100 protein-coding genes, 3 tRNA genes, 1 pseudogene and 2 riboswitches (2 of these 106 cut by a window edge) are annotated in these 112771 nt (G+C 62.4%); of the genes and pseudogenes, 38 read left to right on the top strand and 66 right to left on the bottom strand.

What is annotated here, in order from left to right; all coding sequences use genetic code 11:
* Positions 1-2030: the 3' portion of a transporter substrate-binding domain-containing protein gene (locus AB5Y89_RS04540; RefSeq protein WP_368222967.1), read on the top strand. 1192 nt of this gene lie to the left of the window's left edge; only the last 2030 of its 3222 coding nucleotides appear in the window; the start codon falls outside the window, past its left edge; the stop codon is at positions 2028-2030.
* A 255-nt stretch (positions 2031-2285) separates the two neighbouring features.
* On the opposite strand, the gene AB5Y89_RS04545 is transcribed toward AB5Y89_RS04540, so the two are convergent.
* Positions 2286-2486 (bottom strand): YbfA family protein, encoded by a 201-nt coding sequence (locus tag AB5Y89_RS04545; RefSeq protein WP_010673543.1) that lies wholly within the window; start codon positions 2484-2486, stop codon positions 2286-2288.
* A gap of 214 nt (positions 2487-2700) precedes the next feature.
* Here AB5Y89_RS04545 and AB5Y89_RS04550 point away from each other — a divergent pair, with 214 nt between their 5' ends.
* On the top strand, positions 2701-2988 hold the full coding sequence (locus tag AB5Y89_RS04550) for a hypothetical protein (RefSeq protein ID WP_368222968.1): 288 nt from the start codon (positions 2701-2703) through the stop codon (positions 2986-2988).
* A 63-nt stretch (positions 2989-3051) separates the two neighbouring features.
* On the opposite strand, the gene AB5Y89_RS04555 is transcribed toward AB5Y89_RS04550, so the two are convergent.
* Both AB5Y89_RS04555 and AB5Y89_RS04560 read right to left on the bottom strand, forming a co-directional pair.
* Positions 3052-3125 (bottom strand) — tRNA-Cys (locus tag AB5Y89_RS04555).
* Between the two features lie 55 nt (positions 3126-3180).
* A tRNA-Gly gene (locus AB5Y89_RS04560) sits at positions 3181-3256 on the bottom strand.
* 249 nt (positions 3257-3505) lie between these two features.
* Here AB5Y89_RS04560 and AB5Y89_RS04565 point away from each other — a divergent pair.
* Complete coding sequence (locus AB5Y89_RS04565; RefSeq protein WP_319885571.1) at positions 3506-6943, top strand: ATP-binding protein; 3438 nt, start codon at positions 3506-3508, stop codon at positions 6941-6943.
* Positions 6944-7323: 380 nt separating this feature from the next.
* Here the strand turns inward: AB5Y89_RS04565 and AB5Y89_RS04570 are convergent.
* Positions 7324-7413, bottom strand: a tRNA-Ser gene (locus AB5Y89_RS04570).
* 340 nt (positions 7414-7753) lie between these two features.
* On the opposite strand from AB5Y89_RS04570, the gene AB5Y89_RS04575 reads away from it, so the two are divergent.
* Positions 7754-8671: a L,D-transpeptidase family protein gene (locus AB5Y89_RS04575; protein WP_049636696.1), complete on the top strand. Its 918-nt coding sequence runs from the start codon at positions 7754-7756 to the stop codon at positions 8669-8671.
* A gap of 22 nt (positions 8672-8693) precedes the next feature.
* Positions 8694-9677, top strand: coding sequence for a DUF481 domain-containing protein (locus AB5Y89_RS04580; RefSeq protein ID WP_182958787.1), 984 nt, complete (start codon positions 8694-8696; stop codon positions 9675-9677).
* Positions 9678-9740: 63 nt separating this feature from the next.
* Here AB5Y89_RS04580 and AB5Y89_RS04585 read toward each other — a convergent pair whose 3' ends face one another.
* From AB5Y89_RS04585 to AB5Y89_RS04595, 3 genes are all read right to left on the bottom strand, one after another.
* On the bottom strand, positions 9741-10466 hold the full coding sequence (locus tag AB5Y89_RS04585; protein WP_010673529.1) for a MaoC family dehydratase: 726 nt from the start codon (positions 10464-10466) through the stop codon (positions 9741-9743).
* A gap of 236 nt (positions 10467-10702) precedes the next feature.
* The gene (gene rlmF, locus AB5Y89_RS04590; RefSeq protein ID WP_182957602.1) at positions 10703-11650 is read right to left on the bottom strand and encodes a 23S rRNA (adenine(1618)-N(6))-methyltransferase RlmF; all 948 of its coding nucleotides are present in this window, start codon (positions 11648-11650) and stop codon (positions 10703-10705) included.
* Positions 11651-11801: 151 nt separating this feature from the next.
* Positions 11802-12290 (bottom strand): C40 family peptidase, encoded by a 489-nt coding sequence (locus AB5Y89_RS04595; protein WP_039039319.1) that lies wholly within the window; start codon positions 12288-12290, stop codon positions 11802-11804.
* Between the two features lie 276 nt (positions 12291-12566).
* Between AB5Y89_RS04595 and AB5Y89_RS04600 the strand changes: the two genes are divergently transcribed.
* Together AB5Y89_RS04600 and AB5Y89_RS04605 are read left to right on the top strand one after the other, a co-directional pair.
* Complete coding sequence (locus tag AB5Y89_RS04600; RefSeq protein WP_049636694.1) at positions 12567-13289, top strand: 4'-phosphopantetheinyl transferase superfamily protein; 723 nt, start codon at positions 12567-12569, stop codon at positions 13287-13289.
* A complete protein-coding gene (locus tag AB5Y89_RS04605; protein WP_049636693.1) occupies positions 13286-14134 on the top strand; it encodes a tetratricopeptide repeat protein in 849 nt (282 codons plus the stop codon). The genes AB5Y89_RS04600 and AB5Y89_RS04605 overlap by 4 nt, the downstream gene beginning before the upstream one ends.
* Before the next feature lie 140 nt (positions 14135-14274).
* On the opposite strand, the gene AB5Y89_RS04610 is transcribed toward AB5Y89_RS04605, so the two are convergent.
* Together AB5Y89_RS04610 and ribB are read right to left on the bottom strand one after the other, a co-directional pair.
* Positions 14275-14517: an Lpp/OprI family alanine-zipper lipoprotein gene (locus AB5Y89_RS04610; protein WP_010634682.1), complete on the bottom strand. Its 243-nt coding sequence runs from the start codon at positions 14515-14517 to the stop codon at positions 14275-14277.
* A 225-nt stretch (positions 14518-14742) separates the two neighbouring features.
* Positions 14743-15396 (bottom strand): 3,4-dihydroxy-2-butanone-4-phosphate synthase, encoded by a 654-nt coding sequence (gene ribB / locus AB5Y89_RS04615; protein ID WP_010673523.1) that lies wholly within the window; start codon positions 15394-15396, stop codon positions 14743-14745.
* A gap of 104 nt (positions 15397-15500) precedes the next feature.
* Positions 15501-15658: riboswitch (FMN riboswitch) on the bottom strand.
* Between the two features lie 209 nt (positions 15659-15867).
* Between ribB and purU the strand changes: the two genes are divergently transcribed.
* Positions 15868-16704: a formyltetrahydrofolate deformylase gene (gene purU, locus AB5Y89_RS04620; protein ID WP_336583070.1), complete on the top strand. Its 837-nt coding sequence runs from the start codon at positions 15868-15870 to the stop codon at positions 16702-16704.
* 57 nt (positions 16705-16761) lie between these two features.
* Here the strand turns inward: purU and AB5Y89_RS04625 are convergent, their stop codons facing one another.
* Positions 16762-18030, bottom strand: a complete 1269-nt coding sequence (locus tag AB5Y89_RS04625; protein WP_368222971.1) for a DUF945 family protein — start codon at positions 18028-18030, stop codon at positions 16762-16764.
* Positions 18031-18139: 109 nt separating this feature from the next.
* Positions 18140-19621: a cardiolipin synthase gene (gene cls, locus AB5Y89_RS04630; RefSeq protein WP_010673520.1), complete on the bottom strand. Its 1482-nt coding sequence runs from the start codon at positions 19619-19621 to the stop codon at positions 18140-18142.
* Positions 19622-19717: 96 nt separating this feature from the next.
* On the opposite strand from cls, the gene AB5Y89_RS04635 reads away from it, so the two are divergent.
* The gene (locus AB5Y89_RS04635) at positions 19718-20260 is read left to right on the top strand and encodes a DUF1439 domain-containing protein (protein WP_266141702.1); all 543 of its coding nucleotides are present in this window, start codon (positions 19718-19720) and stop codon (positions 20258-20260) included.
* Between the two features lie 4 nt (positions 20261-20264).
* Here AB5Y89_RS04635 and AB5Y89_RS04640 read toward each other — a convergent pair whose 3' ends face one another.
* Positions 20265-20723: a GNAT family N-acetyltransferase gene (locus AB5Y89_RS04640; protein ID WP_029313989.1), complete on the bottom strand. Its 459-nt coding sequence runs from the start codon at positions 20721-20723 to the stop codon at positions 20265-20267.
* 324 nt (positions 20724-21047) lie between these two features.
* Between AB5Y89_RS04640 and AB5Y89_RS04645 the strand changes: the two genes are divergently transcribed.
* Complete coding sequence (locus AB5Y89_RS04645; protein WP_041213327.1) at positions 21048-21788, top strand: lytic transglycosylase domain-containing protein; 741 nt, start codon at positions 21048-21050, stop codon at positions 21786-21788.
* Between the two features lie 105 nt (positions 21789-21893).
* On the opposite strand, the gene aqpZ is transcribed toward AB5Y89_RS04645, so the two are convergent.
* The 4 genes from aqpZ to AB5Y89_RS04665 all read right to left on the bottom strand — a co-directional run bounded on the left by aqpZ (position 21894) and on the right by AB5Y89_RS04665 (position 25044).
* The gene (aqpZ, locus tag AB5Y89_RS04650) at positions 21894-22580 is read right to left on the bottom strand and encodes an aquaporin Z (protein ID WP_010673516.1); all 687 of its coding nucleotides are present in this window, start codon (positions 22578-22580) and stop codon (positions 21894-21896) included.
* A 300-nt stretch (positions 22581-22880) separates the two neighbouring features.
* Positions 22881-23402, bottom strand: coding sequence for a crossover junction endodeoxyribonuclease RuvC (gene ruvC / locus AB5Y89_RS04655; RefSeq protein ID WP_010673515.1), 522 nt, complete (start codon positions 23400-23402; stop codon positions 22881-22883).
* Between the two features lie 234 nt (positions 23403-23636).
* Complete coding sequence (locus AB5Y89_RS04660) at positions 23637-24545, bottom strand: Gfo/Idh/MocA family protein (RefSeq protein WP_045523869.1); 909 nt, start codon at positions 24543-24545, stop codon at positions 23637-23639.
* Positions 24546-24816: 271 nt separating this feature from the next.
* Entirely contained in the window at positions 24817-25044 is a 228-nt protein-coding gene (locus AB5Y89_RS04665; protein WP_045523867.1) for a hypothetical protein, read from the bottom strand.
* Between the two features lie 634 nt (positions 25045-25678).
* Between AB5Y89_RS04665 and AB5Y89_RS04670 the strand changes: the two genes are divergently transcribed.
* From AB5Y89_RS04670 to AB5Y89_RS04680, 3 genes are read left to right on the top strand one after another with little or no spacing between them, the layout of a single operon-like run.
* Entirely contained in the window at positions 25679-27217 is a 1539-nt protein-coding gene (locus AB5Y89_RS04670; RefSeq protein ID WP_201888634.1) for an OmpA family protein, read from the top strand.
* A gap of 17 nt (positions 27218-27234) precedes the next feature.
* Complete coding sequence (locus AB5Y89_RS04675; protein ID WP_043152417.1) at positions 27235-28830, top strand: SPOR domain-containing protein; 1596 nt, start codon at positions 27235-27237, stop codon at positions 28828-28830.
* 2 nt (positions 28831-28832) lie between these two features.
* Complete coding sequence (locus tag AB5Y89_RS04680) at positions 28833-29666, top strand: hypothetical protein (RefSeq protein ID WP_041213332.1); 834 nt, start codon at positions 28833-28835, stop codon at positions 29664-29666.
* A gap of 652 nt (positions 29667-30318) precedes the next feature.
* Here the strand turns inward: AB5Y89_RS04680 and AB5Y89_RS04685 are convergent.
* Positions 30319-31269: a transposase gene (locus AB5Y89_RS04685; RefSeq protein ID WP_368222974.1), complete on the bottom strand. Its 951-nt coding sequence runs from the start codon at positions 31267-31269 to the stop codon at positions 30319-30321.
* Between the two features lie 65 nt (positions 31270-31334).
* Between AB5Y89_RS04685 and AB5Y89_RS04690 the strand changes: the two genes are divergently transcribed.
* Entirely contained in the window at positions 31335-31457 is a 123-nt protein-coding gene (locus tag AB5Y89_RS04690; protein WP_319911681.1) for a hypothetical protein, read from the top strand.
* Between the two features lie 154 nt (positions 31458-31611).
* Here AB5Y89_RS04690 and AB5Y89_RS04695 read toward each other — a convergent pair whose 3' ends face one another.
* A complete protein-coding gene (locus AB5Y89_RS04695) occupies positions 31612-32085 on the bottom strand; it encodes a DMT family transporter (RefSeq protein ID WP_042014762.1) in 474 nt (157 codons plus the stop codon).
* A gap of 14 nt (positions 32086-32099) precedes the next feature.
* Entirely contained in the window at positions 32100-33584 is a 1485-nt protein-coding gene (locus tag AB5Y89_RS04700) for an amidohydrolase family protein (protein ID WP_368222976.1), read from the bottom strand.
* A 58-nt stretch (positions 33585-33642) separates the two neighbouring features.
* Here AB5Y89_RS04700 and AB5Y89_RS04705 point away from each other — a divergent pair, with 58 nt between their 5' ends.
* Positions 33643-34548, top strand: coding sequence for a LysR family transcriptional regulator (locus AB5Y89_RS04705; RefSeq protein WP_161469721.1), 906 nt, complete (start codon positions 33643-33645; stop codon positions 34546-34548).
* An 87-nt stretch (positions 34549-34635) separates the two neighbouring features.
* On the opposite strand, the gene AB5Y89_RS04710 is transcribed toward AB5Y89_RS04705, so the two are convergent.
* The 3 genes from AB5Y89_RS04710 to AB5Y89_RS04720 form a co-directional block, all read right to left on the bottom strand.
* Positions 34636-37053 (bottom strand): YgiQ family radical SAM protein, encoded by a 2418-nt coding sequence (locus AB5Y89_RS04710; protein ID WP_368222978.1) that lies wholly within the window; start codon positions 37051-37053, stop codon positions 34636-34638.
* A 196-nt stretch (positions 37054-37249) separates the two neighbouring features.
* Complete coding sequence (locus AB5Y89_RS04715; protein WP_042864225.1) at positions 37250-40402, bottom strand: efflux RND transporter permease subunit; 3153 nt, start codon at positions 40400-40402, stop codon at positions 37250-37252.
* The gene (locus AB5Y89_RS04720; RefSeq protein WP_319895856.1) at positions 40402-41454 is read right to left on the bottom strand and encodes an efflux RND transporter periplasmic adaptor subunit; all 1053 of its coding nucleotides are present in this window, start codon (positions 41452-41454) and stop codon (positions 40402-40404) included. The genes AB5Y89_RS04715 and AB5Y89_RS04720 overlap by 1 nt, the downstream gene beginning before the upstream one ends.
* Positions 41455-41664: 210 nt before the next feature.
* Between AB5Y89_RS04720 and AB5Y89_RS04725 the strand changes: the two genes are divergently transcribed.
* Both AB5Y89_RS04725 and rssA read left to right on the top strand, forming a co-directional pair.
* Positions 41665-43221, top strand: a complete 1557-nt coding sequence (locus tag AB5Y89_RS04725) for a diguanylate cyclase (RefSeq protein WP_368222980.1) — start codon at positions 41665-41667, stop codon at positions 43219-43221.
* Between the two features lie 34 nt (positions 43222-43255).
* On the top strand, positions 43256-44125 hold the full coding sequence (gene rssA / locus AB5Y89_RS04730; protein ID WP_029313973.1) for a patatin-like phospholipase RssA: 870 nt from the start codon (positions 43256-43258) through the stop codon (positions 44123-44125).
* A gap of 65 nt (positions 44126-44190) precedes the next feature.
* Here rssA and AB5Y89_RS04735 read toward each other — a convergent pair whose 3' ends face one another.
* Together AB5Y89_RS04735 and AB5Y89_RS04740 are read right to left on the bottom strand one after the other, a co-directional pair.
* Positions 44191-45552 (bottom strand): sodium-dependent transporter, encoded by a 1362-nt coding sequence (locus tag AB5Y89_RS04735; protein WP_042882462.1) that lies wholly within the window; start codon positions 45550-45552, stop codon positions 44191-44193.
* Between the two features lie 195 nt (positions 45553-45747).
* Entirely contained in the window at positions 45748-46014 is a 267-nt protein-coding gene (locus AB5Y89_RS04740) for a DNA-binding transcriptional regulator (protein ID WP_010673503.1), read from the bottom strand.
* A gap of 258 nt (positions 46015-46272) precedes the next feature.
* Between AB5Y89_RS04740 and AB5Y89_RS04745 the strand changes: the two genes are divergently transcribed.
* From AB5Y89_RS04745 to AB5Y89_RS04760, 4 genes are all read left to right on the top strand, one after another.
* The gene (locus tag AB5Y89_RS04745; RefSeq protein ID WP_010673502.1) at positions 46273-46860 is read left to right on the top strand and encodes a hypothetical protein; all 588 of its coding nucleotides are present in this window, start codon (positions 46273-46275) and stop codon (positions 46858-46860) included.
* A gap of 305 nt (positions 46861-47165) precedes the next feature.
* Positions 47166-48185, top strand: coding sequence for a porin OmpA (gene ompA, locus AB5Y89_RS04750; protein ID WP_010673501.1), 1020 nt, complete (start codon positions 47166-47168; stop codon positions 48183-48185).
* Positions 48186-48597: 412 nt separating this feature from the next.
* Positions 48598-49599 (top strand): porin OmpA, encoded by a 1002-nt coding sequence (gene ompA, locus AB5Y89_RS04755; RefSeq protein WP_039039303.1) that lies wholly within the window; start codon positions 48598-48600, stop codon positions 49597-49599.
* Positions 49600-49818: 219 nt separating this feature from the next.
* Positions 49819-50877, top strand: a complete 1059-nt coding sequence (locus AB5Y89_RS04760; RefSeq protein WP_268452579.1) for an OmpA family protein — start codon at positions 49819-49821, stop codon at positions 50875-50877.
* A 74-nt stretch (positions 50878-50951) separates the two neighbouring features.
* Here AB5Y89_RS04760 and AB5Y89_RS04765 read toward each other — a convergent pair whose 3' ends face one another.
* Entirely contained in the window at positions 50952-52646 is a 1695-nt protein-coding gene (locus AB5Y89_RS04765) for an NAD-dependent malic enzyme (RefSeq protein WP_039039301.1), read from the bottom strand.
* Between the two features lie 55 nt (positions 52647-52701).
* Positions 52702-53559: an AraC family transcriptional regulator gene (locus tag AB5Y89_RS04770; protein ID WP_041213342.1), complete on the bottom strand. Its 858-nt coding sequence runs from the start codon at positions 53557-53559 to the stop codon at positions 52702-52704.
* A gap of 120 nt (positions 53560-53679) precedes the next feature.
* On the opposite strand from AB5Y89_RS04770, the gene AB5Y89_RS04775 reads away from it, so the two are divergent.
* Positions 53680-55059: an MATE family efflux transporter gene (locus tag AB5Y89_RS04775; RefSeq protein WP_042015012.1), complete on the top strand. Its 1380-nt coding sequence runs from the start codon at positions 53680-53682 to the stop codon at positions 55057-55059.
* A 151-nt stretch (positions 55060-55210) separates the two neighbouring features.
* A complete protein-coding gene (locus AB5Y89_RS04780) occupies positions 55211-55459 on the top strand; it encodes a YciN family protein (RefSeq protein ID WP_010673495.1) in 249 nt (82 codons plus the stop codon).
* Between the two features lie 30 nt (positions 55460-55489).
* Here the strand turns inward: AB5Y89_RS04780 and AB5Y89_RS04785 are convergent, their stop codons facing one another.
* A complete protein-coding gene (locus tag AB5Y89_RS04785; RefSeq protein WP_010673494.1) occupies positions 55490-56629 on the bottom strand; it encodes a diguanylate cyclase in 1140 nt (379 codons plus the stop codon).
* 243 nt (positions 56630-56872) lie between these two features.
* Between AB5Y89_RS04785 and AB5Y89_RS04790 the strand changes: the two genes are divergently transcribed.
* Positions 56873-58270 (top strand): nucleobase:cation symporter-2 family protein, encoded by a 1398-nt coding sequence (locus AB5Y89_RS04790; RefSeq protein ID WP_128272630.1) that lies wholly within the window; start codon positions 56873-56875, stop codon positions 58268-58270.
* 100 nt (positions 58271-58370) lie between these two features.
* Complete coding sequence (locus AB5Y89_RS04795) at positions 58371-59084, top strand: protein ligase (RefSeq protein ID WP_368222984.1); 714 nt, start codon at positions 58371-58373, stop codon at positions 59082-59084.
* A 201-nt stretch (positions 59085-59285) separates the two neighbouring features.
* Here the strand turns inward: AB5Y89_RS04795 and AB5Y89_RS04800 are convergent, their stop codons facing one another.
* Positions 59286-60662 (bottom strand): sodium:alanine symporter family protein, encoded by a 1377-nt coding sequence (locus AB5Y89_RS04800; RefSeq protein WP_043152385.1) that lies wholly within the window; start codon positions 60660-60662, stop codon positions 59286-59288.
* Between the two features lie 107 nt (positions 60663-60769).
* A riboswitch (glycine riboswitch) is annotated at positions 60770-60880 on the bottom strand.
* Between the two features lie 506 nt (positions 60881-61386).
* Here AB5Y89_RS04800 and AB5Y89_RS04805 point away from each other — a divergent pair.
* Complete coding sequence (locus tag AB5Y89_RS04805; RefSeq protein WP_010673490.1) at positions 61387-62535, top strand: type III PLP-dependent enzyme; 1149 nt, start codon at positions 61387-61389, stop codon at positions 62533-62535.
* 65 nt (positions 62536-62600) lie between these two features.
* On the opposite strand, the gene AB5Y89_RS04810 is transcribed toward AB5Y89_RS04805, so the two are convergent.
* The 3 genes from AB5Y89_RS04810 to yfcD all read right to left on the bottom strand — a co-directional run bounded on the left by AB5Y89_RS04810 (position 62601) and on the right by yfcD (position 64807).
* Complete coding sequence (locus AB5Y89_RS04810; RefSeq protein WP_151028559.1) at positions 62601-63569, bottom strand: calcium/sodium antiporter; 969 nt, start codon at positions 63567-63569, stop codon at positions 62601-62603.
* A gap of 124 nt (positions 63570-63693) precedes the next feature.
* On the bottom strand, positions 63694-64164 hold the full coding sequence (locus AB5Y89_RS04815) for a peroxiredoxin (protein ID WP_323925943.1): 471 nt from the start codon (positions 64162-64164) through the stop codon (positions 63694-63696).
* A gap of 112 nt (positions 64165-64276) precedes the next feature.
* A complete protein-coding gene (gene yfcD, locus AB5Y89_RS04820; RefSeq protein WP_368222986.1) occupies positions 64277-64807 on the bottom strand; it encodes an NUDIX hydrolase YfcD in 531 nt (176 codons plus the stop codon).
* Positions 64808-64984: 177 nt separating this feature from the next.
* Between yfcD and AB5Y89_RS04825 the strand changes: the two genes are divergently transcribed.
* Positions 64985-65200 carry a DUF1107 family protein gene (locus AB5Y89_RS04825; protein WP_010673486.1) on the top strand — a complete coding sequence of 72 codons (216 nt, stop codon included), beginning with the start codon at positions 64985-64987 and terminating at the stop codon, positions 65198-65200.
* Positions 65201-65295: 95 nt separating this feature from the next.
* Here the strand turns inward: AB5Y89_RS04825 and AB5Y89_RS04830 are convergent, their stop codons facing one another.
* From AB5Y89_RS04830 to AB5Y89_RS04920, 19 genes and pseudogenes are all read right to left on the bottom strand, one after another.
* A complete protein-coding gene (locus AB5Y89_RS04830) occupies positions 65296-66039 on the bottom strand; it encodes an amino acid ABC transporter ATP-binding protein (protein WP_010673485.1) in 744 nt (247 codons plus the stop codon).
* A 13-nt stretch (positions 66040-66052) separates the two neighbouring features.
* Positions 66053-67147 carry an amino acid ABC transporter permease gene (locus tag AB5Y89_RS04835; RefSeq protein ID WP_368222989.1) on the bottom strand — a complete coding sequence of 365 codons (1095 nt, stop codon included), beginning with the start codon at positions 67145-67147 and terminating at the stop codon, positions 66053-66055.
* A gap of 9 nt (positions 67148-67156) precedes the next feature.
* On the bottom strand, positions 67157-68344 hold the full coding sequence (locus AB5Y89_RS04840) for an amino acid ABC transporter permease (protein ID WP_368222990.1): 1188 nt from the start codon (positions 68342-68344) through the stop codon (positions 67157-67159).
* A gap of 62 nt (positions 68345-68406) precedes the next feature.
* On the bottom strand, positions 68407-69426 hold the full coding sequence (locus AB5Y89_RS04845; RefSeq protein WP_010673482.1) for an amino acid ABC transporter substrate-binding protein: 1020 nt from the start codon (positions 69424-69426) through the stop codon (positions 68407-68409).
* A gap of 460 nt (positions 69427-69886) precedes the next feature.
* Positions 69887-70198 (bottom strand): DUF2845 domain-containing protein, encoded by a 312-nt coding sequence (locus AB5Y89_RS04850; protein WP_029313965.1) that lies wholly within the window; start codon positions 70196-70198, stop codon positions 69887-69889.
* The gene (locus AB5Y89_RS04855; protein WP_368222992.1) at positions 70183-71196 is read right to left on the bottom strand and encodes an ABC transporter permease; all 1014 of its coding nucleotides are present in this window, start codon (positions 71194-71196) and stop codon (positions 70183-70185) included. The genes AB5Y89_RS04850 and AB5Y89_RS04855 overlap by 16 nt, the downstream gene beginning before the upstream one ends.
* 79 nt (positions 71197-71275) lie before the next feature.
* The gene (locus tag AB5Y89_RS04860) at positions 71276-72157 is read right to left on the bottom strand and encodes an ABC transporter ATP-binding protein (RefSeq protein WP_042015023.1); all 882 of its coding nucleotides are present in this window, start codon (positions 72155-72157) and stop codon (positions 71276-71278) included.
* 137 nt (positions 72158-72294) lie between these two features.
* On the bottom strand, positions 72295-72906 hold the full coding sequence (locus AB5Y89_RS04865; protein WP_010673478.1) for an FKBP-type peptidyl-prolyl cis-trans isomerase: 612 nt from the start codon (positions 72904-72906) through the stop codon (positions 72295-72297).
* A gap of 198 nt (positions 72907-73104) precedes the next feature.
* Positions 73105-73194: pseudogene (locus AB5Y89_RS04870) on the bottom strand (copper homeostasis protein CutC); the annotation flags it as partial.
* 38 nt (positions 73195-73232) lie between these two features.
* Positions 73233-73958 carry a copper homeostasis protein CutC gene (locus tag AB5Y89_RS04875; RefSeq protein WP_368222994.1) on the bottom strand — a complete coding sequence of 242 codons (726 nt, stop codon included), beginning with the start codon at positions 73956-73958 and terminating at the stop codon, positions 73233-73235.
* 41 nt (positions 73959-73999) lie between these two features.
* Positions 74000-74902, bottom strand: a complete 903-nt coding sequence (locus AB5Y89_RS04880) for an ROK family protein (RefSeq protein ID WP_368222996.1) — start codon at positions 74900-74902, stop codon at positions 74000-74002.
* A 109-nt stretch (positions 74903-75011) separates the two neighbouring features.
* A complete protein-coding gene (locus AB5Y89_RS04885) occupies positions 75012-75518 on the bottom strand; it encodes an N-acetyltransferase family protein (protein ID WP_368222997.1) in 507 nt (168 codons plus the stop codon).
* Positions 75506-76321, bottom strand: a complete 816-nt coding sequence (locus tag AB5Y89_RS04890) for a M48 family metallopeptidase (RefSeq protein WP_010673474.1) — start codon at positions 76319-76321, stop codon at positions 75506-75508. Before AB5Y89_RS04890 ends, AB5Y89_RS04885 begins: the two co-directional genes overlap by 13 nt.
* A gap of 152 nt (positions 76322-76473) precedes the next feature.
* Complete coding sequence (locus tag AB5Y89_RS04895) at positions 76474-77448, bottom strand: PstS family phosphate ABC transporter substrate-binding protein (protein ID WP_010673473.1); 975 nt, start codon at positions 77446-77448, stop codon at positions 76474-76476.
* A gap of 273 nt (positions 77449-77721) precedes the next feature.
* Entirely contained in the window at positions 77722-79017 is a 1296-nt protein-coding gene (gene phoR, locus AB5Y89_RS04900; protein ID WP_042014623.1) for a phosphate regulon sensor histidine kinase PhoR, read from the bottom strand.
* Between the two features lie 72 nt (positions 79018-79089).
* Positions 79090-79779: a phosphate regulon transcriptional regulator PhoB gene (gene phoB / locus AB5Y89_RS04905; RefSeq protein WP_010673471.1), complete on the bottom strand. Its 690-nt coding sequence runs from the start codon at positions 79777-79779 to the stop codon at positions 79090-79092.
* Between the two features lie 102 nt (positions 79780-79881).
* Positions 79882-80292, bottom strand: a complete 411-nt coding sequence (locus tag AB5Y89_RS04910) for a VOC family protein (protein ID WP_010673470.1) — start codon at positions 80290-80292, stop codon at positions 79882-79884.
* Positions 80293-80360: 68 nt separating this feature from the next.
* Complete coding sequence (locus tag AB5Y89_RS04915; protein ID WP_368222999.1) at positions 80361-81647, bottom strand: GGDEF domain-containing protein; 1287 nt, start codon at positions 81645-81647, stop codon at positions 80361-80363.
* Between the two features lie 283 nt (positions 81648-81930).
* On the bottom strand, positions 81931-83607 hold the full coding sequence (locus AB5Y89_RS04920; RefSeq protein WP_010673468.1) for a sigma-54-dependent Fis family transcriptional regulator: 1677 nt from the start codon (positions 83605-83607) through the stop codon (positions 81931-81933).
* A gap of 290 nt (positions 83608-83897) precedes the next feature.
* Here AB5Y89_RS04920 and AB5Y89_RS04925 point away from each other — a divergent pair, with 290 nt between their 5' ends.
* Positions 83898-85415 (top strand): aldehyde dehydrogenase family protein, encoded by a 1518-nt coding sequence (locus AB5Y89_RS04925; RefSeq protein ID WP_368223002.1) that lies wholly within the window; start codon positions 83898-83900, stop codon positions 85413-85415.
* Between the two features lie 51 nt (positions 85416-85466).
* Here the strand turns inward: AB5Y89_RS04925 and AB5Y89_RS04930 are convergent, their stop codons facing one another.
* Positions 85467-86261, bottom strand: coding sequence for a helix-turn-helix transcriptional regulator (locus AB5Y89_RS04930; protein ID WP_010673466.1), 795 nt, complete (start codon positions 86259-86261; stop codon positions 85467-85469).
* Positions 86262-86357: 96 nt separating this feature from the next.
* Here AB5Y89_RS04930 and AB5Y89_RS04935 point away from each other — a divergent pair, with 96 nt between their 5' ends.
* Positions 86358-87245: a DMT family transporter gene (locus AB5Y89_RS04935; RefSeq protein WP_010673465.1), complete on the top strand. Its 888-nt coding sequence runs from the start codon at positions 86358-86360 to the stop codon at positions 87243-87245.
* A gap of 95 nt (positions 87246-87340) precedes the next feature.
* On the opposite strand, the gene AB5Y89_RS04940 is transcribed toward AB5Y89_RS04935, so the two are convergent.
* Together AB5Y89_RS04940 and AB5Y89_RS04945 are read right to left on the bottom strand one after the other, a co-directional pair.
* Positions 87341-87745, bottom strand: a complete 405-nt coding sequence (locus tag AB5Y89_RS04940; protein ID WP_039039282.1) for a carboxymuconolactone decarboxylase family protein — start codon at positions 87743-87745, stop codon at positions 87341-87343.
* Entirely contained in the window at positions 87742-88725 is a 984-nt protein-coding gene (locus tag AB5Y89_RS04945) for an aldo/keto reductase (protein ID WP_039039281.1), read from the bottom strand. The genes AB5Y89_RS04940 and AB5Y89_RS04945 overlap by 4 nt, the downstream gene beginning before the upstream one ends.
* 99 nt (positions 88726-88824) lie before the next feature.
* Between AB5Y89_RS04945 and AB5Y89_RS04950 the strand changes: the two genes are divergently transcribed.
* Positions 88825-89733, top strand: a complete 909-nt coding sequence (locus tag AB5Y89_RS04950; protein WP_368223005.1) for a LysR family transcriptional regulator — start codon at positions 88825-88827, stop codon at positions 89731-89733.
* A 114-nt stretch (positions 89734-89847) separates the two neighbouring features.
* On the opposite strand, the gene AB5Y89_RS04955 is transcribed toward AB5Y89_RS04950, so the two are convergent.
* Both AB5Y89_RS04955 and AB5Y89_RS04960 read right to left on the bottom strand, forming a co-directional pair.
* Complete coding sequence (locus tag AB5Y89_RS04955) at positions 89848-90540, bottom strand: response regulator (protein ID WP_039039279.1); 693 nt, start codon at positions 90538-90540, stop codon at positions 89848-89850.
* A gap of 3 nt (positions 90541-90543) precedes the next feature.
* Positions 90544-92109, bottom strand: a complete 1566-nt coding sequence (locus AB5Y89_RS04960; protein ID WP_041213369.1) for a sensor histidine kinase — start codon at positions 92107-92109, stop codon at positions 90544-90546.
* Positions 92110-92367: 258 nt separating this feature from the next.
* Here AB5Y89_RS04960 and slyA point away from each other — a divergent pair, with 258 nt between their 5' ends.
* The 4 genes from slyA to AB5Y89_RS04980 all read left to right on the top strand — a co-directional run bounded on the left by slyA (position 92368) and on the right by AB5Y89_RS04980 (position 95480).
* Positions 92368-92841 (top strand): transcriptional regulator SlyA, encoded by a 474-nt coding sequence (slyA, locus tag AB5Y89_RS04965; RefSeq protein ID WP_041213370.1) that lies wholly within the window; start codon positions 92368-92370, stop codon positions 92839-92841.
* Between the two features lies 1 nt (position 92842).
* Positions 92843-93898, top strand: a complete 1056-nt coding sequence (locus AB5Y89_RS04970) for an HlyD family secretion protein (RefSeq protein ID WP_290434831.1) — start codon at positions 92843-92845, stop codon at positions 93896-93898.
* 10 nt (positions 93899-93908) lie between these two features.
* The gene (locus tag AB5Y89_RS04975; protein WP_010673457.1) at positions 93909-94937 is read left to right on the top strand and encodes a DUF2955 domain-containing protein; all 1029 of its coding nucleotides are present in this window, start codon (positions 93909-93911) and stop codon (positions 94935-94937) included.
* A gap of 183 nt (positions 94938-95120) precedes the next feature.
* Positions 95121-95480, top strand: coding sequence for an MliC family protein (locus tag AB5Y89_RS04980; RefSeq protein ID WP_010673456.1), 360 nt, complete (start codon positions 95121-95123; stop codon positions 95478-95480).
* A 58-nt stretch (positions 95481-95538) separates the two neighbouring features.
* Here AB5Y89_RS04980 and AB5Y89_RS04985 read toward each other — a convergent pair whose 3' ends face one another.
* From AB5Y89_RS04985 to nrdD, 4 genes are all read right to left on the bottom strand, one after another.
* Positions 95539-95931: an energy transducer TonB gene (locus AB5Y89_RS04985; RefSeq protein ID WP_368223007.1), complete on the bottom strand. Its 393-nt coding sequence runs from the start codon at positions 95929-95931 to the stop codon at positions 95539-95541.
* Positions 95932-96064: 133 nt separating this feature from the next.
* Positions 96065-96235 carry a YqaE/Pmp3 family membrane protein gene (locus tag AB5Y89_RS04990; protein ID WP_010673454.1) on the bottom strand — a complete coding sequence of 57 codons (171 nt, stop codon included), beginning with the start codon at positions 96233-96235 and terminating at the stop codon, positions 96065-96067.
* A gap of 57 nt (positions 96236-96292) precedes the next feature.
* On the bottom strand, positions 96293-96802 hold the full coding sequence (gene nrdG, locus AB5Y89_RS04995) for an anaerobic ribonucleoside-triphosphate reductase-activating protein (protein WP_010673453.1): 510 nt from the start codon (positions 96800-96802) through the stop codon (positions 96293-96295).
* A 110-nt stretch (positions 96803-96912) separates the two neighbouring features.
* A complete protein-coding gene (gene nrdD, locus AB5Y89_RS05000; protein ID WP_042864245.1) occupies positions 96913-99030 on the bottom strand; it encodes an anaerobic ribonucleoside-triphosphate reductase in 2118 nt (705 codons plus the stop codon).
* A gap of 439 nt (positions 99031-99469) precedes the next feature.
* On the opposite strand from nrdD, the gene AB5Y89_RS05005 reads away from it, so the two are divergent.
* Complete coding sequence (locus AB5Y89_RS05005) at positions 99470-100438, top strand: ABC transporter substrate-binding protein (protein ID WP_368223010.1); 969 nt, start codon at positions 99470-99472, stop codon at positions 100436-100438.
* A gap of 57 nt (positions 100439-100495) precedes the next feature.
* Here the strand turns inward: AB5Y89_RS05005 and ligA are convergent, their stop codons facing one another.
* The 3 genes from ligA to AB5Y89_RS05020 all read right to left on the bottom strand — a co-directional run bounded on the left by ligA (position 100496) and on the right by AB5Y89_RS05020 (position 107122).
* Positions 100496-102502 carry an NAD-dependent DNA ligase LigA gene (gene ligA / locus AB5Y89_RS05010; RefSeq protein WP_368223011.1) on the bottom strand — a complete coding sequence of 669 codons (2007 nt, stop codon included), beginning with the start codon at positions 102500-102502 and terminating at the stop codon, positions 100496-100498.
* A gap of 99 nt (positions 102503-102601) precedes the next feature.
* The gene (gene zipA, locus AB5Y89_RS05015) at positions 102602-103732 is read right to left on the bottom strand and encodes a cell division protein ZipA (protein WP_042864248.1); all 1131 of its coding nucleotides are present in this window, start codon (positions 103730-103732) and stop codon (positions 102602-102604) included.
* 15 nt (positions 103733-103747) lie between these two features.
* Positions 103748-107122, bottom strand: coding sequence for an AAA family ATPase (locus tag AB5Y89_RS05020; protein ID WP_368223013.1), 3375 nt, complete (start codon positions 107120-107122; stop codon positions 103748-103750).
* 110 nt (positions 107123-107232) lie between these two features.
* On the opposite strand from AB5Y89_RS05020, the gene cysZ reads away from it, so the two are divergent.
* Positions 107233-107997, top strand: coding sequence for a sulfate transporter CysZ (cysZ, locus tag AB5Y89_RS05025; protein ID WP_010673447.1), 765 nt, complete (start codon positions 107233-107235; stop codon positions 107995-107997).
* A 134-nt stretch (positions 107998-108131) separates the two neighbouring features.
* Positions 108132-108746 carry a trimeric intracellular cation channel family protein gene (locus AB5Y89_RS05030; RefSeq protein WP_010673446.1) on the top strand — a complete coding sequence of 205 codons (615 nt, stop codon included), beginning with the start codon at positions 108132-108134 and terminating at the stop codon, positions 108744-108746.
* Between the two features lie 94 nt (positions 108747-108840).
* Here the strand turns inward: AB5Y89_RS05030 and AB5Y89_RS05035 are convergent, their stop codons facing one another.
* The 4 genes from AB5Y89_RS05035 to AB5Y89_RS05050 all read right to left on the bottom strand — a co-directional run bounded on the left by AB5Y89_RS05035 (position 108841) and on the right by AB5Y89_RS05050 (position 112230).
* Positions 108841-109092 carry a hypothetical protein gene (locus AB5Y89_RS05035; RefSeq protein WP_010673445.1) on the bottom strand — a complete coding sequence of 84 codons (252 nt, stop codon included), beginning with the start codon at positions 109090-109092 and terminating at the stop codon, positions 108841-108843.
* Positions 109093-109195: 103 nt separating this feature from the next.
* Positions 109196-109741 carry a DUF882 domain-containing protein gene (locus AB5Y89_RS05040; RefSeq protein WP_039039271.1) on the bottom strand — a complete coding sequence of 182 codons (546 nt, stop codon included), beginning with the start codon at positions 109739-109741 and terminating at the stop codon, positions 109196-109198.
* Positions 109742-109889: 148 nt separating this feature from the next.
* On the bottom strand, positions 109890-111371 hold the full coding sequence (locus AB5Y89_RS05045) for a murein L,D-transpeptidase (protein WP_045523555.1): 1482 nt from the start codon (positions 111369-111371) through the stop codon (positions 109890-109892).
* A 91-nt stretch (positions 111372-111462) separates the two neighbouring features.
* Positions 111463-112230 carry a substrate-binding periplasmic protein gene (locus AB5Y89_RS05050; protein WP_368223016.1) on the bottom strand — a complete coding sequence of 256 codons (768 nt, stop codon included), beginning with the start codon at positions 112228-112230 and terminating at the stop codon, positions 111463-111465.
* 309 nt (positions 112231-112539) lie between these two features.
* Between AB5Y89_RS05050 and AB5Y89_RS05055 the strand changes: the two genes are divergently transcribed.
* A protein-coding gene (locus AB5Y89_RS05055; protein ID WP_010673441.1) for a hypothetical protein crosses the window boundary here: on the top strand, positions 112540-112771 show its start. It continues 314 nt past the right edge of the window; only the first 232 of its 546 coding nucleotides appear in the window; its start codon is at positions 112540-112542; the stop codon falls past the right edge of the window.

The following is a 112771-nucleotide window of genomic DNA, read 5'->3' on the forward strand; positions in this document are numbered from 1 at the left end:
GTCTGGCGGGCAAGACGGTGGCGATGACGCACCATGTGCCCCTCGCACAGAGACTGGAGGGCAGCCGCATCACCCAGGTGGAGAGCGCAGCAGAGGCAATGGAAGTGCTCGCCCAGGGACGGGTGGATGCCGCCATCGTGCCCCTCTATTTTGCCCGCCATGCGCTGGACAATGACCCCCAGAGCCCGCTGCGCATCGCCGGCCCCGCCGATGACGAGCCGATCCGGATGGGGTTTGCCAGCCTGCCCGGACAGGGGATGCTGATGGGGATCCTCGACAAGACCATCCTCGCCATCCCCCCCAACGAGCTCGCCATGATGAGTTACGAGTGGCGCAACCGCAAACTGCCGGTGCCCGGCTTCATGGATCGCCACGCCCACATCGTCTACCTGGTGTTCGTGGGGCTCCTCACCCTGGCGCTGGTGCTGCTCTATCGCAACCGCATGTTCAAGCGGATGGCCAGCGCCGAGCAGGCTTCCCGCCAGCAACTGGAGGCCCATGTCAGGTTCATCCGGGCACTGGGGGAGAGCCTGCCCCACCCCATCGTCGTGCGGGACAAGAGCGGCAAGGTGCTGCTGTGCAACAGCAAATACCTGACCCAGCTCGGCGCCGAGCCAAAGGCCATCCTGGGTCAGCCCTTCGCCCAGGGGCTGTCAGGGGTGATCGATGCAGGCAGCATCGCCGTGCTGGAGCAGGACTTTGCCAGGGTATTGCAGGAGGGGCAGCCCATCTTTGCGGATCGCCTCTTCCATCACAGGGGAACCCAGAGCGACATCTATCACTGGATGGTGCCCTATTTCGACGGGGAGGGGGCCATCAGCGGGGTGATCGACGGCTGGATAGACATCACGGACCGCAAGCGGCTGGAAGAGGCGCTGCGCGAGGCCAAACAGCAGGCCGACAGCGCCAGCCGCGCCAAGAGCGACTTCCTCGCCACCATGAGCCACGAGATCCGCACCCCCATGAACGCCATCCTCGGCATGCTGGAGCTGGCCACCGAGGATCCCGCTCTCAGCCGTCACAGCGGCGAGCTGCTGCGCATCGCCGCCGACTCCGCCAACGGCCTGCTGGATCTGCTGGGGGACAGCCTGGATATCGCCTCCATAGAGGCGGGCCAGATGACCCTGACTCCCACCCCCTGCGATCTCGCTCCCCTGCTCTCGTCCGTCACCCGGGTCTTTGCGGGCATGGCCGAGCAGAAGGGGCTGCTCTATGAGGTCAGGCTGCCCGACACCCCCATGCCAAGGGTGCTGATCGATCCCCTTCGCCTGCGCCAGATCCTCTTCAATCTCATCGGCAACGCCATCAAGTTCACCGAGCAGGGCCGGGTCGCCATTACCGCCACCCTGACCGGGGGCGAGCAGCCTCCTGTGCTGCACCTCACCATCACCGACACCGGAGCCGGCATTCCCGCGGACAAGCTGCCCCGGCTCTTCACCCCCTTCTATCGCGCCCACGGCCAGGGCCAGTTCCCCGGCAGCGGGCTGGGCCTCAACATCGCCCGCATCCTGTGCCAGATGATGGGGGGGGAGATAGCCGTTCACAGCCAGGTCGGCGAAGGCACCCGGCTCGAGATAAGGCTGCCCCTCACGCTCGCCCAGCAACCCCCCGCCCCGATCACGGCAATGCCGGCGCCCCAGCCCCACCAGGCTCAACCCCTCCCCCATCGGCTGCATATCCTGGTGGTCGATGACAATCACGCCAACCAGATCCTGCTGCGCCAGCAGCTCAAGCACCTGGGACACGACGTCAGTGTGCGCAGCAATGGCCTGGAGGCCCTGCGCGCCCTCGCCAGCCACCCCTTCGATCTGGTCATCACCGACTGCCAGATGCCGGTGATGGACGGCTTCGAGCTGACCCGCAGCCTGCGTGCCCTTGGCCATGACCTGCCCGTCTGGGGCTTCACCGCCCATGCCCAGCCTCGCGAGCGGGAGCTTTGCCTCGCCGCCGGCATGAACGACTGCCTGTTCAAGCCCATCGGCCTCGCCCGTCTGCGCGCGGCGCTGGCCACCCTGGGGCCAGCGCCCTGAGTACCGCCAGCCTTTCCTCCCGTCATGTCGCACGGGCGCGGCTGAGAGTGCGGCTGAGAGTGCGCCGGCGTTTGCCGCATAAAGGGTCGCCCACAGGGACAAGAGACAACGTGGACCAGCCATGGATACAAGGCCGGTGGCGGTTCGAGCCCCATAAAAAAACCGACACCAGGGTGTCGGTTTTTTTATATCGGGAGGTGCGCCCTGCCTGTCACGCCAGTCTGGCGCCGGGTGAAGCGGGCGTCACGGGGAGGATCAGTAGAAGATCCGCTCCCCTCGCTCGCTCATCTTGAGCCAGACCGGCTTGGTGCTGGTCTTGCTCCAGATGCGGTGCAGGTAACTGTAGAAACGGGCGCGATCCCGGCGAAACAGCATCACCGGGAAGGCGAGCAGACCCGCCATCAGGACAAAGATGCGGCGAAGGATTATCTGAGTCAGGGAGAAGGGATGAAACATGATGTAACGCCTCACTGGTAAGACCACTGAACAAAGATTACGCCAATCATTGTAGGATTACTACACCGACAGCGCCATTTTTTGATAAAAAATGGGGCTAAAAGCCTAAAAATGAAACCGGGTTACATTCTTTAACTAAAAAACAACAAAGGTGGAAAAACGCGGCCCCTGTTCCAGAGTTAACGAGGACTGGACCAGAACGGGAGAACACAGGATGAAACTTGTGGATGCAGTGCTGCTGGGGGCATTGGGCGTGCTCGCCTGGAGCCAGTGGCAGGAGTGGCGGCTCAATCGTGACGATGCCATCGACATCCCCTATCACGGGGTCCCCACCGCCAGCCTGTGGCAATGCGGTTTGCTGATAAAGGAGATGGCCGCGCTGGCAGAACAGGGGGGCGAAGAGAGGTCCGGATCCAGGGGCGAGGCATTGGCCGAGATGGATCAGCATCTGCACAAGACGTGGCAACGGGAGGGTTGTTCACGGCTGACTGATATGCAATGAAGCATCATCCTAGGCCGCCATGGCGGATGGACAACGTCAGGGATATGGAAAACAGGGAGAAGATGGAGGCACGTTCCGGAGTCGAACCGGACTAAACGGATTTGCAATCCGCTGCATAACCGCTTTGCTAACGCGCCATGCTGACAAGGCATTGCCTTGAGAGTGATGTCCATGGTTGGTGCCATGGAGTATTGGAGCGGGAAACGAGACTCGAACTCGCGACCCCGACCTTGGCAAGGTCGTGCTCTACCAACTGAGCTATTCCCGCATGACTGCTTGCGTGCCAGTTGCCTGACAACGAGGCGCATTATACGTACCCCGAGCCCGGGCACAACCCTTTTTTCTCACTTTGAGCCCTTTCCCGTGCTGTTTGCTCACCCTTTAGACGCCTTGGTCGAAAATCCCCCCGCTCCCTGTGACCCGACGAGCGAATTTAAGATAAAGCCATTGAAATAGTTAGCCTTTAGTCAGAAACTCATCGCGCTTAGTAACTGGATTCTCAATTGAAAATCATGCGATGAAATGGAACTTCAGGCCTCGGGGGCTCAGACCGCAGCTGATGCTGGCTTTTTTCATGTTGGGCCTGGTGCCCTTCCTGGTCGTCACCCTGTTTTTCCTCTATAGCCACGGCAAGGATCTCACCACCCAGACCTCCAACCATCTGGTCTCGGTGCGCAACATCAAGAAAAACCAGCTGCAAGACTACTTCGGCAACCTCAAGGAGCAGATCATCAACTTCTCCCAGCAGGACTTTGCCGGCAACAGTATCGGTCGCTTCTACGGTTTCACCGGTGCCTTCGAGAAGCTCGGCACCACGCCGCAGGAGGCCCGCGCCCGCGCCCAGGCCCGCTATGTGCCGGGCTCCTGGGACAAGCTGCAACAACCTGACAGTCAGGTGGAGATAGAGCCCTCCATCAGCGCCCTCATCCTGGCGGACGAGATGTATGGCCGCGTCCACCAGCGCTTCCATCGCGGCTACGCCGACATGGTGCGCAAGTCCAACTACAGCGACATCTTCCTGGTCGACCTCAACGGTGACGTGGTCTACTCGGTCACCAAGCAGGCCAACTTCGCCACCAACCTGCTCTCGGGCCCCTACCAGTCCAGCGGTCTTGGCAACACCTTCGCCAAGATCAAGCGCCGCCTCGATGGCGGCCAGAAGCCCCAGCAGATCTTCGAGTTCACCGATTTTGGCCGCAACGAGCTGACCGGCCAGGTGGTCGCCTACCTCGCCGCTCCCGTGATGCAGTACGACTATGTGCGCGGCGTGGTCATCTTCGAACTGCTGCCGGACAAGCTCAACCAGATCATGGCGGAGCGGGAGGGGCTCGGCGCAACCGGCGAGACCATTCTCATCGGCCCGGACAAGCGGATGCGCGCCAACGCCTGGCTCGCCCCTGAATTCAGCGTGGAGAACAGCTTCAGCCCCGACTTCCGGCCGCTGCAGACCCCCCTCATCATCAAGGCCCTCTCCGGGGAACAGGGGGTCGGCCCCTTCCTCTCCTACCACGATGACGAGGTGCTGGCCGCCTATACCCAGGTGAAGGTGTTCGATACCGAGTGGGCCTTCATCGCCGAGATCTCCACCAGCGAGGCCTATGCCCCCATCCGCCAGCTCGAGACCCTGGTGATCCTGCTGGGAGCTGGCTCACTGCTGCTGCTGATCCTCTTCTCCCGCTGGCTCTCCCACTCCATCACGGCGCCCCTGCGATCCCTCACCGCCGCCGCCGAACAGGTGGCGGACGGCGCTCTGGATCACCCCATCACCATCCCCCGCACCGACGATGACATCGACCGGCTGGCCCAGGCGTTTCGCCACATGCAGCGTTCGGTGAAGGACAAGATCGAGCTCATCGAACGCCAGACCCAGGAGCTGCAACAGCAGGTCAAGCTGACCCACAAGCAGAACCTCAGCCTGCAACAGGCGGACAAGCTCAAAGACGAGCTCCTGGCCAACACCTCCCACGAGCTGCGCACCCCCATCCACGGCATCAAGGGGATGGCCGAGTCCATGCTCGCCAGCCAGCAGGACCTGACCGAAGGGCAGCAGAAACAACTCGGCCTCATCATCAAGAGCGCCGACGGTCTGGCCCGCCTCGTGGACGACTTGCTCGACTACCACCAGATGCGCTACGGCCAGCTGGAGATCCACCCCCAGCCGGTCTCCTCCAAGGGGGTCATCCGGCTGGTGCTGGATCTCTGCCAGCATCTGGTACAGGCCAAGCCCCTCACCCTGGTGGACAAGAGCCCCGCCGAACTGCCCCCTGTGCTGGCGGACGAGCAGCGCCTCGAACAGGTGCTCTACAACCTGGTGGGCAACGCCATCAAGTACACCCCCCAGGGCAAGGTGGTGCTGAGCGCCCTGGTGGAGGGCAACTTCCTGCGCATCAAGGTGACCGACACCGGCATCGGCATCGCCAGGGACCATCTGGAGCACATCTTCGAGCCCCTGGTGCAGATGAGCCCGGAAGTGAGCAAGCAGGGAGCAGGCCTCGGTCTCTCCATCACCCGCCAGCTGGTGCACCTGATGGGGGGGGAGCTGTTCGTGGAGAGCGAGCCGAGCGTCGGCTCCACCTTCGCCTTCACCCTGCCGCTGGCCAGCGGCAAGGCGGGCAGTCTGACCCTCGACAGCCGCCAGATAGAGCACCAGCTGGTGCGCCAGCAACCCGTCATCCTGCCGGACTGGGAGAGCGAGGATCTGCCGCCCCCGCCGCAAGATGCCCCCGTCATCCTGGTGGTGGATGACGAGCCCATCAATTTGCACATACTGCGCCACCTGCTGCAGCCCTGCGGTTATCGCATCCTGCCCAGCAGTGACGGTCACGACGCCCTGACCAAGCTGGCTCAGGAGCCGGTGGATCTCATCCTGCTTGACGTGATGATGCCCACCCTCTCGGGCTTCGACGTCTGCCGCCGTCTGCGCCAGCAGCACCCCAAGGAGAAGCTGCCGGTACTGCTGCTCACCGCCCTCAACCAGCCCAAGGAGATTGAAGAAGGTTTCAACGCCGGGGCCAACGACTATCTGGTGAAACCCTTCTGCAAGGAGGAGCTGTTCGCCCGGGTGAGGGCCCTGCTGGAGGCCAGCGCCGGGCGCGCCTCCCTGGTGGAGAACCGCCTGCTCAAACAGGAGATAGAGCACCGTCTGCTGCTCCAGGAGCAACTGCACCAGGATCAGGAGCGGCTCCTCGCCCTGCTTGGCGAGGGGGCCGACCCCATGGTCTTCCTCGATGAGCAAGGAGGGGTGCTGTTTGCCTCCCGGGCCCTGGCTCGCCTGTTGGGTCAGGAGCCGGAAGCCATGGAGGGGCAGAGGCTGGACGAGTGGCTGGCCACCCCGCTGGCAAGCCAGTGGCCCGACATGACCGCGCAGCCGGAGCGGGAGCTGGACTTCCTGGTGGCGGGCCAGCGAGACACCCTCAACGCCCGCGCCCTGCCCATCAACCTGGGGGGGCAGCACGCCTATGCGCTGACCCTTGGCACCGAACCGCGCCAGGACGACAATCGCATGGCTGCACTGGAGAACGCCCTCAAGAGCCTCTCTCGCCAGGCCATCATCGAGGATGGCCAGTTGCTGGGGGAACTGAGCCGGCTGGGAGGGGAGTTCAGGTCGCTGGCGGACGATCTCATTCGCCAGCAGGATGACGAACCTCTGCGCCGCGCCCTGGTGGACACCATGCGTCTCACCCTGGAGACCTGGCAGCAGAGCACCGGCAAGGGCAAGATAGTGCTGGCGGAGAAGAGCAAGCTGTGGCGGGTCTACATGGACCGCTCCAGTCCCCAGACCCGCACCCTCGACAAGTACCTGAACCTCGACACCCTGCCCAAGGCACCGCGCTGGAAGACGGTGGTGGCCAGCGCCGAGTACGTGCTCAAGCACTGCGCCCTGAACGAGGTGCAGCACCAGAGTCTGCACCAGAGCACCCAGCGCCTTCGCCAGCTCGCCAGCCGCAAGGCATGAGTCTCCAACCCGCAGCCACGTTGCTCTGATGATGGCTGCGGGATAGAAAACCAAGCACCAGTAGCAAACTCTGGACACATCCACTCGCAGGCTTTCTGCGCCTATCAGGGGGATCGCGATGGCTGAGCTCGCGGGGTCGGCCAGATGACCCTGCAGGTGCGGGCCCATGCCCCATCACCATGTTGGTGATGACCCCGGGAGACCTGTCTGGGCCGGCAAGTGGCTAATCAGGTGAATGGACATTCGAGAGAATGGGGTGAGACTTCGCGACCCCGTGACCACAGGCCCCAAATCGGAAAAGACATTGGGAGATGGCTGAGGCGGGGGATGGACAGTAGAAATGACAAACCCGCGACGGGCGCGGGCTTGAGGGGAATAAATGGCGGAGAGACAGGGATTCGAACCCTGGGTGGCATTGCTGCCACAATTGATTTCGAGTCAATCCCGTTCGGCCACTCCGGCATCTCTCCACGGGCACTCATATTGACCCAACCCTAGCCGGGAAATCAATGTAAATCTCGTTGCAGATCAGACGACTGGCGATAAAACCGCCATCCGGCGATCCCGCCCCTCACAACGCCAGTGACTTTCACCCGGCAGCGCCTCCCCACTCACGGCCTCCACTTTGTGCCCGGTTCCGGGCGGGTGAATATGGCGAGCCTGATGGGCCAGTGACACCCTGTGACGCGCTCGCCACCGCCCTCCCGGCAGTCATGGTGCCGGACTGGTAATCCCCGCGGGATTCGTTGACAATCTCTGCTCATTTTTTGGAAGGGAACCCGTCCCTCGCCCCAGCCGATAGGAACAACCATGCTCAACACTCGTATCGTCTCACTGCTGCTGGCCGCCGCCAGCCTCTGGGCCGCACCTGTCTGGTCCAACACCTATCCCCTGCCGCCAGCGGACAGCCGTCTCATCGGCGCCCTGGAAGATTACATCGTACAGCCTGGCGATCATCTGGAACTGGTCGGCAAGCATACCCGGACAGGCTTTCTGGCACTGCTCGAAGCCAATCCCGGCGTAGACCCCTATCTGCCCACCCCGGGCACCCGGCTCACTCTGCCGACCCAGATGCTGCTGCCCGACGTGCCGCGAGAAGGCATCGTCATCAACCTGCCTGAACTTCGCCTCTACTACTTCCCCAAGGGCAAGCAGGAGGTGATGGTGCTGCCCATCGGGATCGGTGACATCGGCCGCGAGACGCCGGAGATGACCACCACCGTCATCGCGAAAAATCCCAACCCGACCTGGGTGCCCGGCCCCATGGTCCGCAAATCCTGGCTGGAGCAGAAGGGGATCGATCTGCCCGCCGTGGTCCCCCCCGGCCCCGACAATCCCCTCGGCAAGTTCGCCATGCGTCTTGGCTATGGCAACAAGGACTACCTCATCCACGGCACCAACAAGGATTTCGGGGTCGGTCTGCGAGTCAGCGCGGGTTGTATCCGGCTGCGCCCGGATGACATCGAAACCCTGTTTGGTCTTGTTCCCGTCGGCACCCCGGTCCGTGTCATCAACCAGCCGGTCAAGATGGCGGTGGAACCCGACGGTCGTCGCTGGCTGGAGGTACACTCTCCCCTCTCCCGCACCGAAGCGGAGATGGCACAGGGGGCGCCGCTGGTGCTCTCCCCCGAAGCCGAGCAGTTCATCGCTGCCCCCGACATCGACAGTGCCCGGGTGACCGCCCTGCTCGAGCACAAGAGCGGGCTGCCCAAGCCCGTGAGCGGCTGAAGGCCTGACCACCATGAACAGAATCAGTCATGTGGTTTGCCTGTTGCTTCTGCTGCCTGGCTCCGCGGCGATGGCGGACATCCTCTGGATGCGCAACGGCGATCGTCTGAGCGGGACCATAGAGGAGATCACGGACGAGCAGATCCGTATCAAGCCCGCCTACAGCCAGGCCATGACGGTCCCGCGCCACGCCATCAAACGCTGGCGTCTGGACAAGCAGGAGAAACCCAAGCCGCTCACCAAGACGGGGATCCCCCTGCTGGACTCTCCTGACGAGGCCAATGCCTGGCTGCTGACGGGGAACGGGGATCTCAACATCAAGCTCAAGGAGAACACCAAGAAGACCAACAACGTCAATCTCAAGGTCTCCACCGAGTTTGCCAATCTGGACTGGCGTTACAGCCTGGATGGCGAGTACATCTACGAAACGGCAAACAACATCACCGACAGCCACGAGTACAAGCTCAAACCCAAGCTCGACTTCTTCTTCGACGATCACTGGTTCCTGCGATCTTCCGTCGACATCGATTACAACATGATCGAGGCAGGCTATCTGGAGATTGACTATGCCTCCGGTCCCGGATACCGCTTCTGGAATGACAGACAACGCCGGCTGGAGATCATCAGCCAGCTCGGCCTGGAGCGGGCCTATTTCAGGCCGGAGGTGTGGAGCAACTCAGACCTGTTTGACGACAGGATCATCAATTACCCCTTCGTCAGCCTGGGTTGGGACTACCGACAACCCTTGGCACTCTGGGAAGAGAAGTTCGAGCTGTTTGGCAAGGGCAGTTATGAAAGGTTCGTCGACCAACCATCCCCCTATCTGACCAGAAAGCAGTCTGTCAGCGGCAGCCTGGGCCTCAGGTATTACTTCAGCGATCATTTGCGTCTCTCCTGGTCAAGCGAGCTGGATTGGGACGATGCCTGGCTCGACTACCATGGCCTGAACATGGATGTGAGCGAGAAGGAGTGGCGTCACCTCATCACCCTGGGGGCGAGTTTTTAACCCGCCAGAAACGACACAGGCCCACCAAAGTGGGCCTGTGTTCATGGGTGCAAGACGAGCGCGTCAGAAATAGATCCGGGTGACCGACTCGATGACGCAGCCAGGGCGACGGATCCCCTCGATCTCTATCTTGATCTCCTTGAGGAGCTCGATGCCTCCCTTGATGGGCGTGACACGCGACAGCTTGGTACGGGCGCGGATGTTGCTGTCCACCTTGATAGGATAAGGGAAGCGGACCTGTTCCAGGCCGAAATTCACCACCATGCGGGCGGTCGGGAACTCCGGCGTGCTCTCATCCACCGAACCGGTCAACTGGGGCAGCAGGGCCAGAGTCAGGAAGCCATGGGCAATGGTGGTCTTGAAGGGAGACTCGGCTGCCGCACGCTCGGGATCGGTGTGGATCCACTGATGATCGCCGGTCACGGTCGCGAACTGGTTGATCAACGCCTGGGTGACCTGCAACCACTCACCTACATGGGTCTCTTCACCGATGCGGGTCTGCAACTCGGCATAGAGTGCCGCTGCTTCGCCTTCGAGCTCCACCACGGGATCCTGCGCCAGGGCAGGCTGGCCATTCGCGACCTGGGTTACTCTGGCAGCCTCTTGCTGGCGGGCATCCTGGGACTCCCCCTGCAGATCCAGCACTCTTCCCAGCAAGGGGTGAAGGTGTGCCTTTTGCTGAAACTCACGCCAGTAGTCGCGGATCGCCGGAGAGAGCCAATCCTTGAGCTCAAAGGGGTGTTGCGCCAGAATTTCGCGCTTGTGCTTCAGAAAATCGACAACTTTCATTTACCGATCCCTATTCGATTCAAAGCCTGTAAAGAGGTCTAACCAGTCCTATTTTATGAAAGTTTCATCAGCAAGTACAAAAAAATCTCGGCGTACACCTGTACCAGGCGCGAGAGTGGTCACTAACATGCGAGCAAACACGGGCAGGAAAACGATTGAATGAAAGGCTGCAAACGAATCAACATCTGATCTGAAAAAGAGACGGGGCCCGTGTCGCCACTGATCCCCGTCCTCGATCATCTCCCCTGGGCTGTCCACCAGGTCTTGCGCTGCCCATCGTCCAGGAAACTCCAGGCGAGGATCCGGCTCACCTTGTTGCCTTGCGCCATGTCGATCACCCTGACATCCTGCGCCCCCACCCGAGCCAGCGCCTTTCGTGCGGCAGGCAGATTTTCCTTTTTCGACACCAGCGAGCTGAACCAGAGGCATTGGCTGGCAAACTCCTTGCTCTGCTCTATCATGGCCGCCAGAAACGCCGCCTCGCCCCCCTCGCACCAGAGCTCGGCCTTCTGGCCGCCGAAATTGAGCACGGGCGCCCCGGCCACTGCCTGGCCCTTGCCCAGGTTGCGCAGCTTTCGCTCCGTCCCCTTGCTCGCTTCCGCCAGAGAAGCATGAAACGGCGGGTTGCACAGAGTCAGGGCAAAGTGCTCCTTCGGCCCCAGGATCCCGCGAAAGACATGCTTGGGGTTACCCTGATGACGGCATGTGATCTGGTTGCCCAATCCATTGCTGGTGGCCAGCAGGGTCGCCGCCTTCACCGACACAGGATCGATGTCTGAGCCCACGAAGCGCCAGCCATACTCCCGGGCGCCCAGCAAGGGATAGATGCAGTTGGCCCCGACACCGACATCCAGCACTCGAACCTGCTTGCCCGTCGGTACGCATCCCGCGCTCTCGGCCAGCAGATCCGCGGCTCGATGCAGGTAGTCTACCCGGCCCGGAATGGGCGGGCAGAGATAGCCGGGGGGCAGATCCCAATGCGCAATGCCATAGTGCAGTGCCAGCAATGCCCGGTTGAGCGTCTTGACGGCGGCCGGATCGGCAAAGTCCAGGGTTCGGGTGCCGTGCTCGTTGGTGAACACGAAAGGCGTCAACGCCGGGGTACGCTGGCAGAGCGCGTCGAAGTCGTAGGGTGCCTGATGGCGATTGCGCGGGTGCAATCCGGTTTTCTGCTGGGGTGTCATGCTGGACCTGCCGAGGATCAAGGGGGCCACACTATAGAGAGTCGACCAGGGAAAGTCTAAACGAGGGTCATAAAAAAACCGGGCCCTGAGGGCCCGGTTCAAGTGAGGTTGGAAAAACAGTCCGTACTGCGAGCCGTTTGTCCAGCCTGACTCAGATGTCTATCCGGCGTGCCTGCCAGAATTTGCTGCGCCAGTAACTGCTGTCGAGCTTGGAGCGTGTCACCCCGGCGCGGGTGGAGGCATGGATGAATTCGCCATTGCCGACATAGATGCCCACGTGATTGAGGCGGCGGTTGATCTTGAAGAAGACCAGGTCTCCTTCGACCAGATCCTGTTTGGAAACCCGGGTGCCTTCATGGACCTGGGAGCGGGTATCGCGGGGTAATTCGATGCCGACTGCATTGCGGAACACTTCACGGGCGAAGGCGGAGCAATCGATGCCTCGCTGGCTGCTGCCTCCCATCCGGTAAGGAACGCCGCGCCACTCTTTGTATACGGTCAGGATTTCGTTGACGTCAGGGGTTGGCGAAACTTCGGGTTCAATCACGGGTTCCATCATGGAAACCTCGATCTTGCTCGCGACCTCGGGTTGGGGTGCCGATGCACAACCCACCATTCCGAGCGCGACCAGCAGTAGCATCAGGTGGCGCAATCCTTTATCCCCGCAAAAAGAGTGAAACTTGTTAAAATGCAGCCCGAAAGGGCAATTTATAAGGCAACAGCACCCGACTATATCCAAGAATTCTATCGAGGCAAGCGAAAATCCCAATCGACCTCACATTTTTGCAAGGAAATGCTCTGTTTAGCGCAATTTATGTGATCATGCCCAAACAATATACAATCTTGAAAGCATCGGTTTTGAGCGCATCAAACGGACTATTATCGCTATTTCACCCCCATTTTTAAGTGAAATATTATGCTATCTGCGGATCTCTATTTGTTAAATACGGCAAGCGTTGATGCAGACCTGGTGATCAGGCTGGCATCCGAACTCGCCCCGGATGAACGCCGCCACTGGCACGAGATCCACCAGGCGGGTCGCCAGCATGAGTACCTGCTCGGCCGGGTGCTGCTGCGCCGCCTGCTGGCCGAGCGACTCCATTGCCGGGCCGATGCCCTGACTTTTGGCATCGGTGCGCATGGCAAACCGACACTGCTCAGTCATCGCTGGCAGTTCAACCTCAGCCACAGCGGAGAGTGGCTGGTGATCGCCCTCTGTGAGGAGGGCCCCCTTGGGGTGGACATCGAGATGGGATTGCGTCACCGCCCCATACTGCCGCTGGCCAAACGCTTCTATGCGCCAAGCGAATACCAATGGTTGAACACCCAGCCTCGAGAGGAGCAACATTCGGCCTTCTATCGGCTATGGTCTCGCAAGGAAGCTGTGCTCAAGGCGCATGGCGACGGTATTTCCGCCGGACTCGACAAGATCTGCTTCCTTCCGGAGCAGGCATGGCAGCTCAAAAATCATCTCGACAATCGCCACTATGAAATCCGCGACTGGCCCGCGGGCAGCGGATGGCTCAGCCTGGCTGCCCCGACTCGCCGGGTCGATGCCCATCTGCTGGATGCGCGCTTGAATTCCATCCCGCTGGACCCCATGTTGATCCACACCATTTTTCGAGAGTCAGCCTCATGATCGTCGACATCACTCCCCAGAACTTCCACGCAGAATTGCTCGATGCGTCCATGAAAAAGCCGGTCGTCATCTATTTCCACGCCCCCCAAATGCCGGAGTGCCAAGCCATGACCCCGCAAGTGGAAGCGCTGGTCGGCCCGGCCAATGCGGCGGTGACCCTTGCCAAAGTCGACATGAACGACCCCCAGTTGCAGCCTCTGGCCAGCCAGCTTGCCCTGCGCGCACTGCCCGCGCTGGTGCTGTTCCATCAGGGGCGCCCGGATGAACAGGCCATTCTGGAAGGGCCGCAGGATGAAGCCACATTGCGCCAGTATTTCGCCGCCTTTGCCCCCAAAGAGGAGGAGTTGCTGCTCGATCAGGCAAAGCAGGCGCTGGAGAACGGGCAAGCCGATGTGGCGCACACCCATCTTGGCCAGGCCCATCGCCTCGCCCCCGAGCGTCACGACATCACGCTCTGGCTGATACAGGCCTCGCTGGATCTCAATCTCCTTGACGAGGCGCAGAGCCTGCTTTCGACCATCCCCATGGTGGCACAGGATGACCATTACCAGACCCTGAGCTCCCGCCTCTCGCTGGCGCTGCAGGCCAGCGACAGTCCTGAGCTGCGCGCCCTGGAGCTGCGCCACGCTGAACAGCCGGATGACCATGCCCTCGCCCAGGAGCTGGCAGTGCTCTACAGCCAGGTTGGTAGACAAGAGGAGGCATTGGCTCTGTTGTTCACCATCCTCAAACGTGATCTCGCCTTTGGCGATGCCAAGAAGATCTATCTCGATGTGCTGGCAACCATGGGCGCGCACCCGGCGGCGCAGAGTTATCGTCGCAAGCTCTACAGCCTGCTCTATTGAGCGACAGGAAAATCAGAAGAGGGGATGCCGATTCGTCGGCATTGCCTTGTCAGGCGGGTTTCAGCGGGGAAACGCGGTAATTTGATGAATTTCATGCAAAAAAAAATGGCGCATTGAAATGCGCCATTTTTTCGCATGGATTACTTCTTGTAGGAAGTAGCCATGTTGTCGATGCGCTGGTTAGCACGCATAGCTTCTTGCTTGGCTTCTGCAACATCAGCAGCGATCTTGGACTGATCAGCACGAACAGCGCTAACATCTTGAGCCAGTTGGTCAACTTTGTTAGACAGATTCTGAACGGAAGTTTCCAGTTCGCTGGTGTTTGCACAACCGCCCAGCAGAGCGGACAGACCAACAACACCTACCAACAACATTTTTTTCATTTTTAAAAGCTCCCTTTAACTCGCCAGACGTTTAGCAAGCGGCGTGATTATGGCACAAAAAAATCATAGTTTGGATAGGCCTCATCACAGATAAATGCGTTAAAACCCTCATTTTTTTTTAGTTGCACACTTTCCGTACAAACTTTAAGCAAAAATGAGTGTCCCTGGATGAGGTTCGCACAAAGCGTAACCAAAATTTGGGCTTATTACAATTTCGTATGAGGCTCAGGCTGAACGTTCTGACAGCAATTGACGATATTGCACCAGATCTTCGATGGTCAGGACCGGCATCCGGTGCTGGCGACCGAAGGCCACCAGGTCCGGCAACCTGGCCATGGAGCCATCTTCCTTGGTCAACTCGCACAAAACTCCGTAAGGTTTGAGCCCGGCGAGCTGCATCAGATCGACGGTCGCTTCGGTGTGACCACGGCGGGTCAGCACCCCACCCGTGCGGGCGCGCAGCGGGAAGACATGGCCGGGTCGATGCAGATCGGAGGGCCGGGCACCGTCGGCGATGGCCGCGCGGATGGTGGTGATGCGATCGGCAGCGGACACCCCGGTAGTCACCCCCTGCGCCGCTTCGATGGTCACGGTGAAGGCAGTCTGATAGTGGCTGGAGTTGGCCTCCACCATCATCGGTAGCTCGAGCTGGCGAACCCGCTCGTCGGTCAGACAGAGGCAGACGATGCCGGAGCACTCGCGGATCATCATGGCCATCTGCTCGTTGGTCATGGTTTCTGCGGCAAAGATGAGATCGCCTTCGTTCTCGCGATCTTCATCATCGGCCACCAGCACACCCTGACCGGCACGCAGGGCGGCCAGCGCGGCTTCGACGCGAGCAATGGGATCACCGAATTCACTGAGTAGAGACTGATTCATGGTAAGACTCCTAAGAAAGACAAGGACCAGAATCAGGGCATGGAAAGGCAGACAGAAGTAGCCATGCGGCGGCCAACCCGTCAGGGTCTGGCCAGCAATATCTGTCTTATCCTCTTTCATCCGGACTATGACCGTCGGCTCCGGCATCTCACCGGATCTGCTGACCCCGTCCCGGATGAATGCCGGGTCGGGCGCTCGCGGGCTCCCCGAGTCACATCGGGATACCGCCGGTGGGGAATTTCGCCCCGCCCTGAGAATAAGCGCAGACAGCCTAAAGAAAAAAGACGCAGGATGCCAGCCAAAAACCCATCAAAGACAAACCGGGTGCTGGCTGCACGGCAATTTTCGCGCGAGCACCACCCGATACACGGCGCGCTGTCCTTTCTGAATTCGTTTGTGGCATAGTGCCAGCAAAAACGCGCGCGCCCGCGCAGACCGGGTGCCAACATCACAAACGGAATCATGACAGAGATGGAAAAGAAAATACTGCTGACCGATTGCCCCGATGCCAAGGGTCTCATCGCCAAGATCACCAACATCTGCTACAAGCACCAGCTCAACATCAACAAGAACGACGAGTTCGTGGATCACGAAAACGGCCGCTTCTTCATGCGCACCGAGCTGGAAGGGCGCTTCAACGACGAGACCCTGCTGGCCGACCTCGATGATGCCCTGCCTGCCGGCGCCCAGCGTCGTCTCGTCAAGGCGGGCAAGAAGCGCATCGTCATCCTGGTGACCAAGGAGACCCACTGCCTCGGCGACATCCTGATGAAGAACTATGCCGGCGCCCTGGACATGGACATCGTCGCGGTCATCGGCAACTACGACACCCTCGCCGAGCTGACCGGCAAGTTCGACATCCCCTTCCACTGCGTGAGCCATGAAGATCTGAGCCGCACCGAGCATGAGGAGCAAGTGCGCACGCTCATTGATGGCTACCAGCCAGATTACGTCATCCTGGCCAAATACATGCGTGTGCTGACCCCAAGCTTCGTGGAAGCCTATCCGCGCAAGCTCATCAATATCCACCACTCCTTCCTGCCTGCCTTCATCGGCGCCCGCCCCTATCGTCAGGCCTTCGACCGCGGGGTCAAGCTGATTGGTGCCACCGCCCACTTCGTCACCGACGATCTGGATGAAGGCCCCATCGTCGAGCAGGACGTGATCCACGTCGATCACACCTTCAGTGCCGATGACATGGCCAAGGCCGGACGCGACGTGGAGAAATCCGTGCTGAGCCGGGCGCTGGAACTGGTGCTGAACGAGCGTGTCTTCGTCTACGGCAACAAGACCGTCGTGTTCAAATAAGCGGCTGCGCGCCCCCAGAAAAAAGGCTCCCGAGGGAGCCTTTTCATTGCGCGGCACTCACGGGTGCAGCGGCAGACCATTGACGGTCACGGCCCCTTTGTCGAGCTTGAGCTCGGCCTGAAGCTGTGACTCCTGCGCCTTCAGATATCCCATGGCAGTGAATTGCTCCAGCATGGGGGCCAACTGGGGAACGGCCTGGCCCAGCTTCTCCCCAAGGTGGGCATGCAGCAGACCGGAGAGTGCCTGCATCCCCTCCTCGCTGCCCATCAACTGTGCCAGGGTGGTGGGCGCCAGCTTGGCCTCCCCTTGCAGGCTGACAGGCTCACCGTTCAATCGCGCACTCAGATCCGCCAGTTCCAGCGTGGCCCCTCTCTGGAGCATCTTGTCCAGCGCTTCCTGGATGGCCGCTTCGTCCACCCGTTTGCTGCTGGCCTCTTGCAGCGTCTGATACCCCTCGAGATCCAGCCCCTTGAGGGAGAGATCCAGATTTCCCTGGGTCAGCGCGAGCCGGTCTTCCTCGCTCTCCATGTTGAGGGTCGCCACCTTCATCTGATAGCGAGTGGAGAGCGTCTGAAGATCGTCCCCCGCCAGCTCGGTGGCCGTGGTCAGCCCCTCCAGCGTGATCTTGACGTTCCCCGGCTGGGTCAGGGAGAAGGCCGTGAGGGTCGCATCGCTGCGGGGAGAGAGCCAGAGTCCGCTGATCTCGGCCATGTCGGCACTGCCCTTGAGATCCGCCAAGGCCAGATCTGTCTTGCTCTGGGCATCGTGGACCGTCATCCCCAGCCAGTGGGCGGTGAGATGGCCATTGCCGTCGAGATCCCCACGATAGTCGCCGTTCAGGGGCAGGAAGGTGAATTCGTTGAGCCCCTCCTTGACCTTGAAGTCGCTCACCCAGAAGCGGGAGCTGTTGCTCATGGTCCAGAGGCTGCTCGCCGATTCTGCCCCCAATTGCCACTGCTGCATCCCCAGGGAGGTCAGGATGGACGCCAGCGTGCCCTGTGCGGTATCAAGCTGGAGGTGACTCTTGATATAGAGCGGCAACAGGCGGCTGTTGAACGCGAACTGCATCTCGATGGGTTCGCTTCCCGCCAGCTGGGGATCAAAACTCGCCAGCGTCTGGGGCGGCACCACCACCTTGAGTACGCCGTCGCGGGTAAACAGATTCTCCGTCTCTGGGCTCCAGGTGACTTCGATCCCGCTCTCCTGCTGCGCCCTGGCGATCTGCTCGGCCAGGATCCGGTCGAACGTATTGCCCGTGTACCAGCAGGCGCCAAGCCCTCCCACCACCAACACGGCTCCGACGGCCAAGGCCACTTTTTTCTTCATCAGTTCTGTTTCTCCACAATGGTTCAATGGCGGGTGCATGGGCGCACTCTACGGGGAGGATGGGCATCAACACAAGCCAGACAACGGCTTGGGGTCCACGCTCTGGCTGTCACAGCAGGGGGCTGAACAGGTAGAAGATGTTCTCAAGCAATTTTTTGTACCAGGGGCGGGCACGCCACCTGGTCAGTGACATGGGGGTCGCCTCCAGCATGTAGCCCTGCACCAGCTGGTTCATCTCGGCGACAAACACCGGGTTGTCGATGAGCAGGGTGATCTCGAAATTGAGCCAGAGACTGCGCCGGTCGAGGTTGACCGTGCCCACCAGGGCGAAATCATCGTCCACCAGCACGCTCTTGGTGTGCAGCAGTCCGGCATCATAGCGGTATATCTCCACTCCTGCCGCCAGCAGATCCTCCATGAAGGAGTTGCTGGCGTGGTTGGCCATCAGGGAGTCGTTGCGCGCAGGCAGAACTAACTGCACCAGCACGCCGCGGGCCGCCGCCGAAGAGAGGGCCGCAGCCAGCGGATCGTCCGGCACGAAATAGGGGGTGGTCAGCACCAGATGGTGACGAGCCTGGTAGATGGCGAGCAGCAGGCTCTGCTGGATGCAGTCACCGCCGACGAAGGGGCCTGAGGGAATGAGCTGGGCTCGATAGTTGGTCTGTGGCCAGGCTTCCGGCTCATGTTGCAGACTGTCGAGCAGCCGCTCGCCGGTCTCCATCTCCCAGTCCCAGACGAAGGTGGACCACATCAACGGCACCACGGGGCCCTGCACCCGGATCATGATGTCGACCCACTGGCCGACCCCGGCATCCTGCTTGAAGAAACGGGGATCCACCATGTTCATGGAGCCGGTATAACCAACCTTGTCATCGATCACCACCAGCTTGCGGTGCATGCGCAAGTCCTGGCGCTGGAAGGGGATTCGCCAGGCGCCGACCGGCAACACTTCCACGACTTTGACGCCGGCGGCGCGCAAAGTTTTGGGCCAGGAGGAGCGGAAGAAGGTCTTGCTGCCGATGGAGTCGAGCAAGACACGACAATCCACGCCGCGTGCCGCCACCTCCATCAACGCCTCGCACACCTCGTCCACATCCCCGCCGGGGTGCCAGATGTAGAACTCCAGATAACAGGATTGGGAGGAGCCCCGGATGTCGCGCACTATCTCCTCTACGATGCTCTTGGGCTTGTGCAGCAGGGTCATCCGGTTGCCCGAGAGCATGGGCATGGCCAAGCGTCCCTGGATCAGATCGTGGAGCGGGCGTGCCTTGCTGCCCACCTCGCAGCAGTGCTGGGGGAAGAGGCGCGCGAGCTGGCGGATCCAGATGGCGTAAGGACGGTACATGGCCTGGGCCCGCTCCGCCCGCTTGCGACCAAGGCGTATCTCGCCAAACAGCACGTAGAAACCGACCCCGGCGAAGGGGATGGCATAGATGAGGGCCAACCAGGCAAGAGATACCCCGATGGGACGTCGCTTCATCACCACCCGCAGGGAGATCCCTGCCACGATCACGGTGTGAAACAACAGCAACAACCAGCCGAGAAAGCGGGAAAACAGCAACTGAATGTCGTATTCCAGACCGTCGAGCAAGGCGACTCCTTGGTGTATTGGACAGATGGCACGGGCAGACCCCACAGGGTCGGGATGGTATGCTATGGGGCACACCCATTCTATCAGGTCGTTAGCATGATCCTGCAATCTATGCTGCTGAGTCTGGCCATGCTAGGTCAAGGCTCATATGACATCAATGAGCAGCAGATAAATCAGTACCTGCAGTCCCAGGTGCAAGTGGACAAACAGCTGGAATTGCCCGGCATCATCAAGGCCCATGTGCTACTCGAGCAGAGCGATGTGCAGATTGGTCGCCAGAGCCCGGATACCGCCAGGGTGTTTGGCAAAGGCAAGTTGAAAATCGCGCTCCCGGATCAGACCGAGTACGACGCGCGCCTCAACATGACCTATGAGGCGAGGCCCCGCTACGACAAGGCCAAGAGTGCGCTCTTCCTCGACAACATGAAGCTCATCGATTACAAGCTGGAGCCTGCCGCGGCGGAACAGAAGTTTGGTTTCATGCTGAGGATGCTGCTGCAGAGCATGGAGAAACGGCTGGAGACCCAGCCTGTCTACAAGCTGGATGACAGGGACCCCAATCAGGCCTGGCTCAAGGAAAATCTGCTGGGGCTGGAGCTGTCACCAGGCAAGATCCACCTGCTGACCAAACCCCAATAAGATCTCAGTTGAAAACAGGCGCCTTCGCCTGGCGCACCAGCAGCTCGATCTGGTAACCCTGTTCGTGCTGCTGGTGATAGAGGGAGTGAAGGGGCCCGTCGAGTTCATGAAGGGGAAGGTGGTCAAATCCCGCCTTGAGGTAGAAGGGTTTCTCGAACGGCAGGGCGTGACAGATCACGGGCTTGTCGGAAAGATCGCGGCAGGCATGCTGCAGCAGGCGGGACCCCAGCCCCAGGGACTGGTAGTGCGGGAGCAGACGAAAGCCGCACAAGTGGTAATAATCCTGTTCATCGCGCAGGCGCACAGCCCCCACCAGCCAGTGCGCGTCACGGACCACAAAAATCCGTTCTGCCAAATCCGGCACATAGTGGGAAAACGTCGTCTCGTAATAGTCTCTGATGAGGGAAAGATCCGCATCACAGTACTCTTCGAATCTGAGCTCCATCGCTCGCCTGCTTGTCATGCCCATTTCGCTCTGGCCATACCGGCCCTCTCCTGCTCGCTCTCTGGCTCCACGAAGAGATCTGACCAGAGTGGAGCAACAGCAAGATAACACGCCTTTAACTTACAAAAAAGCCAATAACTAGATGGAAAAGACGAGGTTGCGATCATGCGTCCCTTGACGCCATGAGCCGCGCCCCTTGTCCTGAGTGAGCACACAGGCGGGACGTCCCTCTGCCATCACATTTCCAGCCTCCCCTGTTCACGGGAACTTGTTCTGCGCCATCCCGAATGCTTTACTCAACGTGGCTAACGAGGCTTAAGGAGCAAGCCGTTGAAAGCATGGATGTTGCTGGGCATGATGCCGCTGTTTTCCCACGCAGCCCCGGCTCAGATACCGCCACCGGCAGAGGTGGTGATCCTGACCCCGGAGACGGCTGTCTCCTCCCCGGTTCCCACGCCGCGTACCGTGGCACTCACCACGGCGCCGCTCCCCTCCCCTGAACCCGCTAAGCCTGCAAGCCGTCAGATCCAGGTCTACAAGTCGGTACAAAAGAACGGGGTCATACGCTATTCCGACATGATGCCGGAGCAGGGTCACTACGAACTGCTGTTGTTCAACGACTGCTATGCCTGCGATCCGGCGTCCAAGGTCAACTGGCGCACGACAGGCCTCTTCCTCTATGACTACGCCAGCACCATACAGGCGGCAGCCAAGGCTTATCAGGTCGAGCCTGCCCTCATCCGGGCACTTATCCATGCCGAGTCCGCTTTCAATCCTCTGGCCGTCTCCCGCAAGGGCGCCATGGGACTGACCCAACTGATGCCCGCCACGGCGCGCGAGCTCGGGGTCGGCAACGCCCTGCTGGCGGAGCAGAACATCTTTGGCGGGGTGAAATACCTGGCGGGTCTGCTCAAGCAGTATGACGGCAATGTGGCCCTGGCCACCGCCGCCTACAATGCAGGCGCCGGTGCGGTGCAAAAACACGGCGGCATACCGCCCTATGCCGAAACCCGGGCCTATGTGGAACGGGTCAAGCTGCTGCATCAGCGCTACAAAGAGATGCTGAGCGCCAAGGGACTGTGATCATGCCGCACCCTATCGTCAGCATGGCGCCCTGCCCGGTATTCCTTCAGACATAAAAAAACACGCCCGGGGGCGTGTCGATACCACACGTTAACTAGCAACACATCACTCTTTCGTGGCGATCACACGATAGGCCAATGCACCCAGAATGGCACCGACAATGGGGGCAACCCAGAACAGCCAGAGCTGGCCCACGGCCCAGTCACCGACAAAAAGCGCCACGCCAGTGCTGCGCGCCGGGTTGACCGAGGTGTTGGTCACCGGAATGCTGATGAGGTGGATGAGGGTCAGGCACAGACCGATGGCGATGGGAGCAAACCCGGCCGGCGCACGGCTGTCGGTGGCCCCCATGATGACAAACAGGAAGAAACCGGTCATCACCACTTCACACACCAGTGCGGCCAGCAGGCTGTAACCACCGGGGGAATGCTCGCCATAGCCGTTGGAAGCAAAGCCTGCGCTCACATCAAAACCCGCCTGTCCGCTGGCAATGACATAGAGCACGCCACCAGCCACGATCCCGCCAAGCACCTGGGCCACGATGTAGGGCAGCACGTTGGAGGCCGGGAAGCGGCCACCGGCCCAGAGCCCGACGGTCACGGCCGGGTTAAGGTGGCAACCCGAGATATGACCGATGGCATAGGCCATGGTCAGCACGGTCAGACCGAACGCCAGGGCGACGCCCAGCAGGCCGATCCCCACATTGGGGAAGGCGGCAGCCAGCACGGCGCTCCCGCAGCCTCCCAGTACCAGCCAGAAGGTTCCCATAAATTCAGCAGCAAAAGGTTTCACTCTTGTCTCTCCCATGATGATTAACACGAGAGCCAGAAAGGCTCATACGGACACTGTTATTGAACAGGCGCCATATTATGGGAGTGTGGCGGAGCAAGACGAAACCGACCCGGCTCATCGCGGATATGTGATGAAGGTCACAAGTTATTGATAAAGTAGAAAGATATCCCCCCGCCCGGTGCGCTTCTCCACGGGAGTCCTATGGAGGGACGCGACAGATTGTGACCCTACCAGCGATTTTGCCAGCAGCTCCGGCACCCGGCGCTCCCCTGCCAACACCGGGTAGCCCTCCTCCGGGGATCAGCGATAACGGCCGCGCACCGATCCGCTGGCCCGCCCGGCCATGCGAATGAGGCTCTGACGGGTGTGGAAGTGGCAGAGCGCCACCCCGAGGGCATCCGCCGCATCCGCCTGGGGGGTGGCAGAGAGCTTGAGCAGATGGGTCACCATGTGCTGCACCTGCTCCTTGGCGGCGCCACCAGTGCCCACCACCGCCTGCTTGATCTGGGTGGCCGAGTACTCGCTCACCGGCAGCAGGGCATTGACCGCCGCGACGATGGCACTTCCCCTGGCCTGGCCGAGCTTCAGGGCCGAGTCCGCGTTGCGCGCCATGAAGACCCGCTCTATGGCGAACTCGTCCGGCTTGAACTGGGTAATGATCTCGCTCACCCCGTCATAGACCTGCTTCAGGCGAGACGGCAGCTCCCCCAGATCGGTGCGGATGCAGCCCGATCCCAGATATTCCGCCTTGCCCGCGACGATGCGAATGACCCCGTAACCGGTGATGCGCGAACCGGGATCAATCCCCAGAATGATGCTCATGAACGGAATACCCCGCCCACTGCGGTCAGCCATCTCATCTTCGACACCTTCTTCATTGCGATCTCTTGCCCTGCAGCTCTTGATGGCCGCCAAGATAACAAACCCGCCTTCGCTTGGCTCGCTCGCTGGCACCTTTCCCGGCTGACTGCGCAAGGAGCCACCATCTCATACAGTGCTCTGCCGATTCTCTGGCCAGTGATGCCTGCCGGTGTCACCCAGCCCCTTGCATTCGGGTCATCCCTTTGCCAGGGCGACGAGGCGCTCTGCCAGTCGATGGCTTTGCAGGTAGCTCTCGACCAGCGCCCCGTCTGTCCGCCCGGCGTCAATCTGCCCATACCAGTGCTCGAGCATGGCGACAAAGCCTCGGCTCGCTAGCACGGGCTGCCAGTCGCCCGGTGCCAGGGTCTGCACCGTGTTGTCTCGCGCAAGCAGGCCACGGGTGCAGTTCTCGATATGCAATGAGAGGTTGTCGCCATAGGCATCGATGCGCTCCTCGGTCATGCCGGCGCTGCGATTCATGCTGCCGCTCACCGCCATCTGCCCGCTCTGCCAAGCGACGCTCACCCCGGCCAGCAGTTCGGGCTGCTCACTGCTGCGTCGCAGCACCGCATGCAGCTCCCCGTCCGGCTCGCCGCCATAACAGCAGAGGCTGTCGAGCACATGGATAAAGTCGTCGAACAGGAACTGGCGAGGCGCCCCCGGCAGGGCGTGCCTGTGCTTTTGCCAATGGAGCTCGGTCAGCGGCTGGCCACGTGCGGCGGCCATAGCGGGCAGATAGCGACGGTTGAAGCCCACAAACAGCGGGCAGTCCCTGGCGATGGCGAGATTGGCGAGCGCCTCCACCTCTCCTGCGTTGTCACACAGCGGCTTGTCCACAAAGGTGGGAATGCCGGCACGCAGGCACAGCTCCGCCAGTTTGCCGTGCACGGCGGTGGCAGCGTGGATCATCACCGCATCAGGTCGGCTCGCCAGCAGCGCATCGACCTCGGTAAAACACTCGCCAATCCGGTACTGGCGCGCCAGTTTGCCGAGCACCGAGGGACTCCGGGTACAGAGCAGCGGGGTGACTCGCTCGTCGTTTGCCAGCAGCGGCAGATAGGCCTTCCGGGCGATATCGCCAAGGCCAATCAGGGCAATGCGCATGGGCACTCCTCTCAAGGGGATAACCAGATAACTGCCTGCACGATCTCAGGATTTCCCTCGCAGATCCAGCCTTGGCGCCATCTCGCTCCAGGCACCTTCTGGTGCAATGCGGCATCGCCCCGCGACACCCTGGCCACCTTCCTCCATCGAAGCGACCCCCGGCGGCGCGGAAACCGCGATAGCAAAACAGGCAGGGCGACAACTGTCGCCCTGCCTGTTACACCCGCACACACCGCCGCACTCGGGCGATTGGCGCTCTTTTCACGTCGAATTACTCTGCCGATCCGGCCGGCTCTTTGGCATCCCGCCACTTGCCAATCCTGGCGCCCAGCTCGGCGCAAAGCATGGCGCTGACCATGGCACCTATCATCCGGGTCATATCCGACATCTCTGTTGCAACCGGAAGCAGGGGCACAATCAGGTTAAAGGCGATGAGCCCCATCACCAGCCCGAGCCCGCTGCCTACCTTCTCTCTTCGGGATCGCGTTGTTATCGCCATCTGATTGCTCCTGACCAAACCCTTTCGACAATATTATCAAACAATGCGTTCAACAGAGGTCTTGCAATGCTTCGCACTGCCTGTGCCCCACTCTATAAACTGTTATCAGACATATTTATCGACAATTAATCCATTATATAAACGGGCTGCCAGACGTTATTCTGCCCATGAACATTATTTCGCCAGCACTGTCAGTGGGGGCAACCACATACTTCCCCCAACAGCCCTCATCCTCAATAGCGATAATCGGCCTGCGCCTTTCACAAATCACAAGAGCATCACAATAACCCTCTTTGTGTTCAGCGTCGGGGAGATGGGCAAAGATATTGGAAAGTTGATGTTTTTCCTATGGTTGCATCATTTTTCCACTCGCATGATCAGGCTCGTTTGGCTTATCATAGCCACTCGATACCTATTGAACCGCATAGATAATTGCCTCTTCTGACACTCAGGACATATCAGACACAGCCGCTTGCGAGAATGAGTACGCCTGGCGCCGATATTAAACATCAGCCCGCGTTAATATCTTTTATATCAGCAAGTGTCGATATTTCACTCCACACGAAGACGCTTTTCTCTGGCCTCACTGGCATGTCTGAATCTCGCTATTAAATATAAATGGCAAGGAATCGCTATGGATAAATTGTTTCGTCTTGCACCTCTCAGCTGTGTATTGATTACCGCCGTGGGTTGCAGCTCTCAGCAGATGCAGAATTTCAAATCCACGGTCAATGATATCGGCAAGGATTACGGCATGCCGGTGCTTTGTGGGGCTGGCATGATTGCAGGAGGGGCTGCGGGCTACGCCATCAACGGGAAAAAAGGGGCTGTCGCGGGGGTTGCCCTCGGTGGGGCGCTGGGCTGCGCGGCAGGCTATATGTGGCAGTCCAGGCTACAAGAGCTTGACCGGATAGCAAAGGAAGAGAATCTCAACATCGCTACCGAGAAACTGACCGTTGCCGAGCCAGCCGCAGTGACCGGTGTCCCTCAGGACGCCGGCCTTGTGGCCCAGATCCCCGATTCCGGCATGTTCTCGAGTGGTTCTGCCCAGCTCACAGAAAGCGGCCTGCGCGTGGTCACTAAACTGGCCCAGCTCTATGCCAAACCCGCAGCCGCAGACGCCTCGGATCAACGCCGTATTCTCCTCGTCGGCCACAGTGACGCCACCGGCCCTGCAGAACTCAACCTGCGACTCTCCGAGCAACGTGCGCGAGCCGTCGGCAAGGTCCTGGTCGCATCGGGGATCCCGGCCTCTTCCATTTACTATCAAGGCGCGGGTTCGTCGCGTCCCATCGCAGACAACAGCGACCCCTTGCTTCGCGGTCAGAATCGCCGGGTCGAAATTGTAGAACTGGCGAACGAGCAGGCTCTGGTCATGCGGGCCCAATCCGAAGAGAACAACACCCGCTATCTGCGTTATGGGGCTTCCGATACCGCCAAACCGCATGTGGCGGCGACCAAACCGGCGGCTCAGTCCGCAAGCGGTTCAAGCAAGGTGGCGGCCACGTCGCAAACCGCCCCTCGCCAACCCGCCGCCAAGCAGAACGCCTCAAACACCAGCACGACCAAGGCCCTCCCCGATGCCAAGGCCGCAGTGGACTTCGGCGGCAAGCCTGCCGGCACCTATCAATGGAACATGGCTCAGAACATCAAACCCAAGGCGAGTGGTTTTGCACTGATCAGCAGCGCATACGCAAGCGACATGCCGATGTCGAGCTGTGAGGCAGATAAGCCACGCAGTGCAGGCCAGGTACTGAGCATGGCAGACGACAAGCCTCTCCCGCGCCATGCCACCAAGGAGTACATGCCCGGCTATAACAATCGCGTCTGGGCCAATACCGTCAACGGCCACCTGGTGACTGTCTCTCCGGTTTCCATCTTGCGTGACAACGCCCGGGTCGATCGTCAACCGATCCTGCAAGTCGTTCAGGGTTACAAATCCTCGAATCAGAAGAAGCCCCAGACCCTCAAGGCGGTGGCCAACACCTATGAGGGCGAGAGTGAAGTGCTATACCGCGTCTTCACCAGCGATCCCAAGGCGTCGGTGTCCTGCATGGACCTCGTGTTCAGCAAAGGCAACGCCAAGGTAAGCCAGGGAGCCCTGTTCTACCCGGCAGGTTCCGAGGCTTATGTGGCTTCGTACCTGCCCATTCCCGCCACCCATTCCAAATAAGAAAACGGAGAAACTTAGTGGAAGACTTTTCTTTGGCAGCGCTCAAGACGCTGATCCTCGCCAACCAGATGCTGACCGTTGGCATTGTTTCATTCCTCGTCAGCGCCGTGGTGGTGTGGCGGCATTGGGAGCATGTCTCCTACTTCCTGATCCGGGTATGGCACAGTCTGCCGCTGATCGGCACAGTGGCCCGTCTCGCCCGCAAGCCGGCCTCGGTCGATGGCGATGGCTGGATCAACCATGAAGTGACCCTGTCGAATGTGTACTACCGCGAATACAAGAAGCATTTAAAGGGGACAGATGCCTACAACGCCTCCCTCGACTACCTTGCCAAGGCAGGAGAGGCCGGCCGCTCCCCGCGCCCGGCGTGGGTGCTTGCTCTGGTGCTGGTGCTGGTGCTGGTCGAGGCAATGGGCTTTGCCTACGTGCTGGCAGGCTGGATGAACATGGATGCCTCCACCAATGACCGTCACCTGCTGGCAGCCGCGACGGCTCTGCTGCTCGCCGTTGCATCCGCATTCCTGGCTGAAGTGGCCGGACACTCCCTGCATCACAACAGCCTGATCGCCCGGGCGCGTCACTGGTGGCAAGGGGAAGAGCCCTCAAAACGCTCCCGTACCCTCAAGGCAAACAAGGCCATCAATCTGGAAGACTCCTTCTCGGACTCTGACAAACCTGACTACGAGCAGTTGCTGGCACGCCTGAAAGACGTGAATTCAGGTGTCAGCCGCAAGTTTGTCTGGCTGATTGTCTGTGCTTCGTTTGTTGCCTGCATGGCCGTGGGCGCCTTCGTGGTGCGTTCAGCCACCCTCGACAGCATCGAAACCGAGATGGTCAACAACATGCGCGCCGAAACAACGGCACAGAGTGACAGCAGCATGGGGTCGCCGTTTGATCTGCCGGAAGAGTCTCAAGCCATCAACAACGAGGCGGAAGAGGCCACCATCGAAGACAAGATGCAGGCCATCCGTGAGGCCAGCCTGACCACCTACGTCATGCTGTCGCTCATCTACATCGCCATCCAGGGGATCAGCATCTGGCTTGCCAGCAAATACCACTTTGCGGGCACCCATTCCAAAACAGCCTGGCGTCTGACACACGAATACGCGACCGCCGAAGAGATGCTGGACGCGATGGACCAGCAACGCACCGCCATTGCCAGCCATGCCGATGACAAGCTCCGCCGCTTGCAGACCCTGTTGTCGAGCCGTGACCATACCAACTCGGGTGTGCTGGGGGCGCTGGAAGGGGAGAAATCCGCCCATCGCAATTTCCTGGCCTTTATCGAGTACAAGGCAGGCACCGTGCCGCCCAAGCCGGCCCCTCAGGCGGCCCCCCAGGTCGCACCGGCAGTGCAAGCCGAGCCGGCACCCGCCGTACAACCGGCTGTTGCGCAGGCAAAGGCGGCTCTCCCGCCCACCACTGACGCCCCCGGCCAGACCGACGCTGCCGTCAAGGCCGCCGATTTCCATGATGTCACTGGCCTGCCCGAAGAGAGTCTGGCAGCAGCCAGCCGCGCACTGGGGGTGGACGAAGCGCAGTTGCGTGATATCCGTGAACAGCAGATGGCCCTCAAGACCCTGGGCCTCTTTCCCACCAAGCAGAGTGCCTAATCGTGAAGATCACCCAGGTATTGCTACTGGCGTTGGCGCTGCCTTGTGCAGCGTTGGCGGCCGAGCGTAACGACATACAGAGCTGCTATGAGCGCAATGGCCTGACCGACATCAAGCCTGCGGGCACCGGCCGCGAACTGGTGGTCATCATCGACCAGACCATTCCGATGCCTGACGATCTGCAACGCAGCAGTTGGGGGCAGATAGAGCGGTTCGTGCAGGCTGGTGATCGCGTCAAGCTCTATACCTTCTCCGCCTTCTTGCCTGGCGAATACCTTCGCCTGGCCTACGCGGGGCAACTGGATATGCCGCTGGAAGGGGAGATCCGGGACGATGTCAGCATGCGCAAATTGCGCGGCCTGGACACCTGCCTGACGACGCAGACCAAGGTCTTTCGTAACGGCTTTGGCAAACAGTTCGTCAAAGCACTGCGTGATGCCCGCCAGGACATCCCCAAGAGCGAGATCATGAACTCGCTGCGCAAGGTGGGTGAAGATATGAAGGCCGAGCAAGGCGTCAATGACCGCGTCGTGTTCCTCATTTCGGACATGCTGGAGCACTCCGATTACACCAGCTTCTATGCCACCAACAAGATCAAGCAGCTCAATGTCGGTGACGAGCTCAAGCAGGCCAAGAGCAAGGGGCTGTTTGCCGATCTGCAAGGCGCTCGCGTCTACGTCACGGGGGCCGGGCTGGTGACCGACGCGGTGAAACACGCCTATCGTTCCGGCAAGACCATGGATGCACTCGGTGACTTCTGGTCACAGTACTTCGAGCACTCCCATGCCACCCTGGTGAACTTCGGCGCCCCCAGCCTGAGCACGGATTTGCAATAACCGTCACCTTCACAGGCAGAGCACGCGCTTCTGCCCATCACACAAGGGCGACCAACTGGTCGCCCTTGTTATTTATTGCCAACACTGCCCCCCTTCGAGATATCGGCCAACCCGCCCCTTGGCATCAGGTTTGGTCATGCGAGCGAAAGGTGGATCCCCATATTTGCCGACTCTCGTAAAAGATCCCCAAGGGACGTCGTCATCTCCCCCCTTCTCCATGGGCCGAGCAAGATAAGGTCCCTTTTTTTGGGGACTTTATTTGGGACAGCCATCTTTAGGACTTTATTTGGGACAGCCATCTTTATGTACGAATTGTTCCATTGGAGGAACCATATCACCCACTCTGTTTCACTGATGCAAAAATCACCTGATCAAGCAACACCCACGGTGTCGCAGCGTGGTGAAAAAGGGCCTGATAACAAAGGGCCGATATCCCCTATTCCCCAACCCGCCTTATCAGGACAGCCACCTTTTGGAGAAAGCCTTCATCCAGCGCCCAGCACAACTCGTCATCCAGCATTTGCGATGGCATTTGTGAAACTCGGGGGATTAAAGAGAATGTCTTGGCATCGATGACGCCAATTCAGATGCGATCACACAGGCGGGGTGCTGGCGCTATACCGGACGTTGCTATGACACAAGTATTCATCACTCAAAGGGATGGTTGATGACACCGTCGCTGGCCACAGTGCCAGGCAAACTGCTGACAATGCTCTTTGTCACCCACCACTCTGATACCCTGGCGCCGAAACAGCGTCACTTGCTTGAGCCAGCGCACCTCGTCCAACCCCAGCCGCACCAGGATGGGGGCAAGAGAAGCCGGGATATGACCCCGTTTGTCCACTCGGATGGCGCGACCTGTCCAGTCCACCAGCATCAGGTAATCCGCAAAGGCATATGGCAGGCTATCGGGTCGCGCGTCGTGCGCGAATGGCAACAGCAACGGCGGCAATGGGGCGGCGGACTGCTCGCCATCGAGACGCTGCTTGAGGCTGGTGTAATCGCTCTGTTCAGGCCGGTCGGACAATCCCGCTCGTATCGGATTGAGATCAACATAGGCCATGCAGGCCAGCAGGGCTGATTCGGTGAGCAAGGCCTGGCTCTTGAAGCGCCCTTCCCAGAAATGGCCCTTGCAACCATCTTCCCGATTGGCCTGCCGAGCCAGGTTTTCGTTGAGCAACCGCACAAACCAGCTGATGGAATGTAACCGCTCCCGCCACTGCCCTATCAGTTGTTGCACCACGACCAGTTCGGGCTCAATCAGGGATTCCCCCTGATACCAGCGTCGTACCAGCAGCGGCCACTGGAATAGTGTCGCCCAACGCTCGGCCACCTCCCGCTCGCTCCAATTGGCAGCGGTATCCGGCTCGACCTTGAGCACCAGGTGATAGTGATTGCTCATCACCGCATAGGCACAAACACCGATGGCAAACAGTCGCGACAATTGGCCCAACTTGTCCACTACCCACTGGCGCCGATGCTCGTAACTCTGGCCGGAGTGGGTATCTTCCCCGCACAGAAACGCCCGCCGCACACAGCGACTGACCACATGATAGTAAGGCGTATCCTGCAAACTGATTTGACGTGAACGGGCAATGGTCATGGCTCACCCCCTGGGCAGTGACACCTCAAGCCAAGTACAGGGCTACGCCGCTGTCAAAAAGGTGGGTGTCCCAGATTTCCCGCCATCTCCTCACCCGGGAAGTGCCCCTCTCCCAGGTCGTGACCCTGGGGGATGCCTTCCTGGCAGGCCAGGTGCGCGGCCGGATCCTGGTCAATGTCCAGGGGTGATGACTGACGCGATATGAGCCGGCTCGCCTGACCAGNGCCTCTTTGTGTCCCCCTATTCAGGTCATGGAACTGAGCCGGGATGCAAACCCCATCAGCAGAACGCCTGCCCCGGGGCAGACGTTCGTGAAGGTCAAAACATCAGAAGGCCGCTTCATCAGTGCATAAGGCGCTCAGCTAACCGATCACCGAACAACATGATGACGAGCCCGGTCAGCATGACCAACATTCCACCCAGCTTTATCAAAGATACCGGACGCTGGATGGTGCCAAGCAGACCAAAATGGTCGATGACCTGGGATGAGAGCAACTGTCCGACGATGGCCAACCCAAGCAGGGCTGACAACCCGATTTTCGGTGCGAGCACGATGTAGCTGAACAGCGCGCAAGCACCGATCAGGCCGCCGGCCAGACTCCACAGAGGCTGTGATGGAATGGCCGCAAGCGAGGTGAATAATCCGCCACGCAGCAGCGAGAAGACCCCGAGGCTGAATGCACCGGCCGCGAAGGAGAACAATGCGGCGGTGACCGAATCGCCCCCGAGTCCTCGTGCCAGCTGGCTATTCAGAGTTGTCTGCAGCGTGATCCCGAGACCTGCGGCAAAAGCGATGACGTAATACAGCGTGCTCATGGGTTGCATACCTGTCAGTGTGCATGTGCCAGCGGCAGGAAGGCGTCAGCAAAAATGTCAGGCTCATACCCGGCGGCGGCAAACAGATGCTCACGGGACTCATCAATGGCGGCGCGAAGGCGCGTGCTGTCTACGCCCAGCACCTTGCCATGCTGCTTGACGATGCGCCCGCCAATAATGACGGTATCAATGTTGCTGCGCTCTGTCGCATGCACCACGGTGCCAAAGGCATTGCCGGACGGGTAGAGGTTGATATCGCCAACATTGATCAGAATGAGATCCGCCTGTTTTCCTGGCGTCAGGCTCCCTACCTTGTCCAGCAGCCCTGCACAGGCAGCACCATCGACAGTCGCCGATTTGAGAAGTTGGGCAGCCGGCAGCGTGGTCAGCGAGTGGTCGGAGCCGCAGCAGTGCTGCTGATGTATGCCCATCACCCGTTGCAGGTAAAATGCCACGCGCATTTCCATAAACATATCAGTGCTGTAAGAGGTTTCATTGTCGACGCTGAGGCCAGGGTTGATGCCATGACGCTGCGCCGCCTGGATGGCAAACATACCGTCCTCGATGCCATAGTGCGCATCGGAGCGCGGGCAGACATTCACCCGGACACCGGCTTCTCGCAGGATCTTCCATCCCTCATCTGGCAGTGACGTACAGTGATTGAAAATATTGTCCGGGCCGAGCAGACCGCGCCGATGCAGTGACTCCAGCTCAGACGCCATAAAAGAACCAAAGAATTCAGTGACGATCGGCAGTTCCAGCCTGCGAGCCTCGGCCCACAATGCAGGCTCCAGCTGGGCCATGACAGCAAGGGAAACCAGGCTCTCTGGGTTGTCCTTGAAATATTTCTCTTGCAGGCGTTGCCAGTTACCCGGCCAATGAGCCTTGTCCCATTCCCCCGATACCGGTGCGCCGGAGGCGTGTATGGCACGGATCCCTGCATCCAGCAGGGCCTCGACGGCGGCGTCCGAATGGGCTGCGGTGCGGCTGTTATGGGAATTGTCAATGACGGTGGTGATGCCTGCATCAATGCAGCCCAGTGCCGTCAGCAGGTTGCCGATATACATATCGGCAGGGCGATAGTACTTGGCGAAAGAGAAGTGCGTGGCGTTGCTGTAGTCTTCCAGACAAGTGGCATTCGGATTGATGCGGCGCAGTTGTCCCTCCCAGGAGTGGCGATGAGAATCCACCATCCCCGGCATGGCGATCATGTTCGTAGCATTGATGATACGGGCACCATTCGCCTCCAGATCCTCGCCTATGGCCGTAATGGTTGATCCACTGATCAGAATGTCTCCACGTTCAATGTTACCCACGCTCTCATCCATGCTGAGGATCGTGGCCCCCTTGATCAAGATTGAATCTGGTATTACATCTTGATTATTAACAATATTTCTAACGTATCCGGTCATTTCAAGAGCCTCTTTTCTAGCCAATGGCAAAAAGATACGGCACTCTATTACCCTGAAAAAGATGACCAAACTGTTTTCATAATTCATGATCTTCGAATAATCATGGGAACTATCGGTAGAGTTATCGTCTCAAGGGAGAAGGGCTGTGGATCGTATTCAGGCTATGCAGATCTTTATGCGGGTTGCTGAGACCGGAAGCTTCGTGCAGGCAGCAGAGACCCTCTCACTGCCTTCCTCGACAGTCAGCAGTACGATTAAAAACCTCGAAAAATACCTGCAGGTGCGCCTGCTGAACAGAACAACGAGGCGGGTGAACCTCACCCCTGAAGGCCTGCAGTATCTTGGCCAGTGCAGGGAAATACTCTCATTGATTGAACATGCCGAGTCCAGCCTGACGGAGGCTATCAAGCGGCCACAGGGGCGTTTGCGGGTTGATATGCCGAGCGGGATAGCACATTCCATCGTCATGCCGAATCTCAGAGACTTTCACCAACGTTATCCAGATATCTACCTGATGATAGGTGTGAGTGACCGGCAGGTTGATCTTGTTCAGGAAGGTGTGGACTGCGTGATCAGAACAGGAGAGCTGAATAACTCCACCCTTGTTGCTCGTCCCCTTGGCCGGTTTCGGTGGGTAACCTGCGCCTCGCCTGAATACCTTCACGAAAACGGTGTTCCCCAGTCCCCTGAAGAACTGTCTGTGCACCAGGCGGTCCACTACTTTTCGGGCCTCGCCAGGCATGCAAACGAAATGCGCTTTGTCCGCGGTAAAGAGACTCTATCGGTTACTGTGAGCGGCACCGCAGCCGTCAATGACACGGGGCTTTATATCAAGATGTGCCTCGATGGCTTTGGCCTCATCCAGCTTGCCGAGAATGTTGTACTGGAGCACCTGCAGGCAGGAAGGCTCATCGAGGTGCTAGCAGATTGGCAACCGCCATCGGTGCCAGTCACATTGCTTTATCCCCATCAGCGTTTTCTGTCTCCTGCCGTGCGTGCATTTGCTGACTGGATTGCCGAACTTGTCCACAAGACCAGCCCGGGAAGATGAATACCATCTCCATACATACGATTACCTTAAATAAAAAGGCGACCATCTGGTCGCCTTTTTATTTCTATCGCTTTCCAATCAGCAATATCACCTTGCTGCTCGCTTGACACCATTGCCTTTGGCCGCAGGCTTGCCGCCTTGAGTGGCAGGTTTGGCACCCGGCTTGGCAGAGCCGGCGCGGGTCGGCGCCTTGCCCTTATGGGCGGGTTTGCCAGCCGGTTTACCCTGACTTGCGCCCTGCCCAGCACCCTGTGCGGCAGGCTTGCCGTTGCCAGCACCTTTCTGGAGCTGAGAGCCCACCGGTTTGCCATTGCCCGCCTTGCCGCCGTTTCGGCTGGCCACCGAGGCATTGGCAGCACCCGCCTCGCTGCGGGCGGCCTTGTTGCCCGCCCCATTGCTGCGCTGATGGGTGATGGCACTGTGGCGGGTCAACGCAGGCTTGAGGCCCTTGCTGCGGCTGCGCTCGGCTTTGGCTTCACCACGGCCTTCCGGCGGCACCAGGCAGTCGGGGCCATTGCCGATCAGGTGGCCCTTGCCCATCTCCAGCAGGGCTTCGCGGATCATCGGCCAGCCGGCCGGATCGTGATAGCGCAGCAGCGCCTTGTGCAGGCGACGGCGACGCTCCCCTTTCACCACGAACACGTCCCCGCCCTGGCGGCTCACCTTGTTGAGCGGGTTTTTCTCGGTGTAATACATGGTGGTGGCGTTCGCGAGCGGCGACGGGTAGAAGTTCTGCACCTGATCGAGCTTGAAGCGGTTTGCTTTAATCCAGAGCGCCATGTTCACCATGTCTTCATCCGTGGTGCCCGGGTGGGCGGAGATGAAGTAGGGGATCAGGTACTGCTGCTTGCCCGCCTCTTTGGAGTACTTGTCGAACAGCTCCTTGAAGCTGTAGTAGCTGCCCATGCCCGGTTTCATCATCTTGGAGAGCGGGCCCTCCTCGGTGTGTTCCGGCGCGATCTTGAGGTAGCCGCCGACGTGGTACTTGGCCAGCTCCTTGATATAGCGCGGATCTTCCACCGCGATGTCGTAGCGCACGCCGGAGGCGATCAGGATCTTCTTGATGCCCTTGAGGTCGCGTGCCTTGCGGTAGAGGTTGATGGTCGGGCTGTGGTCGGTGTCCATGTGCGGGCAGATGGTCGGCCAGACGCAGGAGGCGCGGCGGCAGGTCTGCTCGGCCTTGGGGCTCTTGCAGCGGAGCTTGTACATGTTGGCGGTGGGGCCGCCCAGATCCGAGATGACGCCGGTAAAGCCCGGCACCTTGTCGCGGATCTCTTCGATTTCTTTGAGGATCGACTCTTCCGAGCGGCTCTGGATGATGCGCCCCTCGTGCTCGGTGATGGAGCAGAAGGAGCAGCCGCCGAAGCAGCCGCGCATGATGTTGACCGAGGTCTTGATCATGTCGTAGGCCGGGATCTTCTCGTTGCCATAGGCCGGGTGCGGCACCCGCTGGTACGGCAGGCCGAACACCCCGTCCATCTCGTCGGTTTCGAGGGGGAAGGCAGGCGGGTTGACCCAGATGATGCGATCGCCGTGGGCCTGCGAGAGCGCGCGGGCGCAGCCCGGGTTGGTCTCGTGGTGCAGGATGCGCGACGCATGGGCGTAGAGCACCTTGTCCTCCTTCACCCGCTCGAACGCCGGCAGCTTGACGTAGGTCTTCTCCCATGGCTTTTGCTTAGGCGGCTGCACCAGGATGGGCTTGGCCTCCTGCTCCACCGGCGCGGTACCCTCGTCATCAGAGCAAGGCGCCCCTTCCATATAGGGGTTGGGGATGGGATCGATGCGGCCAATCTGGTCGAGCTTGCTCGAATCCACCCCGCGCCAGCCCGGCAGCGGCTCCTTGCGGATGACGGCGGTGCCGCGAATGTCCTGCATGGTGTCGATGGTCTCGCCGCCTGCGATGCGGTGAGCCACTTCCACCAGGGGGCGCTCGGCGTTGCCGTAGATGAGGATGTCGGCCTTGGCATCGATCAGAATCGAGCGGCGGATGGTCTCGGACCAGTAGTCGTAATGGGCAATGCGGCGCAGGGATGCCTCGATGCCGCCGATGACCACCGGCACCTCTTTATAGGCCTCTTTGCAGCGCTGGGTGTAGACCAGGGTGGCGCGGTCCGGCCGCTTGCCGCCCACATCCCCCGGGGTGTAGGCATCGTCGTGGCGCAGCTTCTTGTCGGCGGTGTAGCGGTTGATCATGGAGTCCATGTTGCCCGCCGTCACCCCGTAGAAGAGGTTCGGCTTGCCCAGGCGCATGAAGTCATCCTTCGATGACCAGTCCGGCTGGGCGATGATGCCGACCCGAAAACCCTGGGATTCGAGCATGCGGCCGATCACCGCCATGCCGAAGCTCGGGTGATCCACGTAGGCGTCGCCTGTCACCAGCACGATGTCGCAGCTGTCCCAGCCGAGCTTGTCCATCTCCGCGCGGGACATGGGCAGGAAGGGCGCCGTGCCGTAGCACTCGGCCCAGTAACGGGGATAGGAGAAGAGGTTGGTAACCGGCTGCATTTTGACCACCTGGAACAATTCGGGTCGCGCATTATACCGGCAGAGCCAGGCGGGGGCGATGGCTTTTTGCCCCTACAGAACGCGAGGGGAAGGGGCGCCTTCAAGCGGGCGCGACGGGTCGGCGTGACAGACTCAAATCTCATCAGCAAGCAGGGCGCCCATTGGCGCCCTGCTTGCTGTTATCCGGGTCGGCACGCTAGGCCGCCGGTTTGTCCCGCCCCTCGGGGGCCACCGCCCCCGGCACCGGGGAGGGACTGGCCGGGGTTGCCGTGGCCAGTACCTCGTCCACCAGTCGGTCCCGCGCTCCCGTCATCCCCGCGCGTCTGGCGATCAGGTGATAGATGGCGGGCACCACCAGCAGGGTCACCAGGGTCGCCAAGGACAAGCCGAAGAAAACCACGGTCCCCACGGCCATCCGGCTCTCGTACCCCGCGCCCATGGAGAGCATCAGGGGCACGGCGCCGATGATGGCGGTGAGCGAGGTCATCAAGATGGGGCGCAGGCGGCGCACCGACCCCTTGATGATCGCCTCCTCGAACCCTTCACCCCGCTGACGCAGCTGGTTGATGAACTCCACGATGAGGATGCCGTTCTTGGTCACCATGCCGATGAGCATGATCATGCCTATCTGGCTGTAGATGCTGAGCTCCTGCCCCGTGAGCCAGAGGCCGAGCAGGCCGCCGAAGATGCCGAGCGGCACCGTCATCATCACCACCGCCGGGGTCAGCAGGCTCTCGAACTGGGCCACCAGCACCAGATAGACCACCAGCAGGGCCAGGCCGAACACCAGTGCCATCTCCCCCTGGTTGTCGCGATAGTCCTTGGACTCGCCGGCATAATCCACCGACATGCCGGTGGGCAGGTGATCCGCGGCCCAGCCATCCAGGAAGTCGAGCGCCTCCCCCAGGGTGTGGCCGGGGGCCACGTCCGCGGTGAGGGTGACCGCCTTCTGGCGCTGGTAGTGGTTGAGGCGCTGGGGGCTCGCCACCTGGGTGACGGTCGCCAGGGTGGAGAGGCTCACCATCTCGCCGCTCGCGGCTTTCAAATAGATGCGGCTGATATCGGAGATGCCGTTGAACTGGGTCTGGTTGGCGCGCAGGTAGACGTCATACTCCTCGCCCCTGTCCACATAGGTGGTCTGGCTGACGCCGCCGAGCAGGGCCTGCAGGGAGCTTGCGATGGTGGAGACCGGAATGCCGAGCTGGGTGGCTCGCTCCCGCTCTATGGTCACCTGCAGCTCCGGGGTCTTCTCGGCATAATCGAGATCCGGGCTCTGCATCAGCCCGCTTTGGGCCGCCGCCTCCTTGAGCGCCAGCCCCTGCTGGTTGAGCTCGCCGTAATCGGAGCCTTGCAGCACGAACTGCACCGCCGCGGTGGAGCCGCCTCTGAACCCCGGCTGGAAGGTGCGGATCATCACGTCGGGGATGCCGGCGAGGCGACCGCTCAGGGAGCGGCCAAACTCGGTGGCCGTTTCGTCCCGCACCGCCCAGTCACTGAGCTGGATGATGGCCATGCCGGTCTGATCGCCACCGCGCCCGAAGGCCGGGGTGCTGAAGCTCATGGCCTGCACCACCCCCTTGCCGAGCAGCGGCAGGATGGCGGCCTCCACCTGCTGCATGTTGCGCTTCATCCGCTCGATGCTGGTGCCCTCCGCCCCTTTCACGAACACATAGAGCACGCCCCTGTCCTCGGTCGGGGTGAGGCTCGCGGGCAGCTTGCCAAAGAGGGCGCCAATGCCGCCGAGGCAGAGCAGCAACACCAGGGGCATCCAGACGGCGCGGCGCAGCACGGCCCCCAGCACGCGGCGATAACGCTCCTCCACCCAGCCAAGTCCCTTGTCCAGGGTGGCGGTCAGGGCGTTGGGCTTGTCCACGGCACGCATCAGCCAGGAGCCCATGGCCGGGGTCAGGGTGAGCGCTACCAGGGAGGAGAAGAGCACGGCCAAGGAGAGCAGGATGGCGAACTCGGTGAAGAGGCGCCCCACCATGCCATCCATGAAGGCGATGGGCACGAACACCATCACCAGCACGGCGGTGGTGGCGATGACGGCAAAGCCCACCTCCCGGGTGCCGTGCCAGGCCGCCATCAAGGGGGACTCGCCCCGTTGCAGGTGGTGGTGGATGTTCTCTACCACCACGATGGCGTCATCCACCACCAGGCCGATGGCGAGGATGAGGGCCAGCAAGGTAATGAGGTTGATGGAAAAGCCCAGATACCAGGCACCGATGAAGGCCGAAATCAGGGAGACGGGCACCGTGATGGCGGGGATGAGCGTGGTGCGCCCCTGCCCGAGGAAGAGATAGAGCACGGCGACCACCAGCAGGGCGCAGATGGCGAGTGTCTCGTATACCTCATCGATGGCCTGCTTGATGAAGATGGTGGAGTCGTAGTCGACCTCAAGGGTGGCCCCCTCCGGCAGGAAGCGCTGCATCTCCACGAGCTTTTTCTCGATGCCCTGGGCCACCGCCAGGGGATTGGCGGTGGACTGGGCGACGATGCCAATCCCCAGGCTCTCGCGGCCGTTGCGCTGATAGGCGCTGTCTTCGTTCTTGGCCCCCACCTCCACATCCGCAATGTCCGCCAGATAGATGCTCTGACCATTGGTGGCGGTTTTCACCGGCAGGGTGCGAAAATCTTCCGCACTGTGATAGAGCCGTGCAATCTGCACCGCCATGGTCATGGTGTTGTTGCGGATCTCGCCGCCCGGCAGCTCGATGTTCTCCCGCTTGAGGGCATCCTGCACGTCGGCCACCGTGATGCCGCGGGCCGCCATGTCGGCGGGGCGCAGCCGCACGTACATCACCTGGGTCAGGTCCCCGGAGAGGGAGACCTCGCTCACCCCGTCCACCAGGCTCAAGGGGTCCACCAGCATGCGATTGGCGTAATCCGTCATGGCGGTACGATCCATCTGGGTGCTGCTGAAGTTGAGCCAGATGGCCACATCCCCGTTGCCGTTGTCCTTGGTCACCATGGGCTCGTCCGCCCCGTCTGGCAGCTTGGGTCTGGCCCGGGAGATGGCGTCACGCACGTCGGAGGTGCCCTCCAGCATGTTCCAGCCGAGCTTGAACTCCACCGTGATGGAGGAGCGCCCCTTGCGGGTCACCGAGTTGATGTTCTTGATGCCGCTGATGCCGGAGAGCTGATCCTCGATGGGCTTGGTGACCTGGCTCTCCATCACCTCGGGGGCCGCCCCCTCATAGGTGGTGGTGATGGAGACGGACGGGGTCTGCACATCCGGCATCTCCCGCACGGTGAGTTTGCTGAAGGCCACCAGGCCGAACACGGTGAGCAGGGCGCTGATGACCACCGCCACCAGGGGACGGCGTACTGAGATATCGGAGAGCCACATCAGCCTTTCACCTCGCCCAGATCACGTACCTGGGCGCCGTCGCGCAGATTGACCAGCCCCTCCACCGCGATGCGATCGCCGACGCTGAGCCCCTTGAGCACCCAGACGGCCTCGCCATGGGTGTCGCCAAGCTCCACCGGCACGCGCTTCACCCGTCCGTCCGCCTCCAGGCGATAGACGAAGCGCTGCTCGCCGGCGTACTCCACCGACTGGGCGGGGATCAGGGTCATCTTCTGGGGTGGCAGAGAGAGATCCACGTTCATCAGCATGCCGGGGCGCAGCTGGCCGCCGGTGTTGGGCAGGATGACGCGGGCCTTGATGTTCTGGGTGTCACTGGAGATCCGGCTGTCGAGGGTCTCCAGCACGCCGGAAAAGGATTGATCCGGCCAGGCCGAGCTGGTTGCCGTCACCGCCATGCCGGGGCGCAGCAGGGAGAGGTAGCGCTCGGGCACCGCCAGATCGAGCCGCAGTTTTGCCAGCTCGTCCAGATGCAAGAGCACGTCGCCGCTGTTGACCAGGGCTCCTTCGCTGAGATCGATGAGGCTGACGGTGCCGTCGAAGGGGGCGGCCAGGGTGCGCAGGGAGAGCTCGTAACGGGCCGCATCGACCCGGGCCTGGGCCTGGGCAACAGTCGCCTCTTGCCCCTCCAGCTCCGAGGTGGTGACGGCGCCTCGCGCCACCAGCTTGCGCATGTCCCGCAGCTTGCGGGCCTCGTCGCGCACGCTGGCGCTCTGCTCGGCCAGCTCCGCCTGCTGCTTGCCCGCATCCAGGGCGATCAGGGTCTGCCCCTGTGTGACCTGCTGGCCAGAGCTCACCGCGATGGTGGCAATGCGGCCGGTCACCTCGGGACTGATGGCCACGGAGCGATTGGCCGCAAGCTTGCTCACCAGCTTGATGGAGGGCTCGGCCAGGCTCTGCCTGACGGTTTCGGCCCTGATATTGATCTCTCTTGGTGCAGGCTTGCTGGCAGGTTCAGCCTGCCGCAGATGCCAGGCGCCCGCCGCCAGCAATAGAAGAAGAGGGAAAAGCCACAGCCACACGCGCGTTTTCATCACAAGATCCATGCAGTCAAAGAGAGAGGAAGAAGAGATAGCTTCATCAAGGATGGCACCATGTTACCCCCTGACTATGCCGTGACTATGTATAAATGTGACAAAACGTAACAGTCCGGTGAGAAGATCATCAAAAACGCATCTTGTCGGCACGCGCGTCAGGGTTCTGCCTTACACTGATGCCGACTCTCGCCATCTTCCGGTACGCCCATGTCCATTCCCTCCCCCGCCTTTGCCAGATACCGATTGCAGTGGCTGCTGTTGGGCCTCGGCCTGCTGCTGTTGCTGCTCGCCCTGCAACATGCGTTTCGCCAGGTTACCGAGATCAACAAGCGTGACACCATCAACGCCGCGACCCAGCTCAGCAGCCAGCACCAGCGGATGGAGACCTTCCTTGAGGCCATGCGCGGCCAGGCGGAGGAGCGCCTGCGCAGCAATCCCCAGTCCGTGCTCTCTCGCCAGCTCTATCAGGCGCTGCAATCCGACGGGGAGCACGGCATCAACCTGGATCGCATCCCCGTCGATCTGCCCCCCGCCCTCATCGGCAACCTGACCGGGCAGGGCCCGCTGCCCCACGACGGCAGCGAGCGGCAAGACAGAATACATCTCGCCCTCAGCCTCTCCCCCCTGCTCGCCACGGCCAGCAAGCTGCTGGACAGGGACGTGGCCTGGATCTACTTCACCGGTACGGACAATTTCATCTACCTCTATCCCTGGGTGCCATCCAGCCAGTTTCGCTTCGATCCCGTGATTTACAGCAAGGCCTACTGGCAGGAGGCGATGGCCAGGTATCCCCACCTGGAGCACGCCATGCTCTCGCGCCCCTACCAGGATTTTGCCGGACGGGGGCAGATGATCACCCTCTCTCAGCCCATTACCCAGGGCGGCCAGATCATTGGCCTGCTCAGCATCGACATCCAGACCGTCACGCTGGCGCAGACCCTGCACCACCTCGCCCCCCGGATTGGTACCCTGTTCCTGCTCAACGCCCATCAGCAGATCCTCGCCAGCAGTCAGTCCGGTACCGCGCCGCCCCCGGTCAGGACGGCGCAGTCAGCGGAATATGAGTGGCAACAGGGCGCCTTGCAGCTCGTCTATCCCATCCCGGAAACACCGCTCTCCCTCATCCATCGCATCCCGCTGCTGCCTCTGCTGCAGACGCTGTTGTGGCAATCGGCGACGGCGCTCATCACCATTCTCTGTCTGGTGGTGGCGACCGTCTCCAGCCTGCGTGCCCAGCGCCTCAACCGGCGCCTCAACTACCTGTCACGCCACGATGCCCTGACCGGCGCCTTCAACCGCCACTACTTCGATGCCTTCGAACACCGCCAGGCCCTGGCAGGCCGCCAACGTATCGGCGCCATCATGTTTGACTGCGATCACTTCAAACAGGTCAACGACCGTTTCGGCCACGGGGTGGGCGATCAGGTCCTCATCCGTCTGGTGCAGCTCTGCCAATCCCTGCTGACACGGGAGTGCCACCTGATCCGCTGGGGCGGCGAGGAGTTCCTGCTGCTTGTCACCGATGAAGCGATCCCTCTGGCCCCCTTGGCCGAGCGGCTTCGCCTGTGCATAGCAGAGCATCCCTGGAGCGCCATCGCGGCCGAGCTGAAGGTGACCGTCAGCCTGGGCCACTGTCGTCAATCACCGGCTATCTCCTTGCAGGAGGTGATCCGCCGCGCCGATATCGCCCTCTATCAGGCCAAGGCCAACGGCCGCAATCGCAGCGAAGCGTGGCGGGATGACGGACAGGAGAAGCCGGAGTAAGCTGGACTCCCACTTCATGTCAGGAGACGCAACTGTGTCACGAAAACCCCGTCTGGGATTGGCCCTGGGTAGCGGTGCGGCCCGAGGATGGGCCCACATCGGCATCATCCGTGCCCTGGAGCGACTGGGCGTCAAGCCGGATCTGGTGGCTGGCTGCTCCATCGGCAGCTTTGTCGGCGCCGCCTATGCCGCTGGTGAACTTGACAAGCTGGAGAGCTGGGTGCGCGGCTTCAGCCGCCTGCAGGTGATGGGACTGCTCGATCCTGCCCTCTCCGGCGGCCTGTTTCGCGGTGACAAGGTATTTGGCATCGCCGCCGGCCATCTGGGGGATCCCGCCATCGAAAGCCTGCCGCTGCCCTTTGCCTGCGTCGCGACCGAACTCGATACCGGTCGCGAGATCTGGTTGCAGGAAGGGCCGCTTCGCCAGTGTGTGCGCGCCTCCTGCGGTATGCCCGGCCTCCTCACCCCGACCCGGGTGGAGGATCGCTGGCTGGTGGACGGGGCCGTGGTCAACCCGGTCCCCATCTCCCTGGCCCGCGCCATGGGAGCCGAGGTGGTGATCGCCGTCAACCTCAACACCGACATGCACCAGCCCTGGACCGACGAACCGGACGAGCCTGTGCAGGGGGGGCTGCTCAGCCAGTGGTTGAACCGGGGCGAACGCGAACCCAGTACCCCCGGCATGTGGGGGGTGATGACGGGCTCCATCAACATCATGCAGGAGCGCATCACCCGTGCCCGGATGGCCGGGGATCCCCCCGAGATCCAGCTCTGCCCGCGCCTTGGCAACCTCTCCATCATGGATTTCCACCGCGCGAGCGACGCCATCAACGAGGGGGAAGCCTGTGTCGAACGCAACCTGGAGCAGCTCAAGGAGGAGCTGTCACGACTCTGCCTGATATGAAGGCATATCGGGGTAAAAGACAAAAAGAGCGCCAATAGGCGCTTTTTTGTTTCGGGTTACGCGGCTCAGAACAGCCCCAGCCCCTTGAGCATCACCACCAGGATCAGCAGCGGCGACACATAGCGGATGATGAAAAACAGGGGCCTGAGGATGGGCAACGCCAGCTTGCCCCCATTGGTCAGCGCCGTCGTCATCCGCTCGAATCCCCATACCCAGCCCACAAAGAGGCAGAGGAAGATGCCGCCAAGGGGCATCAGCACGTTGGAAGAGACGAAGTCGAACAGATCGAAGAAGGTTTTCCCGCCAACCTGCACATCCGCCAGCGTGCTGCTCGAGAGCGCACAGGTCGAGCCGACCGCCCCCAGCACCAGCAGGTTGATCAGGGTCGCCCTTGTGCGGCTCATGTGAAAGCGCTCGGAGAGCACCGAGACCGGCACCTCCAGGATGGAGAGCATGGCCCCGGTGGCTGCGATGGCGGAGAGCACGAAGAAGAGCACCATGAAGAGGTGTCCAAACGGGATGCTGGCAAACACCGCGGGTATGGTGATGAACAGCAGGGAGGGGCCTGCGCTCGGCTCGAAGCCAAAGGCAAACACCGCCGGGAAGATGGCGATCCCCGCCAGCATGGAGACGAAGAGATCCGCGCACATCACCCGTACCGTGGTGAGAGGGATGTGCTGATCATCGCGAAAATAGCTGCCATAGGTCATCATGCAGCCCATCCCGATGGAGAGCTTGAAGAACGCCAGCCCCATGGCCGTCAGCACGACGCCTGCGGTCACCTTGGAGAAATCCGGCGAGAACAGGAAATGCAGTCCTTCGCTCGCTCCGGGCAGAGTCAGGCTGCGCACGCCTATCACCAGCAGCAGGATGAAGAGCAGTGGCATCAACCGCTTGGTGACCGCTTCGATCCCCCTGGAGACTCCCATCAGCAAGATCCCCCCCATCAGGGCCAGCACCAGCCACTGCCAGAGCAGACTCTGCAAGGGATCCGTGATGAGTGAATTGAAGGCAGCACCCGTGACGGCGGGATCGGTGGATAGGATCTCGCCGCTGGCCGCCTTGAAGATGTAGGCAAATACCCAGGCCGCCACCTCGGAGTAGAACGACATGATGAGGAAGGCCGCGCTCACCCCCATGGCGGCGATCAGCCACCAGGGTTGCCCCTTCGGAGCCAGCTTGATGAGCCCGCTGACCGCATCCGTCCTGGCCTCGCGCCCCAGCATGATCTCGGAGATCATCACCGGCAATCCCACCAGCAGGGTGGCGATGACATAGACCAGCAGAAAACCGGCGCCACCGTTCTCACCGGTCAGATAGGGAAACTTCCAGATATTCCCGAGCCCGACGGCAGACCCCAGGGTCGCGGCCAGCACGCCAAAGGTGCTGGTAAACCCATCTCTGGCTTTGGTAATGGATTGGCTCATCGTTGTCTCGCTGTGTGGATCACCGCCTGAATTAAAAGGGTCGGAGTGTTCCGTGGATTAATCCAGCCCGACAAGATGATTTAGTGAAAATCGCCGTTGACCGCACACAACGCATTATTTAATTAAATAATCATCCATTTTGATAAATAAAAAATGCCGCCTCGAGGGCGGCATTTTTATCAAGGTTGAACTGAATCAAGCCTTGGCAATATCGTCCGGACCGATCTGGCCGATTTCGGCGACTTTCTTGTCAGCCAGCAGCCAGAGGGTGAACTTGTGCAGATCGGGGTGGTGGGCCAGGGCAACCAGGAAGGCGCCTCCGACTTCACGGTAACCCAGTTCATAATTCTTCAGGGTGGTTGGGGGGACGCCCAGCAGATCGGCAAACTTGGGACGGCTCAGGCCTACCGCTTCGCGGATCTGACGGATCTTCTTGCCAACAGTTACGATATTTGAATTCATGTGTTCCATACTCCGTTCGGCGGATTGACTCCACCTTTATTTTTCGCGACGACTCGTAGTCAAGTGTATCAGTTTTGAACGGACTCGTTATGGTCGAGCCTCTATCTATAATCAGCGTCTTTCGACGACAACCCTTCACAAACCTCGGGGATGGTAATCGCTGCGTCGCCTCAGGTAAACAGTCTCGAAAAGAAACCTTTCTTGTTGCCCGGCCATCCCTCGTATAATTCGCCGGTTATTTCCAAGAGAGTCATCAACATGGCATTTCCCGGCATCATTTCCCGTCTTCATTCCGACCCGGACTCCCTCCCCCGTCAGCTCGCCCAGGGTATGCAGACCCGGGCCGAAGCGTTCTGGCTGCCCATGGCCATGCAGGGGGACGCCACCACCGTGCTGGCGGCCCTCCCGGACAGCTGCAGCCTCTATCTTGAAGGCCAGGCGACGCTTCCCCTGCGCAGCCACGACGGCGTCGTGGCAGAAAACGGCACCCTGGCACTGGGCAATGGTCACACGATGACGCTGGCCAGGGAGAAAGGCGATGGCGGCATCGTGCCGGAAGAAAGCCTCGCCGAGATGGCCCAATGGCTGGAAGCAGGTCATCGGCACTTCATCTGCTCCACCGCCGTCCAGCCCGTGGCGCGGGCCATCCTCAACATCTGGCCTCTCGATCCCTACCTCGCCCGTCACTTCTTGCTCAGTTTCACACCCTTGCTGTGCGAAGCAACTGAGGCGGACTATCTTGCTGTCCTCTCGGTCAGGGCGGGTGACGCCACCCCGCGGCACGCTTGGGCTGAGGCTTATATGAAGCTTGAGAAGAAACTGCATCGCGCCTACTTGGATCACTAATAAATCCCAAGAAACAGCCAGTTATCCCTACGACACAATTTGCCCCATCCCTTATCTGTGAGCTTGATCATGTTTTGAAATGGGCATAAAGTGCGCCACGTCATCGGAATGACGTCGGCTGTTCGTGGCGGAGTATGCATTGTCGACAGTGCAACCCGCACACTTGTGCACCCAGATACGTGCCTCCTGGATGGATCTAGGATCCCTGTTCGCACCAACGTCGTTGGTCGACAGAGCCAGCAGCTTACATAAATTACAAAGTGCGAAGCACGTGAACAACGTGCCATCTCAACGAGGATTATTTTATGATGAAAATGGCTCCTTCCCTGATCGCCATCGCTATGGCCACCATGGGTGCAACTGCAGCTCACGCCGCTGACGACATCTACTTCGGCGCCGGTGTTGGTGCAACTCACTTCAACGGTCTGAACAAGATCGAAGGCGTGAACGTTGGCGAAGAAGATGCGGCTGCTGCCAATGCCTTCGTTGGTTACAACTTCAACGAATACTTCGGTTCCGAGCTGGGCTACCAGTACACCGGCCGTGGCAACACCGACGGCAACCGTTACGAGAGCCAGGGTGCCACCCTGTCTGGTATCGCTCGTCTGCCGCTGGGCAACGATTTCTCCCTGTTCGGTGAAGCTGGCGCCTACTGGGGCCACACCGACGGTCTGGGTACCAGCGATACCAAAGTATCCCCGCTGGCCGGTGCCGGTGTGACCTACAAGGTCAACGACGCGCTGGATCTGCAAGCTCGCTACCGCTACATGTGGGACGTGGCTGACCTGCACGCCGACAACGTACGCTACAAGTCCAACCAGAGCGTTGCGACCCTGGAAGCCGTTTACCACCCGTTCCGTACTTCCTACGTAGCGCCTGCTCCGGCCCCGGTTGTTGAAGAAGCACCGGCCCCGGCTCCGCAAATCGTTGAGAAGAACTTCGCCCTGAACTCCGACGTGCTGTTCGCCTTTGGCAAAGACAGCCTGAAGGCCGAAGGTGTGCAAGCCCTGAACGCTCTGTACCAGCAAATCGTTGAGTTCCAGCCGAAAGACGGCAACGCCGTTGTTGTTGGTTACACCGACCGTATCGGTTCCGACGCTTACAACCAGAAGCTGTCTGAAGCTCGTGCCCGCACCGTTGCCAACTTCCTGGTCAGCAAGGGTATGGCTGCCAGCAAGGTTGCCATCGAAGGTCGCGGCGAAGCCAACCCGGTCACCGGCACCAAGTGTGACGGCGTCAAGGCCAAGGCTCAGCTGATCTCCTGCCTGGCTCCGGACCGTCGCGTAGAAGTTCGCGTATCCGGCGTACAAGAAGTTCAAAAGTAATCTGACTTCGCTCAGGTAACGTAAAAAAGGGGATGCCACGGCATCCCCTTTTGCTGTCTCTCTCCTCCCCCCAGCGACACTCTCTGTCTCACCTTTTCTCCCCTTTGCCCCCGTATTGCGGCCCCGCGACACCGGTGTCGGCGCTGCATATCTGTGCAGAAACTTGATCACGCTGATTCAAAAGAATACAGTAGCAACGCTTGTAAGACATTGGATGAACTATTAAAAGTGCTCAGTGCCCGGTTAGTTGTCCATGGAGAAACAGCTTCATGAGAATCCAGGTTTCCATCCATTTTTTATTCAAGCCGTCCGTGATCCGCTCACGGTGTCGCACATGAAGTGTCATCTGCGACCGGTATAACAAAGAGTGCGCAGTACGCCCATAGCACGGCAACTCAACGAGGATAAAACGATGAAAATGAAAATGGCACCAACCCTGATTGCTCTGGCCATTGCAGCCATGGGAACCACCACCGCTCAGGCGGCCGACGACTGGTACACGGGTATGGGTGCAGGTTGGGCCTATGGCCACGACCTGGATACCTTCGGCCAGGATGCTGACAAGGACGCCACCGCGCTCTCCCTGTTCGGCGGTTACAACTTCACCGAGAACTTTGCCGCCGAGCTCGGCTATCTCTATGCCGGCAAGGCTGGCGTCGATGGCGTCGACTTCAAGACCCAGGGTGCCACCCTGTCCGGTATCGCACGCCTGCCCATGAATGACATCTTCTCCGTCTTCGCCGAAGGGGGTGCCTACTTCAACCACGTCAACGGCAACGGCCAGAGCGACAACGGCACCTCGCCGCTGGCGGGTCTGGGTCTGACTGCCAAGCTCTCCGACCTTATCGACCTGCAGGCCCGCTACCGCTACATGTGGGATCTGGGTGACGATCAGAAGACCTGGAAAACCGACATGAGCGTCGCCACCCTGGAACTGGTGATGCACCCGAACCGCACCACCTATGTGGCACCGGCCCCGGCACCGGCTCCCGAGCCGGTTCCCGAGCCCGTCATGGTCGACAAGAACTTCTCCCTGAGCTCGGACGTGCTGTTTGCCTTTGGCAAATCCACCCTGAAGCCGGAAGGGGCTGCTGCGCTCAACACCCTGTATCAGCAGATCGTCGACGTCCAGCCGAAAGATGGCAGCGCCGTGGTGGTGGGTTACACCGACCGCATCGGCTCCGATGCCTACAACCTGAAGCTGTCTGAAGCCCGTGCCCGCACCGTGGCCGACTTCCTGGTTGGCAAGGGTCTGCCGGCTGGCAAGGTATCCATCGAAGGTCGTGGTGAAGCCAACCCGGTCACCGGTACCCAGTGTGACGGCATCAAGGCCAAGGCTCAGCTGATCGCCTGCCTGGCACCGGATCGCCGCGTCGAAGTCCGCGTCACCGGCGTACAGGAAGTGCAGCAATAAGAGGTTGACCACCTGTTGCAAAAAGGGGCCATTCCGGCCCCTTTTTTAATGCCCGCACGGCACCACCAACGCGGGCCGCCCACCTGCCTGCCCCACCGATTCTCCATACAGATGCGTCACTTAAATGGTTAAAGCGCTCACATCGCCTATACATAATGTTGGCTATACATAGCAAAGGGCTGGGAGCCCTATAACACCCAACATCGACGAGGATACGCGATGAACATAAGACTGAAACCTGTGTGGATTGCATTGGCATTGGCGACGAGTGCCGCCCAGGCGGCACCTGTTCACGACTGGTATGTGGGGGCTGGGGGTGGCTGGGCCTTTGCCCATGACATCGATGATTTCAGCAAGGACGTCGGCAAGGACGCAACCGCCATCAACGCCTTTGTCGGCTACAACTACAACGAGAACCTGGGGACCGAACTCGGTTACCTCTCCACCGGTGACTGGGATATCGCCGGCCAGGACTTCAACAGCAAGGGGGCCACCCTGTCGGTCATTGGCCGTTTGCCGCTCGGGGACATCTTCTCTGTCTTTGCCGAAGGGGGCGGTTATCTCTATCACGTCGACTCCGTCAACGGGGGAGATGACAACCTGGCTCCCCTGGCGGGTCTGGGCCTGACCGCCAGACTGAGCGACTGGGTAGACATCCAGACCCGCTACCGCTACATGGTGCGAGTCGGGGACGATCCTGACAACGACAAGGTGGGCAGCGGTACCAAACGCTGGGTCAGCGACATCAGTACCGCCACCATCGAGCTGGTGCTTCACCCCAATCGCACCGTCGCCGCAGTGCCGGTGGCCGCGCCTCTGGTCGTGGCACCGCCGCCCCCGGCTCCCGAGCCGGTGGATCAGACCTTCAACCTGAGTTCGGATGTGCTGTTTGCCTTTGGCAAGGCGGAGCTCAAACCGGAGGGGATGCAGGCACTCGACGCCCTCTACCAGCAGATCGTCGACGTCAAACCCAAGGATGGCAACGCCATGGTGATGGGCTACACCGACCGCATCGGCTCGGATGCCAACAACCAGGCACTGTCGGAGGCCCGTGCAAGCACGGTCGCCAACTTCCTGATTGGCAAGGGGCTGCCCGCAGACAAGGTGAGCATTCAGGGCAACGGCGAGAGCAACCCGGTCACCGGCACCCAGTGTGATGCCATCAAGGCCAGGGCTGCCCTCATCGACTGCCTGGCCCCGGATCGCCGGGTCGAAATCCGGGTCACCGGTGTCAGCAATCCCGCCGAGCCCGCCCCCGCCGAGCAACCGGCACAATAACCTCCTCTTCCTTCACAGCCGTGCACAAAAAAGGGATGCCGAGGCATCCCTTCTGCGTGTCTGTCCCCTTGGGATCAGAAGGAAGTACGACGATAGCGGCGGTACTCGGGGCGCCAGAAGTTCGCCTCGATGGCCTGATCGATCACATCATCGGGGGTCTGCACCGCCTTGCCCTGCAACATGGCGGTCTTGGCCACCATCTTGGCGATGTAGCGGGAGACCTGATGGATGTCCGCCAGATCCGGCAGCAAGGAGCCCTCTTCCCCCTTCACCAGGGGTGAACAATCCGCCAGGGCACGGCTGGCCGACATCAGCATGGCATCGGTCACCCGGTTGGCACCGGAGGCGATCACCCCAAGGCCGATACCCGGGAAGATGAAGGAGTTGTTGCACTGGGCGATGACGTAGCGCTTGCCCTTGTACTCCACCGGTGCGAACGGGCTGCCGGTGGCGACCAGCACCTGGCCGTCGGTCCAGCGAATGAGATCCGCCGGGGTGGCTTCCACCCGGGAAGTGGGGTTGGAGAGCGGGAAGATGATGGGACGGGCACAGTGCTTGTGCATGGTCTTGACCACCTCTTCGGTGAAGAGGCCGGGCTGGCCGGAGACCCCGATCAGGATGTCCGGGCGACCGTGCTCCATCACCTCCAGCAGGGAGATGTTGTCCCCCACCGGCCACTCCTTGATCCGCTCGACCGGCTGGGAGAGCTTGCGCTGGAAGTCGAGCTGGTTGGGGATCTTGTCTGTGATGAGACCGAATCGGTCCACCATGAAGACCCGGCCCCGCGCCTCGGCGTCGGTCAGCCCTTCGGCCTTCATCTGCGCCACGATCTGCTCGGCGATGCCGCACCCGGCACTGCCCGCCCCGAGGAAGGCGACCCGCTTCTCGGAGAGCTTGGCACCGGAGGCCTTGCAGGCGGCGATGAGGCTGCCCAGGGTCACCGCGGCGGTCCCCTGAATGTCATCGTTGAAGCAGCACAGCTCATCCTTGTAGCGGTTGAGCAGCGGGGTGGCATTGCCCTGGGCGAAATCCTCGAACTGCAGCAGGATGTCCGGCCAGCGGCGCTTGACCGCCTGGATGAAGGCATCAACGAACTCGTCGTACTCTTCGCCGGAGATGCGCGGATGGCGCCACCCCATGTAGAAGGGGTCGTTCAGCAACTGCTGGTTGTTGGTGCCCACATCCAGCACCACCGGCAGGCAGTAGGCCGGGGAGATGCCGCCACAGGCGGTGTAGAGGGAGAGCTTGCCGATGGGAATGCCCATGCCGCCGATGCCCTGATCCCCGAGGCCCAGGATGCGTTCGCCGTCGGTGACCACGATCACCTTGACGTTCTGCTTGGTGGCATTTTGCAGCATGTCATCGATCCTGTCCTTGTCCGGATAGGAGATGAAGAGGCCGCGGGCACGACGATAGATGTTGGAGAACTCCTCGCACGCCTTGCCGACCGTCGGGGTGTAGATGACCGGCAGCATTTCGGTGAGGTGGTTGTTCAGCAGGCGGTAGAAGAGCGTTTCGTTGGTATCCTGGATGTTGCGCAAATAGATGTGCTTGTCCATGTCGTTGCCAAACGCCATGAACTGGCGATAGGCACGCTCTGCCTGCTCTTCGATGGTTTCGATGTTCTGGGGCAGCAGACCCTCCAGATTGAAGCTGCTGCGTTCTTCGCTGGTGAAAGCGCTGCCCTTGTTGAGCAACGGCGTCTCCAGCAGGGCTGGACCTGCGTAGGGAATGTAGAGGGGACGTTTCTGATTATTATCTTCAAACATGGATCTGTACCTTGACTGTGTGGCCCGTCGATCCTATGGGCTTGAGCCAACAATTTCAAAGGGTTTGCACCTCCCTTGCGAAAGGTTTGCGACCCAGTCGACGAAAGGCCCCCGGAGTCTGACCCGTCAGGCGGCGAAAACGGTTGGCAAAGTTGGCGCCGTCGCTGTATCCGACCCGGGCCGCCAGCTCGGCCAGCGGCCAGTTGGTGTAGAGCAGCAACTGGCGCGCCTTGTTCATGCGAAGTCCGGTGAGCCAGGCCATGGGGCCCATGCCGAACACCTGCTGGCAGAGCCGGTGCAGATGGGGCACCGAGCAGGCCATCTGGTCGGCCAGCAGGGCCACGCTCCAGGGCTCGTCCAGACGTGCCTCCACCCGCCGAAACAGCGCCTGTAGCCGCAACTCCGGCGTGCCGCGCACCTCCCCCTGCAGGGTCCGCTCCAAGAGCGCCAGCAGCAGGCTCAGCAGCTGGGGCTGGAGCGGCGAACGTATTCCCTCCCCCTGCATCAGGCTGAGCAGGTGGTAGAGCTGCTCCCCCTCCTCCCCCTGCCAGATGCGATGGCCAAGCCGGTGCAGATGCTGCCAGCGCGGCACGTCGTCCAGCAGGATCCAGCTGGTATGCCAGGCTTCCCCCACCAGCCTGAGGCCCCCCGGCACGGCGGCCGGGAGAAAGACCAGGGCTCCCGCCGGGATGGGCTGCTCCCCGCCATCGGTGAGCAGGGCGCCCCCCTCGTCATGGCTCACCATCAGGATGTGAAACTCCGGTCGGTTGCGGCGGATAAGGTAGTGCTCCCGTATCGTCGAGAGGCCGGTCAGGAAGACGCCCGCCTCCCCAAGCAGGGGCAGCCCTTCGCGTCCCAGCATCCGCTCTTCGCAGGCCGGGGCGATTTCCAGACACTCGCTGATAAATGGCATAGCACCTCAACAGGATAGTTTTGCACAAGAAAGCCGAGAGAGGCTCACAGTGAAGCCTCCCGATATCACCCCTATCATACCCACGACAAACCCTGATTTTTACCAACCCGGTTAACATAAATGAATTATTGGCAAGCGATTTTAAAACAAACCACCGATCGCGAGTTCATGACGCGACTGTGGCGACTGGCCCTGCCGGTTTCGCTGCAATCCATGATGTTCTCCCTGCTCGGCCTCATCGACATCATGATGGTGAGCCAGCTCGGCACCACGGCTGTGGCGGCGGTCGGCTTGGGCAACCGGGTCTTCTTCTTCAATCTGCTGGTGATAGCGGGGCTCTCGGGCGGAGTCTCGGTGTTGGCGGCACAATATTTCGGCCGTGGCGAGATGGCCGGGGTGCGCCGCTCCCTGGCCCTGGCCCTGGTGGGCGCCCTGGCGGTGAGCCTGCCCTTTGCCCTCGTCTATGTGTTCTCACCGGGCAGCGTGCTCGGGTTTGCCAGCCAGGAGCCCGCGCTGCGCGAGCTGGCCGACGAGTTCCTGATGATCACCGGCGCCACCATCCTCTGCACCGCCGTGGTGGTGCCCCTGGAGTCGGCCCTGCGCTCGGTGGGCAATGCCGCGGCGCCGACCCGCATCGGCATCATCGCCATCATCGCCAACGTCATCCTCAACTATGCCCTCATCTTCGGCCATTTCGGCGCCGAGGCCATGGGTGTAGCCGGCTCCGCCTGGGGCACCACCCTTTCGCGTCTGCTCCAGACCGCGCTGCTGCTTGCCTATGTGTGGCGTGCCGAGCCCCGCCTCATCCCGCGTAAGCAAGACTGGCTCGCCGCCTTCAGGCGCAAGGAGGTGGTGCGCTTCACCCTGATCGCCCTGCCGCTGTTGCTGCACGACGGGCTCTGGGCCTTCGGCATGCTGCTCTACGGCTTCCTCTACGCGCACCTCGGCACCGACGCTCTGGCCATCATGACCACCCTCGGCACGCTGGAGAGCATCCTCATCTCCCTCTTCTTCGGGCTGGCGGTGGCCTGCTCCACCCTGCTCGGTCACCGGCTCGGGGCAGAGGAGTATGACGAGGCCTGGCAGCACTCCCAGCTCTTCCTGCTGCTGGCCCCCGTCGGCGCCCTGCTGGTGGGGACCGCCGTCTGGCTGATGCAGGGCAGCCTGCTGCAATGGGTCGGCAACCTGCCGGGCGAGCTGATGACTGAGGCCGGCCAGGTGCTCGCCATCATGTGTCTGGGCATGCTGCTCAAGGTATTCAACATGGTGGGGATCGTCGGGGTGCTGCGCTCGGGGGGGGACGTCAACTACAGCATCTTCATCGACATCGTCGGCATGTGGTGCATCGGCCTGCCGCTGGCCTGGGTGGCGGTCAGCCTGCTGGGCTGGCCCCTCTCCTGGGTGGTGGCCGTGGTCCTGCTGGAAGAGCTCTCCAAGGTGCTGCTGGTGCAGCGCCGCATTCGCCAGCGGCGCTGGCTGCGCAATCTGGTGCTGGGATAAGGGAAGAGCGCAAAGCGGGAAAATGCGGGGTCATATCAATGACAGAAAATCCCGCTTTGCAGTATGCTGGCCCCCTCTTCAATCAGAGGCGGGGTGCGCCGGCCATGCCGACCCTTGTGCCCCTGCCCAGTAGTCGTTTAAGGAGACGAGCATGCAACCACAAAAAGAGCGGATCACCGAGACTGCCCTGCTGGAGATGGCCAACAAGATCATTCGTGAACACGAGGACTTCATCCACGGCATGCGCGCCGACTCGGTGGAGCAGAAGGGGGACATTCTGGTGTTCAAGGGGGAGTTCTTCCTGGCAGAGGACGGCACCCCGACCGGCAAGACCATGGCGGTGTTCAACATGTTCAAGCTGCTGGCCCAGCAGCTCTCCGGCAAATACACCCTGGCCTGACGCCAGCCCCGTCATCACCGGATGCCGCCCTCAGGCGGCATCCGTTTTTGTGCGCCCTGCATCGCCCGCGGGTTTCCCTGCCTCGGCCACCACGCAGTTGCGACCCGCCATCTTGGCCATGTAGAGGCACTCGTCCGCCCGGTTGAGCAGATCCTCCACCCCCTCGCCACGCTGGGCCAGGGTCAGACCGATGCTCACCGTCACCTCCAGCAGTTCGTCGGAGGTGGGGCTTTTCACCAACCTCGCTTCCACCGCGACCCGCAGCCGCTCCGCCACCCGCTTGGCTTGTGCCAGATCCGTGCAACCGGGCAACAGGATGGCAAACTCCTCCCCGCCGTAACGCCCGAGCACCATGCCGGGCTCCAGTTGTTCCGACAGGGTGGCCGCCACCTCCTTGAGCACCGCATCCCCCGCCAGATGGCCGAAGGTGTCGTTGATGCGCTTGAAGCGGTCCAGATCCAGCAGCAGCACCGCGAAGGGAGCCTGTTTGCGGATCATGGCGGCCCTCGCCTTCTCGAGCTGCTTCATCAGCAGGCGGCGGTTCATCATGCCGGTCAGCTCGTCCGTGGTGGATTCCCGATAGAGTTGCAGCAGCATGTTGAGCTGGCCGCACTGCACCCAGGCGCTGGCGATGGCAAAGAGCCCCAGCAGCCAGACCTGGTTGAGGGTCTGCACGCTCCAAAGAGGCTGGCCCACCAGCAACCAGTTGCCCGCCAGCATGGTGGCCAGAATGCCCCCCGCCAGTTGCAGGCTGAGGGAGAGGGGAATGGGGAAGATGGCGAACAGGCTGATGAGCAGATAGGGGAAGGCCATGTAGCCCGCCTGCATCTCCTGATCCGCGCCGAAGCTGTGCAGGCAGATGAGGGAGAAGAGCATCATCACCGCCATCAGGTAGCCCAGCGCCAGCTTCATGCGCTCGCGCTTGAAGTGGATGAGATAGGAGAGGGGGATGAGGGGCGAGAGGGCCAGCAGGCAGAAGATCCTGACCTGGAACAGCGCCTCGAACTGGATGGCTGGCAGGGTCAGCCAGTCCACCAGGGCCCAGCTCGGGAGCCCCGCCATCAGCAGACAGGTGAGCAGCCGCAGCCGCACCGTCATGAAGCCCATCCGGGTCAGGGTAAAATCTTCGGAGTGGGCGCGGGCACTCCAGAACTCCGACAGCTTCAGCATCCAGAGTCTCCATCTTCGAACCGAGGGCTCATTCTACACCGTCCCCATCCTGATGCATCAGCCTCCCTCCCCTTTGTGAGGGATCGGTCTCACACAAACCGGCGGATCTTAATCGCCACAGGAAAACGTTTCAACCCATCGAGAAATAAACGAGTTTGCGCTCAATTAGCGCTGGAAAGCGCGATACCAATCACTAAAATAGCGCCCAATTTTCTCCCATCCCCCCACACATTCGAGGTATTTATGGAACAGGCTGCCGCCCCAAGCGCCATCCGAGAGGCCCATCCCCCCAGGCGAGCCCACAGCGAACTGGTCTACGGCATCGAGGATGTCCCCCCCCTGCCCCAGACCCTGTTCGCCGCCCTGCAGCATATGCTCGCCATGTTTGTCGCCATCATCACCCCGCCCCTCATCATCGCCAATGCCCTCGGCCTCCCCGCCGACGACACCCGCTACATCGTCTCCATGTCCCTGGTCATGTCCGGCATCGCCTCCTTCATCCAGACCCGCCGTTTCGGCCCCCTCGGTTCCGGCCTGCTCTCGGTACAGGGCACCAGCTTCAACTTCCTCGGTCCCATCATCGCCTCCGGCCTCGCCCTCAAGCAGGCGGCCATGCCCACCGACGATCTGCTGGGCACCCTGTTCGGCACCATGCTGGCAGCGGCCCTCACCATCGTCGTCATGAGCCGCTTCCTGCACCTGGTCAAACGGATCATCACCCCGCTGGTGACCGGCATCGTGGTATTGCTCATCGGCCTGACCCTCATCAAGGTAGGGCTCATCAGCATGGGGGGCGGCTACGGCGCCCTGGCGGACGGCAGCTTCGCCAGCCACACCAACCTCTTTCTCTCCCTGCTGGTGCTCGGCCTCATCGTGCTGATGCAGCGCAGTCGCAACCCCTGGTTGCGCCTCTCCGCCATCATGATCGCCATGCTGGCGGGCTATGCGGTGGCGCTGCTGCTGGGCAAGGTGGCAGTCCCCACCTTCGACGGCCCGCTGCTGATGGTGCCTGTTCCGCTCCACTACGGGCTCGGCTTTGACTGGCAGTTGTTCGTGCCGCTCGCCATCATCTTCGTGGTGACGGCGCTCGAGGCCATCGGCGACATGACCGCCACCTCCGACATCTCCGGCGAGCCGCTGGAAGGGCCGGTCTACATGGCGCGGATCAAGGGGGGCGTGCTGGCCGATGGCGCCAACTCCATGCTGGCGGCGGTCTTCTCCACCTTCCCCATGTCCACCTTCGCCCAGAACAACGGCGTCATCCAGCTGACCGGGGTGGCCAGCCGCCATGTCGGCCTCTTCATCGCCGCCATGCTGGCCCTGCTCGGCCTGTTCCCGGCGGTGGCGAGCCTGGTGCAACAAATACCTGAACCCGTGCTCGGCGGCGCTACCATCGTCATGTTCGGCACCATCGCCGCCGCCGGGGTGCGCATCATCTCCCGGGAGGAGCTGGACCGCCGCGCCCTGATGATCCTGGCGGTGTCGCTCGCCATGGGCCTCGGAGTGGCCCAGGTGCCCGAGGTGCTGCAACACCTGCCGGAGCTGGCCAGGAGCGTGCTCTCCTACGGCGTCGCCACCGGCGGCCTCACCGCCATCCTGCTCAATCTGCTGCTGCCCAGGCGCGCCGCCGCACAGGCCTGACACTCCGCCATCCTTGCACCAAAGCCCCGCCATGCGGGGCTTTACCTTGTTTGCCCCCGCGCGTACTGTGCTTGGCAGCCTCTGCCAAAGGATGCCTTTCATGCCTTATACCCTGCTGCCCCCGCCGCCCGCCCACCAGACACCCGACCAGATCCTGGCCGAGGAGCAGCGCTGGCTGCGGGAGTGCGCCGGTGACGGCGAGCCCAGGGCCCTCCTCTGGCAGGGCCCCCAATGCCTCATCGTCACCCGCAAGGATACCCGTTTGCCCCGCTACCAGGCCGCCTGCGAGCAGCTTGCCGCCGAGGGCTGGCCGGTGTTCGTGCGCGACAGCGGCGGCACCGCCGTGCCCCACGGCGCCGGCATCCTCAACCTCTCCCTCATGCTGCCCCGCACCACCACGGATCTGGCCCACTACTACCGGCTGCTGGGGGCGCCCCTGCTCGCCCTGCTGGAGGAACACGGTCTTGCGGGCAGCTACGACTTCGTGCCCGGCTCGTTTTGCGACGGCCAGTACAACCTGGTGATCGGAGGGCGCAAGGTGACCGGCACCGCCCAGCGCTGGCTGGCGCCGGGCCGGGATCACGACGGCGCCGTGCTGGCTCAGGCCATGCTGCTGGTGGCGGGGGATGTGGACGAGGGCACCCGGATGGCGAGCCGCTTCTACGAACTGGCCGGGGGCGAGCTGCGCTTTGCTCCGGGCACCTCCACCACCCTGGCCCACGCCATTGGCTGGCAGGGGGAGGAGGCGGCCCTGGTGAGCCGGGTGAGCAGTGCGCTGGCGCAGCGGCTCACCGGAGATATTCCCTCCCCCTGACCCCCTGGGGGCAACAAGCGCCGCCATTCATTGCGTAAAATACAAAAAAGCCACGATGAGCGTCGTGGCTTTTGCGTATTTCGCACAGATATTGTCAGAGGAGCCGGGATCAAGCCCCGGGTTTTGCCATCCCAGCCCGGATCCCGGTTGACACCATGGACAGGAGCCCGGTGACAGGACTTCCCGCAGGCCCGCTTCTCATCAGGCCGTCTGCGGCTCGGGCTCGGACTCCGTATCCCGGTCCCGGCTAAAGTAGGCGCGGGTCTCGGCAATCACCACGTGGCGCAGGCCGATGAGGCCGATGAGGTTGGGCACCGCCATCAGGCCGTTGACGATGTCGGCCAAGAGCCAGATCAGGTCCAGATGGAGGAAGGCACCGCTCGCCACCAGCACCAGATAGATGAGGCGGTAGGGTTTGATCGCCTTCACCCCGAACAGGTACTCGGTGCAGCGCTCGCCGTAGTAGTTCCAGCCAAGGATGGTGGTAAAGGCGAAGAACAAAAGGCCGATGCTCACCAGATACTGGCCCACATGGGCATCCAGCCCCTGGGCAAAGGCCAGACTGGTCATGGCCGCACCGCTTGCATCGCCGCTCCACACCCCGGTCACCACCAGCGTCAGGCCGGTCATGGTGCAGATGATGAGGGTGTCGATGAAGGTGCCGGTCATGGAGACCAGCCCCTGCTCCACGCAGGAATCGGTCTTGGCCGCCGCCGCCGCGATGGGGGCCGAACCCAGGCCCGACTCGTTGGAGAAGACCCCGCGCGCCACCCCGGACTGGATCGCCAGCATAATGCCGGCGCCGACGAAACCGCCGGTGGCCGCATGGCCGGTGAAGGCGCTCCCGATCACCAGCATGACCGCATCGGGCAGGGCGCCTGCATTGTTCACCAGCACCCCGGCACAGGCGACGATGTAGAAGATGGCCATGAAGGGCACCACCTTGCTCGACACGCTGGAGATGGACTGGATACCCCCCAGGGTCACCAGCGCCACGATCAGGGTCAGCACCACGGCGGTCACTTCACGGGGTACCGAGAAGGAGAGGCTCATGGCATCACTGATGGCGTTGACCTGGGGGAAGGTACCGATGCCGAAGAAGGCGACGCCGATGCCGAACAGGGCAAACAGCTTGGCGAGCGGCCTGGAGCCGAGCCCCTTCTCCAGATAGTACATGGGGCCACCCGCCATCTGGCCGTTGGCGTCCTGCTGGCGATATTTGACCGCCAGCAGGCACTCGGCATACTTGGTGGCCATGCCGAACAGGGCGGCCATCCACATCCAGAACAGGGCGCCGGGGCCGCCGAGCTTGATGGCGGTGGCAACCCCGACGATGTTGCCGGTGCCGATGGTGGCGGAGAGGGCGGTGCACAGGGCACCAAAGCTGGAGACATCCCCTTGCTTGCCCTGCCCCTGATCGCGGCCAAAGACCAGCTTGAGGGCCAGCGGCAAACGCACGATCTGAAGCAGACCCAGACGCAGGGTGAGATAGATACCGGTCCCGACCAGCAGGATCAGCAGGGGGGGACCCCAGATAAAGCTATCGATGGCGGCGAGCGCCGATTGAATTGATGACATGCATCCTCCTTAAAAAACAACGATTAAGGAGGAGAAGGATGATCTTCCCATAGGTGTCGCGATCGGCCAGAGGCGATCGGATGCGGGCCAAGCCCAGGTACAACCATCCCATCCCCTCTGTCCTTTTGCCTGAGAGTTTCCGGCGCCAGATTGCGATGCAATCACGGTACCTTGCTCCTTCGGCGCCCGATTCAACGGGTCTCTCCAGAGTATCGTCCAGTAGCAGTCCACACCGGTTGCCCGGTACCTGAAAGATTCACTTCTTCGGTGGATGGTTGCCCATCGCTCTCCTGCTACCTTCATCCGAACTAGTTTGGATCAGGAAGCGGGCATGGTAATCCAAAAAATGTGAGCTGTCTCGCACTCCCTGGCCCCGGCGCCCCCTTTTTACCTGGCCGCAACCCCCGGGTCTGATGTTATTAGTTCGTTAACTATCAACAGCTTATCAAGCTCCCTTCGGAGGTGCTCCCCATCACGGCCCTGATCGCTCCCCGTATCAAGAGCCTGTTTCGTCTCGACCAGAAAAACTTGACGACATATCCAATCAAAATGCTTGCACACAAACTCAATAAGCCGATAATCCCGCGCATAACTAAGCACTTTGCAAGGGAGTTATGCAATGTGCCTGGTGGGTCCCTCCGGACCGCTCGCCTGAGCCGGCCGTCGCCGGTTCAATCGCATATGGCTTGGGCATATCACGCCCCCTAAGGACTATCAAAAGAGAATGAACGAGACCCTGGTCGCACAAGATTACCGTCAGTTGGTTGAACAATTCGGCTCCCCCCTGCTGCTGCTCGACAAGGCAGCCGTCCGCAAACAGTATCGGGCCCTGGCGGCCGCCCTGCCCGATGTGCGCTTGCATTATGCACTCAAGCCCCTGCCCCACGAGGCGGTGGTCTCTGTCTTGAAGGAAGAGGGGGCCTGTTTCGATCTGGCCACCAATGGCGAAGTGGATCTGGTGCGCAGCCAAGGGGTTCGCCCGGGACGCTGCATCCATACCCATCCCATCAAGCGTGACAGCGACATCCGTTATGCCCTGGAATTCGGCTGCACCGTGTTTGTCTATGACAACCCGCTGGAGCTGGAAAAGTTCCTGCCCTACAAGGATGAAGTGAAACTGCTGCTGCGGGTCAGCTTCCCGAACCCCGAGACCAAGGTCGATCTTTCCAAGAAGTTCGGCTGCACCCCGGAGCAGGCACTGCCGTTGCTGCAACTGGCCCAGGCCAAGGGGATCAAGGTGATGGGGCTGTCGTTCCACGTCGGCTCCCAGGTGCCCCACGCCCGTCGCCACGTGCAGGCCATCGATGCCTGCCGCGAGATCATGGAGCAGGCCTGGGAGCTCGGGCTCAAGCCCTGGGTGCTGGACATCGGCGGCGGCTTCCCGGTGGACTATGACGGCGGCGAGTTCGACATCGACGGTTTCTGCGCCCCGATCCGCGAGGCCCTGGCCAAGCTGCCCGCCACGGTACAGAAGATTGCCGAGCCGGGCCGCTTCATCAGCGCGCCGGCCATGACCTCGGTCTCCAGCGTGATGGGCAAGGCCCACCGCGGCGACAAGATCTGGTACTACCTGGATGACGGCCTCTACGGCAGCTACAACGGCCAGCTCTACGACCACGTCACCTACCCGGTGAGCACGCCCTATGCCCACGGCGAACTGCACAATGCGGTGCTCTCCGGCCCCACCTGCGACAGCGTGGACGTCATCCGCGACAGCATCATGCTGCCGGATCTCGAGATCGGCGAGCTGGTGGTGGGTCGGGTGATGGGGGCCTACACCTGGGCCTCCGCGTCCACCTTCAACTTCTTCCCCAAGGCGAGCATCCTGATCCTGGACAGCGCCCAGAAGCAGAAGCTGGTTGCCGTGGCCTGAGACTAGGACCCGCGCACAAAAAAGAGGGGACGCCGCGGCGTCCCCTCTTTCATTTCATCATCAGACTAGATGAACTGGCTCGTCAGCAGCCAGCCGGTGTAGGCGACGAAGCAGGCGAGCAGCACGCCCCCCTCCAGCCGGTTGATGCGCCCCTGCCCCTTGCGGCCCAGACACATCATCAGCAGCAACAGGGTCAGCCCCATCATGATGCTCCAGTCGCGGGAAAGCACTTCGGGCGCCACCTCGAGCGGGTGGATGCCGGCGGCGATGCCCACCACGGCCAGGGTGTTGAACAGGTTGGAACCCAGCACGTTGCCAAGGGCCAGATCGTGCTCGTTCTTGCGGATGGCGATGAGGGACGATGCCAGCTCCGGCAGGGAGGTCCCCACCGCGACTATGGTCAGGCCAATCACCAGATCGCTGATGCCAAAGCCCTGGGCGATGGTCACCGCCCCCCACACCAGCAGACGGGAAGCCCCGATCAGCAGCACCAGGCCGACGATGAGCCAGAGGATGGCGCTCTTGAGAGACATGCCCTCGGAGACGATGTCCTCCTCGGTATCCGTATCCAGCGCATCCCCCTTGCCGTTCATGCCGGCCCAGATGGACCAGCCCATCAGCACTGCGAACACGGCCCCCAGAATGGCGGCATCCATCCGGCCCAGATTGCCATCGATGAGCAGGGCGCCGGAGAGCAGGGTGATGCCGAGCAGGATGGGGATCTCCTTGCGCACCACCTGGGAGGCGACGGCAATGGGGCTGATCAGGGCGGTCAGACCCAGGATCAGGGCAATATTGGTGATGTTGGAGCCATAGGCATTGCCGAGCGCGAGCCCGGGATTGCCCTGGGAGGCCGCCAGCGCGGAGACCACCATCTCGGGGGCCGAGGTACCAAAACCGATGATCACCATGCCGATCAGCAGCGGCGGCATACCGGCGTAACGGGCGGTGGCGGCGGCGCCGTCCACGAACTTGTCGGCACTCCAGACCAGCAACGCCAGTCCGGCAATCAGGGCAACAAAAGCCAGGGTCATATTGTTCTATCTCATCCACGGCAAACACGAGAGCCAGGCAAGTTGCCTGGCTCCATCCAAACGCGGCCTCAGTGTAACGGGGCCGCTTGCTATTTCAAGGTGTAATCAAACACCGATTAATCTTTCACAGCGCCGCCAGCAGGCTCTGGGCATCCGACACCTCGAACTTGCCCGGCGCCTCCACGAAGAGCCGCTCCACCACACCATCGTTGGCGATGAGGGCAAAACGCTGGGCCCGCACGCCGCCGAAGGCCCCGGTCTCCTTGGCAAGACCCAGTGCCCGGGTCCAGCTGCCGTCGCCGTCCGCCAGCATGGTGATGTCAGCGGCGTTCTGTGCCTCCTGCCACGCCTTCATCACGAAGGCGTCGTTGACCGACAGACAGCACAGTTCCACCCCCTTGGCCCTGAACTGATCGGCCAGCACCACGTAGCCCGGCAGGTGGGCGTTGGAGCAGGTGGGGGTGAAGGCGCCGGGCACCGCAAAGAGTACCACCCGCTTGTCGGCAAACAGGGCCCGGGTATCCTTCACCTGCTTGCCCTCGGCGGTGATAAAGGTAAATTCCCCTACGGGCAGGGATTGACCGACCGTGATCATGATGACGCATCCTTCTGTGGTTCAAAGAGGCCCAGTCTACCCCATTCCACCAGAAGGCGAAGGGGTCCATCGAGCAGCAACAAAGCGATCGGGGAGCGAACGCCTGTCGCCCCTATTTCTGGCCTGATGGCAGGCGCCTTGCCTGCCAGGTGGCGATGGCGAGCAGGGAGTCAGGCGTGAACTCGTCCGCCCGATCGGCTATCTCGCCCAGGCTCATCCAGTGCACCTCGCTCACCTCTTCGGCCTGCAGTTGCAGCGGCCCCTGATAGTGACAACTGAACAGGCCGCCCCAGACCCGGTAGCGGCTGCCGCTCGCCTCCCCTTCGGCATAGAAGGTGCCGTAATCCTGCAGGGGCACGTCGCGGATCCCCAGCTCCTCGGCCAGCTCACGCCGGGCGGAAAGGGCCATGGCCTCCCCCGTGGTCACCACGCCACCGGCGCAGGCATCCAGCATGCCGGGGCAAAAATCCTTGCTCGGGGTGCGCCGCTGCACCAGGATGCGCTCAACCTCATCCAGCACCAGGATGTAGCTGGCACGATGGCGCAGGTTTTCCTGACGCACCCTGGCGCGCTCGGCCACCCCGATCACCCTGTCCTGCTCGTCTACTATGTCCACCCACTCCACGTGCGGCACCTTTGTCATGTCTGCAATGGCCGCAGTATATCGGGCCCCGGACCCGGACTCTCACTACTTTTTCAACGCCGGGGCTGCACGCCAGTCGATCACAAGACAGATTCATACAAATCTTTATCAAGTGTCACATCAGTGTCACGGTCCGTCGGCATAGTGTGCCCTGTCCAAACAACAGGGTCTCTTGCCATGAAGGTGTTCAAGCAGTGGTCTCCCCGTCGAATTGCTCGCTATATCAAGAGCTTCCATCATGGAAGTTTCATGGTTGAAGCACTGGGGCGGTTTGAGTTTCAAGGGGGGATCATCGATGTGAAGCCGTTGAGCTGCCATCAGGCGCTGAGCCTGGCCCGGCAGATCAACCTGGCCGTGCGCGATCTGCGCACCACCACCCTGTTGCCGGGCTGACATACTCCTTTCTGTCTGTCGTCGACTTCCATGTACACATTTGCCCGCCGCTCATTCGAGCGTGCGGGCTGTTTTTCTGAAGGTTGTGCCCTGCCTCAGTGCTGCAGGATCTGGGAGAGGAAGAGCTTGGTCCGATCGGACTGGGGGTTGTCAAAGAACTGATCCGGCACGTTCTCTTCGATGATTTGCCCCCGGTCCATGAAGATCACCCTGTCCGCCACCTGCTTGGCAAACCCCATCTCGTGGGTGACGCAGAGCATGGTCATCCCCTCGTGGGCCAGCTCCACCATCACATCCAGCACCTCCCGCACCATCTCGGGATCCAGCGCAGACGTCGGCTCGTCAAACAGCATGACCTGGGGATTCATGCACAGACTGCGGGCGATGGCGACCCGCTGCTGCTGGCCACCGGAGAGCTGCCCCGGATACTTGAGCGCCTGTTCGGGGATCCGCACCCGGCGCAGGAAGTTCATGGCGATCTCCTCGGCCTCCTTGCGCGGCAACTGCTTGACCCAGATGGGCGCCAGGCAACAGTTCTCCAGCACGGTCAGATGGGGGAAGAGGTTGAAGTGCTGGAACACCATGCCCACCTCCCGGCGCACCGTCTCGATGTTCTTGAGATCCGAGGTCAGGGCCGTGCCCTTGACCAGGATGTCTCCGCTCTGGTGCTCTTCCAGCCGGTTGATGCAGCGGATCATGGTGGACTTGCCCGACCCCGATGGTCCGCAGATGACGATCTTCTCCCCTCTGCCCACCTGCAGGTTGATGTTGCGCAGCACGTGAAACTCACCGTACCACTTGTTGACCTCTTTCAGTTCGACAACTGCGTCCGTTTTCATATCAGAACGACTCCTAATGCTTGTGGCCCGTGTTGAGTTTGCGCTCCAGATAGATGGAGTAGCGGGACATGCCAAAACAGAACATCCAGAAGATCATGGCGATAAAGACATAAGCTTCGGTGGAATACCCCAGCCAGGCCGGATCCGCCAGGGCCACCTTGGAGATGGCCAGCAGATCGAACAGCCCGATGATCAGCACCAGGCTGGTGTCCTTGAACAGGGAAATAAAGGTGTTCACCAGGGAAGGAATGGTGATCTTGAGGGCCTGGGGCATGATGATGAGGCCCATCACCTTCCAGTAGGAGAGCCCCAGGGCATCCCCCGCCTCATATTGCCCCTTGGGGATCGCCTGCAGCCCCCCTCTCACCACCTCGGCCACATAGGCCGCCTGGAACAGGATGATGCCGATGAGCGCCCGCAGCAGCTTGTCGAGCTCCACCTCGGTACTCATGAACAGTGGCAGCATGACGGACGCCATGAAGAGCACAGTAATGAGCGGCACCGCCCGCCAGAACTCGATGTAGACGGTACAGAGGCTGGAGATGACCGGCATGTGGGAGCGACGCCCCAGTGCCAGCAGGATGCCGAACGGCAGTGCGACCACTATGCCCACCACCGCCAGCACCAGGGTGAGCATCAGCCCGCCCCAGCGGTTCGTTTCCACCACCTCCAGCCCCGCTCCCCCATGGATGAGGAAGAAGGCGATGACAGGGAACACCAGCAGGGTGAAGAGCGCCAGCCACCCCTTGCGCGGGGTCTTTGGCCAGATGAGCAGGGCCAGCAGCGCCGCCAGACCGGCGAAGGTCAGGTTGATGCGCCAGTACTGATCAGCCGGGTAGAAGCCATAGAGATACTGCCCCAGCCGGCTCTCGATGAAGATCCAGCAGGCACCGCCCTGGACGCAGGCCTCGCGGCTGCTCCCCTGCCAGGTGGCCGAGAACAGCGCCCAGTCCAGTGCAGACCAGATGAGTGGCAGCAACAGATAGGCCAGCACCAGGGTCAGCAGGCCGTTCCACCAGTTGGGGAAAAGGTTCTGCTTGATCCAGGCGAGCGGCCCCCGACGGTGGTTGGGAGGCGGCAGCGCCTCCTGCAATTCATTCACGAACATGACAGCTCCCTAGCGCTCAACCAGCGTCATTCTGCGGTTGTAGATGTTCATCAGCACCGAGGTGGTGATACTGATGACGAGATAGACCCCCATGGTCATGGCGATGACCTCGATGGCCTGCCCTGTCTGGTTGAGAGTCGTCCCCATGAACACCGAGACCAGGTCCGGATAGCCGATGGCGGTCGCCAGGGAGGAGTTCTTGGTGAGGTTCAGATACTGGCTGGTCAAGGGAGGAATGATGACCCGCATGGCCTGGGGAATGATCACCAGCCGCAGCGTCTTGGTGGGCGAGAGCCCGAGGGCGGAAGCCGCCTCCGTCTGCCCCTTGCTGATGGCCAGGATGCCGGATCGCACTATCTCGGCGATGAAGGCCGCCGTATAGATGGTGAGCGCCAGCAAGAGGGCCGCGAGCTCCGGCAGCACCGTCAGCCCGCCCCGGAAGTTGAACCCCTGCAGCGCAGGCACGCTCCAGCTGAGCGGGCTGCCCGCCAGCAGGAAGGTGATCCCCGGGAGCAGCATGACCAGGGCGGCCACACAGCGCCAGAACGGGAAGATCCTGCCGGTCAGGGCCTGACGGCGGCGAGCCCAGCGGCCCAGCACCCAGCTCAGCAGCACCGCCAGCACCAGTGCCCAGAGCACGTACCCGAATCCCTCTTCGAACAGGGGCTTGGGCAGATAGAAGCCCCGCACGTTGAGGAAGGCGAGCCCGCCTATATCCACGCTCTGACGCGGGGAAGGCAGGGTACGCAGCACCGAGAAGTACCAGAAGAAGATCTGCAGCAGCAGCGGGATGTTGCGAAACGTCTCTATGTAGACGGCCGCTATCTTGGCCACCAGCCAGTTGCGCGACAGGCGCGCGATCCCGAGTGCGAACCCGAGCAGGGTGGCAAACAGGATGCCGAGCACGGAGACCAGCAGGGTGTTGAGCAGGCCCACCACGAAGGTGCGACCAAAGGTATAGGTCTCGTCGTAGGGGATGAGGCTCTGCAAGATGCCGAAACCGGCCGTGTTGCCCAGAAAATCAAAGCCTGTGGTGATACCACGGGTGGCCAGATTGGTCAGGGCATTGTTGACGATGTAGAACAGAAACCCGATAACCGCCGCGATGGCCAGGCACTGGAAGAACAGCGCCCGCACCTTGGCGTCATACCACCAGCGGCCCTGTTCTTTCCTATGGTTTGATGCGTGTAACGCCATGAGGATGACTCCGACAAAGCCAGGGATAACATGGGGGGCCAGGCCCCCCGGTGACTGTCGACTCAGCGGATGGGTGGCGCGTACATCAGACCGCCCTTGTTCCAGAGGGCATTGATGCCGCGATCAATCTTGAGGGGGGAGCCGGCACCGACGTTGCGATCGAAGGATTCACCGTAGTTGCCGACCTGTTTGACGATGTTGTAGGCCCATTTGTCATCCAGCCCCAGCACAGTCCCTTTGGGCTCTTCCAGCCCCAGCAGACGACGGATGTCAGGGTTGGTGGACTTGAGCATCTCGTCCACGTTGGCAGAGGTGACTCCGGCCTCCTCGGCATTGAGCATGGCGTTGAGACTCCAGCGCACCACCTTGAACCACTGATCGTCACCCTGACGCACAGCTGGGCCCAGCGGCTCCTTGGAGATGACCTCCGGCAGCACCACGGCTTCCTCTGGCTTGGTGAGCTTGATCTTGAGGGCATAGAGCTGGGACTGATCCGAGGTCAGCACGTCACAGCGGCCAGCTTCGAAGCCCTTGACGGTCTGATCCGAGGTATCGAACACCACTGGGGTGTACTTCATGCCGCCATTGGCGCGGAAATAGTCGGCCAGGTTGAGCTCGGTAGTGGTACCGGACTGGATACAGACGGCGGCACCGTCAAGCTCCTTGGCGCTTTTTACCCCGAGGGACTGCTTGACCAGGAACCCCTGCCCGTCGTAGTAGTTCACCCCGGCGAACGTGAGGCCCAGCGACCCATCCCGGGTCAGGGTCCAGGTGGTGTTGCGCGAGAGCAGATCCACTTCCCCGGACTGCAGGGCAGTAAAGCGCTCCTTGGCGGTGAGGGAGACATACTTGACCTTGCTGGCGTCCCCCAGTACCGCGGCGGCCACGGCGCGGCACACGTCCACGTCGAGCCCGGTCCAGGTTCCCTTGGCATCCGGGTTGGAGAACCCGGGCAGGCCGTCACCGACCCCGCACTGCACGAATCCCTTCTTCTTGACGGCATCCAGCGTACCGTCCGCCCACGCATTGGCTGCCATCAGCGACAGCGCCATCACCATACCTGCCTTGTGTATCTGCTTCATGTCACTCTTCCCTGTGGTTTGATTCGAACAGGCATCAAAATCTAGCGAGATGCCATCGTTTCCCTGCTTTTTGGCAGCTTATCCAGCCGCAGAAAAACCTGTCAATCGGTGCAATCCGGCCCAACCATGGTGCAACAGAACAAAATATCTAAACGGGGGAATATGCACTCTCAGAATCAAAAGTAGACCCTTATTTGCCAAATAGCCTGCTGCTTAAAACCCTTCATGGCATGAGGATTATTTTTCGAAAATAAATCGGCCGCACCGCATTGGGGCAGCCATTTCTGCTGACAACTGACTCATCAGATTCAGTTTTATGCCAAAAGCACCAGAGTGAGGCAGCATGACTCCATATGGAAAAATGGCGATAACAGGCAGGGAAAAGCAACAGAAAAAGAGGTAAAAGGCGGGAAAATGGCGACCTCATCTCCCGCAGGCTGGGCTTCAGAAAACCAGGAGGTCATCCTCCCCGTGGACCATCCGCAATGTCGGTGATGACGCCGTTTTCGACGGTGACAAACTGCATGAATTCCCGCTTGCCGAAGTTGTAGGTCCAGCGCTCGGCATACTTGACCGTCACTCTCGCCCCGAAGCCGTTCTCCTCGAAGCGGGTGAGATCTTCCTTGAGCATCGGCTGGCCGCAGCGAACCAGCAGCTCTGCCGTGGTGTCTCCCTCGGTCAGCAAGGCGTTCTTGCAACGCAGGGTACCTGCCTGCACAGGCAAGGCCGCCACCAGCAACAACCACAGAACAGGTTTCATTTTGCACTCCATTTGAACAGCATGGCGCCCAGCGAGATGCACACCAGGGCGAACACCATGACCTGACCCAGAGGGCCTGCCACCTCCTGCCATCCCGCCCCTTCCAGCATCACGGCGCGGGCTGCTTCGATGATCTGGCTGAGGGGAAGCCTGGCCGCAAGCTGATGCAGCCAGGCGGGCGCGCCTTCCAGCGAGAACCAGACACCGGATAAAAACATCATGGGCAAGCTGATGAGATTGAGCAAACCGCTCGCCAGCTCCTCGTTCTGCAGGCGAGCGGCGATGAGCAGGCCAAGGGAGGCCATGGCCGTTCCTCCCGCCAGGGCGATCACCAGCAGCAGCCACCCCGACCCGATGAGGGGCACATCCAGCAGCCAGTAGGCCGCGCAGAAGACCAGCAGGCTCACCACCAGGGTGATCAGCACCCGTGACAGCAACTGGGCGAAGAGAAACTCCAGCGCGCCGAGCGGCGTGGCTCGCAGCCGTTTCAGCACCCCGTTCTTGCGATAACGCACGATGACAAACCCGACCCCGAACAGGCCGGAGAACATCAGGTTCATGCCGATCACCCCGGGCAGCAGCCAGTCGCCGTAGCGGATGGCGCGCCCGCTCAGGGTCTCTCTTTGCAAGGGCACCTGGACCGCCTGGCGCAGCAGATACTCGGCCATGGCCCCCTGAGGAGCGTCCGGGTTTATCCAGTAACGCCCCCCGGCGGGTGAGAGCAGCAGGTCCAGCTGATGGTGACGGACCTTGAGCTGACCTCTCGACACCTCGTCATAGGGGATGATCTTGAGCAGCGGCACGGCGCGCAGCGGGGCATAGGTTGCGGGCAGTTCCCCCACCACCCCGATCTGTACCAGCGGTTTGGGCGGGCCGGAGAAGATGAGGGAGAAACCGATGACCAGCAGGAGCGGGAAAAGCAGGTTCCACACCAGGGCCGCGCGATCGCGTACGAACTCGAGGGTGCGGGCATAGAAGAGCGCCCCGATGCGCTTGAGGGATCCCTTCATCGTCCACTCCCGGGATTGCATGTCGGCAAGGCGTACCGCAGCACGGGGGCCACGGTCAGACAGAACTCGGTCATCCCTCTCATGCGCCGCTCCGCAGGCTGTGACCGGTCAGGTTCAGGAAGAGATCTTCCAGATTGGGGGAGCGCACCTGCATGCCGGTGAGCGGCACACCAAGATCCAGCAAGGCTGGCAACAGGGTCGCCACGTCGGGGCAACAGAGCTCCACCTGATCGCCGACCGGACGCAGGGGATAGCCGAGCCCAGCCAGGGCCGGGTGCCCCCCAAGACGCACCAGCACGCCGTCGAAGTGTTGCGCCAGCAAGGCAGCCGGCGTATCCAGACTGAGCAGGTGGCCGTGATCGACGATGGCAATCAAATCGCACAGTTGCTGCGCTTCGTCCATGTAGTGGGTGGTGAGCACCACCGTCTTGCCCTGGGCCTTGATCGCCTCTATTCGCTGCCAGAAGTGGTGGCGCGCCTGGGGATCCAGTCCTGTGGTGGGCTCATCCAGAAACAGCAGTTCGGGATCCCCGAGCAGGGCCAGGGCCAGCAGCAGGCGCTGACGCTGGCCCCCCGAGAGCTTGCGACTGTCCCTGTCGATGAACTCGCCCAAGGCGCACAGATCGATGAGCAGCTCCCGTGGCAAGGGATTGGGGTAGAGGCTGGCGAACAGGCGCAGGGTATCGCGCACCGTCAGGAAATCCTGCAGCGCCGTGTGCTGGAACTGGATGCCGATGCGGGAGCGATAATCCGGGCCGCGCGGGGCGCCGTGAAACAGGATCTGGCCGCTGTCCGGGGTGAGGATCCCCTCCAGCAGCTCTATGGTCGTGGTCTTGCCCGCCCCGTTCGGGCCGAGCAGGCCGAAACAGCTGCCGGCGGGAATGGCAAAGCTGAGCCCGTCCACCGCCTTGACGCCGGGGAAGTGCTTGACGAGATCGACGACCTCGATGATGGCTGCCATGGCGTGTCTCCCTCACATGGCTGGAATGGACGACGCTCTGACTATATCCAAATCCCCGCCGAAGGCACATGGCCCGTTTGGGCGGTCCAAAAACAAACGGCGACCCCAGGGTCGCCGTTTGCATCACGCCAGCCGGATCACAGGATGTCCAGCAGCTCCACTTCGAATACCAGAGCGGAGTACGGCGGGATGGAGCCTGCGCCACGGGCACCGTAGGCCAGATCCTGCGGAATGTAGAGCTTCCACTTGGAGCCAACCGGCATCATCTGCAGCGCTTCCACCCAACCGGCGATCACGCCGGTCACCGGGAACTCGGCCGGTTGGCCGCGAGCAACGGAGCTGTCGAACACGCCACCGTGGGTGAAGGTACCGTGGTAGTGCACGCGCACGGACTGACCGGCAACCGGCACGGCGCCATTGCCTTCGACCATGACTTCATATTGCAGACCGGAGTCGGTGGTCTTCACTTCGGCGCGCTTGGCGTTGTCGGCCAGGAAGGCTTCGCCTTCGGCGGCAGCGGCCTTGGCGGCAGCTTCCTGCTCTTCCTGCATGCGGGCGGTGATCACCTGGAAGGCATCGTTGATATCGTCACGGCTGACCGCGAACTCCAGGCCGTTCAGGGCATCTGCCAGACCTTGTTGCAGGGCCGGGATATCCAGACCGGCGAAGGCTTGCTGAGCCAGTTGGTCGCCCATGTTGCGGCCGATGCCGTAGCTGGCCTTCTGTTCGATAGAGTCGTATTGGGACATTGAGAGGTTGCTCCGGGTCCTGATGGTAAAAGAGTCGGGATGATAACAGACTTTTTCGCACCATGCTGCCAAGATGCCCCTCAATTGCCCGCCGGTGGGAGACGCTTCACATCGGCCCCCTCATCCCCGCCCCCTCTCCCGCAAGGGGAGAAGGGAGGAAAAAACAGCACCATCACCCCTGCTCACATTCAAGCCGTATCAGGCCCTGTCCAGCAGTGCCCGCACCGCCGCGACCTTGGCGCCGTCGGTGATATTGACCCGGCCATCGTCCGAGGTACCCATGTTGACGTCACAGAGAGAGGCACCATGGCGCCGCACGGCCTGTATCAGGCCCTGTCCAGCAACGCCCGCACCGCTGCGACCTTGGCGCCGTCGGTGATGTTGACCCGGCCATCGTCCGAGGTGCCCATGTTCACACCATGGGGCACCATGCCGCCACGCCAGCCCATGCCGGACATGTGTACTTCATTGACGCCGGTGAATTCGATGATGGTGCGCACGTTGTCGGCGTTGACCCCTGCCCCCGGCATCAGGCTGGCCCGTCCCGCCAGCGCCTGGTGCATGGCCTGCAGGGTTTCGAGCCCCGCCAGCGCGGTCGGCGCATGGCCGGAGCTCAGAATGCGCTCGCAACCCGCTGCGACGATCGTCTCGAGATCCAGCCGCCAGTCGGAGGAGAGATCGATGGCCCGGTGGAAGGTGACGCCGAGCGGCCCCGCCGCCTCGACCAGTTGCCGGAGCTTGCCTTCGGGTACCCGTCCATCTTCATCCAGCAGACCGACCACCACCCCTTGCAGGCCGGCAGCACGTGCGGCGGCGATATCCTGCAGCATGATGTCGAACTCCCCCTCGCCAAAACAGAAATCCCCGGCACGGGGCCGGATCATGGTGTAGACGGGGATGGTGGCGTGGCGCGCCACCTGCTGCATGAAACCATAGGAGGGACTTAGGCCACCCAGCCCCAGCGCAGAGCAGAGCTCGATGCGATCGGCGCCGGCCGCCTGGGCGGTGAACAGGGATTCGAGGTTGTCGATACAGATTTCAAGACGGGTCATGATGACTCCTTGTTCGGGGAGATCAGACCCTCTGTCCGATCTCACAGATTGAGCAGGGCTGCACCGCGCACACCGCCGGCACCACCGAATCGGGCCTCGCGGATCGCCGGCAGGGCGACACCGGGCAGCAGGTGGCCGGGCAGACGTTTGGGCAGCTCCTCATAGAGGGCTGGCAGGGCGCTCAGGCCGCCCCCCAGCACCACCACATCGGGATCAATCACCGAGATGGCGGTGGCGAGGCCAGCGGCGATGATCTCGAGCCAGCAGTCGATGGTCGAGAGGGCCGCCGCCTCACGGGCATCGGCACGGGCGACGATCTGGTGGCCGTTCACCCGTTCCCCATGAACATGGTGGTATAGCCGCTCCAGGCCCGTGCCCGACGCATAGGTTTCGAAACAGACCAGGCGCCCGCAGCCACAGCGGGGACGGGGCAAATCCGGGTATTTCATCAGGATGGTGGCGGGCAGCGGGTAGTGACCTATCTCCCCCGCCAGCCAGTTGCGCCCCTGGATGAGCTTGCCCGCCAGGTAGACGGCGCCGCCGATGCCGGTGCCTATGGTGACGCCGAGGGCGCTGCCAGCACCGTCTGCGGCCCCCTGATGCACTTCCGACAAGAGGAAACAGTTGGCGTCATTGTCGACCTTGACCGGTCGGCCCAGCAGTTCGGCCAGATCCGCCCCCAGATGGCGGCCATGGATGGCGGGCAGGTTGGCCGCCACTATGCTCCCGTCGAGGCGATTGAGGATCCCCGGAAACCCGATGCCGACGGCCCCTTTCACCCCGAAGCGCGCATCCGCCGCCTCGACCCGCTCGCGCACAAGCTGCTGCAGCGCCGGGTAGTCGTTGCCCGGCGTGCTCACCCGCTCTTCATGGCAGAGGGTCAGGGCGTCGTCATACACCGCGAAGGCAATCTTGGTGCCGCCAATGTCAAATCCGTAGTACATGCCACACTCCCTTGCGGTGGACCCGGCCACCTCAGTCTGTCCAGATGGGGCACATTGTATTAATTCGCAAAAAAAATAAAGTGACCGGGGGCGAAAAACGGGAGCCAGCTCAAAGCAAACGGAACATTTGTCGTTGTTGGCAAGGTTGTCCGAGGCTCATCAGGGTGCGCTCCTGACCGTCGAACATGAAGCCGCGGCGCAGGTAGAATCCCTCGCCGATGTGATTGCCATCCAGCAGCCAGAGCCTGACGCACTCGCAACCGGCCCGGCGCATCTGCACCGCCACCGCCTGCCACAGCCGCTTGCCGTGGCCCTGGCGCCAATGGTCAGGGTGCAGGTAAAAGGCGCGGATCCAGGCGGTGGGGTACTCCCCCGTCGTCTCCGGCTGCCAGTAGAGCAGGCCGATGACCACTTCGTCCTGGCACAGCAGCATGGGCCTTGGGCCCACTTCCGCCAGCCGGCGCTGCCAGATCTGCAGATGTTCGGTCACCGCCAGCTGGGCCAGCATGTCGGCCCCCAGCACCTCCCCGTAGGCCGCCAGCCAGCTCGCCCGCTGCATCACCGTCATGGCGGCGGCATCGGCGGGACGCGCCAGGCGCAGGCTTACGCCTTGCACTGGGGAACCAGCCCTGATGCTTTCGCCTGCTGGTACAGGGGCTGCACTTCGGCCTGCTGGGCCTGCAGGTTGGCGATCCGGCTCTGGTCGCTGGGGTGGGTGGAGAGCAGCTGGGGCGGTGCCTTGCCACCGGAGGCGGCGCTCATGTTCTGCCACAGGGTGACGGCTTCGGCCGGGTTGAACCCGGCGCGGGCCATCAGCTCGAGGCCGAGCCGGTCCGCCTCGCTCTCCTGGGTTCTGCCATAAGGCAGGGCTATCCCCACCTGGACCCCGAGGCCCAGGGCGGCCATGGTGGCAGCGCCCCCGAGGCTGTCGCTGCTGCCGATGGCGGCGTCAGCCACCGCCAGCCCGATACCGGTCAGCTGATCCCGGGAGAGACGCTCGTTGGAGTGCTGGGCCAGCACGTGGGTCAGCTCGTGACCGATGACGGTGGCGAGCTGGTCCTGATTCTTGGCGACTTTCAGCAGGCCGCTGTAAACGCCTATCTTGCCGCCGGGCAGGGCGAAGGCGTTGATCTCCTTGGAGTCGAACACCACCACCTCCCAGCTGGTGATGCCATAGCTGGCAGGCACCTGGGCGGTCACCGCCTTGGCCACGCAGCCCACATAGGCATTCATCCTGGCATCCGTGCTCACCTTCTCCTGCTGCTTCATCTGGGTGAAGGAGTCGGCCCCCAGCTGGTTCATCTGCTGGGGGGAGAAGAGCAGCATCTGGTTGCGACCGGTCGGCGACTGGGCGCAGCCGGCCAGCAGGGCGCTGCACAAGGCCGTCAGGGCCAGTCTGGAGAGGGAAGATGCGCGCATGAGAGGGTCCTTTGCCGTGAAGTTGCCCTATTCTCGGAAATGCCGCCGCCCGGCGCAAGCCGGGCGCTGCGCCCTGCGACCAAAAAGATCCTGGGGCGCACCAATGAAAACGAGCCCGCATGGGGCTCGTTTTTCTGCAAGGGCATGTTCTGTTACATGATGCCCAGCTTCTTCAGGTCGGCCTGAACCACCTTGGCCGGGACCGGCACATAGCCGTCCTTGGCAACGATGGTCTGGCCCGCCTTGGAGAGCATCATCTTCACAAACTCCTGCTCCATCGGGGAGAGCGGCTTGTTCGGATGCTTGTTCACGTAGACGTACAGGAAGCGCGACAGCGGGTACTTGCCGGTGATGGCGTTGTCGGAGTTCGCCTCGATGAAGGTCTTGCCATCCTTGGAGAGCGGAACGGCGCGTACGCCGGAGGTGACGTAGCCGATACCGGAGTAGCCGATGCCGTTCAGGGAGGAGGAGACGGACTGTACCACGGAGGCGGAGCCCGGCTGCTCGTTCACGCCGCTCTTGAAGTCACCGTTGCACAGGGCGTGTTCCTTGAAGTAACCGTAGGTACCGGACACGGAGTTGCGACCGAACAGTTGCAGATCCTTGCCGGACCAGCTGCCGTCCAGACCCAGATCAGACCACTTGGTGGCCGCCTTGGCTTCGCCGCACTTGAGGGTGCTGGAGAAGATGGCATCGATCTGCGACATGGTCAGCCCCTTGATGGGGTTGTCCTTGTTGACGAACACGGCCAGGGCATCGACGGCGACGCGGATGGCGGTCGGCTTGTAGCCGTAGCGCTTCTCGAATGCCTCCTCTTCACCGGCCTTCATGGCGCGGCTCATGGGGCCAAACTGGGCGACGCCCTCGGTCAGGGCAGTCGGTGCGGTGGAAGAACCGGCGGCCTGGATCTGCACGTTGACGTTGGGATACATGCGCTTAAATTCTTCGGCCCACAGGGTCATCATGTTGGCCAGGGTGTCCGAGCCGACAGAGGACAGGTTGCCCGAGATGCCGCTGGTCGGTGTGTATTCCGGCAGGTCTTTATCCACACCGGCAGCCAGAGCGCTGACAGAAAACAGGGTTGCTGCGGTGAATCCGATGACACCAGCCAGTTTGTTGAGTTTCATCCAATCTCTCCAAGTCCAAGGTTGCAGAAGGCAATCGTCAGGTTGACGTCTAAACGTGGTTGACACCCGATCGCAATGATCCGCGGGCCAGCACCACTCCTTCTCCAGTGTTACAGAAGGTCCGTTCTTTAAGACGGCGCCAGTATCTGGCCTGGCAGTGACAAATTTATGGAATTTATATGACACTTTGATGACATGGGCCGGAAGTGGCCCGGATGAAAAAAGGGCTGCGATGCAGCCCTTCTCTCGTTGCTAACACATTGACACAAAATATTATTTCACCAGCACCATGCGGGCGGGAATGAGAAAGCTGAAGCGGCTGCCCGCACCGACCCGGCTCTCGATATCGAGATGGGCATCGTGATGACTCAGGGCATGCTTGACGATGGCAAGGCCGAGCCCGGACCCTCCGGTGTGGCGCGAGCGGGCCTTGTCGACCCGATAGAACCGCTCGGTGAGCCGCGCCAGATGCTCGGGGGGGATCCCCTCCCCCTCATCCTGGACCGCAAACAGCGCCATGCTCCCCTGCTTGCGCCACTCCACGGTGATCTTGCGCCCCGCCGGGGTGTAGTGGATGGCGTTGTAGACCAGGTTGGAGACGGCGCTGCGCAGTTGATCCTGATCCCCGCGCACCAGCAGATTGGGCTGGACCATGAAGACGATCTCGTGAGCCCGCTCGCCGGAGAGCGCCCGCGCCTCCTGTTCCAGCAGCCCCAGCATGGCGGGCATGTCCACCAGATGGGAGAGATCCACGGTGGGCGCCGCCTCGATGCGCGACAGGGTGAGCAGCTGGTTGACCAGATTGTCCATGCGGATCGTCTGCTCCATCATCACCTTGTGCGCCTTGGCCCACATGGCGGGGGGCGGCGGCTCCTCGGTCATCTCCAGATACCCCTTGAGCACGGTGAGGGGGGTGCGCAGCTCGTGAGAAACGTTGGAGACGAAGTGCTTGCGCGTCTTCTCCAGGCTGCGCAGCCGGGTCACATCCCGCACCACCAGCATGGCCTGGTCCTCCGCATAGGGCATGATGCGAAATTCGAGGAACTTCTCCTCGTTGATGGGGGAGTGCATCTCGAACGGCTCGTCATACTGCCCCTTGCCCAGATAGGCGACGAAGGCGGGGTGACGGATCAGATTGCCGATGTGCTGGCCGGCATCCTCGGGCCAGCGAAAGCCGAGCAGTTGCTCCGCCAGCCGGTTGCACCAGAGGATGCTGCCGTCGGTGCGAAACACCACGGCCGCATCGGGCAGCGCCTCCGCCCCTTCCCGAAAGCGGCGGATGAGGCCCGCCAGCTCCCGGCGCCGGGCCCGGTGACGCTGCTGCAACTTGTAGATGCCGTTGAAGATGTGCTCCCAGCTGCCGCTGCCGTGGGGCGGCACCAGGCTGCGATCGTGCCACAGCCAGTCCGACAGCCGCTTCTGGAAGCGGTAGTGCCAGACCAGGTGCAGCACAGTGGCCACCAGCAGGCAGAGAACGAGATGATCGATTAACCAACCTACCAAGACGAAGGGGCTGTAGAAGAACGCCATTCGCCACAACTGTCGCCGCCAGGCGTAAGGTTGCAACATTAAGATCTCCTAGAGACAGCAAAGAGCCGGGTCCAATGCCCGCCGGCAGGGGCTGGCGGCACTGGCCCTGACCTAGAGACGGGTCGAGAAGCGGTAGCCGGCCCCGCGCACCGTCTGGATCAATCTGTCGTGCCCCGTCTCTTCGATGGCCTTGCGCAGGCGGCGAATGTGCACGTCCACCGTCCTGTCCTCGACATACACGTTGGTACCCCAGACGTTGTTGAGCAACTGTTCGCGGCTGTAGACCCGCTCGGGGTGGGTCATGAAGAAGTGCAGCAGCTTGAATTCGGTCGGCCCCATGTCGAGGGCCTTCTCCTCGGCACTGACCCGGTGGGAAACGGGATCCAGCTTTAGCCCCTGCACCTCGATCACCTCGTCCACCGAGGTGGGAGAGACACGGCGCATCACGGCGTGCAGGCGGGCGGTGAGCTCCTTGGGGGAGAAGGGCTTGGTGATGTAGTCGTCGGCACCGGCCTCGAGCCCGCGCACCTTGTCCTCTTCCTCGCCCCGGGCGGTCAGCATCACCACCGGGATCTGGCGAGTCATCTCATCCTGCTTGAGCTGCTTGAGGAACTGGATACCGCTGCCACCTGGCATCATCCAGTCCAGCACGATGAGTTCGGGGTAGGGTTCGCGCACCTTTGCCAGTCCATCGGCGTAATCTTCTGCTTCTACTGTTTCATATCCCTTCTGCTCAAGCACGAAGCAGAGCATTTCGCGGATCGGTGCCTCGTCCTCGACCACCAGAATTCGCTTAGCCATATCCCTTCTCTCTCCTCTGTGAAGATGGGTGCGCCAATTATTAGAACTTTCTGTGACACTTTTATGACTTTATGACGGGCGGGATGATAAACGTTTTCAGATTCAGTTGGCAGCAGCGAGTTGCAGCAGGTCCCAGCGATTGCCACTGATGTCCTCGAACACCACCACGGTGCCGTAGGGTTCGAGGCGCGGCTGTTCACAAAAATGAACGCCATAGGCCTGCATCCGCTCGTAATCGCCCCAGAAGTCGTCGGTCTCAAGGAACAGGAAGACCCGACCGCCCCCCTGGCGACCGATGGCGGCGCGCTGCTCCTCGTTGGCCGCGCGGGCCAGCAGCAGGGCGGAGCCGGGAGCACCCTTGGGAGCGACCCGCACCCAGCGTTTGCCCGGTTTGCCCGGCTCGTCGAGGGGGGTGTCTTCCAATAGCTCGAAGCCCATTCCCCGGGTGAAGAAGGCGATGGCCTCGTCGTAATCCGCCACCAGCAGCGTCAGGGCGCCAATGTGTTGTGCCATGGCATCTCTCCTCAGATAAATGATGGGGCGCATGATAGCCCCGCCCGGCCATGGGCTCCAGCGCCGGATCAGTCGGGCGCCACCTCCACCCGGTTGCGACCATTCTGCTTGGCCTGATAGAGCGCCTCGTCGGCCCGCTTGAGCGCCTGCTCCAGGCTATCCTTGCGCCGCTCGGCCACCCCGAAGGAGGCGGTGATCCCGAGCCCCAGCGGCCAGTGCCTGTACCCCTCCAGCGCCCCTCTCAGCCGCTCCGCCAGGGCGGCGGCCCGTCCCTCGTCGTAATGGAGGCAGACCAGCACGAACTCCTCCCCGCCCCAGCGCACCAGTCGGCACAGGCTGTCACAATGGCGCAGCAGCTCGCTCACCATGTGCTTGAGCACCTCGTCCCCCACCGGGTGACCGTGACCGTCGTTGACCCCCTTGAAGTGATCGATGTCGATATAGATGAAGGAGAGCGGCATCTCGCCGAGCTCCCCGAGCAGCTTTTCGCCGCCGAGCCGGTTGAGGGCCCCGGTCAGGGGATCGTAGCGGGCCTCCTCCTCGGTGCGCCGGTTCTGCTCGCACAGGCTCGCACTCAGGGCTTCAGCCGCGAGGCGCGCCTCCCTGGCCTTGCGCAGCCGATCGCCAAACATCAGATTCTGGACCAGGAAGAGCAGCACGCCGTAGGCAAGCCACCCCAGCAGCAGATAGCGATAGAAGTCCCCCGGCTTGCACCAGCGGCCATAGAACTCCAGCCGCTCGAGCCGCAACCGGTACTCCCCCGGCAGCATCTTGTCATCGGAGGCGATCTCGATGGCGTAGACATGGTGCAGATCCGGCCCCTGCTGGACCAGCGGAATGTCGTACTGCTGCACCCACCAGGAGCTGGGGGCAAAGACATTCAGGGGGACATCCTGCTCACGACCAAAATCCCTAGCGGTGAAGAGCACTTCGTTGAACTTGTGGGAACTCTCGTCTTCCCGCGTCGAGTAGACGGGATCGTAGTTGCGCAGATAAAGGCGCCAGGCCTGTACCCCCTGCCCTTCTACATCCAGCCTCACCCGCACCCCGGTGAAGCCGGAAAGATCCAGCCCCCGCTCGGGGTTGGTCAGGGTCAGAACCAGCTCGCAGAAAGGATAGGCATATTGGCTTCGCAGGGTGCACTGGATGGCGGGTCTGTCGCCCCCCTGACTCAGGGTGGCGACGGAGGAGCCCTTGTGGGCCCTGTCATCCTGGGCACGCACGGACAAACCGGCCTGGCTCAGGATGTCGAGCCGCCGCTCGGGTCCGAATTCGAATAACACCATGGCCAGCAGGCTCGCCGCCAGCAGGCACCAGAACAACAGCGTCGTCATGCGGGAATAGGAAGGGATCATCGGCATCACACCTGAAAAAGGGCTTTTACCCTACACCTTGAAACGCCGGACCGCGCTGATCCAGATCCAAGGTTATTACACGCGCCGCACCGGGCGCAGACGGGTGCCGACTAACCGGCACGGGCCCCATGGGGCGCAAGCGGCATCGGCCAGCAGCCGGGAGAGAGGCGGGGGGCCTCGTCGGTCGTAAGATGGATCATTGCGCACTCCCTGCGATGGAAACATAACGAAAAAATGTCCTTGCCACCGCAGTCTACACAAGCGCTGGATGGCGCGACACCCTTCACCCCTCCTCCCGCAGTGCCCGATAGAGGGTAGTGCGACTGATGCCAAGACGGCGCGCCGCCTCGCTCACGTTGCCGCCGCACTCTGCCAGGGTCTGCTGCACCCGCTGCCGGCTCTGTTCGCGCAGGGTACTCCCTCCCAAAGGTGAGCTCGTTCCCCCCGCCACGGCGGGCAGATGCAGATGGGCAGGTTCAATCCAGCCCTGCCCCTCTGCCAGCACACAGGCCACCTCCAGCGCCTGTTTGAGCTGGCGTACGTTGCCGGGCAGAGGGTGGGCCAGCAACCGCTGCTCCGCCTCCCGGCTCAGTTGTAGCGCCGGGTCCATCTGGGCGAGCAGGTTCAGGATCAGCCCCTGACGCTCGGGCACCGACCAGGCCCGCAGGGGTGCCAGTTGCTGGCGCCAGCCGCAGATGCGGTAGTAGAGATCTTCGCGAAAGGTGCCGGCCGCCACCATGGCCGCCAGATCCCGATGGCTGGCGCTGACCAGCCAGAAATCCACCGCCTCGGGTCTGTGGCTGCCCACCGGGGTGACGACGCGCTCCTGCAACACCCGCAGCAGCCGGGTCTGGGCCTGGAGCGGCAGCTCGCCAATTTCATCCAGCATCAGGATGCCGCCGTGGGCGGCGCGCAGATAGCCCTGGCTGCCCTGGCTGCGGGCACCGCTGAAGGCCCCCCCCACATAGCCGAACAGCTCGGCCTCCACCAGCTCCGCCGGCAAGGCGCCGCAGTTGACGCACACCAGAGGCCGCTCCCGACGGCTCGAGCTGGCGTGCAGGGTGCGCACCAGGTGCTCCTTGCCGCTGCCGGTCTCCCCCTCGATGAGCAATGAGATGCCCCGCTCCAGCATCTTGAGCGGCACCTGCTGCGCCTGCGATCCCCCCTCCTCAACCGCGCTCGGCAGGGGGAGCCTGGCGGCGCGCTCCCCCGCCTCCGGCACCAGCCGCAGGCCGCGGCGCTCGCGCAGCAACTGCTGACCGTCGAAGGGGTGCTGGCCGAGCCAGAGCCGACCGGCCCGGTTGGCCCCGAGCAGCTCGCCCCCTTCCCCCAGCAGCAGGCGGGCAGACCAGAGACTCTGGGGATCGAGATCCACCAGCCAGCCCGGCTGGCGGGCCAGCAGGGCGTTTTCCAGGGTCATGGCCAGGAGACGCACGGTGCCCAGCATGTCGCCGCCGTGGTGGGCCGCATCGGTGGAGATGTCGAGCACGCCGAGCAGTTGCCCGTCAGGCCCGAGCAGGGGACAGGCGCTGCAACTGAGAAAACTGTGCTGGGCGAAGAAGTGCTGCGCCCCCAGCACCTGCACCTCGCTCTGCTCGGCCAGCGCGGTGCCGATGGCGTTGGTGCCCTTGCTCGCCTCCCCCCAGCGGGCGCCGCTGCGCAAAAAAATGCGCTCGGCATGGCGGGCAAACCGGTCGTCTCCGCTCACCGCGAGGATGGCACCCTCGCCGTCACACAGCAGCAGACGACAGGGTCTGCCCGCCAGCAACTGGCCAAAGAGCGGCAGCACGAAGCGCTGGAAGCAGGCGATGAGCGTCCTGTGCTGCTCCTGGCGAGCCGACAGCTCCCCCTGGGGCAGCAAGTCCAGCTCGGCGCTCTGCTGGCGGCTCAGCCCCTGATGCAGGCAGCGCTCCCAGGAGCGCTGGATTGGGCTGGCACCGGATTGAGGCAACTCGCTCATCACACCTCCTTCTACACACTCGCGAATAGGGCCGCCTTGGGGGAGCGCCTTCATTACGTCTCCTGTTCACAAACGGCACAGTGTCACACCCGATGTTCAGAAACGGCACAGTTCGGGGGCCGCCCTGGGGGGCACTGGTTAACCAAGATACCCCTTGGCACCCCGTTTGATAACGTTTTTGCAACCTTTTTGTGTAGAGCGCCGCCCGCTGGCACGCCCCTTGCGATGACAGGAAGCAACCGGACTGCCCGCCAGGCCGGTCAGGACCACACACACATAAGGATGATGAGATGATTTATACCGCTCCCGGTCAGGCAGGTGCCCTGGTCAGCTTCAAATCCCGTTATGACAACTTCATCGGTGGCGACTGGGTGGCGCCGCGCGCCGGCCGCTATTTCGAGAACATCTCGCCGGTAGATGGCCGGGTGTTCTGCGAGGTGGCCCGCTCCGACGCAGCCGACATCGAGCTCGCCCTGGACGCGGCCCACAAGGCGTTCGCCAGCTGGAGCAAGACCAGCGTCACCGAGCGCAGCAACCTGCTGCTGCGCATCGCCGATCGCATCGAACAGAACATTGAAGTGCTCGCCGTCGCAGAGACCTGGGAGAACGGCAAGGCGGTGCGCGAGACCCTGGCCGCCGACCTGCCCCTGGTGGTGGATCACTTCCGCTACTTTGCCGGCTGCATCCGCGCTCAGGAGGGCTCCGCCGCCGAGCTGGACCAGAACACCGTCAGCTACCACTTCAAGGAGCCCATCGGGGTGGTCGGCCAGATCATCCCGTGGAACTTCCCCCTGCTGATGGCCGCCTGGAAGCTGGCCCCGGTACTGGCGGCCGGCTGTTGCAGCGTGCTCAAGCCCGCCGAGCAGACCCCGGTCACCATCATGCTGATGATGGATCTCATCAAGGACATCCTGCCCCCCGGCGTGGTCAACGTGGTCAACGGCTTCGGCGCCGAGGCGGGCCAGGCGCTCGCCACCAGCAACCGGATCCAGAAGCTGGCGTTTACCGGCTCCACCGAGGTGGGCGCCCATATCCTGCGCTGCGCCGCCGACAAGCTGATCCCCTCCACCGTGGAGCTCGGTGGCAAGTCCCCCAACATCTACTTCGCCGACGTGATGCAGCACGAGAGCAGCTACATCGACAAGGCGGTGGAAGGGATGCTGATGACCTTCTTCAACCAGGGCGAGGTGTGTACCTGCCCCTCCCGCGCCCTGGTGCAGGCCAACATCTATGACGACTTCATGGACCGGGTGCTGGCCCGCGCCCGCACCATCGTGCAGGGCAACCCCCTCGACACCACGACCCAGGTGGGGGCCCAGGCGTCCCGCGAGCAGTTCGACAAGATCCTGAGCTACATGGAGATCGGCCGCGGCGAAGGGGCCAAGATGCTGCTGGGCGGCGGCCCGGCCAAGGTGAGCGGGCTGGAGGGGGGCTTCTACATCCAGCCCACCATCTTCTCGGGCCAGAACAAGATGCGGGTGTTCCAGGAGGAGATCTTCGGGCCGGCGCTCGGGGTCACCACCTTCAAGGACGAGGCGGATGCCCTGGCCATTGCCAACGACACCCAGTACGGGCTGGGGGCGGGCCTGTGGACCCGGGACAGCAATCTGGCCTGGCGCATGGGGCGCGGCATCCAGGCCGGCCGGGTCTGGGTCAACTGCTACCACGCCTACCCGGCCCATGCGGCCTTTGGCGGCTACAAGAAGTCGGGGATCGGTCGCGAGACCCACAAGATGATGCTGGACCACTACCAGAACACCAAGAACCTGCTGGTGAGCCACGACATCAACCCCCTCGGCTTCTTCTAAGCCCATCCCATGATCCACAAGGGCGCCTGCAGGCGCCCTTTTTCATGCGGTTCAGGCCACGGGTTGGCCCAGCTGCTGGCGATAGCGCTGGGGGGCGCAGCCCTGTTCGCGCTGGAACATGGCGATGAAGGCCGAGGTGGAGGCATAACCGAGACGCCAGGCGATCTCCTGCACCGGCATCTCGCCCCGCAGCCAGTCCAGCGCCTTCACCAGCCGCAGCCGGGTGCGCCACTGGCCCAGGCTCATGCCAAGCTCCTTCTGGCAACGCCGCGCCAGGGTGCGCTCCGTGGTGTGCAGCGCCCTGGCCCACTCCACCAGCGTGCGGTTGTCCTCCGGCGCCGCCTGCAATGCCGCCAGCAAGGGTGCCAGCAGGCGATCCCGGCTCTGGGGCAGGTAGCTCGGCTGGCAACGGGTGCGGGCCAGCTTCTCGATGAAGAGTTCACCCTGGCGGGCATCCCACTCATCCTCCATGTGCCCGACCCGGCGCTGGGTGAAGTCCTCCAGCAGGGCCCGCAGCAAGGGGGTGAGGGCCAGCAGCTGGGGTTCCCGTGGCAGACGCGGGGCCAGGGCGTGGCTCACGTAGATGGAGGTGTAATCCAGGGTCTGCTCGTTGAAGGCGGTGTGGGGCAGGTCCGCCGGCACCCAGATGAGGTAGTCCGGAGGCGCCACCAGCCGCTCTCCCCCCACCTCCACCACCATGACCCCCAGGCTGATGAGGCTGAGCTGACCCCAGGGGTGGGCGTGCTCGGCGCAGGCGTTGCCCCCCTGGATCTGGCTGTAGCGAAAGTAGAGGGGGTTGGGGTCGGCCAGCAGGCGATCCTGCTCGGCCAGGGTGAGGGTGCCCATGCAGATTGTCCCAAAGCGGTTATGACATGTCTTATTTACGCTACTTACCTCGTTCAAGACAAGGCTAGACTCTCCCCATCGTACCAAGGAGTGCCTATGCCTTTTCTCTTCCCCCTGCTCGCCATCCTGATCTGGGCCGCCAATACCGTGGTCTCCAAGGCCGCCGCCGGCGTGCTGGATCCCGCTGCCATCTCCTTCTATCGCTGGGTGATCGCCGCCCTCGCGCTCTCCCCCTTCTGCCTGCCGCAGCTCTGGCGCCGCCGGGCCGACATCCGCCCCTGGCTCGGCAAGCTGCTGGTGCTCTCCCTGCTCGGCATGGTGCTCTACCAGTGCCTCGCCTACTACGCCGCCCACAGCACCTCGGCCACCAACATGGGGGTCATCGGCTCCCTGCTGCCCCTGCTCACCCTGCTCATCGGGGCCTGCTGCTTTGGCCAGAAGCCGGGCAAGCAGGCGCTGCTCGGCATGAGCCTCTCCCTGTTCGGGGTGCTCTGGCTGCTGGGTCAGGGCAATCCCCTGGCACTGCTGCACAGCGGCATCAACCCCGGCGACGGCATGATGCTGCTGGGGGCGGCCAGCTATGCCCTCTATGGCCTGCTGATCCGCCGCTGGCAACTGCCGTTCGGCCCCTGGCTCAACCTCTACCTGCAGATCCTGCTGGCGGTGCTGCTGCTCATCCCGGTGGCCCTCTCTGCCGACTCCCTGGCCATTCCCGCCCAGGGCTGGAGTATGGTGCTGTTCGCCGGCCTCGCCTCCTCCATCTTCGCCGCCTACTGCTGGATGCGCGGCCTCGCCACCCTGGGGGCGGAGCGCACTTCGGTCTTCATGAACCTGATGCCCCTGTGCACGGCCCTCATCGCCGTCATCACCCTGGGGGAGCCCATCCACGGCTATCACCTGCTGGGGGGCGGCCTCATCCTGACCGGGGTCATGCTCTCCCAGCTCAAGCCGAGGGTACGCCGTCCTCTGCCGGAAGGTGCTTGAGCCGGCCAGCACCATGAAAGAAGGGAGCCTCGGCTCCCTTCTTGCTGCCCTCGTCAGGGCACACCTGACCTTTTCGTCAGGGTGGCGTCTCCTCCTTAATCCCTGCCCCCCCGCCCCTTGTCATGGGCGGCGAAGGCGCTGCGGGCCGCACTGATGCCATTCATGCAGGCGGGCACTCCGGCATAGACGGCGACCTGGAGCAGGATCTCGATGATGGTCTCCCGGCTGACCCCCACATTGAGGGCGGCCCGGATATGGAACTCGAGCTGTCCGGGCGCCGTGCCCATTCCCATCAGGGTCGCCACCGTGAGCATCTCGCGGGTGCAGAGATCGATGCCGGGACGGGCGAGCACATCGGCAAAGGCAAACCCCAGCACCAGCTCGGCAAGCTCGGGTGACAGGGCATCCAGGCTGGCGGCGACCCGCGTGGGCGCCTGGGGATCGAGCCGGGCCAGCAGCGCGAACGCCCGTTCACGGCGATCCGTGTGCGAGCCGCTCATGCGTTCACCCCCTTCATCCCCTCGGCGGTATAGCGCTCCCCCGCCACCGGCAGGGTCCGGATGGCCTGTCCCAGGGCCCCGAGTTCTGCTGGGGAGAGGCGCACCGAGAGGGCGCCGAGGTTATCCGCCAGATGGGTCAGACGCCGGGTGCCGGGGATGGGCACTATCCCCTCCCATTGCGCCAGCAGCCAGGCCAGGGCTATCTGCGCCGCCGAGCATCCCTTCTGCTGCGCCAGGGCCATGACCGCCTGCACCAGGGTGCGGTTGGTGGCGAGGTTCTCCCCCTGAAAGCGCGGCAGACCGGCCCGAAAATCCCCCTCCTCGAACACCGCCTCCTGCTGGTAACGCCCGGTCAGAAACCCGCGCCCCAGGGGGGAGTAGGCCACCAGACCAATCCCCAGCTCCCGGCAGGCGGGCAGCACCGCCGCCTCCACCTCCCGCGTCCAGAGGGAGTATTCGGTCTGCACCGCCGCCACCGGGTGCACGGCATGGGCGCGCCTCAGGGTGGCCTCGCTCACCTCGCACAGACCGATGCGGGCTATCTTGCCCTCCTGTACCAGCTGCGCCAGCCCGGCCATGGTCTCCTCGACGGGATGGGCCGGATCGAGGCGGTGCACATAGTAGAGATCGATCTGCTCGATGCCGAGGCGGCGCAGGGAACCCTCGCAGCTCTGGCGTGCATAGCGGGCGCTGTTGTCGAGGGTACGCCTGTACTCCCCGTGCTGGCGCACGATGCCAAACTTGGTGGCGACCTTCACCTGCCCCCGCCGGGTCGCGAGAAAACGCCCGATCAGCGCCTCGTTGTGGTGGGGGCCGTACATGTCGGCGGTGTCGAGCAGGTCGATGCCCCGCTCCACCGCCTCCGCCAGCACCCGCAAGGACGTCTCATCGTCCCGCGGCCCGTAGAATTCGCTCATCCCCATGCAGCCCAGCCCCAGGGCAGAGACCTGCAGGTTGGCTCCCAGTGTTCGTCGTTGCATCGCATTTTCTCCCTGACAAGTTGCAGGGGAGTATGGTCTTCCGAAAATGAATGAGATATAGAGATAACTGGCAACCTATCTTCCGATTATGGAAACACCATGCACGATCCCCTGCTCTGGGACGACGCCCGCGTCTTCCTGGCCATCGCCCGCAGCGGCACCCTGAGCGGTGCCGCCCACGCCCTGCGCATGGGAGTGGCCACCGTCTCCCGGCGCCTGGACAGGCTGGAGGCGGCCCTCGGCCTGCCCCTGTTCAGCCGCCACCAGCAGGGTTATCGCCTGACCGACGACGGGGAGGCCCTGCTTGAGCGAGCCGAAGCGCTGGAACATGCGGGGCTGGCCTTGGGCGAGGCGGGACAGTTGCAGGGACAGGTGGCCGGCACCGTGCGCCTCGCCACTGCCGAGAACCTGGCCAATCCCCTGATCATCCCCTCCCTGCCGACGCTCTTTGCCCAGCACCCCGAGCTGAGGGTGGAGCTGGTCACCGGGGTGCAGACGGTGAACCTGCACAGGCGCGATGCCGATCTCGCGGTGCGCATGGTCAAGCCCGATGCCGGCAACCTCACCCTGCGGCGCCTGGGCACCCTGGGCTTTGGCCTCTACGGGACCGGCGCCTACCTGGATGCCCGCAGCCCCGGGGTGGATGCCGCCAGCTTCGATCAGGATGACTTCATCGGCTGGAACGAAACCCAGAGCCACCTGCCCGCCGCCAGATGGATGACCCGCATGCTGCGCGGCCGCCCCTGCCGGGTGGAGACCGGCACCCTGGCGGCCCAGCTCGCCGCCGCCAAAGCCGGCCTCGGGCTCGCGGTGCTGCCCCACTACCTGGCCCGCCAGACGGATCTGGTCTGCCTGCTGCCGGAGCTCGGAGTGGATCAGCCCATCTGGCTGGTGCTCCACAGCGATCTCGCCCACTCCCGGCGGGTGAGAGCCGTGGCGGATCATCTCATCGCCCTGTTCGAGCGCGCCCGCACCGCCCTGCACCCCTTCTCGGGCGATCCCAGATAGAAGGGCCGGGTCGCATCGGGGCAAAACAAAAGGGAGCTCAAAGGCTCCCTTTTATCTGCGCGGCCTGCGCAGCATGGTGTGCGCGGCCTCTTCGGCGTTGTGCCCGCGGCGGGGTCACGACTCCCGGCGCCAGTGGTAACGCCGCTCCGGGCGGCCACGCTGGCCGTAGTTGAGCTCCACGTCCAGCCGATCTTCTGACTCCAGAAACTCCAGGTAGCGGCGGGCCGTGGTGCGACTCAGGGAGAGGCGCAGGGCCACGGTGTCGGTGGAGAAGGTGTTGTCCGGCTCCCCCGCCAGCAGATCCAGCACCTGGCGCAGGGTGATGGCGTCGATCCCCTTGGGGGTTTCCCGCGCCTCCCGCCCCTGGTTGCGCGCCTTGCCCATCAGGCGGTCCAGGTCGCTCTGGGCCAGCTCCCCCGGCTCGCACAGGCGGCGATGCAGGACCAGGATCTCCTCCAGGCTCTGCTGGATGCGAAACAGCCGCAGCGGCTTGATGACGTAGTCCTGCACGCCCAGGTTGAGGGCCTGCTGTATGGTCTCCACGTCGCAGGAGGCGGTCACCATCATCACCATCACCTCCCGGTTGTGGCTGCGCAGCCGGCTCACCCACTCCAGGCCCGAGCCATCGGGCAGGGAGATGTCGACCATCAGCAAGCGGGGCTCGCTCCCCGCCATCAGGCGATCCGCCTCGGCCAGGGTGCCGGCCCGCCCCATCAGGGAGAACCCGGCCGTGGAGGAGACCAGCTCCCCCAACATGGCGCCTATCCGCTCGTCATCCTCGATAATCAGCGTGAAGATTGGCTTCATGACTTACACCAATTGGTTTTTATTCAAATAGATACCGAACAGGGTCGTCTGCTCGGCGGTGCGGCGCCATTCTATCACGCCCCCCCGCCTGGCCACCGTCTTCTTGACTAGGAAGAGGCCGACCCCGTGATCCCCGGTCTGGCGGCTGACACCGTAGTCGAACAGGTGATCCGCCAGCGCCTCGTCCACCCCCTCGCCACTGTCCTCCACCTCGATCACCAGCCGCCGCCCCAGATCATCGAGGGAGAGCAGCACCCTGGGAGCGGCGTGCTCGCGGTTCCCCCAGGCGGCGCGAATGCCGTTGTCCAGCAGGTTGCCGATGCAGGTGATGAGATCCGCCGACACCTCGGCCGGATACTCCCCGAGGGCCGACCCCGCATCCAGCACCAGCTCCACCCCCAGCTCCCGCGCCCGGCTGAACTTGCCGAGGATGAGCCCGGCCACCGGCTTGTTCTCGATGACCCGCAGCAGATCCTGCAACATGTTCTGGCAGGCTTCGTTCTCCTGCTGGATGAGGTCTACCGCCTGATCCACGTGGCCGAGCTGGAGCAGGCCGGAGAGGCTGCTGAGCTTGTTGGCGAATTCATGGGTCTGGATGCGCAGCATCTCGCCGTACTGGCGCAGGTGGGTCACCTGCATGCCCAGGCTGCCGGTGCCGTCTGGCCGGCTGAAGATGAGCATGCGCCCCGGCTCGCGACCGCTGAGCTCCTGCCAGTGGCCGACGAAGTCATCCCCCTGCACGGTGAACCTGACCGCTCCCCCTTGCTGCAACGTGGGCACGAGGCCGGGGGCCAGCTCCGCCAGGGAGCGGCCCAGCAGGGCGTGGCGCCCGGTGCCGGGCAGTCGCAACTGATAGAAGGCGGCGCTGTTGAGCATGGTGATCCTGTGCTGGTTGTCCAGGGCCACTATCCCCTCCGAGATCCCCTCCAGCACCAGATCCTGCTGGGCGAAGCGATTGGCGATGGTTTCCGGTTCCAGATCCAGCAGGGTGCGGCGCAGCAGGTGCTGCACCCAGAGCGCCAGCAGCAGGCCGCACCCCAGCACCGCTGCGATGGCGCCGACCAGCAGGGCGATCCGCTCCTGATAGGTGCCCTCCACGGTGCGCATCAGATAACCCACCGCCACCGCACCGATGGCCTGGCCATCGGGCCCCACCACGGGAGCGAAGCAGCGGATGGCGGGACCCAGGGTGCCCACGTCCCGGGAGCAGTAGCTCTCGCGCGACTGGAGCGCAGGCCAGATGTCCTCCCCCCGGAAGGTCTGGCCCACCAGCTCGGGGGAGGGGTGGCTCAGGCGCCTGGCATGTTCGTCGGTCACCACCATGTAGGCGGCATCGGTGCGGCTGCAGATCCCCTGCACATAATCCCGCAGCCCGGGATCGCTCCCCTTCTCCAGGGCCTGGACCACCCGGCTGTCCGCCGCCAGCACCCGGGCCAGATCGCTCCCCTTCTCCTTCAGGTTGTTCTCCAGCAAGTGGCGCATGAAGAGGGCGAGCAGACAGCCCAGGATCAGGATCAGCAGCAGTGACAAGCCAAGCGAGAGGGTGACTAGCTGGTGGCGCAGTTTCATCGTTCAACCTTGCAGCGGACGGGGAAGCCCAGGGTGAGGGTGTCCCCCGGCCGGGTCAATGGCCAGCCTGGCGCACCTCAAAGGTGGCCACTCTAGCGCCTCCCCCGGCCGTTGTCGGTTAGCTGGCCCGCAAAGCCATATAAAAACTTAAACACCACGGCCCGGGCAAAAAACCTGAACGTGAGCTGTATCACACTATTTACTTAGCCTGCGAAATAAATATAATGCTTCGCAAGCTAAGTAATTGAGGTGCCCGTCATGAAAAAGGATCTGGAGATGTTGCGAGAACTCTCCCTCGCCGAGCAGCTGGGGCGATTGCACCGACTCTGGCGCACCGTGGCCGATCTCGAGCTGGCACCTCTGGGGCTCACCCATCCCCGCTGGACCGCCCTGTGGAAACTCAGCCGCCTCGGCGGCCACCTCAGCCAGAAGACCCTGGCCGAGGCCCTGGAGATAGAGCTCCCCTCCCTGATGCGGACCCTGGGTCAGCTCGAGGATCAGGGGCTGATCGAGCGCCACTGCTGCAGCCAGGACAAGCGGGCCCGCATCGTCACCCTGACCCCGGCGGGCAAGGCGCTGCTCGATCAGATCGAGGGCCGCATCATCGCCGTGCGCCGGGAGCTGCTCACCGGCATCAGCCAGCAGGAGCTGGCCCAGTTTGAAGACATTGTGCACCGCATCTCCGCCAACGCCCTTGGCAAGATAGCCGCACAGCATGAAGAGAGAGAATAAGATGACACCGGATCAACAATTCAAGCGCTGGATAAAGTGGGCCATCGTCTGCTTCGTCCTGGTGTTTGGCTACTTTCTGCTGGCCGACATCAAGATGCCCCTGACCCCCCAGGCCATGGCCACCCGAGTCGTCACCCGGATGGCCCCCCAGGTCAGCGGCAAGGTGGTCGAAGTCGCCGTCGCCAACAACCAGCACGTCAAGCAGGGGGATCTGCTGTTCGCCCTCGACCCGGAACCCTTCCAGCTCGCCGTGGACCAGGCCAGGCTCGCCCTGGATCAGGCCAGGCAGCAGAACCGCCAACTGGACGCGACCCTGACCGCCTACGAGGCGGAGTACAGCTCGCTGCGCACCCAGGCCGACCAGAAACAGCGGGAAGCGGCGCGCATCGACGCCCTCTACCGCCGTCACATGGTCTCTGAACAGCAGAAAGATGACGCCGACAGCGCCGCCCGCACCGCCCGTGCCAACCTGCTCGGCAGCCAGGCCCGGGTAGAGCAGGCCCGCGTCAACCGCGGCTTGCCAGGGGAAGACAACCTGCTGCTGCGCCAGGCCCGCAACCGCCTCGCCCAGGCCGAGCTCAACCTCGCCTACAGCCGGGTTCATGCGAGCCAGGACGGCATCATCACCAACCTGCAACTCAAGCCTGGCAGCGTGGCCAATGCGGGCTCCCCCCTGCTGGCCCTGGTCTCCGAGCAGGTGGACGTGATCGCCGATTTTCGCGAGAAGAGCCTGCGCCACGTCAGCGCCGGCAGTCAGGCCCTCGTCGCCTTCGACGGCGAGCCCGGTCGCCTCTATCCGGCCCGCGTCGCCAGCCTGGATGCCGGGGTCAGCGCCGGCCAGTTTGACGCCAACGGCCAGCTTGCGAACCCCATCGAGTCCGATCGCTGGGTGCGCGATGCCCAGCGCCTGCGCCTGCACCTGACCCTGGAGCAACTGCCCGCCCACCTGCCGGCCGGGGCCCGCGCCACGGTGCAGTTGCTGCCGGACAACACCCTGACCGGGCTGCTGGCCCGCGGCCAGATCCGTCTGCTCAGCCTGCTGCACTACATCTATTGAGATGACGACCATGAACCTGTGGCACAGACCCCTCACCCCCAACGAACTGCGCCAGTGTCTGCGCATCGCCTTTGGCTGTACCCTGGGGTTTGTGCTGTGCAAGATCTTCGGCTGGAGCAACGGGGTCTTCTTCACCGTCACCCCGGTGCTGCTGCTCGGCCTGGTGCCGGTGATGAACGGTCACGCCGCCCGCCAGCTCATCGCCTCCGCCGCCATGTGCGGTCTGGAAGTGGGACTGCTCGGCGGCCTGTTTGGCGGCCACCCGGGGCTCATGACCCCCCTGGTCTTTTTGCTCTTCCTCTACCGTTTCGCCGCCATGTCCCGGGGCAGCCTGTTCCTGTTCGGTGCCAACGGGGTGCTCAGCCTCAGCATCATGCTGCACTTTGCCAGCTACCCCGGGATTGATCTGAACGACCTCATCTTCAGCAATCTCTGGGCCAGCGTCCTGTCGGTGCTCATCGCCTATCTGATGACGGCCCTCATTCCGGACGTGGAGGAGCGCCCCAGGCCGGCCCCCTCCCCCAAGGCGCCGCACCGGATGCGCCACGAAGCCCTGCTGGGAGCGTCCATCGCGACCCTCTCGTTCCTGGTGTTCCAGATCTTCGATCTGCGCGACTCCATGTCCGCCCAGGCCACCACCCTGCTGCTGCTCTTCCCCATGCACTGGAACGGCGCCCTGGACTATGCCCGCAAGCGGGCCATGGGCACCCTGCTGGGGGTGAGTTTCGGCATCCTGGGGCAACTGGTTCTCTATGACTGGTCCGGCTTGCTGCTGCTGGTGACCCCGGTGCTCTGGCTCGGTGCCATGCTGTTCAGCTATGCCCATGTGAAGGAGGCGAGCGGCTCCGGAGTCGGCTTCGGAGCCCTCACCACCCTCGGCATCCTGTTCGGCCAGTACCTGACCCCGGGCAACGACCTGGTGTTCAGCGCCCTCTATCGGGTGAGCAGCATCCTCTTTGCCATCGTCGTCACCCTGCTCGCCTGCTACCTCATCCACCGGCTGCTCAATCGCTTCGAGGCGACACGGTTCGGCCACTGACCCTTTTCTGCAGCCATTGGATGGCTCCCTTTCGCCCCGCTTGCCTGCCGGGGCGTTTTTTTGCCTGCCCCACGGACCAGAGGGAGACGGACGCATCCCGACGCAGGGCTCCCGCCACGAGGTTGCAGTTGTGCCTCATCCTGTTAGGCTCAAGGCCATATGACACCGTTGTGAGGATCAAACATGAAACACGCCAAGCTCTTTCTACTGGGGGCGGGCGCCATCACCCTGCTCGGCGGCTGCGATCTGGGCAGCGGCAAGCTGGGAGTGACCGGCGGCGATCCCGTCACCTATCTGTGTGAACAGAACCAGAAAGTGCAGGTTCGCTACTTCTCCCTCTCGGACGAAAGCCTTAACTTCGTCAAGCTCTCCCTCCCCGATGGCAAGGATTACACCCTGCCCCAGGCGGTTTCCGCCTCCGGCGCCCGCTATACCGACGATCACGAGGTGGTCTGGTGGAACAAGGGCAAGGAGGGGTTCGTCGAGATGCGTGATGACGCCGGGGAGTGGCAGAGCCGCTACAACGACTGCAAGGAGCAGTGATCCGCGCCGTCATGGCACACAGCCCACACGAAACACCCCGGCCTGGCCGGGGTGTTTGTCATTTCACTTCCACTTCAAATCGGGCCACAACCCGAGCCGGAATGGCTTGCTGATTCTGCTCCGATGGCCGGTAGCGCAGCTGCGCCAGCCCGGAGATGGCGATGAGATCCAGCACGCCGGGAGGCTGGGACGCCAGTACCTCTGGGCTGAACAGCGTGCCATTGGAATCGATGAGGTAGCGAAGGGTCACATACCCCTTGACCGGCCTCTTCGCCGGCAGCCCCCCGACCGGGTTAAAACTGATGGCATCCCCCACCAGCACCCAGTATTCGGGCAGCGTTTCCCAGGTGACATCCACCGGAGGCTGATTCAGCTTGGCGGTGGGGCTGGCACAGCCCCCGAGCAGGGCCAGGGCGGCCCACAGAAACAACCCTTTCACACGCACTGACATTCCCTCTTCGTTGTATCGCTCGATTCCATGAGCGACGCGCCAGTGTCAGGCAAAGGGGCTCATCCGGGAAGCCCCCATCTGGCAGGCAAAAAAAAGCCAACCCCGGAGGGCTGGCCTTGTGATCTCTCACGGCTCAGGCGCGCTTGTCGCTTACCACCAGCCAGAGGGCATGAACCATGCCGGGCAGACCGCCCAGCAGGGTCAGCACTATGTTGATGAGGAAATGGAGGCTGAAGCCTACCTGGATAAAGGCGCAGACCGGGGGGAGAAAGATGGCCAGCAGGATCTTGAGCAGATTGTTCATCGGGATTCCTCGTGTAAACAGCGCTTGGGGTTGGCCTAACCATAAACACCCAAGGCCTCAACTGCAAACCAGACAGGGGATCCGCTCTCCTCCTTTCCGCCAGGCGTTGAGGTCGTGAACCATCTGGTTGCTGCTGCCACGCCAGAGCAGACCGGGATCCGCCAGGGCCTTCTCGAACCTGCCATCCACCAGCACGTCCAGCAAGGCCACCAGCTCCCGCTGGGCCGGGCTGAGATCGGCCAGCAGATAGCCGGTCCAGCACCAGATGTCCTTGCCGGGGCACTCGGCCCGCACCCGCTTCACCAGCGCCAGCACATGCGGCACGTTGGCGGGGTGGAGCGGATCGCCGCCGGAGAGCGACAGTCCGCGCCGCTTGATGCGGCTGTCGTTGAGATCGTGAATGATGCGATCGCTCATCGCCTCATCGAACGGCTTGCCCCCATCGAGCCGCCAGGTGCTCTGGTTGTAGCAACCGGGGCACTGGTGCTCGCAACCCGACACGAACAGGGTGGCGCGGGTGCCGGGGCCGTTGATCACATCGACCGGGTAGTACTGGTGGTAGTGCATTCGAGTTCTCTGGGTTAACGGCCAACCCCCTCCCAACCTCCCCCTTCGAAAGGGGGAGGAGCTTCTTTGCCCCCCCTGCCAAGGGGAGGGCTGGGGTGGGGTCTGCTCGCTTACATATGCTTGACGCGGCGTTTGACCTCTTCCTGCTTGCCCGCGTTGAAGGGGCGCGCATCCGGGCTGCCGAGATAGCCGCAGACGCGGCGGGTCACCGACACCTTGGCGGGGTCATGGTTGCCGCAGCGCGGGCAGGTGAAGCCCTTGGAGGTGCACTCGAACTCGCCGGTGAAGCCGCAGTCGTAGCACTCGTCGATGGGGGTGTTGGTGCCGTAGTAGGGCACCTTGTCATAGCTGTAGTCCCAGACGTTCTCCAACGCCTCCAGGTTGTGCTGGATGTTGGGGTACTCGCCGTAGCAGATGAAGCCGCCGCTGGCGATGGGCGGATAGGGCGCCTCGAAGTCCAGCTTGTCGTAGGGGTTCACCTGCTTCTCCACGTCCAGGTGGAAGCTGTTGGTGTAGTAGCCCTTGTCGGTCACCCCGGCCACCACGCCAAACTCCTTGGCGTCGATGCGGCAGAAACGGGTGCAGAGGTTCTCGCTCGGGGTGGAGTAGAGGCTGAAGCCGTAGCCGGTCTCCTCCTTCCACTCGTCGGTGGCCGCCTTGAGCCGCGCGATGATGGCGATGGCCTTCTGGCGCAGGGTCTCGCTGTCGAACAGGTGGACGTCTGTGCCATAGAGGGCGTTGATGGTCTCGTGTACCCCGATGTAACCCAGCGAAATGGAGGCGCGGCCATGTTTGAAGATCTCGCTGATGTTGTCATCAGCCTTGAGGCGCACCCCGCAGGCCCCCTCCATGTAGAGGATGGGAGCGACCCGGGCCTTGACCCCGTCCAGGCGCTTGATGCGGTACATGAGCGCTGTCTTGGCCACCCGCAGGGCGGCATCCAGTTTGTCCCAGAAGTCGGCTTCATCGCGGGATTTCAGGGCAATGCGCGGCAGATTGAGGCTCACGACACCTAAGTTGTTGCGCCCCTCGTGGACCAGCTCGCCATTCTCTTCGTAGGCACCGAGGAAGGAGCGGCACCCCATGGGGGTCTTGAAGGAGCCTGTGACCTTGACCACCTGGTCGTGGTTGAGGATGTCCGGGTACATCCGCTTGGAGGCGCACTCCAGCGCCAGCTGCTTGATGTCGTAGTTGGGATCCCCCTGCTTGTGGTTCAGGCCATCCTTGATGGCGAACACCAGTTTCGGGAAGACGGCAGTCTTCCTGTTCTTGCCAAGGCCGGCGATGCGGTTGCCAAGGATGGCGCGCTGGATGAGGCGCGATTCCCAGCTATCCCCCAGGCCAAAGCCGAAGGTGACGAACGGCGTCTGACCGTTGGCGGTGTGCAGGGTATTGACCTCATATTCGAGGGACTGGAAGGCGTCGTGGCACTCCTTCTCGGTGCGGGCCATGGCGTAGGCATCCACGTCCCTGATCCCCCACTCCTCGGCCACCTCCCGGTGCTTGTGCCAGCTGATGGTCACATAGGGTGCCAGCACTTCGTCGATGCGGTTGATGGTGGTGCCGCCATAGATATGGCTCGCCACCTGGGCGATGATCTGGGCGGTCACCGCGGTGGCGGTGCTGATGGATTTTGGGGTGTCTATCTCCGCGTTGCCCATCTTGAAGCCGTGGGTCAGCATCCCCTGCAGATCGATCAGCATGCAGTTGAACATGGGGAAGAAGGGGGAGTAGTCGAGATCGTGGAAGTGCAGGTCGCCGCTCTCGTGGGCCTGCACCACGTCACGGGGCAGCATGTGACTGATGGCGTAATGCTTGGCGACGATGCCCGCCAGCAGGTCACGCTGGGTCGGGATCACCTTGGAGTCCTTGTTGGCGTTCTCGTTGAGCAGGGCCGCGTTGGTCTGCTCCACCAGGCCGCGGATCTCCTGGGCCAGGCGACCCCGGGCCTCGCGAGCCTGATCACGGTCGTGACGGTATTCGATGTAGGCACGGGCGATGGCCTTGTCGTCGGAGGCCATCAGGTGGTTCTCGACCCGGTTCTGGATCTCGTGGATGTCTACCTCCCCTCGCCCCTCCAGCTCCTGGCTGACGGCGGCGGCAATGCGCTCGGCCAGCGCCGGACTGGCCTGATTGACCGCGGCCGCAGCCCGGCTGACCGCATCGCGGATCAGTTGGCCATTGAATGGTGCACGACATCCATCGCGTTTGATCACTACCGGTTTCATCGATTTTCCCCGTATTGAAAGACCTGGTGGCCACCCTCGGCTCACCCTCGTTGAGTCCCCTTCTCCACGCCCGTCCCCGGCGCAAACAAGGTCAGCCAAGGCTTGAAACACCTGGGCTGACACTGAGAGGGCGACCACTTATGCACAGCTTTATGACACTATATATGGGTGTTTTTTTTATGCTTACCCCTATATGTGGGGTATATTAGGCACCAAAGCGGTACCCTGTTTCTTGATCCAGAACAGGTTTTGGAAGGAGTGGGGCAGTTCACGACCAGTGCCAAAAGGCGCTCTTTTTGCTCACCCCAGACGGGATGCGGGCTCCCGCCCGGCAAGGGATAAAAAGAGAGGGGCACGCCTTCCGACAACAATTGACCGAGGCGCCAGAGAGCGGGAGAGCACATACTGGGGAACAGTCTGTCCCTTGCGGAAAACACACGTGACCAAGGTCTTGCTCCTGCTCTCCCTCCTCTCCCTCCCGCTGCTGGCCGCCGAGATCCTGGTGATCAGCAGTTATCACCAGAGCAACCAGTGGGATCAGAGCTACAGTGCCGGCCTAGAGAAACACCTCAAGCAGGCGCATCACCTCGGCTATCTCTATCTGGACACCAAGCGCCAGCCCGGCCAGACCCGTGACGAACTGCTCGCCAAGGGAATGGCCGCCTACCGGACCCACCAGCCAGCGCTGGTGATCCTGGGGGATGACAACGCCATCAACGCCCTCGCCCGACCCATCGCCGCCCGGGGAACGCCCGTGGTGTTTCTCGGGATGAACGAGAATCCGCGCCCCAAGGGGCTGGTCGGCCACCCCCTGATCACCGGCGTCCTGGAACGCCCTCTGCTCAAGCGCAGCATCAGCGAGATGAGTCAGTTGATGGGAGGGCTGGAGCGTGCCCTGGTGCTGTTTGACGAAAGCGAGGTGTCCCGCACCGCCGTCGCCCACGAGTTCAAGGGGCGAGGCGAGCTGACGATCGGTCAGACCCGGGTCAGCAGCCGCCAGTTCACCGACTACGGACGCTGGCAGGAGGCAGTGCTCGCCAGCCGGGAAAACGGCTATCAGGCGCTCTTCCTCGGCCTCTACCACACTCTCACCGACGCTCAGGGCCAGCATGTAAGCGAGCAACAGGTACTGGCATGGACCAGCGCCAACAGTCCGGTGCCACTGTTCTGCTTCTGGGCCTTTGCGGTGGGCAGGGGAGCCGCCATCGGCGGTCTGGTGCTCGACGGCCACAGCCAGGGAGAGAGAGCCGCCGAACTGGCCAATGCCATCCTCTTAGGCACGGCGCCCGGCGCCCTCTCCCCCCGCGCCGCATCCCGCGGGGAATATCTGTTCAGCAAGAGCGAACTGGCACGCTGGCACCTGACGGCTCCCGATGCCTGGCAGGACAAGGTGAGCTACGTCGAGTGAGCCCACCAACGACAAACCCGGCCAGTGGGCCGGGTTTGTCTGCTCAAACGTGCATTCTCAGGGCTGAATGGCCGCCTGCAACTCGGCCTCGGTCCAGATGGTGATCCCCAGCTCCTGGGCCTTGGCGAGCTTGGAGCCTGCCGCCTCCCCCGCTACCAGCACGTCGGTCTTGGCCGACACCGAGCCCGCCACCTTGGCCCCCAGGGCCTGCAGCGCCGCTTTGGCGTCGTTGCGGGACAAAGCGGTGAGGGTGCCAGTCAGCACGAAGGTCTTGCCGGCAAAAGGTTGATCGCTTGCCTCCTTCTTCTCGATGGCCGGCCAGTGGATGCCGGCGGCCAGCAGGGCCTCCAGCACCTCGATGTTGTGGGGCTGACGCAGGAAGTAGTAGACGTGCTTGGCCACTATGTCCCCCACGTCGGCCACTTCCAGCAACTGCTCCACCGAGGCGGCGCGCAGGGCATCCAGGGTAAGGAAGTGGTTGGCAAGGTTCAAGGCGGTCGCCTCCCCTACTTCGCGGATCCCCAGGGCAAACAGGAAGCGGGGCAGGGTGGTGCTGCGGGCGGCATCGATGGCCGCCACCAGATTGAGGGCCGATTTTTGCCCCATCCGATCGAGCCCGGCCAGCTGGATGGCGTTGAGACTGAACAGGTCCGCCGGGGTCTTCACCAGCCCCTTGTCCACCAGCTGCTCCACTATCTTGTCGCCAAGGCCATCCACATCCATGGCGCGACGCGCCGCGAAGTGCTTGATGGCGGCCGCCCGCTGGGCCTCGCAGAAGAGACCGCCGGAACAGCGGGCCACGGCCTCCCCTTCCAGCCGCTCCACCGCCGAGCCGCACACCGGGCACTCGGTCGGGAAGAGGATCGCGCGGGCATCCGCCGGGCGCTGCGCCTCCACCACAGCCACGACCTGGGGGATCACGTCCCCGGCCCGGCGCACGATCACGGTGTCGCCGATCATCACGCCAAGGCGCGCGATCTCGTCCGCATTATGCAAGGTGGCGTTGGACACGGTGACGCCGCCGACAAACACCGGCTTGAGCTTGGCCACCGGGGTGATGGCACCGGTGCGGCCCACCTGGAACTCGACGTTCTCAAGCGCCGTCATCTCCTCTTCTGCCGGGAACTTGTGGGCGGTAGCCCAGCGCGGCGCGCGGGCAACGAAACCGAGCTCCCCTTGCAGGGCGATGTCATCCACCTTGTAGACCACGCCGTCGATCTCGTAGGGGAGATCCCCGCGACGCGCCAGGATATCATCGTGAAACGCCTGGCAGCCGGCGGCACCCTCTTTCAGCTTCACCTCGGGGCTGAGCGGCAGACCCCAGGCCTTGAGCTGATTGAGGCGACCGAAGTGGGAATCCCCCAGCTCGTCGCCACCGACTCCCACGCCGTAGGCATAGAAGCTGAGGGGGCGGCTGGCGGTGATGCGTGAATCGAGCTGGCGCAGGCTGCCGGCAGCGGCGTTGCGCGGGTTGACGAACACCTTCTCCCCCGCCGCCAGCGCATCGCGGTTCATCGCCTCGAACCCCGCCTTGGGCATGAAGACCTCCCCACGCACCTCCAGCCGCGCAGGCCACCCCTGGCCGCGCAGGGTCAGGGGAATGGCCTTGATGGTGCGCACGTTCTCGGTGATCTCCTCCCCCGTGGTACCGTCCCCGCGAGTGGCGGCCTGCACCAGCTGGCCATCCACGTAGAGAAGGCTCACCGCCAGACCGTCGAGCTTGGGTTCGCAACAGAAGGTGAAAGTCACCTCCCGCTTGAGGCGATCACCCATGCGTTGCTCGAACGCCTGCAACTCCTCGCTGCTGAAGACGTTGTCCAGACTCAGCATGGGGATCTCGTGGCGTACCTGCTTGAAGGCGGTCAGCGGCTGGCCTCCCACCCGCACGCTCGGCGAGGCCGGGGTTTTCAGCTCGGGATGCTCGGCCTCCAGCGCAATCAGCTCGCGCATCAGGCGATCGTATTCGGCGTCCGGCACCGTGGGGTTGTCCAGCACATAGTACTGATGGCCGTACTCGGTCAGCAGCTCACACAGTTGACGGTGGCGGGAGAGGATATCGCTCATGAAAAAGTCTCGAAGTGTGATGGAACATTCAGTCTGGGGCAGAAACAAAAATGCGGCACCGGGGTACCGCACTTTTCATTGTTCAAGCCCCATGGCGCATCAGTCGCGGCTGGCCTCGTAGGCCGCCAGCTCGTGACGGTAGCGGGCGATGTCGTCGTCGCTGAGGGGACTGCGCGAGGCGTCGGTCAGCATGGCATCGAGATCGCTCGCCAGCTGATCCGCAGCCTGCAACATGTGCTCGAAGGCGAAGGCGGCATTGCTGCGAAGGGGCAGTTGCATGAAGAGGGACACACCCGGGGTGCTGAACTGCTCCATGCGATAGGGGTTGAAGGTACCCGGCTTGACCATGTTGATCATGGAGAAGAGCACCTCCCCCTTGCCGCCCAGATCTTCGTGACGGTGGAAGATGTCCATCTCGCCAAACTTGAAGCCCAGCGCCAGCAGGGAAGAGAGCAGGGTCGCCCCTTGCAGATCGTGGCCGGGACGGGCCATCAGGTTGATGACATAGACATCCTGCCAGATCTTCTCGACCGGGGCCGGAGCGGGTTCTGGCTCGGCTGCGTGAACAGGCTCTTCATAGGCTGGCTCGTCATCGTAAGCGGGCTCTTCATAAGCCGGCTGGGCGTAGCGGGGAGCCTGCTGGGCAACCGGTGCCGGCTCGCGTGCACCGAAGGTCGGCGCCTGGGCATAGGCCGGCTCCACCAGCGGCTCTTCGTCCAGCGGCTGCATCATGGGCTCGCGCTGCGGACGGGAACGGTGTACCGGCGTACGGCGGATCACCTGTGCAGGTTTGCGCACCGGCGCGGCAGGGGCCTCTTCAACAGGGGCGGCAACCGGCTCTTCATAGTCCTCTTCTTCCTCATACACAGGCTGAGGGGGGACAGGGCGAGCGGCAGGCTTGCGCACCACGGGAGGCGGCAGATCGGCGTCGTCATCTTCATCATCGAAGGCGGGAACGGGGGCGACACGGCGGGGTTCGGGCTGACGGGCCTCGTCGCTGCGCAGTTTGGGCTCGGCACGACGGCCACCGCTCACCACACGCACCTGACCGATGCCATCGCTGTCGAAGGCGTCGTTGTCACGCTCACGGGACTTGGACTCCATCCGACCCAGGGGTTTCTCCTTGATCGGTGCCTGACGATTCTTTCTGTTGCTCCACAACCCGTGAATGAGCAATGCCGCGATGGCAATACCGCCCAGGGCAACCAAGATGTAACGCAATTCCTGCATTAGCTGCTTCTCTTTCTAGTTTTGCTCAGCCAAAGCGACGGCTTCACCGATATCGACCGACACTATGCGCGAAACCCCGGGCTCTTGCATCGTGACGCCAACCAGCTGCTCGGCCATCTCCATGGAGACCTTATTATGACTGATGTAAACGAACTGTACTGTGCTCGACATCTCTTTGACAAGAGAACAGAAGCGACCGACGTTCACTTCATCGAGCGGTGCATCCACCTCATCCAGCAGACAAAATGGTGCTGGATTGAGTCTGAAGATGGCGAAAACCAGCGCAAGGGCGGTTAGCGCCTTCTCCCCCCCGGAAAGCAGGGCAATGGTAGCATTCTTCTTGCCCGGAGGTCTTGCCATGATGCTCACTCCGGCCTCCAAAAGATCATCCGAGGTCAGCTCAAGCCAGGCACTGCCCCCCCCGAACACTTTTGGGAACAGGGATTTTAAATCTTCATTGACCTTATCGAAAGTGTCGCGGAAGCGTATTTGTGTTTCTTTATCAATTCTTTTAATGGCTTGGCTCAAGGTATCGAGGGCCTGCTCCAGATCCTGGCACTGATTTTCCAGGTAGCTTGAACGGGTTTTCGCCTCCTCATACTCTTCCAGTGCCGCCAGGTTGATGGCGCCAAGCGCCTCCACCTGCGCCTCCAGCGTCTGGATCTCCTGGCGCAGCTTGCCGCGATCAGCGGCAATCAGCACCGCCTGATCGAGGTCCACCAGGCGCACGCCCAGCTCTTCGAACTGCTCGTGCAGTCCCTGCCTGCGCGTCAGGTTGCGCTCGCGCTCGAGCCGCAGAGTCGCCAGCTTCTCCTGAATTTTCACCAGCTGCTTGTGATCGGAGCTTCTGGCCTGCTCCAGCTCGGTCAGCTGACGATCCAGCTCCGCGAGCCGCTGGTGACAGGCCAGTTGCTGCGCCTCAAGATTGCGCTGTTCGACCAGCAGGGGCGACAGATCCTGACTCGGAGCGGCCCCTGGCTCCTTGAGTTCCGCCAGCTCCAGGCCGAGACGGGCCAGCTCCTGCTCGCGCAGCGTGATGAGCTGGCGCTGGTTCTGCTGCTCCAGTTGCAACCGCTGGCAGGCCGCCTGCTGCTGCTCCCGGCGAAGGCGCACCTCTTCCAGCGCCCGCTCCGCCCCGCTCACCTGCTCCTGGGCGAGCAGCAGCGCCTCGGCGAGTACCTCCCCCTGCTCCTGCAGCTCGCCAAGGGCCGCTTCATCCTGCTCAAGCCGCTCCCCGGCCGACGCCAGCCGCTGCGCCTCCTCAGCCTGCTCCTTGTCGAGCCGGGCCAGCTCTTCCCCCAGCTGGCCCAGGCGCTGCAAGCGCTCCTGGCGCTGCCCCTCGCGCAGACTCCAGGCTTCGCGCAGTTGCTGCCACCGCAGCTCCTGCTCGCGCAGGGTGCACTGAGCCAGCTCATGGGCGCTGTGCAGCTGGGCCCGCGCAGCATCGGCGGCGACAAGCTGCTCGTCGAGTCTGTGCAGCGCCTCCCGACCCGCGGCCAGCTCGGTGTGCAGCCGCTCACGCTCGCCGAGCAGCGCCAGCGTACCCAGGGCCATGCCTTCCCCCAGATCCGCCCAGTTGGGGCCGAACCAGTCGCCGGCGGGAGTGAGCAGCGACTCACCGGCAGATAGGCTGTGCAGGCGGGACAGCGCCTCCTCCCTGCTCTCTGCCAGCCAGATGGCATTGAGGAAAGCCGGAATGTGCTCGCCCCCCAGTTGCGCCGCCAGGGTACCGGCCCTGGCTGGCTGGGCCGGGCCAATCCAGAGTCCGGGTTGCGCCAGGTTGCACTCGTCCGCCGGGATTGCGGTGAGCCAGCGGCCGAGCACCTTGTCCAGCCCCCGGGCCCACTCGGGGGGAACCTGCAACCGATCCGCCAGGGTCGCGCCCGCCATCTGCTCCCCCAGGATCTGATCCAGGGTGGCGAGGCGCGCCTCCAGCTCGCGCAGCAGGCCCTGCTGGCGACCCTGCTCTGCCTTGAGTGCTTCATGGCGCGACACGCCGGCCTGCCACGCCGCATCGGCTTCCTCATGGCGGGCGCGGGAGAGCGAGAGTTCCGCCGCCAGGGCATCGAGGGCCGGTTGCAGGTTCTCCCCCTCCCCGCCAAGGGGCCCGGCCTGTTCGTCTTCCAGCTTGAGGCGGGCAAGCCGGGTCTTGGCCTGCAGCTCCTGCAGGCCGTTCACCTCGGCGCGGGTCTGGTTGAGCCGCCCCTGCAACTGGCCCAGCTGCTGCTGCCACTGCTGCTGACGCTGGCGCGCCTGCTCGAGCCGATCGCCCGCTGCCGCACGCACGCTGTGCTGGTCGGTAAGCAACTGCTCACACTGCTCGAGGCGCGCCGACGCTACCTCCCCCTGCAACGTGCTGTCGGCCAGTTGCTCCAGCTGGCCGGCCAGCTGGGCCTTGAGGCCGTCGATACGCTCGCCGAGGGCCTGCCGCCTCGCCTGCCAGTCGCGGCCAAGTTCGTTCTGGTGCAATTGCTGCTGCTCGAGGCGGGCGATGGCCTGCCCGCCGAGAAAAATCTGTTGCTGGCGGCTGGCCTGCTCGGCCTGCGCCTCCTGGCGGGCCACCGACAGGGTGACGTGGCGTCCTTCGTCTGCAGTGCGCTTGGCATCGAGTGCCGCCAGCGCCTGCTCGGTCTGGGCCAGTTCGGTCTTGGCTTCGCCAAGACGCGTCTCCAGCGCCCACAGTTCCGAGCCGATCAGCTCGGCCCGGGCAGCGCGCGAACGGCTCTTGAGCTGCTTGTAGCGCTCGGCGGTCTCGGCCTGGGCCTTGAGATGCTCGAGGCGTGAGCCCAGTTCGCCACGGATATCGCCAAGGCGTTCCAGGTTCTCCTGGGTATGGCGGATGCGCTGCTCGGTCTCGCGGCGCCGCTCCTTGTAGCGGGAGACCCCGGCGGCCTCTTCCATGAACAGCTTGAGATCGGCGGGGCGGGACTCCACCAGCCGGCTGACGGTGCCCTGTTCGATGATGGCGTAACTGCGGGGCCCAAGGCCGGTGCCGAGGAAGAGGTCGGTCACGTCCTTGCGGCGGCACTTCTGGCCGTTGATCTGGTAGTGATTGGAACCGTCGCGCAGCACTTCGCGGCGCACCGAGATCTCGGTAAAGCGGCCGAACTCGCCGGGTACCCGGTTGTGGGGATTGTCGAACACCAGCTCCACCGAGGCGCGGCCATGGGCGCTGCGATTGATGGAGCCGTTGAAGATGACGTCGGTCATGTTCTCGCCGCGCAGATGGCGGGCGGAGCTCTCCCCCAGCACCCAGCGCACGGCGTCGATGACGTTGGATTTGCCGCAGCCGTTGGGGCCCACCACGGCGGTCATGTCGGCGTTGAGTTCGATGCGGGTCGGCTCGACAAACGACTTGAAACCGGCGAGTTTGATCAATTTCAGACGCATGGCGGCCTATGTGGGTAACGAAATAAAGAGGAGGCGGGCAGGCGACTTTACCAAATCAAAGGCTTGTTTGTAATATGCTGGCACTTTCCCCATTCACTGATGGAGCTCACATGAGCCAATCACCCCACATGGTCAAAGATTCGGTCAGCGGTGCAGACTACTTCCTGCGCGGCTTCTCACTCATCCGCCAGCCCGGCATCCGCACCTTCGTGCTGATCCCCCTGCTGGTCAACTTCGTGCTCTTTGCCGGTGCCTTCTACGCCCTGTTGCTACAACTGGACGGTCTGTTCGCCTGGCTGCACCAGCAGATCCCGAGCTGGCTCTCCTGGCTTGATTACCTGCTCTGGCCCATAGCCCTCATCACCATACTGGTGGTCTTCTCCTTCATCTTCAGCTCGGTGGCCAACTGGATAGCCGCCCCTTTCAACGGCCTGCTGGCAGAGAAGGTGGAACAGATCCTCACCGGTGAAGCCATGAATGACACCGGCATGCTGGATGTGGTGAAAGATGTGCCCCGTACTTTCGGCCGCGAATGGACCAAGCTGAAATACTATCTGCCCAAGGCCATCGGCTGCCTGATCCTCTTCCTGATCCCGGTAGTGGGCCAGACCCTGGCACCCGTGCTCTGGTTCCTGCTCAGCGCCTGGATGATGGCGATCCAGTATGTCGATTATCCGTTCGACAACCACAAGATCGGCTTCATCACCATGCGCGACGCCCTCAAGCAACGTCGTGGAAAGTGCCTGAGCTTCGGCGCCCTGGTGACCCTCTTCTCCGCCATCCCGGTGGTGAATCTCTTCGTGATGCCGGTGGCCATCTGTGGCGCCACCGCCATGTGGGTAGACCAATACCGCAGCGAGCAACTTGGACGCTGAACCGCGTCATCATGATCAAAAGAGGGGGCGAAAGCCCCCTTTTCATTACTTAATCTAATGCATAACCAAGATAGCTTGTCGCCCCAGCGCAGGGTTGTTAGGATGCGGGCCTTTCTCGCACCCTGGGATATCTCATGTTACATGCACTCTTCTTGCTCGGCCTGGTGGCCGAAGGGATGACTGGCGCGCTGGCAGCGGGTCGGCGACGGATGGATCTGTTTGGCGTCGTGATCATCGCCTCGGCGACGGCCATCGGTGGCGGTACCATTCGGGATGTGCTGCTGGGCCACTATCCCCTGCTCTGGGTCGAGCACCCCGAATACGTGCTGCTGGTGGCGGGCGCCGCCATGGCCGGGGTCATCTCGGCCCCGCTGATGCGCTACCTTGGCAAGCTGTTCCTGGCGCTCGATGCCCTGGGGCTCGTGGTCTTCTCCATCTTCGGGGCTGCCCGGGCGCTCGAGATGGGTCACGGGGCCGGCATCGCCTGCATCATGGCCGTGGTGACCGGCGTGTTCGGGGGGGTGCTGCGGGACTTGCTGTGCCAGCGCATCCCGCTGGTGTTCAAGCGCGAGCTCTATGCCGCCGTCTCGCTGATCACCGCCGCGCTCTACTGCTTTGCGCTGCACCATGGGCTGCCCAACGACTGGGCCGCTTTCGGTGCCATCGGCATCGGCTTCGTGCTGCGGCTCCTGGCGGTACGCTTCAAGTGGGGACTGCCCACCTTCAACTATCAGTACGCCACCCATTGATCGCGCCAGTTCCTGGCCATATCGCACGGATAACGAGCAACAAAAAAGCGCCATACGGCGCTTTTTTGTTGGGCATCGGCAAGGGAGGAAAGGGTCAGTTGATCCCTTCCGAGCTGAAGAAGGTCGCCTTGTCGGCGATGAAACGCACCTTGATGTTCTTGCCTTCCCCTCCCCAGACACAGCTCGTGGTGCCGAGAGCATCGTCGCAACGCTCGGCCTTGCCGAGGATGGCACTCGCTTCGGCATAGCTCATCCCGACTTTCAGCTTGTCGTAGCTCTCGCGGTTGAGCTTGCCGCAACCAGTCAACAACAGGGCGATGAGCCCCCCGATCACAATCTGCTTCATCTTTCTCTCCTCTGGCTGGAGTCCAGAGCCTAGCAGCTTGGTCCCCCTCAATGCCAGCGGCAAAAAGACACAATCGGCACTCAACCCTTGAGGAAATCCCGACTCACCAGCTGCGAACGGGGCCTGTGTCCAGGTGCACGAAGTTGTCGGAAGGGTAATAACCCACACCGCCCACCTTGAGGTTCAGGGCGGCCTTGCGCAGGTGCGCCAGCTGCACGCCGGGGATGCGCACGTCAACCGCCTGCCCCAGGGTGTGGTAGCTGTGCTTGGCGACGCCGCGACTCTTGCGCCGCTTCTGCTGATTGGTGGCCGGGGAGCGATAACCCGAGATGAGCTGGATTTCGCCGTGGCGTCCCAACTTGTGTTGCAGCAGAAAGAGCTGATCGAACAGCTTTCTGTCGATGTTGAACACTTCGTTGCGACGGTAGTCACGGAAAATATGGTTGAGCTCCGCCAGCCCGTCGCTCAGATAGTGGCCATCTTCCCAATAACTGGCGCGTACCCGCTCGCCGGTATTGAGGTTGAAGAAACTCAGTTCCCGTCCCGAAGTGCTGCGGCTCGCCAGCGCAGGGAACGACAGCAGGCTGGTCCCCATCAAGCAACCCGCCCCCAGCAGCAGACGGCGTCGGCTTATCTCTTGTCCCAGCATCCGTTGTCCGTCCATCTCATGGTGAAGTCACACAGGTGAATGAATTTGATACAAGGGCCGAAACTACCTGCCAGAAAAAGCGCTGTCAAACCCCATTCACCCATGAAAAAGCCCGGCACGGGCCGGGCTTTTCACTCTGTGGCAAGGATCACAGCAAGCGGCTTTGATAGCTGACTCTGTCGAATCCGTAGATATCGTTGCGCAGTTGCTGACGTCCCTCTTCATCAATCCAGCTGCTCCAGTAGACGGTAAACACCGGGATAGGGTTGCTCAGGGGCAGCCACTTGGTCTGGGTCTCTTTCAGGATGCTGGCCACCTTGTCCGGCTGATAGCGGGAGTCCGCCAGCAGCAACTCCGCCAGATCGTCGGCGTGTTCCACCCGGATGCAACCCGAGCTGAAAGCACGGGCCCCCTGCTCGAACAGCGCCTTGCGCGGGGTGGAGTGGAGATAGATGGCATCGTTGTTGGGCAGATAGAACTTGTAGCGACCCAGGGCATTGTGATCCCCCGGCTTTTGCCGCAACCGGTAAGGGAAACCCGAGGCCAGCGCATGGTGCCAACCATCTTCGCTGAACTGCACCGGATTGCCCTCGCCGTCGATCACCTCGAACTGTTCGCGATCCAGGTAGGCAGGATCGCGCCCGAGCTTGGGCAGAATGTCCTTGCTCAGGATGGAGCGCGGCACGTGCCAGGCCGGGTTCAGCACGATGGAGCGGATCTCGCTGGCAAGGATGGGGGTGGCCCGCTGCTCCTTGCCGACGATGACCCGACTGGTGAAGACCTCGCTGCCAGACTCCACCACGCTCAGGCGGTAGTCCGGAATGTTGACCAGCACATAGCGACCGGCAAGGTGATCCACCAGATCACGGCGCCACAGGTTGCGTACCAGCAGGCTGGCGCGCACCTCGGGGCCGGTATTGAGCCAGCTGCGGGTCTGACGGCCGATGATGCCGTCGGCGGTCAGGCCGTGGCGGCGCTGGAACTGCTTGATGGCCTGTTCGGTCTCGGGATCGTAGAGGCTGTCCTGGTGAGTCGGGGCACTGTCCCCCAGTTCGTTCAGGATGGAGCGGATCTGGCCGAGCTCGGTCGAGCTCTCCCCGGCCCGCAGGGTCGGCATGGAGAGGGTGGGCCAGTGCTTGGCCATGGGCATGGCCAGCAGCTTGCGCACTTCTTCGCGCACGGCGTCGTATTCCGCCACCTGTGGCCTGAGTTGCCTGACCTGCTCCAGCAGATTGTCTCCCTGGGGGGCATGGGCCAGGGGGCGGTTCAGATCCAGCTTGAGGGTCTGCATCTGTTCGCGCGCGACCAGATCCATCCCTCGCCAGGCCTGCTGGAACCGGGCCAGCTTGCCAAAGGCCTCATCGTAGAGGGCACCGCGCCGATCCGCCGGGGTCTTTTGCAACTGCTGCCAGAGGCGGTAGAAATCCGGATGCAGCTGGGCCAGCACCGCTTCCTGCAACTGCTGTTCAAGCTCATGACGAGCCTGCTCGGCCACCTCGTTCTGATACCAGTCATGCTGGATGCTGGGACTGGCCACTACCGCCTGTTCCGTGCTGGCATGAACCATGCTGGCCGGCCAGCAGCCCAGCCAGATGAGATTCGCCAATGCCAACCAATACTTCTTACCCATGCTTCTTACCACGCTTGCCTCAAATCGGTTCATTTCGGCCTGTCAGGCGCGACGGTCAGGACCCCATGATGCGTGAATGCCGACGACTTTGCTAGCGGACGGAGGTGTAACGACGCCAGATGAGTTCCTGCTCCCCGCTGTCGCCGACGGCCACTATCGCCTCGTTGAACCGCGCTACGAATTCCCCGGACAGGGTCTTCTTGCTCAACATGAAAAAGGTGGGCGTCTCATGGATCGCCATGGTGTGGGGGACGACCGCGTCCGACAGCCCCTCTCTCTTCAGACCCCAGGGCGTGGCCAGACTATCCCCGAGAAAACCGTCTATCCGCCCAAGCAGCAGCTTGCGATAGTTTTGCACATCGTTGACCTCGCTCACCTGGTTACGGTATCGCTGCAGAACCTTGGTGATTTCCGGGCCGTAATAGTAGTCCCTGGTCACACCGAGGCGATGCCCGTGGGCCAGCCAGCTCGCCAGATCCGACTCCTCACCGGTACCGGATTTGCGTACCCAGAGCGATGTCCGGCCCGGGTTGTAGGGGATGGAGAACCAGGCATAACGCGCCCTCTCATCAGCAAAATACGCCTCCATCACGATGTCCAGCCGACCCCGCTCAAGATCGTGCAACCCCCGCTTCCAGGGACGCTCCACATAGACCAGACGACAACCCAGCCGATTCGACACGGCATTGAGGTAGTCGACCGCAAATCCACGCAGTTCCCGACGTGCTCCCTCTTGCTGGTAATAGTGGTATGGGGGCCAGTCATCGAAACCGACGCGAAGGGGGGAGGAGCAGAACGATTGCGCCCACAACGGTAGGAGGGGCAGACAGCAGAGCACACACAGAGAGAAGAGTCTCATGGGTCATCCTTGACGACGGGACAGGCCATCTTAATTCTGCCCGGGTGAAATGGCGACAGATCCTGCCACAACAAAGCACAATATCAGCCGTTTGCCTGATGCGCCCCAGGTGGCGGCAGACAGGTTGGCGCCGAAAAAGCCACAATCAAGAAGAGGAAGCAAACGACCCCAAAGCCCCTTGGTAAGCAGGGTGATTGAGGGTTAATATGTGAGCAAATATATTTTTGTGATCCACTATGCTTTTTTTGCAATTGGATTAGCATATGCGCGAAATCTGCCTATCAATCTGTCGGGCGTCGAGTGAGTAATATGACCTACAAAAAGTTCGGTTTTCTGGCTGCCATCCTGGCACTGAGCGGTTTCTACCTTTATACCCTCTATCTGGCCGCTCACCCCAACGTGAGCCTGGCTTACAAGCTCTATTACCTGGAAGGCAAGACCCGTTTCTGGGAGCACAACTCCAGCATGACCTACCAGCCCGGCAACGAACTCAACCTGACCAAGCCGAGCCGCTTCCTCTCAAGCGAAGGCTGGGCCAAGA

The organism is Aeromonas sp. s4 (genome assembly GCF_040907855.1).
GTDB classification, from domain to species: Bacteria; Pseudomonadota; Gammaproteobacteria; order Enterobacterales; family Aeromonadaceae; genus Aeromonas; species Aeromonas caviae.

Excerpts from the sequence above, each read along its gene's own strand:
- AB5Y89_RS04545 (WP_010673543.1), bottom strand. The coding sequence starts at position 2,486 with ATGTTTCATCCCTTCTCCCTGACTCAGATAATCCTTCGCCGCATCTTT.
- AB5Y89_RS04550 (WP_368222968.1), top strand. The coding sequence starts at position 2,701 with ATGAAACTTGTGGATGCAGTGCTGCTGGGGGCATTGGGCGTGCTCGCC.
- AB5Y89_RS04565 (WP_319885571.1), top strand. The coding sequence starts at position 3,506 with ATGAAATGGAACTTCAGGCCTCGGGGGCTCAGACCGCAGCTGATGCTG.
- AB5Y89_RS04575 (WP_049636696.1), top strand. The coding sequence starts at position 7,754 with ATGCTCAACACTCGTATCGTCTCACTGCTGCTGGCCGCCGCCAGCCTC.
- AB5Y89_RS04585 (WP_010673529.1), bottom strand. The coding sequence starts at position 10,466 with ATGAAAGTTGTCGATTTTCTGAAGCACAAGCGCGAAATTCTGGCGCAA.
- rlmF (WP_182957602.1), bottom strand. The coding sequence starts at position 11,650 with ATGACACCCCAGCAGAAAACCGGATTGCACCCGCGCAATCGCCATCAG.
- AB5Y89_RS04595 (WP_039039319.1), bottom strand. The coding sequence starts at position 12,290 with ATGCTACTGCTGGTCGCGCTCGGAATGGTGGGTTGTGCATCGGCACCC.
- AB5Y89_RS04600 (WP_049636694.1), top strand. The coding sequence starts at position 12,567 with ATGCTATCTGCGGATCTCTATTTGTTAAATACGGCAAGCGTTGATGCA.
- AB5Y89_RS04605 (WP_049636693.1), top strand. The coding sequence starts at position 13,286 with ATGATCGTCGACATCACTCCCCAGAACTTCCACGCAGAATTGCTCGAT.
- AB5Y89_RS04610 (WP_010634682.1), bottom strand. The coding sequence starts at position 14,517 with ATGAAAAAAATGTTGTTGGTAGGTGTTGTTGGTCTGTCCGCTCTGCTG.
- ribB (WP_010673523.1), bottom strand. The coding sequence starts at position 15,396 with ATGAATCAGTCTCTACTCAGTGAATTCGGTGATCCCATTGCTCGCGTC.
- purU (WP_336583070.1), top strand. The coding sequence starts at position 15,868 with ATGGAAAAGAAAATACTGCTGACCGATTGCCCCGATGCCAAGGGTCTC.
- AB5Y89_RS04625 (WP_368222971.1), bottom strand. The coding sequence starts at position 18,030 with ATGAAGAAAAAAGTGGCCTTGGCCGTCGGAGCCGTGTTGGTGGTGGGA.
- AB5Y89_RS04635 (WP_266141702.1), top strand. The coding sequence starts at position 19,718 with ATGATCCTGCAATCTATGCTGCTGAGTCTGGCCATGCTAGGTCAAGGC.
- AB5Y89_RS04640 (WP_029313989.1), bottom strand. The coding sequence starts at position 20,723 with ATGACAAGCAGGCGAGCGATGGAGCTCAGATTCGAAGAGTACTGTGAT.
- AB5Y89_RS04645 (WP_041213327.1), top strand. The coding sequence starts at position 21,048 with ATGTTGCTGGGCATGATGCCGCTGTTTTCCCACGCAGCCCCGGCTCAG.
- ruvC (WP_010673515.1), bottom strand. The coding sequence starts at position 23,402 with ATGAGCATCATTCTGGGGATTGATCCCGGTTCGCGCATCACCGGTTAC.
- AB5Y89_RS04660 (WP_045523869.1), bottom strand. The coding sequence starts at position 24,545 with ATGCGCATTGCCCTGATTGGCCTTGGCGATATCGCCCGGAAGGCCTAT.
- AB5Y89_RS04665 (WP_045523867.1), bottom strand. The coding sequence starts at position 25,044 with ATGGCGATAACAACGCGATCCCGAAGAGAGAAGGTAGGCAGCGGGCTC.
- AB5Y89_RS04670 (WP_201888634.1), top strand. The coding sequence starts at position 25,679 with ATGGATAAATTGTTTCGTCTTGCACCTCTCAGCTGTGTATTGATTACC.
- AB5Y89_RS04685 (WP_368222974.1), bottom strand. The coding sequence starts at position 31,269 with ATGACCATTGCCCGTTCACGTCAAATCAGTTTGCAGGATACGCCTTAC.
- AB5Y89_RS04695 (WP_042014762.1), bottom strand. The coding sequence starts at position 32,085 with ATGAGCACGCTGTATTACGTCATCGCTTTTGCCGCAGGTCTCGGGATC.
- AB5Y89_RS04700 (WP_368222976.1), bottom strand. The coding sequence starts at position 33,584 with ATGAATTATGAAAACAGTTTGGTCATCTTTTTCAGGGTAATAGAGTGC.
- AB5Y89_RS04710 (WP_368222978.1), bottom strand. The coding sequence starts at position 37,053 with ATGCAGCCGGTTACCAACCTCTTCTCCTATCCCCGTTACTGGGCCGAG.
- AB5Y89_RS04715 (WP_042864225.1), bottom strand. The coding sequence starts at position 40,402 with ATGTGGCTCTCCGATATCTCAGTACGCCGTCCCCTGGTGGCGGTGGTC.
- AB5Y89_RS04720 (WP_319895856.1), bottom strand. The coding sequence starts at position 41,454 with ATGAAAACGCGCGTGTGGCTGTGGCTTTTCCCTCTTCTTCTATTGCTG.
- AB5Y89_RS04725 (WP_368222980.1), top strand. The coding sequence starts at position 41,665 with ATGTCCATTCCCTCCCCCGCCTTTGCCAGATACCGATTGCAGTGGCTG.
- AB5Y89_RS04735 (WP_042882462.1), bottom strand. The coding sequence starts at position 45,552 with ATGAGCCAATCCATTACCAAAGCCAGAGATGGGTTTACCAGCACCTTT.
- AB5Y89_RS04740 (WP_010673503.1), bottom strand. The coding sequence starts at position 46,014 with ATGAATTCAAATATCGTAACTGTTGGCAAGAAGATCCGTCAGATCCGC.
- AB5Y89_RS04745 (WP_010673502.1), top strand. The coding sequence starts at position 46,273 with ATGGCATTTCCCGGCATCATTTCCCGTCTTCATTCCGACCCGGACTCC.
- ompA (WP_010673501.1), top strand. The coding sequence starts at position 47,166 with ATGATGAAAATGGCTCCTTCCCTGATCGCCATCGCTATGGCCACCATG.
- ompA (WP_039039303.1), top strand. The coding sequence starts at position 48,598 with ATGAAAATGAAAATGGCACCAACCCTGATTGCTCTGGCCATTGCAGCC.
- AB5Y89_RS04760 (WP_268452579.1), top strand. The coding sequence starts at position 49,819 with ATGAACATAAGACTGAAACCTGTGTGGATTGCATTGGCATTGGCGACG.
- AB5Y89_RS04765 (WP_039039301.1), bottom strand. The coding sequence starts at position 52,646 with ATGTTTGAAGATAATAATCAGAAACGTCCCCTCTACATTCCCTACGCA.
- AB5Y89_RS04770 (WP_041213342.1), bottom strand. The coding sequence starts at position 53,559 with ATGCCATTTATCAGCGAGTGTCTGGAAATCGCCCCGGCCTGCGAAGAG.
- AB5Y89_RS04775 (WP_042015012.1), top strand. The coding sequence starts at position 53,680 with ATGAATTATTGGCAAGCGATTTTAAAACAAACCACCGATCGCGAGTTC.
- AB5Y89_RS04780 (WP_010673495.1), top strand. The coding sequence starts at position 55,211 with ATGCAACCACAAAAAGAGCGGATCACCGAGACTGCCCTGCTGGAGATG.
- AB5Y89_RS04785 (WP_010673494.1), bottom strand. The coding sequence starts at position 56,629 with ATGCTGAAGCTGTCGGAGTTCTGGAGTGCCCGCGCCCACTCCGAAGAT.
- AB5Y89_RS04790 (WP_128272630.1), top strand. The coding sequence starts at position 56,873 with ATGGAACAGGCTGCCGCCCCAAGCGCCATCCGAGAGGCCCATCCCCCC.
- AB5Y89_RS04795 (WP_368222984.1), top strand. The coding sequence starts at position 58,371 with ATGCCTTATACCCTGCTGCCCCCGCCGCCCGCCCACCAGACACCCGAC.
- AB5Y89_RS04800 (WP_043152385.1), bottom strand. The coding sequence starts at position 60,662 with ATGTCATCAATTCAATCGGCGCTCGCCGCCATCGATAGCTTTATCTGG.
- AB5Y89_RS04805 (WP_010673490.1), top strand. The coding sequence starts at position 61,387 with ATGAACGAGACCCTGGTCGCACAAGATTACCGTCAGTTGGTTGAACAA.
- AB5Y89_RS04810 (WP_151028559.1), bottom strand. The coding sequence starts at position 63,569 with ATGACCCTGGCTTTTGTTGCCCTGATTGCCGGACTGGCGTTGCTGGTC.
- AB5Y89_RS04815 (WP_323925943.1), bottom strand. The coding sequence starts at position 64,164 with ATGATCACGGTCGGTCAATCCCTGCCCGTAGGGGAATTTACCTTTATC.
- yfcD (WP_368222986.1), bottom strand. The coding sequence starts at position 64,807 with ATGACAAAGGTGCCGCACGTGGAGTGGGTGGACATAGTAGACGAGCAG.
- AB5Y89_RS04825 (WP_010673486.1), top strand. The coding sequence starts at position 64,985 with ATGAAGGTGTTCAAGCAGTGGTCTCCCCGTCGAATTGCTCGCTATATC.
- AB5Y89_RS04830 (WP_010673485.1), bottom strand. The coding sequence starts at position 66,039 with ATGAAAACGGACGCAGTTGTCGAACTGAAAGAGGTCAACAAGTGGTAC.
- AB5Y89_RS04835 (WP_368222989.1), bottom strand. The coding sequence starts at position 67,147 with ATGTTCGTGAATGAATTGCAGGAGGCGCTGCCGCCTCCCAACCACCGT.
- AB5Y89_RS04840 (WP_368222990.1), bottom strand. The coding sequence starts at position 68,344 with ATGGCGTTACACGCATCAAACCATAGGAAAGAACAGGGCCGCTGGTGG.
- AB5Y89_RS04845 (WP_010673482.1), bottom strand. The coding sequence starts at position 69,426 with ATGAAGCAGATACACAAGGCAGGTATGGTGATGGCGCTGTCGCTGATG.
- AB5Y89_RS04850 (WP_029313965.1), bottom strand. The coding sequence starts at position 70,198 with ATGGAGTGCAAAATGAAACCTGTTCTGTGGTTGTTGCTGGTGGCGGCC.
- AB5Y89_RS04855 (WP_368222992.1), bottom strand. The coding sequence starts at position 71,196 with ATGAAGGGATCCCTCAAGCGCATCGGGGCGCTCTTCTATGCCCGCACC.
- AB5Y89_RS04860 (WP_042015023.1), bottom strand. The coding sequence starts at position 72,157 with ATGGCAGCCATCATCGAGGTCGTCGATCTCGTCAAGCACTTCCCCGGC.
- AB5Y89_RS04865 (WP_010673478.1), bottom strand. The coding sequence starts at position 72,906 with ATGTCCCAATACGACTCTATCGAACAGAAGGCCAGCTACGGCATCGGC.
- AB5Y89_RS04875 (WP_368222994.1), bottom strand. The coding sequence starts at position 73,958 with ATGACCCGTCTTGAAATCTGTATCGACAACCTCGAATCCCTGTTCACC.
- AB5Y89_RS04880 (WP_368222996.1), bottom strand. The coding sequence starts at position 74,902 with ATGTACTACGGATTTGACATTGGCGGCACCAAGATTGCCTTCGCGGTG.
- AB5Y89_RS04890 (WP_010673474.1), bottom strand. The coding sequence starts at position 76,321 with ATGCGCGCATCTTCCCTCTCCAGACTGGCCCTGACGGCCTTGTGCAGC.
- AB5Y89_RS04895 (WP_010673473.1), bottom strand. The coding sequence starts at position 77,448 with ATGAAACTCAACAAACTGGCTGGTGTCATCGGATTCACCGCAGCAACC.
- phoR (WP_042014623.1), bottom strand. The coding sequence starts at position 79,017 with ATGTTGCAACCTTACGCCTGGCGGCGACAGTTGTGGCGAATGGCGTTC.
- phoB (WP_010673471.1), bottom strand. The coding sequence starts at position 79,779 with ATGGCTAAGCGAATTCTGGTGGTCGAGGACGAGGCACCGATCCGCGAA.
- AB5Y89_RS04910 (WP_010673470.1), bottom strand. The coding sequence starts at position 80,292 with ATGGCACAACACATTGGCGCCCTGACGCTGCTGGTGGCGGATTACGAC.
- AB5Y89_RS04915 (WP_368222999.1), bottom strand. The coding sequence starts at position 81,647 with ATGATCCCTTCCTATTCCCGCATGACGACGCTGTTGTTCTGGTGCCTG.
- AB5Y89_RS04920 (WP_010673468.1), bottom strand. The coding sequence starts at position 83,607 with ATGAGCGAGTTGCCTCAATCCGGTGCCAGCCCAATCCAGCGCTCCTGG.
- AB5Y89_RS04925 (WP_368223002.1), top strand. The coding sequence starts at position 83,898 with ATGATTTATACCGCTCCCGGTCAGGCAGGTGCCCTGGTCAGCTTCAAA.
- AB5Y89_RS04930 (WP_010673466.1), bottom strand. The coding sequence starts at position 86,261 with ATGGGCACCCTCACCCTGGCCGAGCAGGATCGCCTGCTGGCCGACCCC.
- AB5Y89_RS04935 (WP_010673465.1), top strand. The coding sequence starts at position 86,358 with ATGCCTTTTCTCTTCCCCCTGCTCGCCATCCTGATCTGGGCCGCCAAT.
- AB5Y89_RS04940 (WP_039039282.1), bottom strand. The coding sequence starts at position 87,745 with ATGAGCGGCTCGCACACGGATCGCCGTGAACGGGCGTTCGCGCTGCTG.
- AB5Y89_RS04945 (WP_039039281.1), bottom strand. The coding sequence starts at position 88,725 with ATGCAACGACGAACACTGGGAGCCAACCTGCAGGTCTCTGCCCTGGGG.
- AB5Y89_RS04950 (WP_368223005.1), top strand. The coding sequence starts at position 88,825 with ATGCACGATCCCCTGCTCTGGGACGACGCCCGCGTCTTCCTGGCCATC.
- AB5Y89_RS04955 (WP_039039279.1), bottom strand. The coding sequence starts at position 90,540 with ATGAAGCCAATCTTCACGCTGATTATCGAGGATGACGAGCGGATAGGC.
- AB5Y89_RS04960 (WP_041213369.1), bottom strand. The coding sequence starts at position 92,109 with ATGAAACTGCGCCACCAGCTAGTCACCCTCTCGCTTGGCTTGTCACTG.
- slyA (WP_041213370.1), top strand. The coding sequence starts at position 92,368 with ATGAAAAAGGATCTGGAGATGTTGCGAGAACTCTCCCTCGCCGAGCAG.
- AB5Y89_RS04970 (WP_290434831.1), top strand. The coding sequence starts at position 92,843 with ATGACACCGGATCAACAATTCAAGCGCTGGATAAAGTGGGCCATCGTC.
- AB5Y89_RS04975 (WP_010673457.1), top strand. The coding sequence starts at position 93,909 with ATGAACCTGTGGCACAGACCCCTCACCCCCAACGAACTGCGCCAGTGT.
- AB5Y89_RS04980 (WP_010673456.1), top strand. The coding sequence starts at position 95,121 with ATGAAACACGCCAAGCTCTTTCTACTGGGGGCGGGCGCCATCACCCTG.
- AB5Y89_RS04985 (WP_368223007.1), bottom strand. The coding sequence starts at position 95,931 with ATGTCAGTGCGTGTGAAAGGGTTGTTTCTGTGGGCCGCCCTGGCCCTG.
- AB5Y89_RS04990 (WP_010673454.1), bottom strand. The coding sequence starts at position 96,235 with ATGAACAATCTGCTCAAGATCCTGCTGGCCATCTTTCTCCCCCCGGTC.
- nrdG (WP_010673453.1), bottom strand. The coding sequence starts at position 96,802 with ATGCACTACCACCAGTACTACCCGGTCGATGTGATCAACGGCCCCGGC.
- nrdD (WP_042864245.1), bottom strand. The coding sequence starts at position 99,030 with ATGAAACCGGTAGTGATCAAACGCGATGGATGTCGTGCACCATTCAAT.
- ligA (WP_368223011.1), bottom strand. The coding sequence starts at position 102,502 with ATGAGCGATATCCTCTCCCGCCACCGTCAACTGTGTGAGCTGCTGACC.
- zipA (WP_042864248.1), bottom strand. The coding sequence starts at position 103,732 with ATGCAGGAATTGCGTTACATCTTGGTTGCCCTGGGCGGTATTGCCATC.
- AB5Y89_RS05020 (WP_368223013.1), bottom strand. The coding sequence starts at position 107,122 with ATGCGTCTGAAATTGATCAAACTCGCCGGTTTCAAGTCGTTTGTCGAG.
- cysZ (WP_010673447.1), top strand. The coding sequence starts at position 107,233 with ATGAGCCAATCACCCCACATGGTCAAAGATTCGGTCAGCGGTGCAGAC.
- AB5Y89_RS05030 (WP_010673446.1), top strand. The coding sequence starts at position 108,132 with ATGTTACATGCACTCTTCTTGCTCGGCCTGGTGGCCGAAGGGATGACT.
- AB5Y89_RS05035 (WP_010673445.1), bottom strand. The coding sequence starts at position 109,092 with ATGAAGCAGATTGTGATCGGGGGGCTCATCGCCCTGTTGTTGACTGGT.
- AB5Y89_RS05040 (WP_039039271.1), bottom strand. The coding sequence starts at position 109,741 with ATGCTGGGACAAGAGATAAGCCGACGCCGTCTGCTGCTGGGGGCGGGT.
- AB5Y89_RS05045 (WP_045523555.1), bottom strand. The coding sequence starts at position 111,371 with ATGGGTAAGAAGTATTGGTTGGCATTGGCGAATCTCATCTGGCTGGGC.
- AB5Y89_RS05050 (WP_368223016.1), bottom strand. The coding sequence starts at position 112,230 with ATGAGACTCTTCTCTCTGTGTGTGCTCTGCTGTCTGCCCCTCCTACCG.